This window comes from Pararhodobacter zhoushanensis (assembly GCF_003990445.1).
Classification (GTDB): domain Bacteria; phylum Pseudomonadota; class Alphaproteobacteria; order Rhodobacterales; family Rhodobacteraceae; genus Pararhodobacter; species Pararhodobacter zhoushanensis.
This window is the reverse complement of record NZ_REEZ01000002.1, coordinates 558,354-670,659: the sequence shown is the minus strand read 5'-3', so window position 1 is coordinate 670,659 and position 112,306 is coordinate 558,354. Positions and strand designations below refer to the sequence as shown.

Below are 112,306 nucleotides of genomic sequence, written 5' to 3'. Positions count from 1 at the left end.
ATCAGCGGAAACCAGTTCATCAGCTTGAAGGCTTGGGCAAAGGCGATGTCATGCCCGCCCCGGTCACCCCACAGGAACAGCGCCGCGACCACGGCGACAAAGCCGATCACGCCGAACATGCGCTGACCGGTGAGCATCAGCATCAACAGCGTGCCGAACATCAGCGCGGCGATTAATTCCGTGGGCATCAGATCTCCTTGCCGCGCAGGCGCGCGATGTCACGGATCAGGAAGGCGGTGCATTGCAGCAGCATCATCAGGATGCCCAACACCATGATGATCTTGATCGGCGCCATATAGGGCCGCCACAAGCCGCGCCGCCGTTCGCCGTATTCCAGCGCGTATTGCAGGCTTTCCCAGCCGCCCCAGAGCAGGACGCCCAGATAGAACAGCAGCGTGCCGATGGTCAGCACATCGACCAGCGCGCGGGTCTTGTCGGACCAGCGCGAATAGAGCAGGTCCATGCGCACGGCGGACCCGAGCTGCAGCGCATAGGCCCCGCCGATCATGAAATAGCCCATCAGGATGAACTGGGCCATTTCGTCGGTCCAGATCGGTGGCGAGCCTGCGGCGCGGGCCACGGCGCCCCACAGCAAGACACCCATCAGCGCCAGCAGCGAATACATCGCCACGCGGCCCAGCAGCCAGTTGAACCGCTCAACCCAGCGCACGTAAGCGACGAAAATGCCGGGCATCACACCGCCCCCGTTTCGCGCAGCGCCGTTGCCAGCACCGGGGCCAGACGCTCGGCCATGGCGTCCTGCGCGGGGGCGTCGGTGATCAGGTCGTTGCGGATTTCCAGCATGGTGTTGGACAGGCGCATCGGCACGGCATGCAGGCGGATGGTGTGGGTGACGTCTCCGGCGGCGGAATAGGGCTCGTTCAGGCGGGTATCCAGACCGCAATCCTTGGCCGCCAGCATCACCGCCATGGTCAGCGTGGTGTCGTCGTCATGGATCACGCCGAATTCGACGTCGCGGGTCTGGCCGAAATAGACCGGCGTGAAGGAATGCACCGCGATCAGCGCCGGGCGGCGGCCGCGCGCGACCAGTTGCGCGATCTCGGACGCCACCGTGGCATGGAAAGGCTGGCAGATCGCCTGCGTGCGCGCCACGCGGTCGGCGGCGGTCAGGTTCTGGTTGCCGGGCACCAGATGCAGCTCGGATTTCGGCGGCATCGCGGCCAGATGATCGGGCGCGCGGTTCAGGTCATAGGCCAGCCGCGACAGCGGCGCATGCACCAGCACCGCGCCCCCTGCCACCCGTGCCAGCCTCGCTGCCAGCCCCCGCGCCAGCCCCAGCGCGCCGATGTCATAGGCGGCATGCGAGGCGCGGGTGTCGGCATCCAGCCCCAGATCGCCGCCCAGTTCGGGGTAATCCTCGGGCAGCGTGTTCGAGGCGTGTTCGCAGATCAGCACCACTCCGGCCGGGGTTTCCCCCTTGCCCGGCGTGCCATCGGCGCGCCAATGCTCGACCACCCCGTCGAAACGCGGTAGGGACAAGGCTTGGCTGTTGGCGGCGCGCTGGGCGGGCTGAGACATCGACGAAATCTCCGGTCGCGAATGGCTCAAGCCTCGGCCATCGGCCCCGAATATGTCAAGTTCTTTTCGGGTGTGGAATTTCTGTTACAAATCGAACAAACGGCGCTAGGCTGTTTTCTGTGCATAGTAGTGGCAAGACGATGAGCGACGCACCAACCCCTGAGTCCCCGGACACCCCCGAAGCCCGCCTGCGCGCAGCGATGCCCGATCTGACGCGGGCCGAACGGCAATTGGCCGCGCATATGCTGGGCAATTATCCGGTGGCCGTGCTGGGGTCGGTGGCCTCGGTGGCGCGGGGTGCGGGTGTGTCGGGGCCGACCGTGGTGCGGCTGGTGCAGAAGCTGGGCTATACCGGCTATCCCGATTTTCAGGCGCAACTGCGCGAGGAAGTTGGCGAAAAGCTCGCCTCGCCCATCGCCAAGCGCGAGAAATGGGCGCGGGCCGAGAATGCTGATCCTGACCATGTGCTCGATGCTTTCGCGGCCAAGGTGATCGAGAACCTCAGCGCCACGCTGGGCCAGATCGACCATGCGGGCTTTGACGCAGTGACCGAGTTGCTCGCCGATCCTGCGCGGCGGATTTCCATGCTGGGCGGGCGGCTGACCCATCCGGTCGCCGAATATTTCGCCACCACGCTGCGCGTCACGCGCGGTGAGGTGACGCTGTGGTCCAACCTGCCCAACTCATGGCCGCCCGCGCTGCTGGACATGCGCGAGGGTGACGTGCTGGTCGCCTTCGACATCCGCCGCTATGAGACCAGCGTGCTGCACATCGTCGAAATGGCGCGGGCGCAGGGGGCGGTCGTGGTGCTGATCACCGACCGCTGGGTGTCGCCGGCGGCGGCGCATGCCCAGCATATCCTGCCCTGCCACATTGAAGCGCCCAGTGCCTGGGATTCGATCACCTCGCTGGTCATGCTGACCGAGGCCTTGCTGGCCGGCGTGCAGAACCGCAGTTGGGACAAGACCTCGGAACGGCTGCAGCGTATGGAATCGCTGTATGCCCGCGCTCAATTGTTCCGGCGGGCGCGGTGAGGGGCGGGCGATGCATCCGATTCTGATCATCATCAATCTGGCGGCGGCGGTGATGCTGCTGCTCTACGCCGTGCGCATGGTGCGCACCGGGATCGAGCGCGCGCATGGCGCGGCGCTGCGCGACCGGCTGCAAGGGGCGGCGGGCAGTCGCATCGGTGCGGCAGCGGCGGGGGGCGTGCTGGCGATGCTGCTGCAGAGCGCGACGGCGGTGGGTGTGTTGGCGGCGGGCTTTGCGGCCAGCGGTGTGATCGGCGTGGCGACGGGGCTGGCGGCGCTCTTGGGCGCGGATCTGGGCTCGGCGCTGGTGGTGCGGTTGCTGGCGCTGGATCTGAAAGCGCTGGTGCCGATCCTGATCCTGACCGGTTGCGTGCTGTTCCTGAAAATCGAGATCCGCCGTGCCAAGCAATATGGTCGGATCATTCTGGGCGTCGGCTTTGTGCTGTTGTCGCTGCAAATGATCAGTCAGGCGACCGAACCGCTGCGCGATTCCGCCGCTCTGCCGGTGGCGATGGAATATCTGGGCCGCGACCCGCTGACCGCCTTTGTGCTGGCGATGCTGCTGGCCTGGGCCGTGCATTCCTCGGTCGCGATGGTGCTCTTGCTCGCCGCTTTGGCGCAGAGCGGTGCGTTGCCGATGGCAGCGGCGCTGCCGATGCTGCTGGGCGCGAACACCGGCGGCGCGCTGATCGCCGTGTGGCTGACGCGCGGGATGGTGCCGGTCGCGCGGCGTATCCCCTTGGGCAACCTGCTGCTGCGCGGCGCGGCGGCGCTGGCGCTGTTGGCAGGTGTTGCCGTGACAGGCGCAGAGCTGCCGGTCTGGCTGGGTCAGGGCGAAGCGGTGCGCATCGTCAACGGCCATCTGCTGTTCAACGCCGTGGTTGTCGTCTTCGCCCTACCGCTGATCGCCCCGGCGATCAAGCTGGCCGCGCTCTTCGCGCCGGTCTTGCCTGAACCGATCCAGCCCGGCCAGCGCCGCAAATCCGCGCTGGACCGCGCGACGCTGGCGCTACCGCAGCTGGCGCTGGCCTCGGCCAAGCGGGAACTGTTGCTGATGGGGGCCGCGCTTGAGGAAATGCTGCGCCCCGCGCCCGAGATGTTAAGCACCCCGACGCCCGAGATCATCGCCACGGCGACGATGCTGGACGACGAGATGAACCGCCGCCACGCCGACATCAAACTGTTCCTTGCCGCGCTCGGTGAGGGCGGTCTTGACCCCACAGAGGCACGCGAGTCGCTGCAACTGACCGGGCTTGCGATCAATCTGGAGCACGCGGGCGATATCGTCGCCAAGACCCTCGCCCCGCTGGCGCAGAAAAAGGCGGCGAGCGGGCGGCGGTTCTCGCAGGTCGGCAAGGAAGAGCTGCTGGCGATGCACGCACGGGTGATGGTGAATCTGCAACTGGCGATGAACGTGTTAATCTCGGGCGATCCCGACGCGGCGCGACGGCTGATGCGCGAGAAGGAAGTGATGCGGGCGCTGGAACGCGACAGCCATCAGGCGCATCTGGCGCGGTTGAGCGCGGGCAACCCCGAGAGCCTTGCCACCAGCCACTGGCATCTTGAGGCGCTGCGCGCGCTCAAAGAGATCAACTCGCTGCTGGTGTCCGTGGCCGTGCCGATCCTTGAGGAACGCGGCGAAGTGCTGCGCTCGCGCTTGGCGCCCGGTCAGTAGGCGCTGGGCAGCACCGCCACCAGCGCGCCCGCCAGCGCCAAAGCCGCGCCGAACGGAAGGCGCCCCAATCGCCGCAGGCTGCGCCCTTTGCTGCGCGCGCGCAGCAGGGCCAGCGTCAGGGCGGTTCCGGCGGCGAAGAGCACGACCAGCGGCAGGCGCACCGGTCCCAGTGCGAGTCCAAGGGCGGCCATCAGCAGCACGTCGCCCAGCCCCATCCCCTCGCGCCCCGTGCGCCACGCGTAAAGCATGCGGACCAGCCAGAATGCCCCGCCCCCCAACGCGGCCCCCCACAGCGCGGTGGTCAGCCGCTCGCTGAGGTCGGGCCAGCCGGTGCCATCCCCGACCAGCGCCAGCGCCAGCCCCAGGGCGGCGGTCAGCGCCATCAACGGCTCGGGCAGGCGAAAGCGGCGCAGATCGGCCAGCGCCAACGCCAGCAGCGACCACATCCACGCGGCCAGCAGCAGCGCGCGCGCCGGGTCCGGCGCGGCCCATGCTGCCGCCGCTCCCATCACCAGCCCGGTGATCTCGGCCTGCCACAGCACCGGCGGGATGCGCGCATTGCAGTGCCCGCAGCGCCCGCGCAACAGCGGATAGGACAGCAGCGGCACCAGATCCCGCGCCCGCAGCGTCGCGTTGCACGACACGCAGCGCGAGCGGGCCAGCGCGAGCGGCTCACCCCGCAACAGCCGCTCGGCGGCCAGCGCCGCGAACGAGCCCATCGCCGCGCCCAGCAGGGCCAAAAGGACCATGATGCTCATGCCACGTTTCCAACGCCTTGGGGGCGGCGACGCGGTTGTGATGCGCGCGACGCGGGGCTAGTCTGCGGCGAAGTACGTGTAAGCAGGCAGGGGTTGGGCATGGCGACGGACGCTATCAAGGGGCGGGGCAAGGTCAAGAACCGAAAGGCGTTGCGCCGCGATGCCGGTCTGACGTTGATTGAATTGATGGTTGTCGTGGTCATTCTGGCCCTGCTGGCCGTGGTCATCGTGCCGCGTGTCATCGACCGCCCGGATCAGGCCCGCGCCGCACGCGCGCAGGCCGATATCGCGGCGATTACCTCGGCGCTGAACCTCTACCGGCTGGATTCGGGCAGCTATCCGACCTCGGATCAGGGTCTCGCCGCGCTGGTGACCCGCCCGACCTCGGCCCCGGTGCCGGCGAACTGGTCGGACGGCGGTTATCTTGAGCGGGTGCCGGATGATCCGTGGGGTCGCGAGTATCTCTACCTTTCGCCCGGTGTTCACGGGCCCTTTGACATCGTCAGCTATGGCGCCGACGGGCGCAGCGGAGGCAGTGGCGCCGATGCGGATCTCACCAGCTGGCAGGGCGAATAGACGGCGTCGGTCAGCGTCAGGCTTCACGCTGATCGAGCTGCTGGTCGTCATCACCATCATCGCCATTCTTGCCGTCGGCACCGGGCTGAGTGCCGGTGGCGTCTTCGCGCGTCCCTCGGGCGTGTCGGATGCCGCGCGCTTGGAGCAGGGGATCGAGCGGGCGCGTGATGCGGCATTGCTGGGACGGACGGTGACGGGGATCTATCCGCGCGCCGACGGCTGGGTGCTGGCCAAGCTGGACAGCGCGGGCACATGGGAGAGGATCGGCGCGCCGCTGGTGCTGCGCGGAGCCGCGCTGAGCTGGCAGGTCGGCGGGCAGCCCTACATGCCCGGCCTCAACGCGCCACGCGCGCAGGATGCGCCGCCGATCCGCTTTGCCTCGGACGGGCGGAGTACGCCCTTCGCGATGAGCGTGCTTGGCTCGGCAACCCGCCGCTCCTGCTCCGCCCCGAACGGAGAGGCGCTCCAATGCGACGCGCCGTAAAGGGGTTCACGCTGATCGAACTGGCGGTGGCCGTGGCGATCCTCGCCATCGGGACGGTCGCGGCCTATCGCAGCTTTGACAGCGCGCAGCGGGGGATCGGTGGGCAGCTGGACCGTGCCTTTGCCACCGAAGTGGCGCTGAACCGGGCGGCGATGGTGCGGCTGCCGGGCGGCACGGCGGCGCAGGACTTGCCCCTGCGTGAAACGATGGGCAGCATCGTGTGGGACGTGGACCAGCAGGTCGCCAACACCAGCGCCGGGCTGATGGAGGTGACGATCGTGGTCAGTGCCGACGGCCGCCCCGGCGCGCGCTATGTCGTCGCCGTGCCCCGGCAGGCGCGCTGATGCGGCGCGGCTTCACCCTGATCGAGCTGCTGGTGGCGATGGCGATTCTGGCCGTCGTGTCGATCATGGGCGTACAGGCGCTGAGCGGCGTGTTCTTTCAGCGCGAGATCCTGACGCGGACGGATGTGCAGGCGGTTGCGGTGATCCGCACGCTGTCACTGCTGCGGCAGGATTTCGAGGCGGTGGTGCCACTTCCCGCAACACTGGAGGAAACGGAGCTCGGGCTGGCGCTGGGGGACAACCGCATCACGCTGGCGCGTGGCGGGCTGGCCGAGGTGCCAGGGGACGGGGCGCTTGCCGTGGCGGTGGTCGAGTGGCGCGTCGAGGGCGGCGCTTTGGTCCGGGGCGAGCAGGGCGGTCCGGCGCGGCAGATGCTGGAGGGTGTGCGTGGGCTCAGTGTGGTGCAGATCGGGCGCGAGGATGGCGACGAGAGCACCGGCCTGCCCCCCGGCCTGCGCGTGACCATCGAAACCGATCGCTGGGGCGCGCTGGACGTGGTGGTGGTGCGATGAGGAAACACCCGCGCGGCATGGCGCTGATTCAGGCGTTGCTGATCGTCGCCGCCATCGCTGCCGTCGCGACCGCGCTGATGCTTCGCGCCGAGCGGGCACGCGAGCGGCTGGACTGGCGGCAGGGGGCCGAGCAGGCAACGCTCTATATCGGCAGCGCGGTTTCGCTGCTGCGCACCCGCTTGCCCGACGGTCCGGTCAACCGCCGTCAGGACTGGGCGCGACCGCGCGACGGGATCGAGATTGATCGCGGGTTCTTGGCGTGGGAGATCACCGATCTTTCAGGCCGCTTTAACCTTAATCTGCTAAAGGCCGACGAGGACGGGCGCTGGCACGCCGCATTTCGGCTTCTGGCCGAGGGGCAGGGCCTGTCCGACGATGCGGTCACTGACATTCTGGCCGAAATCGACAGCCGCGAGGATGCTGAGCCGATTTCCGCACCGCTGTTTCTGCGCGGCGTTGTGGGCGACGCGCGCGATGACTGGGACGCGTTGCTGCCCTTCCTCACCGCCTTGCCGCGCGCGACGGCGCTGAACATCAACACGATGTCCGACGCGGTGTTCGCCGCGCTGACCCCCGATCTGCCCGGCCTGACCCGTGACGCGATCCTGCGGCAGGTTCAGCGCGAACCGGCTGACGAGATCGCGACGCTGAACACATGGATCGCGCAACGGTTCGGAGACGAGGTCGCCGCCGCCTTCGAGACGTTGCCGCTGGGGACGACCTCGCGCTACTTCGAGGCGCGTATCGAGGCGCGGCTTGACACCCTTGCCCTGCGCCGGTCTGTTGTGATTGACACGGGCGGGCCTGAGGGTGACAGCGCCGTGTTGATGTCGTTGCCCGAGTTGCCCTGATGCCCCCTGTCGCCCCCTCCCGCCGCCGCCGAGCCGCCCCGCCCGCGACCTGGCGTCTGGGCGAGGATGCGCCGCCTTCCGGGCCGTTCATCGCTTTGGTGCCCGGTGCCGATGCGCCCCTGATCGCGCTGAGCCTGCCCCCTGCACTGAAGGGCGCCGCCCGCGAGGATGTCGCGCGGCGGCAGGCGCAGGACCGGCTGGGTGCTGGGCTTGAGGTCCGTCCGGCGCGGCTGGCCGGGGCCGATGACTGGACCCGCGTTGCGGTGGCCGAGCGTGCGGCGGTGCTGCGCTGGCGGGCGGCGCTGGGCTCTGCCGCGCCGCGGTGCCGGGGGCTGGTGCCCGATTACTTTGCCCTGCCCACCGCGCCGGGATTGTGGTGCGTGCAGGCGGACCGCGACGGCGTGACGGCCCGGATGGGGGTCGGCGACGGGTTCAGCGCCGAGCATCCGCTGGCGCTGCGCATGCTGACCTTGGCACTGTCCGAGGCCCGCGCGACCGGCGCGGCTCCCGGCGCGGTGTTGCTGACGGGCGAGGCGGGCTCGGCCTATGCCGCGCTGTTCGAGGGGGTGACGCTGGCGCGCGCGGCAGGGGATCTGCCGGCTGCGATGACGCCGGTTGTGCTGGAACATGGCGAAGATGCCGTCGATTTCGCCCGCGATCCCCGCGCCGATGCCGTGGGGGTCGAGGCCCGTCTGCGCCGGTTGATGTGGCCTGCGGTCCTGGTGTTGCTGGGCGCTTTGGGCTGGGCCGGGGCGCAAGCGCTGGCGATCCGCAATGACCGCGCGCTGGCCGTGGCCGTGCAGGCCGAAACGCTGGCCGCTGTGCGCCGGGATGTGCTGCCCTCGGGGCCGATCCTTGACCTGCAGGTGCAGGTCACGCGCGAGATCGAGCGCCGCCGCGCCGCTACGGCTCCCGTCGCAGCACCCACCGGCCCGCTGGACCTGCTGCGCGCCGCCGCGCCGGTTTTGGCCGGGGTCGAGGTGCAGTCGGTCTCGCTGGGCATCGACGGGTTGAGCGCCGCGCTGCGCGTCCCCGATTTCCGCGCGCTCGACGCGCTGGCGGGCGCGCTGGCCGAGGTCGGTGTGACAGCGCGCACCACCCGTTCGGGCATCGACCCCGATGGCGGCGTCGCCGCGACCCTGTCGCTGGAGGCCGCCCCATGATCGCCGCGCTTGCCCGTCTGCTGGCCGGACGCAGCCCGCGCGAGCGGCTGTTGCTGGCGCTGCTGGCGCTGGGTGCGCTGCCGGTGGCCTTTGTCGCGCTGGTCGCCCTGCCGCTGATGGACGCCCGCACCGCAGCCCGCGCGGATCTGGCCGCCGCGCAGGCGGTGCGCGACTGGTACGCCGCGCGTCAGCTGGACATTGCCGCGCTGCCGCGCCCCGGCACCGCGACCCAGACAGAGCGCCCCGCACCCGTGGGCCTTGGCGGGATCGAGCTGCGCCTGATCGACGCCGGGCTGCGCGATGCCGTGACCCTGCTCGCCAACGGTCCCAACGGGCGCGTCGCGCTGACGCTGGCCGAGGTGCCGTTTGGCGATCTCATGGGCTGGCTGGACGGGATCGAGGATGGCGCGGGCTACCGCATCAACGCGCTGCAGGTGGAACGATCCGCGCCCGGCGAGGTTGATGCAGAGCTGCAACTGGAGCCGCTGCGATGATCCGTTGGTTTGCCATCTTCCTCGGCCTCTGGCTGGGCCTGTGCGTCGCGGTGCTGTTTGGCGGCACGCTGGCGCATCTGCGGATGACCGGGCTGAGCCTGCCTGCGTGGGTTGATGGGGTCGCGGATGATGCCCATTTCACCGAAGGCCGTGGCACGCTGAACGGGGCCGCGCTGCACTGGCGGTTGAGCGGGTGGAGCGGGTTTGACGTCACGCTGACCGGCCCCGACTGGCAGGCGCAGGGGCGGGCCGAGCCGGAAGGGACAGCCGTGCGCATCTCACAGATCACCGGGATCGTGCCGCTGAGCTTTCTGGACGCAGGCGCGGGGGATCTGGCGCTTGAGGGCGGCGAGATGCTGGTCGGGCTGGACGGCACGCTGCGCGAAGGCCAGCTTGAAGGGCAGGCGCGGGGCAGTGATCCTGCCGGAGCCGTGACCGTGATCTGGGAGGATGGCTGGCGGCTGGCTAGCCGGTAACCAGCGCCTGCATGTCAAAGATCGGCAACAGGATGGCCAGCACGATGGTCAGCACCATGCCGCCGACAATCACCATCGACAGGGGTTCGATGATCACCGAGACGCGCTTGCGTTCGGTTCTGAGCCAGCTTTCCGCCAGCACCGCCGCGCGTTCGGTCATCGGCCCCAGCCGGGCCGAGGCTTCGCCCGCCTGCACCAGTTGCCGAGCCACGGGGTTGAGGAACGGCAGGCGGGCCAGTGCCTGTGACAGGCTCTCGCCGCGCTTGAGCGCCTCGCCCGCTTCCTCGGCCACCGAGCGGTAGCGGCTGATGTCCAGCACCCCGGCCGAAAAGCGCAGGGCCTCGGTCAAGGGCAGGCGTGAGTTGATCACCACCGCCAGCGTGCGGAGATACTGCGCCGCTGACGCCATGCGCAGGAAGCGTCCGATCAGCGGCGTGCGCAGCAGCAGGGTGTCGCGGCGGTCGCGCAGGCTGGGGGTGCGGTTGACGGTGATGATCGCCGCAATGACCAGCCCCAGCAGCGCCAGCAGCGCCAGCCAGTGATCGCGGATGAAATCGACGATGCCCATCACGGTGACGGTCAAGGGCGGTAGCGGGCGGCCTGAATCCTCGAACATGGCGATGATCTCGGGCGCGACGGTGGTCATCAGGATCGCGCAGACAACGATGGCAACGATCGTGACAAACGCCGGATACACCAACGCCGAGGTGATCGCGGCGCGGTCGCCGGCGCTGGTTTCCAGATGCTCGGCCAGCGTGTTGAAGACCACGGCCAGATCGCCCGACTGCTCGCCCGCGCGCACCGCCGCCGCGTACCACGCGGGCAGCGCGCCCCCGGCGCGGGTCAGCGCATCGGCCATCGAGTCGCCTTGCAGCAACCCCGCGCGGGCCTCGGCCGCCAGACGTTCGATCCGCGCCGCCCCGGCAGCGCCCTGCACGGCCTCAAGCGCGGCGTCAGCCGACAGGCCCGCGCCCAGCAGGACGGCCATCTGGCGGGTGAACACGCTGAGCAGATCGCGGTCGATGCGGCGCTCGCGTTTGCGGGCCTTGGCGGGGGCGCCCGCCTGCGCTTCCAGCGTCGAGGGCATCAAGCCCAGCTCGGCCACGCGCAGCGAGGCGTCGCTTTCATCCTCGGCCACCACCACGCCGCGCTTGCGTTTGCCGTCCGGCGTATAGGCGGTATAGGCGAAGGTTTTCACGGGGATTCACCCAGTACGCGGCGCACCTCGGCCAGCGAGGTTGCGCCCTCGGCAACCAACATCAGCGCCGAGGCCATCAGTGTGGGGCGCGGCCCGGCAGCCTCGCGCAGGGTGACTTCCGAGGCGTCGCTGTCAATCGCGGCGCGCAAGGTTTCGTCTATTTCGAGAATATCAAAAATACCGACACGGCCGGTGAAGCCGGTCTCATCGCATTTTTCACACCCCGCCGCGTGGCCGATCATCTCAGGCAATGGCACGCCATGGGCGGCGAACTGCGCCGCCTCCTCCGCCGTGGGCGCGGCCTTGCGCGCGCAATCCGGGCACAGCCGACGCACCAGCCGCTGCGCCACGACGCCGCGCAGGGTGGCGGCGATCAGATAGCCCTCAACGCCCAACTCGCGCAGGCGCACCACGGCGGCCAAAGCGGTGTTGGCGTGCAGGGACGAGAACACCAGATGCCCGGTCAGCGCCGCTTCGCTGGCGGTTTGCGCGGTCTCGGTATCGCGGATCTCGCCCACCAGGATTACATCGGGGTCTTGCCGCAGGATCGAGCGCAACCCGCGCGCGAAGGTCAGCCCGATCTCGGGGTTCACCGGGGTCTGGCTGATGCCGGGAAGATCGTATTCAACCGGATCTTCCACGGTCAGGATCGTGCGCTCGCGCCGGTCGGCCAGCCGCAGCAGGGAATAAAGCGTGGTCGTCTTGCCCGAGCCGGTCGGCCCCGTCGCCAGAATTATGCCGTTGGGCAGGGCGGCCAGCCGGTTCAGCCGCTCGGCGTTGAGCGACGACAGGCCCAGCCGGTCCAGCGCCATCAGCCCGCCCGAGCGGTCCAGCAGACGCATCACCACCCGCTCGCCATGATGGCCGGGCAGGGTGGACAGACGCACGTCGATGGCCCGCCCGCCCAGACGCAGCGCAATGCGCCCGTCCTGCGGCAGGCGCGTTTCGGCGATGTCCAGACCGGCCATGACCTTGAGCCGCGAGACCACGCGCTTGGCGGGCACGTCGCGGCGGTCGAAGACCGATTGCATGGTGCCGTCGATGCGCATGCGGGCGCGCAACCCGTCCTCATGCGGTTCCAGATGAAGGTCCGACGCCGAGCCGCGCACGGCCTGCCGCAGCATCTGGTTGACCAGCCGGATCACCGGCGCGTCTTCGGGATCTTCCAGAATGTCGCGCGAGGTGCCGCGTTGGGGCGAATCCTCGAGGTCAAAGGCAACCTCGCCGCCCTCATCGCTGCCAGTGTCATAGAGGCGCGACAGCCGCGACAGGAACCCTTCACCATCGTGCGTTTCAGGCTCGACCGCCTGACCCGCCGCGCGCCGGGCGGCGCGCAAGCCGTTCATCGTGACCTCGGGCCCGGTGAGCAGCGTGGCCTCGTCCAGCGCGACCTGATTGTCGCGGGCAAAGGCGAAGGGCAGGCGCGCGCCGCTCATCGCTTACTGGCCCTGATCCACTTGCAGGCGGGGCGGCAACGGCGGGAACAGACGGTCACGCACCGCCTGATCGACATAGGGATCGTCGAACGGCTGGTTCAGATCCACCCCGTCGAAGGGAAAGCCGGTGCGGCGCACCTGCGGATACAGGCTGTCGTTGTTGCGCGGCGAGACGAGACGGCCCAGCCGTTCGGTCTCGCGCGCGATCTGGCGGCTGAGCGCGGTGGCCTGATGGTCATCGCGCACGACGCGCGGGCGCAGCATGATCAACAGCACGCGCTGGCCCTCTTGCAGCGAGCGACCCCGGAACAGCGCGCCCAGCACGGGCAGGTTGCTCAGGCCGGGGACACGCTGGTTCTGCGCGGTCGAGTTATCCTCGATCAGCCCACCCAGAATGATCACCTCGCCGTCGCCGACCAGCGCGTTGGTGCTCAGGCGGCGGCGGGCGGTGACTTCGCCCCCGGCGGCGGATGTCGTGCCGGTCAGGTTGGACACCTCCTGCGCGATGGCCATGCGCACGGTGCCGTCATCGGTGATCTGCGGGCGCACGGTCAGGGTCAGGCCGACGTCCTGCCGTTCGATGGTCTGGAACGGCTGGTCGGGCACGGCGCTGTCGCCGACGGTGGAATACTGGCCGGTCACGAAGGGCACGTTCTGCGCCACGATGATCTCGGCTTCCTGATTGTTCAGCGTCAGCACGGCGGGGGTGCTGAGCAGCCGGGTCGAGCGTTCACGGGCAATCGCGGTGAGCAGCGCGGCGAAGTTGCCGTCCGAGGCACCCAGCACGCCGCCATTGCCGGGATTGACATTGTTGCCCGCCATGGCCGCCGAAATCAGCGTGATCAGTGAGGTTCGGCCATCCAGCGCGAACGAGGTGCCGCCGCCGATGGCATCATTGAGCAGCCCGCCGAACTGCACCGACAGGTCCGAGAAGTTCTCGGCGCTGACCTCAAAGATCACCGCTTCAATCAGCACCTGCGACGGGCGGGTATCAAGCGACTGGATCGCGCGGGTGATCGCCTCGACCCGATCCTGCGGCGCGGTGATGATGATCGCGTTGGACTGCGGTTCGGCCACAACGGTGATCGCCGCGTCGCCTTCGCCGCCCGCGCCCATCGACTGGCGGATCACCTCGGCGAGCTCGGCGGCCTGCGCGAAGTTCAGCCGCACGACGCGCGAGGTCGGGCGCATCTGGGGCGTATCAAGCTGCATCACGACCGAGCGCACGCGGTCGCGGAATTCGGACGGGCCGGACACGACGATGGCATTCGCGCCGGGATCGGCGGCGATGGTGCCGGTAGCGGCGGTCGGTGGCAGCGCGGCCTGCAACACGGTGATCATCTCGGATGCGCGGCCATGGTTCAGGCGGATGGTTTCCACCGAACGGCTGCTGGCGGTGTTCAGACGCTCGATCAGCGCTTCGATCCGGGTGATGTTTTCGGTGCGGTCCGACAGCACGAACAGCCCGGCTGAGGGGATCGGTGTCAGGATCGCATCGGGCGCGACCAGCGGTTCGAGCACATCGTACATCTCGACGATATCGCCGCCGCGCACCGGGATCACGCGCGTCTCATATCCGCCGCCGCGCTGCGCGCGTGCCGCTGCCAGACCCGAGGCCAGATGCATCGGCACGATCCGGTCGATGCCCTCGCCCTCAAGGATCGTTACGCCGTTGATTTCCAGCACGTTCAGGAAAATTTCGTACATCGACGCCGGCGTGACCGGAACGGGCGCATAGACCGAGACCGTGCCCTGCACCTCGGGATCGACCAGAAAGTTGCGTCCGGTCTGTTCCGAGACAAGCTGGATATAGCTGCGCAGATCGACGTCGCGCAGATCCAGCCGGATTTGCGCCAAGGCCGGGCGCAGGGCGCCAAAGGCAAGCAAGAGGCCGAGCAGCAGGAAAGCGGCGAAGCGGGTCATGGCGCGATTGTTTCCGTTTGGTAAGCAAGGTCAACTGGTAAGAGCAGGAAGATCGGTGTCATCGGCTGATCCCGAACCGGTCGCGCGGACTGGCCGGCACCGGTCCGTCCCGATAGCGGTCGGCGTCAATCGGGCGTCTGCGCGTGGGGCCTTCATAATCGGCGCCCATGCTGCCGTCATAGGCATCGGCGTTAACGGGGGTGGAATCTTCGGCAAATCCGATCAGGTAGGGTTCGCCATACAGATCAATGACCACGCCCTCTTCGGTAATGTCGTCGACAGCATAGCCGTCGGGCAGCAGATCGCCGACGTGCAGCATCATGACCCCCTCGGGCGTTTCGAGCAATGCGAAACTCTCGCTGGTCCCGTCGCTCATCGCCAGCCCGCGCAGCACATACGCGCTGTCATCGAAATCGTCGGCAGGGTCATAGGCGGGCTCGGGGACGCGGGGCGCAGGCGGAGCCTCGGCGACAGGGGCGGCGGTGGGCGGCGTGCCGAACAGCGCCGCCCAGCTTTGGCGCGCGGGGGCCATGTCGGTCGCGGTGCCAGCGGGTTGGGTGACAGCGGCGATGGGGGGCAGGGGGGCTGCTTGCGGTGTCGGGGCGAGCAGGGCCAAAGCGGCCAGACCCAAACCGCAACCCGCGACCACTGACGCGCAAAACAGCAACAGCGCCGACGGCCGGGCCGTCGGGGAATGCGGCAGGGCAGTCGTCACGCGGGCGGGCGTGGCAAGGGTCATGCGCGATGGGCCTCTTGGGTGTTTTTGTGGACATTATCGGCCTCTCGGCCTAGGATGAAAAGAAAAATAAGGTGAGAGCAGTGATCCAATTCCTTCGGTTCAGGGGCCGGATACCGGCGCTGTGCGCAGTGCTGCTGCTCGCGTCATGCGAAGCGGCAGGAACGCTGGCAGGGGGCGGTGCGCAATCGACCTATCTGGTTGCCCGTCAGGCGCTGGAGACCGGCAATTACGATCTGGCCATCCGCCGCTATGGCGCGCTGATGGAACAGGTCGATGCCGCCTCTGCCTCGCGGTTGCAGCTTGAATACGCCCACGCCCTGTTGCGCGGTAACCGCTATGACGAGGCGATCGTGATCTGCGACACGCTGATCGCGCGGCAAACCGGCTCGATCCATGCCTCGGCTCTGTCGGTGCGCGGCACGGCCCGCCACGAAGCCGCGCGGCGGCTGCTGGATGCAGGGCGCGACCCGTCAACCGCCCGTGCGCTGCTGGTCGCGGCAAGCAGTGACATCGACGCATTTCTGGCTGCACCGGGCGCGCTGGACGCCGCCGGGTCAATGCGCGCCCGCTCGCAACTGATCACCGCGGATCTGGGCCGGTTGAGCTGATCCGCACCGTCGCATCGTGACGCATCGCCAACGCCTGTCAGAGGCCGCCCGCCACAATGGGCGGTCTTTTGGTTGGGCGGTGCGTCGGTCGCAGGCGGCCGCTGTGCCGCTAAAACGTCAAATTTGTTGCAATTTTTCGTCGAAATTTGCCTAACTTCGGCCCGGTTCGGTCGTCAGTTTGCCCCCAACAGACAGTGACAGTAACGGTACAGGGGCGGCTTCATGGGTATTGAGAACACAACCGCGCGGCGCGTCGCCTTCGCCATCATGGCGGCTGGCGTTGCGCTGGCGACGCCAGCGGCGGCGACGACCGAGATGCTGGGCGGCGGCTTTATGGTCAGCCGGTGGGGTGGCTGCGAAGACTACGGCTGGGTCGGCACCCAGCAGGTTCTGGCGCGCATGGAGCCGCAGGGGGCACCCGGCAATCTGGCCAACGAGTCCCAGCTGTCCCTGCTTCTGAGCACCGGCACCATCGCCATCCGGTACAACAACGAGGGTGGCTATCGCCGCAATCAGGAGATCACGCAGGCCACCTATGTCTGGAATGGTCCGTGGACGCCCGACGAGCCGTCCATGACGCTGTCATGGGATCTCTACGGCGAGATCCCCGAGGCAAGGGACAGCGCTCTGGACCAGCTGGTCATCAATTTCCAGAACTTCAACGAGCACCCGGGTTGCCGCATGTCGGTTTTCCTGGTGATGCAACGCAACTGAGGGGCTCTGTGATGAAACCGTTTCTGCGCCGTCTTTCCGCCCGTCTCGCCCCGCTTGTTGCCGTTGCGCTGATGGGTGTCTCTGCGCCCGCCCATGCCGAGTTCATGGGCGGCGGCTATCTCACCGATTACGCTGGCTGCGATCAATACGGCTGGCCGGTCAATGTCGAAATGGTCCGCGCGCGCTATAGTGCCCGCGAGATCGACGGCGGCCCGTCACAGATCGTGCTCAATTTCGCCGTGGGTGGCGTGAACACCTTTGTCTACTATGGCGACCTGTCGCCCAGCCGCGCGTGGCGGCAGGCGTCGGGTCAGGTGATCTGGGGCACCACGGGGGCCATCCGGCCTGCGCCGCGCCTTCGGGTGCTCGAACGCGAAAGCATCCCGTTCGCCGGTGCCAGCTTCGATGCGCATGTCGAGAACATCCGGCTGCGCCTGCGTATCCGCCATTTCAACGGCATGCGCGGTTGCACGGTCACGGCCGTGCTGATGCTGAACGACTGGAATAACGAGATTAACTGAAGCTTACGCAGGCTCGACCGGGCGGCGGATCTGATCTGCCGCCTCGATCACCAGAGGGGACAACCCCTCGCCCCCCGCATCCAGCAGCGAGAACAGCTCGCGGCGCATCCGGGGTTCCCAGAAATCGTTGATGTGCATCGCCAGCCCTTCGACGCCCTCGGCATGGGGTTTGGACGCCATGAAGGTGGCGATCTGATTGGCCATGCGGGTGATCTTTTCAGCGGACATTCTGTTCTCTCGTCTCAATACGGTCGGTATGGGTGAAAGCCTCGAACCGGTCGGGGCGGGCCTGCGCGATCAGGGTGATGCCCAGATGCTCGGCCAGCGCGACGGCGTCGGCGGTCGGTGACGATACGGCAATGATCGCCGGGGCCCCCAGCGCGGCCACCTTTTGCACAAGGTCGATCGACACGCGGCTGGTCAGCACCACCGCGCCATTCCCGGCGCGGGTGCCCGCGCGCAGCATCGCGCCTGCCAGCTTGTCCAGCGCGTTGTGCCGCCCGACATCCTCGCGCGCCGCGACGATTTGCGCGCCGTCCCAGAACCCGGCGCAATGCACCGAGCGGGTGGCGTCATGCAGCTTTTGCTGCGCGGGCAGGGCGGCAATCGCGGCCATCACCTGCGCGGGCGTCAGGCGGAAGCTGCCATGCGGCACCGGCTCCATCTCGCGCAGCGCCTGTTCCAGACTGTCGATCCCGCACAGCCCGCAGCCCACCGGCCCGGCCATCACCCGGCGGCGGGCGGTCAGCCGCGCCTCGGCGTCCTTGGACACCCAAAGCTGCACATCCAGCCCGCGCGGGGTTTCGACAACCTCGACGCTTTCGATCTCTTCGGGCCGCGCCAGCCCTTCGGTCAGCGCGAAGCCATAGGCGAAATCGGCAAGATGGTCGGGCGTGGCCATCATCACCGCCTGCGTGGTGCCGTTGAAGCTGAGCGCGACGCCGACCTCTTCAGGCAACACCCGTTCGCCCGAAGCGATGGACGCGCCGAACGACAGGCGGGGAAGAGGCCGCGCGCCTTGCATTACTCGGCAGCGGGCAGGATGCGGCGGGCCATTTCGGCCTGCGCGTTATAATCTTCCTGCCATTGCGACGGGCCGTTCGACGGCGCGATCTGCACCGCCGTCACCTTGTATTCCGGGCAGTTCGTCGCCCAGTCGGAATAGTCGGTGGTGACCACATTGGCCTGCGTGTCGGGGTGGTGGAAGGTGGTATAGACCACCCCCGGCGACACGCGGTCGGTGATCGTGGCGCGCAGTGTGGTTTCCCCGGCGCGGCTGGTCAGGCGGACGTAATCCCCCTCATGGATGCCGCGGTTCTCGGCGTCATGCGGGTGGATTTCCAGCACGTCCTGATCGTGCCAGACCACGTTCGCCGTGCGCCGTGTCTGCGCGCCGACGTTGTACTGGCTCAGGATGCGCCCGGTGGTCAGCAACAGCGGGAAGCGCGGGCCGGTTTTCTCATCCGTCGCCACATACTCGGTGCGGATGAACTTGCCCTTGCCGCGCACGAACGCGCCGATGTGCATGGTCGGCGTACCCTCGGGCATCGCCTCGTTGCAGGGCCACTGGATCGAGCCCAGCTCATCGAGCCGCTCGAAGCTGACCCCGGCGAAGCTGGGCGTCAGCAGCGCGATCTCGTCCATGATCTGGCTGGGATGCGCATAGTTCCAGTTGGCGCCCATCGTGTTGGCGAGCATCTGGGTCACTTCCCAGTCACCATAGCCGTTCTTGGGGGCCATCACCTTGCGCACGCGGTTGATGCGGCGCTCGGCGTTGGTGAAGGTGCCGTCCTTTTCAAGAAAGGTCGAGCCGGGCAGGAAGACATGCGCGTAATTCGCCGTCTCGTTCAGGAACAGGTCATGCACGATCACGCATTCCATCGCGGCCAGACCGGCGGCAACGTGGTGGGTGTCGGGGTCCGATTGCAGGATGTCTTCGCCCTGACAATAGAGGCCCTTGAACGTGCCCTCGACCGCCGCGTCCAGCATGTTGGGAATGCGCAGACCCGGCTCGTTGTCGATCTTGACGCCCCAGGCGTTCTGGAACAGGTCGCGCACATCGTCGTTCTTGACGTGGCGATAGCCCGGCAGCTCGTGCGGGAACGAGCCCATGTCGCAGCTGCCCTGCACGTTGTTCTGACCGCGCAGCGGGTTCACGCCGACGCCCGGCTTGCCGATGTTGCCGGTCAGCATGGCGAGGTTGGCGATGCCGATCACGGTGGTCGAGCCTTGGGAATGCTCGGTCACGCCCAGGCCGTAATAGATCGCGCCATTGCCGCCGGTGGCATACAGGCGCGCGGCTTCGCGGACGGTCTGTGCCTTCACGCCGGTCAGTTCCTCGACCGCCTCGGGCGAGTTTTTCTCGTCCGCGACGAATTCGGCGTAGTCCTGGAATTCATCCCAGTCGCAGCGGGTGCGGATGAACTCTTCGTCCATCAGCCCTTCGGTCACGATCACATGCGCGATGGCGGTGACGATGGCGACGTTGGTGCCCGGGCGCAGGGGCAGGTGATGCGCGGCCTTGACGTGCGGGCCTTCCACGATGTCGGTGCGGCGCGGGTCGACGACGATCAGCTTCGCCCCCTTGCGCAGGCGCTTTTTCAGGCGGCTAGCAAAGACCGGGTGCCCGTCGGTCGGGTTCGCGCCGATGATCATCACCACATCGGACTGCTCGACAGAATCGAAATCCTGCGTTCCGGCCGAGGTGCCAAAGGTCTGGCCCAGCCCGTAGCCGGTGGGCGAATGGCAGACGCGGGCGCAGGTGTCGGTGTTGTTGTTCATGAACACCGCGCGGGTCAGCTTCTGCACGAGGTAGGTTTCCTCATTCGTGCAGCGGCTTGAGGTGATCACGCCGACCGACTGGCGGCCGTGCTTTTCGATCAGACCCTTCATGCGGTCGGCGGTGAAGCGCATAGCCTCGTCCCACGACACCTCCTGCCACGGATCGGTGATCTTGTCGCGGATCATCGGGTTCAGGATGCGGTCCTTGTGCGTGGCATAGCCCCAGGCAAAGCGGCCCTTGACGCAAGAGTGGCCCCGGTTCGCCTTGCCGTCCTTGTGCGGCACCATGCGCACCAGCTCATCGCCGCGCATCTCGGCCTTGAACGAGCAGCCGACGCCGCAATAGGCGCAGGTGGTGATGATCGCGCGCTCGGGCGTGCCGATCTCGACGACGGATTTTTCCACCAGCGTGGCGGTCGGGCAGGCCTGCACGCAGGCGCCGCAGCTTACGCAATCGGACGACAGGAACGTGTCACCCTTGCCCCCCGCCGAGACGCGGCTGTCAAAGCCCCGACCCTGAATGGTCAGCGCGAAGGTGCCCTGCACTTCTTCGCAGGCGCGCACGCAGCGCGAGCAGACGATGCATTTGGACGGGTCATAGTCGAAATACGGGTTCGACGAATCCTTGACCATGTATTGCGGGTTCGCCTCGCCGTTGTGGCGCGGGCGGAAATGGGTATCGACAGCCTCATAGCGCACATCGCGCAGACCCACGGCCCCAGCCATGTCCTGCAATTCGCAATCGCCATTGGCGGCGCAGGTCAAGCAGTCGAGCGGGTGGTCAGAGATATAAAGCTCCATCACCCCCTTGCGCAGCTTCTTGAGCGGCTCGGTTTGGGTGTGAACCTTCAGCCCCTCTGCCACCGGCGTGGTGCAGGAGGCGGGCGTGCCGTTGCGGCCCTCGATCTGGACCAGACACAGACGGCACGACCCAAAAGCCTCGACGCTGTCGGTCGCGCAGAGCTTGGGAATGCTGATCCCGGTCATCGCAGCGGCGCGCATGATCGAGGTGCCTTCGGGCACCGTGACCTCGAACCCGTCGATGGTCAGCGTGATCTGCTTTTGCGATTTGGCGGCGGGAGTGCCGTAGTCGCGGTCATCCCAGGGAATGATAAAGTCTTTCATTTCGCATTCTCCGGTTGCTGTTTGGCTTTGGGCTGGTGGCAACGGTCAAGAAGTTCACTGCGCAGGAAGGTCAGCAGATCGACGGGGCAGGTCGGCGGGGGCGTTGTCATCTCACTCTCCCTGCGCTTTGGCGTGGGCCACGATGGCATTGGCGTGCCCGTGGCCCAGACCATGCTCGGTCTTGAGCAGGGCGACGACGGCCATGTGCGGCTTGTCCTTCAACCCGTCGCGGGCAAGGGTCAGCCAGTGCTCGATCGGCTTGCCATAGGTCTTTTCGATCGACGGAAAGTACGAGGCCGGGCCTTTGACAGTATCGCTCATTCCGCCGCCTCACGGGTGCGGGCGAAATCGTCGGGGAAATGCGTCAGCGCCGACATCACCGGATAGGGCGTGAAGCCGCCCAAGGCGCAGAGCGAGCCCGATTTCATCGTGTTGCACAGATCTGCCAGCAGCGGCAGGCCCGAGGCATCGCCCGCCGCCACGCGGTCCAGCGTTTCCACCCCGCGCACCGCGCCGATGCGGCAGGGCGTGCATTTGCCGCAGCTCTCGATGGCGCAGAACTCCATCGCGAAGCGGGCCATTTTCAGCATGTCGGTGCGGTCATCGGCGATGGTCAGCCCGGCGTGGCCGATCAGCCCGTCCTTGGCGGCGAAATCCTCATAGGTGAAGGGCGTGTCGAACAGCGAGGGCGGGAACCACGCGCCCAGCGGTCCGCCGACCTGCACCGCCTTGACGGGCCGACCCGAGGCCGTGCCGCCGGCAATATCCTCGACAATCTCACCCAGGGACAGGCCGAAGGCGGTCTCGAACAGCCCGCCGTATTTCACATTCCCGGCGATTTGCAGCGCCATGGTGCCATGCGAGCGGCCCATGCCGTAATTCTTGTAGAACGCCGCCCCGCGATCCATGATCACCGGGACCGAGGCCAGCGAGATCACGTTGTTGACCACGGTGGGCTTGCCCATGAAGCCCTCAAGCGCGGGCAGCGGCGGCTTGGCGCGCACCACGCCGCGCTTGCCTTCCAGCGAGTTGAGCAGGCTGGTTTCCTCGCCGCAGACATAGGCGCCCGCGCCGACGCGGACCTCCATGTCAAAGGCGTAGTCGGACCCCAGCACGCTTGCGCCCAGCACGCCGGCGTCACGCGCGATGCGGATCGCGGCTTCGAACTGGCTGATCGCGATGGGATATTCGCTGCGGGTATAGATGTAGCCCTTGGTCGCGCCGACTGCGATCCCGGCAATCGCCATGCCTTCGATCAGGGTAAACGGATCACCCTCCATCAGCATGCGGTCAGCAAAAGTGGCGCTGTCGCCCTCATCGGCGTTGCAGACGATGTATTTCTGCGCGGCGGGCGCGTCGTGCACCGTCTTCCACTTGATGCCGGTCGGGAACCCCGCACCACCCCGGCCCCGCAGGCCTGAGTCGGTGACTTCCTTGACCACCTCGGCGGGCGTCATCGCCAGCGCGCGGCGCAGGCCTTTCAGGCCGTGGTGCAGCTCGTATTCGTGCAGCGACAGCGGGTCGATCACGCCGACGCGGGCAAAGGTCAGCCGGGTCTGGCGGATCATCCACGGCAGTTCTGCGGTCAGGCCCAGATATTTGGGATGGCTTTCGCCGTCGTCGAAAATCGCGGACACGTCGTCCGGCGTCATCGGACCAAAGGCGATACGGCCCTCATCGGTGACCATCTCGACCAGCGGCTCCAGCCAGACCATCCCGCGTGAGCCGTTGCGCACAACGGTGACGGCGATGCCGCGTTTTTCGGCTTCGGCCTTGATCGCGGCGGCGACGTCATCGGCACCCAATGCTACGGCGGCGGAGTCGAGGGGGACGTAGAGTTTCATCAGCGCGCCCCCTCAAGGATCTTGTCCAGCTTGGCGGCATCAGCCCGGCCCACCAGTTTGCCGTTGACCATCGCGGCAGGACCGCAGGCGCACAGGCCCAGACAGAACACCGGTTCCAGCGTCAGCGCGCCATCGGCTGAGGTTTCGTGCCAGTCCAGCCCGGTTTTCGCCCGCGCGTGATCGGCCAGATCGTCTGCCCCTACGGCCTGACAGGCCTCGGCCCGGCAGAGTTTCAGCACCGTGCGGCCTGCCGGATTTTCGCGGAAATCGTGGTAAAAGCTCATCACGCCATGCGCTTCGGCGCGGCTGATGTTCTGGTCCTTGGCGATGATCGGCAGGGCGTCCTGGGGGACATGGCCAAAGGCCGCTTGCACCGCATGCAGGATCGGCAACAGCGCGCCCTCCATCCCGCGATGGGTGGCAAGGATCTGGTGCAGGGTCTCAACCCCTGCTTCCCCGAACGCTGGTGTGGCTGGCATATGGCTTCTCCGGTCGATTCACGCGTGCGTAGCGGCAAAGCGATTGAATTTCAAATTGTGAATTCCGTTATCTGATAGAGAGCGTCTATCAAAACGGCTTAACTCACAGTCTTCAGAAACGCATCCAGCAGCAGCGTCCGCCGCCCCACCGGCGGCAGGATAAAGGCGACCGTGGCGATGCCGCTGACCCCGCCGGTGAGCGGAATACAGGCCAGTTCGCGCCCGGTGGCGTAGAAGGCAGCGGTGCGCGAGGGCAGGATGGTGGCGTGGTGCGGCGCGGTCACATGGCTGATCAGCGCGACGATCGAATTGGACTCGATGCGCGGTGAGACGGTGATGCCCGCGCGTGCCAGATTGGTGTCGATGATCCGCCGGTTCTGCATGTCGGTGGTCAGCAGGCCCAGCTCATACCCGCCGAGATCCTCCCAGGCCAATGTGGCGGGCAGGTCGGGGCGCGCGCAGGTGACCAGCGCATAGCTTTCCTCATACAGCAGCACCGAGCGATCCGCCGCCAGCTTGTCCTGCGGCGCATCAACAGCGGCATAGCTCAGGCCCGCGTCGATCTCGAACTCGGTCAGGCGTTCGAGGATCTCATGGCTGTTGAGTGAAACGATGCGCAGCCGCACGCCGGGATGCGCCGCCAGAAACGGGCGGGTCAGGTCATGGATCGAGGACAGCGCAGTCGGGATCACCCCCAGCCGCAGCGTCCCCGACAGACCTTCGCGCGCCACGGCCACATCGGATTTCATCGCCCGCGCCTCGGCCACGATGGTCTTGGCGCGGGCCAGCACGCGCTCGCCTTCGGTCGTCAGGCCAATATACCGCGCGCCGCGCTGCACCAGCTGCACGCCCAGGCTTTGCTCCAGCGCCTTGATGCCCGACGACAGCGTTGGCTGCGTGACATGGCAGGCCTCAGCCGCGCGTCCGAAGTGACGCTCGCGGGCAAGGGCGATGAGCATTTCCAGCTTGTCGATCATATCCGCCAGCTTGCCGCAAACCGCTGTCGGCGGAAAGGGTCCGACTGCCCGGCTAAAGCGTTTGCAATGCTGAACGGGCCGCGTGATGCTGCGTTCGAAGACATGCACGAGAGCACGGAGGGACGCGATGCACATCCAACCATTCGGCGTTGAGATCTGGATGAACGAGTGGGAAACCCGCTGCGATCTGAACCTTGCCGAGACCTGCGTCGAAAGCCTGACCATCGCGCAACTGCTGGAACTGACCGGGCGGAATGGCGACGATCTGTCGGCGCTGTTGCCGTTGCAGATGACCTATGGGGCGATTGAGGGCTCGGACCGGCTGCGCGATGCGATTGGGGCGCTTTATGCGAAACAGCAGCGCGAGAACGTGATCGTCACCCATGGGACGATTGGGGCGAATATGCTGGTGCACAAGGCGCTGGTCGGGCCGGGCGACCGGGTGGTGGCCGTGGTGCCGACCTATCAGCAGCATTACTCGATCCCCGACAGTCTGGGCGCGGATGTGCACCAGCTGGCGCTGCGGGCCGAGGATGGCTGGCTGCCAGATCTGGACGCCCTGCGGGCGCTGGTGGTGCCGGGCACCAAGCTGATCGCGCTGACCAATCCCAACAACCCCACGGGTGCGCTGATTCCGGTCGAGATGTTGCAAGAGATTGCCCGGATTGCGCGCGAGGTCGGCGCATGGGTGCTGTGCGATGAGGTGTATCGCGGCACCGATCAGACCGGCGACGGGCGAACGGCCTCGATGGCGGATCTGTATGAAAAGGGGATCAGCACGGCGGGGATGTCCAAGGCGTTCTCGTTGGCCGGGCTGCGGCTGGGCTGGGTGGTGGCACCGCAAGAGCTGCTGGCCAAAGTGTCCATCCACCGCGACTATGACACGATCAGCGTCGGCATGATCGACGACCACTTCGCCACACTGGCGCTGGAAGCTGCGGACCGGGTTTTGACGCGGGCGCAGGCGATCACGCGGGGCAATCTGCAGATCCTGTCCGACTGGATCGACACCCAGCCGCGGCTAAAGTGGGTGCGTCCGGCCTCGGGCACGACGGCCTTCGTGCGCTTTGACGCGCCGATGACTTCGCGTGAGTTCTGCATTGCGTTGCTGGAGGACACCGGGGTGATGTTCACCCCCGGCTCGGCGCTGGGCGTCGAGGGCTGGCTGCGCATCGGCTACGCCAACAACCCCGACATCCTGCGCGAAGGGTTGCGGCGGACGGGCGAATTTCTCGCCCGTCTGCCAGATCCTGCGCTGGTTTAGACCGCTAGCCGCCGCATCGGCAGCGACAGCGCGGCGGCGGCGAAGGCCATCACGCCACACAGCGCGATGGCTGCCGTCATGCCCATGGCCGAGTTGTCCAGCAACAGCCCGGTGATCACGATCATCACGCCGCCGGTCAGCATCTGGATCGTCCCGCCCAGCGACGAGGCCAGCCCGGCGATATCGGGATGCGGGTCCATCGCCATGACCATGGCGGTGGGGATCACCAGCCCGAGGCAGGCGTTGGCGATGAACAGACCCGCAACCACCACGGGCAGCGAGGCCATACCCGCAAAGGCGACGATCGCCAGCAGCACAGTCGACGCCATGAAGCCGCTGATCGCCAGCACGATCACGCGCTGCATGCCGTAGCGGGCCGAGAAACGACCCGCCAGCTGCGAGGCACCAAAGAAGCCGATGGCGTTGATCGCGAAGGCGATCGAAAAGCCGGTCGGCGACAGGCCGAATTCGCGCGTGTAGACAAAGCTGCCGGTGGCGAGGAACACAAAGAAGCTGGCCATGCCGAAGCCGCCGATCATCGTCAGGCCCATGAACGAGCGGTCTGTCAGCAGCCGGCGGAAACCGGCCAACATGGCGCGGACGCGCACCGGGCGACGCTCGGCGACCGGCAGGGTCTCGGGCAGGGCGAAGATGATCAGCAACAGGCTGATCACCGAGGCCACGGCGAGCACCATGAAGATCTCGCGCCAGCCGCCAAAGGCCAGCACGATCGAGCCGGTCAGCGGTGCCAGCATCGGCGAGATCGAGATGACGATCATGATCGCCGCCATCATCCGCGCGGCATCGGGGCCGCTGGCCATGTCGCGGATCACGGCGCGCGGGACGGCCATCAGCGTGGCAGCGCCGAGCGCCTGCAAGGCGCGGGCAGCGACCAGCGTGGACAGGTCGGGCGCCATGGCGGCGAGCACCGTGGCAACAAAGAAGATCGCAACGCCGATCATCAGCGGCTTCTTGCGGCCGATGGCATCGGCCAGCGGGCCATAGATCATCTGCGCCACGCCGAAGACGAGGAAATAGGCGGTCAGGGTCAGCCCTGCGCCGGCTTCGTCTGTGCCCAGATCAGCGGCTACCTGCGGCAGCGCGGGCAGGTACATATCAATGGCGAATGGTCCGACAGCGGACAAAAGACCCAACAAAAGGGCCATGCGGAAAAGCGGATCGCGCATCGGAAAACCTGCGAAAAATTGGTCATGGGAAGGGCCCGCCCCGGAAATCGGGGCATGGGCCGGACGCGTAACATCGTTCGCATGTGCAGAAAGTCAACGACCGCCGGTTGATTTTCCGATTTTCGTGCAGCGCCTGTGTCAGCCAAGCCCCAGCGTTTTGGCCTGCGCGGCCAGCCGGTCGCGCTGATAGGCGATGGTGTCGGCATCCGGTTGGGTGGCCTCGATCATCGGCAGCGTGGGGTCTTGCACCTCGGTCCGGTGGCCTGAAAGTTGCTCGATCACCGCCAGCCCGCAGAAGGGCACGATGGCTTCGGCATAGCCGCCCTCATGCACCACCACCAGCTTGCCGCCGCAGAGCTCATCCGCAAGCGCCATCGCCCGCCGGGTCATGTCACGGAAGGTTTCGGAATGCGCCTGCATGCGTGCCATCGGATCAAAGCCGTTGGCGTCATAGCCGCAGGCGATGACGATCAGGTCGGGTTGATAGGCGCGCAGGGCGGGTTCCACGATCAGATCGAAGCTGTCGAGATAGGTCTGGTGCCCCATCCCCGCCATCAGTTCGATGTTCAGGTTATACCCGTCGCCCGCGCCGGTGCCGCGGTTGTCGGCCTTGCCCGAGAAGGCCGGGTAGCAATGGTATTGGTGGATCGAGACGGTCAGCGTGTCGTCGCGCGCGATATAGGCCGCCTCGGTCCCGTTGCCGTGGTGGACGTCCCAGTCCACCACCGCCACCCTGAGCGCGCCGTGCTGCGCCCGCGCGGCCTCAAGCGCGAGGGGGATGTTGGCGAGCAGGCAGAAGCCCATGCCATGCTCGGGCATGCAGTGATGCCCCGGCGGGCGCGACAGCGCATAGGCGCGGTCGTGGACCCCGGCCAGCACATCAAGCACGGCCTGTTTGACCAGCCCGGCCGAGAGGGCGGCAATCTCATAGCTGCCCGCGCCAAAGGGCGCTTCCGGCCCGGCCATGCCGCCGCCCGCGTCACTGGTGGCCTTGAGCCGGTCCAGATACGCGGCGCTGTGCACGCGCTCCATATCGGTGCGCGTCGCGGGCGCGGCGCTGCGCACGTCCAGCTTTGCGGTCAGGCCGGACACATCCATCAGCGCCTTGAGCCGGCGCTTGGTGTCGGGCGATTCCGGGTGACCGGCAGCGGCAGAGGGCTGCACCCAGCCGCCGACGGGCAGAATCATCGCGTGCGCGCCTTGCTGGTGCCACAGGCACAGCTCGTCAAAATAGAATCCGGTCGTCATGGGGCCTCCGACAGCAGGGGGAAATGGTGGGGAAGGGGCAGGGCGTCAGCCCTGCAGGCTGGCCTGATCGGTCAGGATCGCACGGGTCAGCGCCGCCCGGCTGGACACGCCCGCCTTTTCATAGATGCGGGCCGTCTGATTGCGCACGGTGGCCGGGGCCAGCCCCAGTCCGCGCGCGATCTCCTTGTGCGTGAAGCCCTCGGCGATCAGCTCGGCAATCTCGCGTTCGCGCGCGGTGAAGCGATCCACCACCCGGCGTGGCATCAGCCGCAGCTCGGTCAGCTGGTGACCGTCGTTCAGGGCGGTGGGCGAGGCCAGCACATTGAACCCGCGCGTCTCAAGGAAATCGTCGAAACTCTCGGCCGGTTCGCGCTTCTTGGGCTCGGCCTGCCAACCCGACCACAGGGTCAGCGCTGCGGCATTGCCCGCGACCGGGCGACCGCGCGCGTCGACCAGAAGACGGAAGCTGCCATCGCGCGCCCCCTCCTGATCCAGCACCGATTGCATGTGGTCCAGCGCGCAGGACAGGAATTGCAGCTCGCGTTGCACCAGACTGCGCGCGCCTGCGCCGCCGCGATAGGCCGACAGGAACAGTTGCGGGCGCAGCGGGTCCAGCGCGCGGGTGACCACCGACAGCTTGCGCAGCCCATAGCGGTCGGCGAGCGCGATCATCCCGTCCGACTGGCGAGGCCCATCGCGGTCGTATTGTGCCCAGAACCGGCCGGTGGATTTCATTGATTGGACATCGGCGGCGAGCAGGTCGTCGTTGCGGATCTCGCTCCAGAAGGCGACGTAATCGGCGGGCAGGTTGTGCATGGTGGTGCCGATGATATCGACCTCGGGCGGGACGGTATCGGCCCAGCCCAGCCATGCCGCGTCAAAGCCGACGATGCCCGACAATTCCCCCGCCGCCCAATCCAGCAAAGCTGGGCCATCCATGCCGCGCCGCACCTCGTGCAATGCGCCGACAAAGCGGCTGAACGCCTGCAGTTCCGTGCCTTCGCGCAAAGGCTGGCCCCCTGGGCAATCGGGTGAACCCACAGCGTAGAGCGGCCCCGTGCTTTGAGTCAACGCCACAGCTTTTCCTCTCCGACAAAGGCCCCGCCGGGCAGCGGGCCGGGGCGCGCAAAGGCATCGACCACGTTCTTCATGAAGCGCGCGACCGGGTTCTGCCCGTGGTTGATCGGCAGCGCCATCGACCAGGCGATTGATCCGATGCCCAGACAGGCGCCGTTGTCACGGGTGCTGAAATAGGTGATGTCGGCGCGCACCTGCGGATCTTGCGTGCCGCCGCGGCCTGGGAAGGCATAGGTGATCTCTTCGCTAACCAGCGGGTAGTTGTCGGAAAACCCGTCGGCCATGCCCAGCAGCATGGTGTGCGGCGGGGTGCCCAGCGACAGGTCGTAGCGGTCGATCTCGATCCCCGCCGCGCCACCGAGGCCCAGACCGGCGGTGCCGATCTTCTCCTCAGCGCCGATCCCCTCGAACATCCAGTCAACGCGCTTGTGGAAGCTGTCGGGCATCCGCTCGAAATGGGTGGAATGGTCCATCCCCTCAGCCGTAAAGCCGATGCCGACGATCTTCTGCGGGGCCCGCCCGCGCGAGCGCCAGAGGCCCGAGCGTTCGCCGGTCGAGGCCAGATACCCCTCGCCCGCCTCGGCCTGCCACGCCCGCGATCCGGTGTCGAGCTTGCGGACTTCCATGATTTCCGGCTCACCCTCACGCAGCCCGGACACCCAGTAATACCCGTTCCCGCCCGCATAGATCACCCGCCCGCCGCTGGTCAGATACTCTTCGGTCGCGTCGAGCATCCGTTCGGAATAGTATTCCGGGTGGGTGCAGTTCAGCACGACATTATAAGGCTTCAGCGCCGCGACGCCCTCGGCATGCAGGTCGTGGTCGGTCAGGATTTCATAGTCATAGCCCGAACTCTCCAGCCACCAGATCAGCGACAGATCGGCGGGTAGCGCCCAGGGCATCCCCATCGCCGAGCTGCGATAGCGCGGGCGGATGTTCAGGATCGGGCGCAGATGGCTGGAATAGCAGCAACCCGCGCCGTCGGAATGGTGGTCATAGGTGGACAGGCCGAACTCGTTCAGCTTGACGAATTCCACATCGCGCGTGGTCAGGATCGGCGTGTGCGCGGTGATCGCCTGCGCGATGGGGGCTTCATAGGCCAGATGCTCGTTGGCATAGGCGAGGTAGGTGAAGGTGGACATCAAGACCGCGATGGGTGCCTTGGGGGTGACAGCGCGCACGAAGAAGGGGACGTGATCCTCGGCCCCGGCGGTGGTCAGGCGCAGCGCGTAGACGCCGCTTTTCAGACCCTGCGGCACGGTCCACTCAATCGTCGGCTCCCAGCGGCAATCGGTCATCGCGTCGTCGTGGAAATGCACGCCGCCGTATTGGCCGGGGTTGAGGCGATAGCAATCGTCGCGGCCCTGCCAGTTCCAGCCGGTCATGCCGCGCACCGGTCGGTTGACGCCCTCGGCGTGCAGGGCGTGGGGGCCGGTGTCCACGATCGTGTCGCCGATGCCGGTGTCGGTGTAGCCCAGCGTAGTGTCCCACAGCGCCACCGCGCCGTCCACGGGGAACGCCCCGCCATCCGCAATCGCGTGCAACGCGTCGTCGTCCAGCACCCGGTTCCACAGGCCCGTGCGGTCGATCTTGCCGTTATAGAGCGTCGAGACAAACCGCCCGCGCCGGTCGTTCCAGTCGCTGGCCCCGGCCCACAGGAACGGTGCCTCGGCCACCGCCGCCTTGGGCGTGACGCGCAGGGGGGCGTCGGTGATGCTGTTGTAATCATAGGGCACCACCGGCCCCAGATGCCCATTATAGCGCCCGACCCGGCCCAGCTGGATCAGCCGCGCGCGTTTGGTTTTGGCGTCCCAGGTGGCGGCGACGAAGTACCAGGTTTTGGGGATCACCGGCACTTCGGCGGTGACTTGGTCAACATCCTTGCCATTGCCGACCCAGAACTCGACATGCCCCTCAGGGTTCAGCCCCAGCGCCCAGCCCTGCGAGCCGGAAATGTCCCAGCGCCCCAGCAGGGTCTGGCGTTGCTTGCCCGGCGCGGTGGGGCAGATGAACGCGGCAAGGGTGAAGCTGCCATCGGCCACGTCATGCGTTTCCAGGCCCGGAACGGTCGCGTAGGCACCTTTCTGGGTGAACTGGCGGCGCACATGCAGCCGCTCGGTCACCGCACCCGGAATTTCCTCTTCGATGAATCCGGGGCCGTCGGGGTTCTCGTCGCCATGGATCAGGCGGACCAGCATGGCGTCGGCTTCCTCGACCCCCTCGCCCGAGATCATGAAGCGCATCGCCTCGCCGGGTTTGACCGACCACGGGGTGCAATATCCAAAGATGCGGTGCTTTGCCATGGTCTCAGCTTTCCAACAGATCGTTGACCCGCAGCAGGAAGACGGCGTGATACGCCTCGTCGCGGGTTTCATAGACGCGGTCATCGACCACGCGCGGCGGTTTGCCCGGCTCACCCGACAGCGCCATCACGCTGTAGCGCCACGCGCCCGCGTCGCCCTCTTGCAGGATGGCGTATTTGTCGGGCATCTCGCCGCGGCGGAAATAGTTCAGCACGCGGGCCAGCGCGTCGGAATGCGGACCCAGCGGCGCTGACCGGTGCTGTTCGATCAGTTCGGGCGTGACCATCTCCTTGAGCCGGTCGCGCAGGCGGCGGTCAAAGCGGCGATAGGCGATCAGTTGCTTGTCAGCGATCTCGGTGGCTTCTTCGGGCATGACTTCCCCTCCCTTGCGGGTGCTGGCGGCGCGGCGTTCGGACCGGATCCGGTGGCGCCAGCCCCGGAACTGGCTGCGCACATCGGCCAGACCGTGATGTGTGGTAAGCGTGACGGCGATCATCACCGCCGCAATCAGGATGATACGCAAAGGCCCCAGGTCGATCAGCGCGCGGTCGATGACGACGACGATGGCGGTGCCGATCACCGCGCCCTCGGCCCGGCCCATGCCGCCGATGACGATCATGGCGAACATCAGCAAAAGCTGATCCAGCGAGAAGACGTTCAGGCTGATCGAGCGGTAGAGCATCGCGTAATACGCGCCGACAAAGCCCAGCGCGGCGGATGAGATCAGGAACACATGCAGCCGCGCGCGGCGATAATCGATGCCGACGGCTTCCGAGAAATCCTCATCCTCGCGCGCCGCTTGCAGTTGCAGGCCCAGCCGTTCCGAGTTGATGACCCGGAACAGCAGCAGCGCCAGCAACAAGAGCACGAAGGCGGTGGCAAAGCCCAGCAGCAGACCTGGGCGTTGCAGATACCAGTCCTGCGGGATGAACGAGCCGACGTTGTTGATCGACGAGTTCTGCGGCGCCAGCGCACGGATCTGGCTGATGGAGACACGGCAAATCTCGGCCACGCCGATGGTGAGCAGGGCGTAATAGAGCCCGTCGATGCGGGTCGAGGGCAGGGCGAGCAGCCCGCCGACCACCAGCCCGACAAAGGCCCCCACCGCGAACATCAAGGGCCAGGGCACGCCGAGATACACATTCGCAGCGGCAGCGGCATAACCGGCCAGACCCACCACGGCCATGGTCGCGAGCGACAGGATGCCCGCAGCACCAATGATCAAGGTCCAGATCACATTGATCGCGGCAAAGACGCAGAAGACCACGGCGACCTGCAGCAGCGTGTCGGGCAGCATCGGCGCGGCGCAGGCCAGCCCGCCCAGACCGATCAGCCACCACAGGGGCCGCTTGTCGGCCAGCCGCCGCTCGCGTTGCAGGGTCTTGGGGTTATAACCGCCGCGCCATTTCAGCCAGTGACGGCTCAGGCCCGGCACGCGGCCCCGGTGCCAGTCGCGGTTGCCATCGGGAGCAAGGGTGAATTCATGCCGCCGGTTGCCGACGCGGTGAAAGACAGGAGCGATGGGTTGGGTCATTTGCGCGTCTCGCTCAACAGGCCGCCGATACCGCGCGGGCGGATGATCAGAACGGTGATGATGAAGCCGAACTGCACCACCAGCACCATCCGCTGGCCAAGGAAGGGGATCGCCCCGGTGACGGCCTCAAGCGTGCCGACCAACAGCGCGGCAATCGCCGCACCGGGCACGGACCCAAGACCGCCCAAGAGCGCGATGATCATGCCCTTGATCAGCGGCATCGCGCCTGCGCCGGGGCTGACATAGACGGTCTGCGAGAGCAGCACCGCCGCCGCGCCCGCCATGGCACCCGTCACCGCCACTACCGGCAGCGCCGTGCGGCGGACCGAGATCCCCGACAGCGCCGCGCCCTCGGCGTTCTGCATCATGGCGCGGATCTCCAGCCCCTTGCGGCTGAGCCGCAGCCACGCCAGCACCACGCCCAAGAGCACCACGGTGGCACCGATGGTCATCGCCTGATCATAGCGCAGCGGGATGCCGAACAGGTTCAGGCGGCCAAAGCCAAACACATTGGGCAGCGCCTGTTGCCGGGGGCCGAACCACCACAAGAGCGCCTGCACCGTGGCAAGGTTGATCGCCAGCGTGACGATCATCCCGCGCACCGGGAAGTTGGCCTTGTCGTGGATCGGCAGGAAGCCCAGCAGATAGATCAGCCCGCCAAACAGCGCGCCAACCGTGACACCGGACAGCAGCAGCACGGTCATTTTCAGCAGTGGCAGGATGGCCCAGCCGTCAAACACCGCCTCGACCAGCGGCAACAGCGCGTTGCCCAGCACCAGCGTGCCGTATCCGGCCACGGCGAAGGTCGCGCCATGGGCCATGTTCAGCATCCCGATCGAGGACCAGAGCAGCGAAATCCCGATCGCCATCAGCGCGTAGATCGCGCTCAGGTTCAGGGCGTAAACGATCAGCGCAGCATCCATCAGCCCAGCTCCACATGTCCGACATCGCCGCGCAGACGACCGGCGTGCATGCCGATCATCCGGTCGACCTGTCCGTCCAGCAGCGTCACGTTCTGCTCGGCGATAATGATGGCCCCGTCTTTCACGTCGATCTCACGCAGCGCGGCGATGACGCGCTGGCTGATGACAGGGGCCAGGCCCAACGACGGCTCGTCGATCAGATAGAGCCGTGCTTCGGTCATCAGGGCGCGGCCGACGCTGACCATGCGCCGCTCACCGCCCGACAGGGTGCCGACGGTGGTGTTTTCCAGTTTGCGCAGGGGCGGGAACAGATCGAAGATCGCCTCGCGCCGTTTCGCCCGTTCGCGCCACGCCTGCTTGGACCACGCCCCGCAATCGAGGTGTTGGCGCACGGTCAGGCCGGGAAAGATCGCGTCGCCCTGCGGGGTCATCGCCACGCCAAGGCGCACGATGCCGGGGGTCTTGCGGCCTTCGCCAAGGCTGCGCTGGCCGCCGATCTCAACCCCGTCGAACAGGATCGAGCCGCGTTGCCAGCCGACCAGATGGGTGATGGCGCGAAAGAGCGTGGTCTTGCCGTGGCCGTTCAGCCCGACAATCGCCAGCCGCTCGCCGCGTTCCACGGTCAGGTTGATCTCGTGCAGCACGCGCAGCGGGCCATAGCCTGCGGACAGGTCGGTGATCTTGAGCAGGGTCATCCCGTCCCCTCGAAATAGGCGGCGCGCACGGCGGGGTCGGCAAAGACGCCCTGCGGCGTGCCTTCGGCGATGACTTCGCCCAGATTGAGCACGGTCACGCGGTCCGCCAGTGCTTCCAGCAGTTCCAGCCGGTGCTCGATGACGATCACCGCCAGATGGTATTCATCGACCAGCGTGCGCAGCAGCAGGTCCAGCTCGTCGATTTCGGTGTTGATCAGGCCCGAGGCGGGCTCGTCCATCAGCAAGACCTTGGGCCGTCTCATCAACAGGCAGGCGAGCAGCAGCTTGCGCCGGTCGAAGGTGTCCAGACTGCCCGCCGGGCGGCTCCACGGTACGGTCAGATTGACCAGCCGGGCGGCCCATTCGGCCTCGTGCCGAGAGCGGAAGGGCAGGTAGGCCATGCGCGCGGCGCGGAAGGTTTCGCCCACGGTCAGGGCCGAGGGCACGACGGGGCTTTGAAAGGTGCGCGCCAGACCCCGGCGCGAGCGGCGCACGATGTCTTGTCTGGTGACATCCGTGCCATCCAGCACCACGCGACCCGATTGCGCGACATAACGGCCCGAGAGCACCTCAAACAGCGAGGTCTTGCCCGCGCCATTGGGACCGATCAGGCCCAGAACCTCGCCGCGGCTGACGTGCAGGCCGACATCCTTGAGGATCTGACGACCGCCCAGCGCAAGGCTCACGCCTTCGCAGGCGAAGATGGAAGAAGGGGGGGACATGGCGTCTCTTGATCAGAGGACGGGAAGGGGTCGGCGGGTGGCACCGGGCCACCCGCCGGGCAGGATCACTCAGCCCAGTGCGGGGTCTGGTACTCGGCCTCGGCCAGTTCGGCGGGCAGGATGATCGTGTGGTGGTTGTCCTGCACCTGATAGATCAGATGCGGGATGCCCTCGGCCATGACATCGGTTTCCCACGGGTAGTTCAGCGGGCGCTGCTGGTCGCGGTCGAAAGTATAGGTGCCCGCAAGGCCCTGATAGCTGAGGTGGCGGATCGCCTGACCCACGGCGTCGAAATCGGCGGGGTCGGTGGTGCGCCAGACTTCAGCCAGCATCTGGATCGTGTCATAGCCCGAGGCCGGATAGACCTCGCCCATGTTCTCGCCATGCAGCGCCATATAGGCGTCGCGGAAGGCCATGCCTTCCTCGGTACGCGGGGTGCCCAGGACCGTACCCCAGATCATCCCCTCACCCGCGCCGCGCGCAAGGTCCAGGAATTCGGGTTGGCTGGGGCCATATTGCAGATAGACCAGCGAGTCGGGCGTGGGGTCATAGGCGAATTGCTGGGCAAAGGCGGCCAGCTCGGCGGCGATCCAGTGGCTGACAAAGATCACGCCCGCGCCCTCGTCCTTGAGCGCGTTGATCACCGGGGTCCAGTCCTGCACGGGGAACTGGATGTCGGTCACCTCGGCCAGCTCCCACCGGCCATCCGATTCCGCGATGGCGCGCTGGGCGGCCTGACTGATCACCTGTGTATAGGCGATCTGCTCTTGCACGATGTGGATGCGGTGGTTGGCCGGGCTCCATTGGCCGCTGGCCTCAAGCTGGTCCAGATAACGGATAAAGCCGTAGCCGTACCACGTCTCGTCAGGGTCGATCATGAAGATGTTGCGATACCGCTCGGGGTTCTGGGCGACCAGTTCGACCGACGAAAGCGAGGTGTTGCCGTGCATATAGGGTACGCCGCTGGCAGCGGCAGCATCCATCGCGGGCTGCGGGATGATCACGAAGGCCGAGGCAATCGCGCTGACGCCGCGCGCGTTCAGGGCCTGAAACGCGCCCACGGTGCCCTCGGGCGAGAGCAGGTCGATATCGACCACCTCGGCGCGCAGCATGCGCCCGTTGACGCCGCCCTCTGCGTTGATGTCGTCAATCGCCATCTGCGCGCCGTTCAGCCAGTCGGCATGGTCGGCCACGCCGACGACGCTGGACTGCGCGGTGGGGATGCCGATCAGGATGTCTTGGGCAAAGGCGGGGGTTGCAAGGGTAAGCGCCGCTGCGGCGGCGTATCCGGCCAGTCTGGTGGTCATCGTCTGTCTCCCGGTTGTTTTTGTTATTTGACTGTTACGAGACCATGATTCGGACGGGTGGCCTATGATGCAAATGCACCCAATCGGGCGGTCTGAGCGTTTATAATAAGGGAAAAGCCGCCGTGGCAGGCTGCCTTCGGCCCCCCTATGCGACCAAAGCACGCCAGTCGCGCACGCTAAGCGCGATTGTCCGGTGATCCGGGCGCAGGTATCGTGCCGCGCAGGAGGGGCCGCCATTTCACGCCACAGTCACCATATCGACCGGGTTCTGGAATCGGTCAGTTCAGGCTCGGCCGCCGCGCGGTCGGCGCTGGCAGCGTCGTGGCATCGTTCGGTCCAGCACCACGGGCTCGATCCGGCCGAGCATCGCGAAGCCCGCAGGGTCGGCACCGATGCGCTGACCGCCCGCAGGGCGCAGCTCGACAGCTTCCTTAACGTATCGCGTCCCAAGCTGGATCAGCTGTTCGGCCTTGTCGGCAGCTCGGGCTGCGGGGTGCTCTTGACCGACGCGGACGGGATCGTGCTGGAACAGCGCTGCTCGGACTCGGATGCGGCGGTGTTCCAAAGCTGGGGGCTGGCGCTGGGCGCGGACTGGAGCGAGGCGCACGAGGGGACCAACGGTATCGGCACTTGTCTGGCCGAGAAAACGCAGGTGATCATCCACCGCGACGAGCATTTCTTCGCCCGCAACATCGGTATGAGCTGCATGGACGCGCCGATCTTTGGCCCCGACGGCCGCGTGCTGGCGGCGCTCGACGTGTCCTCGGCCCGCGCCGATCAGACGGCGGGCTACAACCGGCTGATCGCGGCGATGGTCACGCAGACCGCGCGGGCGATCGAGGCGGATTATTTCCGTGCGTCCTATCCCGGCGCGCGCATTGTCGTGGCGGGGACAGATGAGGCCGATGCGGCGATGCTGATTGCCGTGGATGCCGATGATCTGGTGATCGGTGCCACGCGCGGCGCGCGGCGGGCGTTCCGTCTGGAACTCAGCGGCGCGCTGAAACCGCGCCCGGCGTCGGACCTGTTTGGCCGTGAGGATGGCCCGACCGGCTTTGAGCGCGCCGAGCGCGCGGCGGTCATCCGTGCGTTGAGCCGTGCGCAGGGCAATGTGACCGAGGCGGCGCGCGCGCTGGGCGTGGGCCGCGCCACGCTCTATCGGCGGATGAAACGCCTGAGCATCGGCGAATAACCCGCGCGAAGTGTCTCAGTTCTGAGACGCCTTGTCGCTGCGTTCCTCTGCACCCCCCTGACGACTCGGCCCCCCTGCTGACAGCCTGTGTGCAGTCCGGGCGGGGGAGCCCGGTGTTTCAGGAGGAAATACCATGAACGAGATGACTCAGGCTGAAAGCCGCTTCGCGTCGCCCTTCAAATCGCGCTACGACAACTTCATCGGCGGGCACTTCGTGGCCCCGGTCAACGGGCGCTATTTCGACAACGTGACGCCGATCAGCGGCGCCGTGGTCTGCGAAGTCGCTCGCTCGGACGCCGCCGATATCGCGCTGGCGCTGGACGCGGCGCATGCGGCGAAAGAGGGTTGGGGCAAGACCTCGGCCACGGAACGCTCGAACATCCTGCTCAAGATTGCCGACCGGATCGAGGAAAACCTCGCGCTGATCGCCACGGCCGAGACCTGGGACAACGGCAAGCCGATCCGCGAAACGATGGCGGCTGACATTCCGCTGTCGGTCGATCACTTCCGCTACTTCGCCGGCGTCCTGCGCAGTCAGGAAGGCACCATGTCCGAGATCGACGCCGACACCGTGGCCTATCACTTTCACGAGCCGCTGGGCGTTGTCGGCCAGATCATCCCGTGGAACTTCTCGATCCTGATGGCGGCGTGGAAACTGGCCCCGGCGCTGGCGGCGGGCAACTGCATCGTCATGAAGCCTGCCGAGCAGACCCCCGCCGCGATCATGGTGCTGGTCGAACTCATCGCCGACCTGCTGCCCGCCGGTGTGCTCAACATCGTCAACGGTTTCGGGGCCGAGGCGGGCGACGCGCTGGCGCGCTCAGGCCGGATCGCCAAGATCGCCTTTACCGGTTCGACCGCGACGGGCCGCAAGATCATGGAGGCCGCGACGGTCAACCTGATCCCGGTCACGCTGGAACTGGGCGGCAAGTCGCCCAACATCTTCTTTTCCGATGTGATGGCGCAGGATGACGCGTTTCTGGACAAGGCGGTCGAGGGTTTCGTGCTGTTCGCCTTTAACCAGGGCGAGGTCTGCACCAGCCCCTCGCGCGCGCTGATCCAGGAAGATATTTACGAGGAGTTCATCGCCCGCGCCATTGCCCGGGTGAAGGCGATCAAGCAGGGCGACCCGCGCCTGCCCGACACCATGGTCGGCGCGCAGGCGAGCCGGGCGCAGCAGGACAAGATCCTGTCCTATCTGCAGATCGGTGTCGAGGAAGGGGCCGAGGTTCTGGCCGGCGGCGCGGCGGCGTCCTTTGACGGCGAGTTGTCGAACGGGTTCTATATCCAGCCGACGATCCTGAAGGGCCACAACAAGATGCGCGTGTTCCAAGAGGAAATCTTTGGCCCGGTCGTGTCGGTGACCACCTTCAAGGACGAGGCCGAGGCGCTGGCGATTGCCAATGACACGATGTACGGGCTGGGCGCTGGTGTCTGGACCCGCGACGGCACCCGCGCCTACCGCTTTGGCCGGGCCATCGAGGCCGGGCGCGTCTGGGTGAACAACTACCACGCCTATCCGGCGCATGCGGCCTTTGGCGGCTACAAACAGTCGGGCATCGGGCGTGAGACGCACAAGATGATGCTGGACCACTACCAGCAGACCAAGAACATGCTGGTCAGCTACAACCCCAACAAGCTGGGTTTCTTCTGATCCCAGACACGAACCCCCAAGGCGCTTTGCGCGCCTTGGGGAACTTAATCAGCCCGCCATGTCCATCTCGGACGGCTCCACGTCCAGCGTCGTCGCCCGGCGCAGCTCGCGCGGTTTGGTGACGTCGAACCGGCGGCCCCGGTGCAGCATGCAGCGGTTGTCCCAGATGACCAGATCGTTGGGTGCCCATTTGTGGGCATAGACGAACTCGGGCTGCGTCGCGTGTTCCAGCAAGTCGAGCAGCAACATGCGCCCCTCGGCCAGCGTCATCCCCTCGATCGCACAGGCATGCACCCCGCCGAACAAGGCCTTGCGCCCTGATCCGGCATGGGTGCGCACCAAGGGCCACGTCACCGGTGGCATCATCGCCTTTTGCTCGTCGGTGTATTCGGTATCGCCCAGCAGAAAGCGCGAGTGCAGCGCGAAATGCTCGGCTTGCAGCCCGTCGATCTCGGCCTTCATGGCGTCCGGCAGCGCATCATAGGCCGCGCGCAGGTCGGCAAATTCGGTGTTGCCGCCTTCCTCGGGCACCCGCACCGCCGCCAGCATCGAATAGCGCGCGGCGGGTTTCTGGAACGAGCTGTCTGAATGCCAAAGCTGGTTGGCGATGTTGCTGACCAGCTTGCGGTCCGTGCGTTCGACCGGCGCGCCGTCGGCGCTGACGTTTGAGATGTCAGCCAGCTCGACATGTTCCATCCGGTCGGCCTGCTTTTTCACCCGCTTGAAGCCGATGTCCAGCGGGCCAAAGGATTTGGCCAGATCCAGCTGCTGCGTCTGGGTCAGCGGCTGGTTGTGGAACACCAGCACGCCGTATTGGTTCATCGCGGCGTTGATCGCATCCACATCGGCTGCGCTCAGCGGTTTGGACAGATCGACGCCGGTGGCTTCGCCGACAAAGTGTTTGTGGATCTGGGTGACGGACAGGGTCATGGAAATACTCCTTGAAGGTCAGGCGCGCTGCGGTTCGGACGGCGCGGGGATGGGGGCCGGGCGCAGCGCCAGCAGGGCTGCGAGGATCACGAAACCGACCACGGTGCTGGACCATTCGGGGAAGCCGATCAGCAGCCCGGTGGCCAGAATGGGCAGCCGGGTCCAGGTGCGCAGTCGGCCGAAGAAGGCCAGCTGTCCCTCGGACGCCCCGGCGATGACGATGATCGCGATCACGTTCAACACCAGCCAGATCGCCGTCAGATAGAGCGGGCCCTGGAAGATCAGCGCAGGCTCGAACAGGAAGAAGATCGGCACGAAGTACAGCACGATCCCCAGCCTTGCCGCATGCATGCTGGTCTTGAGCGGGTCACTGTCGCTTATTCGCGACGCCAGGAACGCGGCCAGCGCGACCGGCGGGGTGATCGCGGCGAGCGTGGCGTAATAGGCGATGAACAGGTGGATCGCGAGGGTGTTGAGGCCCGCGATCTGCTCCAGCGCCGGGGCAAGGGTCAGGGCCAGCATCAGATAGGCCGCGACGATCATGCCCAGCATGCCGAAGATGATGCAGACCGCGACGCCGATGGCCAGCACAGGCACCACCGAATCCCCGCCCATCCGCACCAGACTGGCGGCGATGACCGGGGCGACGCCGGTGGCCATCAGACCGCCCAGAATGAAGCTGGTCGGCAGCAACAGCGCGATGGTCTGGCTGAGCAGCTTGCTGATCTGGAAGAACAGCTCGGGCACCCGGTTCAGCCGGATCCGCAGGCGCGGGTTCACAAAGGTCAGCGCCAGCAGCAGGGCCGAGGCATAGAAGGGCGTCAGACGCTCCCAGCGCATGAAGACCAGACCCCAGACAAGGAAGGCCAGCACCAGCAGGAAAGGCCAGCCTTCCTTGATCGTCGGCCAGAGCTTGGGCAGCTCGGATTTCTCCAGCCCCTTGAGGTTATGGCGCACGGCATAGCCGTCCACATGCATGTAGAGGCCGAAGTAATAGAGCAGGCTGGGGATGATCGCGGCGACAACGATGACGCTGTATTCGGTGTTGGTGAAATCGGCCATGATGAAGGCGACAGCCCCCATCACCGGCGGCATCAGCATTCCGCCGGTCGAGGCGCAGGCCTCAAGCGCACCGGCATAATGGGCCGGGAAGCCGGCGCGTTTCATGCTGGGGATGGTGACCGAGCCGGTCGAGACCACATTGCCAAAGATCGAGCCGCTGAGGCTGCCGAAAAAGCCGCTGGCCAGCACGCTGACCTTTGCCGGACCGCCGCGCGCCTGACCCATCATGGCCATCGCCAGTTTCAGGAAGAAATCGGCGGCACCCGTGGCCACCAGCAACGCGGCAAGGATCAGAAAGCCGATGATCAGTTCACCCACCACGCGGGTGACGACACCCAGCATCGCATCGCCCGAATAGACGTTGAACGCCAGGGTGCGCGACAGCGAGGTCGGCGGCGCCCACAGGATGCCGGGCATGTATTCGGCAAACACCGGATAGAGCGCCAGAAACGCCACGATGAACAGGAAGATATAGCCGCCCGAGCGCCGCGCGGCGTCAAGGATCAGCACGAAAATGCACGCCGCGACTACCAGTTGCCACGTATAGGCGACGGGAACCCAGGTCTGCATCACCAGCGAGCGGCTGACATAGGCCATGAAGATCGTCAGGCCAAAGATCGCCAGCGCGGGCAGATAGCTGGCCCATGTCACGCCGTTTTCGCGCCCGTAAGCGGGCAGCAGCAGAAAGGCCATCGGCAGGAACATGGCCATCAGGATGAAATAATAGGTCAGGTCGAGCAGCGGGTAGAGGCCGAAGATATAGACCACCGCTGTCGCCACGCCGATGGCGGACATGATCAGCGTCACGGCGCGCACGGCGACGGGCATGGTCATGAAACGCTCGGTTGTGCGGTCCATATACGCCTCGGGCACGGTGCCCGGTGCCAGCTGTGCGTCCGGTGTCTGGGGTGTCAAATCGCTGGGCATGGGGGCCTCCTGATCACGGGGCGGATCGTCTTGAGGGTATGAAAAAAAGGGCGAGGGCCGACGGCGCGGATTGCGCCGTCGGCCAAGAGGTCAGGGCAGGGCCAGAACCATTTCGCCGTAGCTTTGCGTCACGCCAGCATCGGCCAGAGCCTGTTGCCAGAACTCGACCCAGGCGGCGTTCTCGGGGTTGGTATCAATCCCTTGCGCCTGTGCGTCGGCCACAGCCTGCTCGAACAGCGCCACGCGGGTTTGCGCCATCTCGACCAGTGCATCCTGATGAGCCTGATACGCGGGCGTCCAGACGCCGATTTCCTCCAGATACCGGATCGCGCCGGGATGCAGGGGCTGCAGGGCACCGGCCTCGATGAACGCCACAAGGCTGTCGACGCTCATCATATTGGCGTGGGTAAAGGCCTCGCGGAAGGATTCATGCTCTTCGGTCAGCCATTTGAGCAGCTGGTAGACCAGTTCCTCATCCTCGTCCGCGCGGACGTGGTTGGCCTGAAAGGCATGATCCATGGGCACGCCGATGGACGAGGTAACTCCGGCCACCGTTTCGCGCGGGACATAGCCCGGCTGGAAGGCGCGGTAGCGGGCAAAGGCCTCGGGGTCAGCGGAGGGGTCGGGCAGCGCCAGCCAGCGGACACCGCTGGGCGCTGCCTCTGCCTCGTAGCTGGGACCGGACAGCGGCGAGGTGAAGGTCACATCGGCGCGGCCTTCGACGACGATACGGGTGTTGGCTCCGTAGTTGCCGACCTCGACCAACTCAACGTCGCTGGCATCAAGCCCGTTATAGGCCAGCAGCGCGTTGACCCCGGCGACCAGAAACGACGAGCTGGGCGAGAACGAGATTCGCGTGCCCGGCCCGATGTCGGTGATCGACTGGATGTCGCTGTCGCCGCGCACCATGTAGCCCCATGGCGTGACCATGTTCATGTTGGCAACGCGGGTATCCGCCGGTCCGGCCATAGGCGAAGCGAAGCCTTCGACCCCGTCCATCTGGTCGAAATAGTCCGACGCCTGCAGCATGGCGATGCGGCCCTCGTCGGTGTTGAGCCATTGCACCCGCGTAAAGCCGTTGGGTGCGGGCAGAACCCGCGCGCGTGAGCCGGTCTGTGCGGAAAATTCCGACGTCCACGCCACGGCGAGCGAATGGTTGGCCGTGCCGACAATCGGCGTGATGACGTTGATGAAGCGCGGCCACTCATAATCGTCGTCTGCCGCGGCACTGGTCGCTGTCACAAGGCCAAGCGCCATCATCGCGCCGCCGATCTGTGACCATCTGGATACTGTCATGTGTCTATTCCTCCCTAAATCGTTCTGTTGTTCAGACGGTCCTCCACCGTCGTCTTGCCGTTCGGTCTCAGCCCTTTCGTTTGGTGACTGTGATGGTGCCTGCGTCGGCGTCGATCTCGACCCAGTCTCCGGTCTCGATCACCGTCAGCGGGTCCTGGTCGCAATCGGTCATGGCGGGGACGCGTGTCACCACGGCCCCCAGCGCGATCTTGGTGGTCATGCGGGTAAAGATCATCGCCGCCGGGGCGACGCCGTTGATCCGCGTCATGTGGAAATAGGCCGACCAGCCGGACGAGCCCTTGGCCCCCGGAAACACCAGGATCTTGCCCGCAAAGGACTGATCGCGCAGCTCATGCTGCAATTCGATGACCGTGCCGGTGCTCTCATTAATGCCGCCCCAGCCCGAGATCGTCTGCGAGGTGACCATGGCCTCGCCAGCGGCCTTTCCGCCGACCACCTTGCGCCCGGTGAGTGTGAGTGTGCTCATCCCGCCACCCCCTGCCATTCGCCGGTGACGGCGGCGTTGATGCAATCCGAGACCGTGCCGAACCAGCCCTGCACCTTGGTGATCGCGGGCAGGTAATGCGCCTGCTTGGCGCTGTCGGTGGCGATGACGCGCACCCCGGGCGGCATCCGGCGCGAGATCGCCGGGCAGGTATCGCTCATCACCACGCCGCCTGCGGCCTCGATGATCTCGCAATAGCCGCTGCGTTCGGCGATCTGGCGGATCGCGCGGGGGGTATGGACCCACAGCGCGACATCGGCGTGGATGCGCTTGCCTTCCAGCATATGCGCGATCAGCGCCATTTGTTCGATCGAGGCATGCGGGCAGCCCAGCATGATGAAATCGACCTTGCGGTCGGTGGCGTTCTGTAGCCGCTCGTAGGTCGCCAGCCGTTCGCGCGCGCCGTAGCGGATGGTGCGCACAGCGCGTTTGGGGCCAAACGCCTCGGCCACCGAACGCGCCTCGGGGGTGACGCCGGGGATATGGTACATCTCAACCCCGCCGGACGAGGCCGCCGCTGCGCCGAAATGCTTGAGCTTGACCAGATTGGGCTGGTGCGAGATGCCGTTCAGCACGGGGATATTCTCTTCGACCTCGCCGCCGATGAAATAGCCCAGCACGCCCCAGTCGGCCATGTCGTCGACCTCGATATCCAGCTCGATCAGATGCGAGCCGAAGCGGTTTTCGGGCAGGTGATAGCCCCAATACGGGATGCGCCCGGTCAGCGCGGCAGCGCCGGTGCTTTCCTTGCCCTCGACATTGGTGCGGGCACCCAGAACGCTGTTGCAGTAGATGACGGCCGAGGATTCCATCCACGCGCAATGCTCGCCCAGCACCGGCACATTGCCGACCTGATAGGGCGTGCAGGTGGCCATAAGGTTCACGCCACGCTTGCCGAGGAATTTCTCGGACTCGCGCTGCATGCGGGCCAGTTCGGGATCGACGCCCTGCAGTTTCCAGTTGTCATTGTCGATGCCGGTGATCAGCTGACAGGTTGGCACCGCCATATGTGGGATGTCCACAGTGTCATCGCTGTCGAGGTTCAGCTCGGAATAGACCCGGTGAAAGCCCTTGGCGGCAATCGGCGCGATGGACGGCGTTGACGCGTTGAACGCCCCGGCGACATTGGCCGTCTCGACCAGCCGCTCGGCTCCCAAAGCCTCGCCATAGCGTTGCAACAGGTCCATGGCGCGGGCCTTTGCCGGGCCCTGATCGCCGTTCAGCAGGGATTTCTCATAGTCTGTCAAATACATGGGGTCGCCTTTCTTGGCTTCAGGCGGTGACCGGGTTTGCCAGTTGTTCAGGCGTCCAGCGATAGTCGCGGCGCTCGACGTTGTCCGACACGCGCTCGCGCAGTTTCGCGCGGTCGATCTGATGCACCGAACCCGAGCCCGCCAGATCCAGCGCCTGCGCCGCCGCCATGCCCATCGCCATACACGGCCCCATCACCCTCACGCTGGACAGCGCGGCACTGTCAGCGTCGATGCAGCGCCCGGCGGCAACGAGGTTGTGACATTCCGGCGAGATCAGGCTGCCCAGCGGGATGTAATGCACATGGTCCTCATCAAAGGTGATCCAGTGGTGCCCGTCGCCGTGGTCGTGCAGCTCAATAGGCCAGGCGGTGCGGCCAATGGCATCGTCGAACTTGGTGCCCGCCTTGATCTCTTCGACCGTCAACTGGTGCTGGCCGACGATCCAGCGCGTCTGGCGGATACCGGGCAGACCGAACGAGCGCACACGGGCGGCACCGAAACACTCGGGGAATTCGGCGCGCAGGAAATCGACGGCGATCGAGGCCTGCTGCTTGCCCTCAAGCGCCTTGATCGACGCCTCGACCGGGTCCAGCGGGGTTTCGACATGGGTCATGTTCATCGCGACGATGCCGCGACCGGGGATGGTAAAGCCCAGCCCCTCGCGCCGGGTCAGCCCGTAGGCATCGCCGCGCTCTTTCATCCGCGCGCTGATCGCCTGCTTCGAGGGCTGCGCGGCCTCATTGATGTTTTCCAGCACAACCATCTGCGTGCCGAACACCTTGTGATTTTCCGGCTCGCGGCACGCCAGCCCGGCCTGCCACGCCAGCGCGGCATCGCCGCTGGCATCGACAAAGCCCTCAGCCTCGACCGTCACAGCGCCGTAACGGGTCATGAACTGCGCGCTCAGGATACGGCCATTCTGCACATCGGTGGCCATCAGCGTGGCCCCCAGCACGGGCTGGATACCGGCGGTCAGGATGCTGCTTTCGACCCAGCGACCCAGCGCCACCTCGTCGTAATAGACCACCGTGGTGGTCGGCCCGTTGCGATAATGCAGCGCCTGATCCTGCGCGCCCAGCGCGTTCAGGATGTCATTGGCGATGCCATAGGTGAACTGATACCCATGCGTGCCGTTTGAAAACAGCCCGCAGAACGTGGCGATGATCGAGTTGACCGCCTGCCCGCCCAGCGCGGGCTGGCTGTCCACCAGCACCACACGACGGCCCAGCTTTGCGGCCTCCAGAGCCGCCGCCACGCCGGAAATCCCCGCGCCGACCACGCACACATCCGCCACCAGCTTGCGCGGCGCAGGCGCGTTCCGCCGGACCTCGATTGTCCCCGTGTTGGGAGAACCCCCCATAAACCTAACCTCCCAAATTCCTCAGTGGTTGCGCCCTGCCTCCCTGCACGGGGTCCGATCCTGAGATCGGGCAACCAGAAATTCATTGTTAACGAATCGATTTTGATGAAAAAGATCTATATCGACGCGTCAGCTTTCGCGGATCGCGAAAGGGACGGGGCGCGGCTGGGGGGCTTTCATGGATACGCTCGACAATATCCGCACGTTTCTGGCCGTGGCGCGGCACGGCAGCTTCTCGGCCACCGCGCGGGCGCTGGATACCGTGCCCTCGGTCGTCTCAAAGCGCGTCTCGCAACTGGAGCACCAGTTGAAAACACCGCTCTTCGTGCGCTCGACGCGTGAGCTGGCTCTGACCGAAGCGGGCCGCGTCTATAGCCTGCGCTTTCAGGCCGCTTTGCCCGAACTGGACGCGGTTCTGCACGATGGCTGGGGGCCGCGCAGCGCGCTGCAGGCGCATCTGCGGATCAAATGCCCCACGACCCTGTCGATGTACTATATCGGTGACGCGCTGGTGAGTTTCCGCAGCGCGCATCCGGGGGTGCGGATCGAGCTGGTGTTGATGGATCGCTCGGTCAATCCGATCGAAGAGCGCTTTGACATTGCCATCGGTGCGCTGCCGACGACCTACACCAACGTCGTCGATATTCCCCTGTGCGGGATGAAACGGCTGCTGGTCGCCTCGCCCGACTATCTGCGGACCCATGGCATGCCCGATCACCCGCGCGATCTGGCGGGGCGGGAGTGCAACGTCTTCGCCGCAACCGGCGCAACATGGGTGTTCGAGGGGCCGTCCGGCACGGTCAGCGTCGAGGTGCAAAACAGCTTCACCGCCAATGACAGCACCATGCTGCTCAAAGCGGTCGAGCATGGCCTCGGCTTTGCGACGCTGGCCTCCTACATCGCGCAACCGGCGGTCGACGCGGGGCGGATCGTGGCGGTGCTGCCCGACTTCCGGCTGCCCGATTTCACCATCAAGGCGATGGTGCCGGATAACCGACGGCTGAATCCGGCGGTGCAGGTCTTGCTGCAACACCTGATCGACGCTTCGCAGGACGCGGTCCAGCGGGCAAACACGCTGTCATCCGTGCCGCACGCCTGGGTTGGCTGAGGGCGCAGAGCGCCGTCAGGTCAGATAGATCGTGAACCACGTGAGGGTGCGCTGCCATGCCAGTGCGGCGGCGGCTTCGTCGTAGCGCGGCGTGCTGTCGTTGTGGAACCCGTGGTTCACATGGGGGTAGATATGGGCCTCATAGACCTTGTCGCTTTCGATCAGCGCGGCTTCCATCGGCGGCCATCCTTGCAGGATACGCTCGTCCAGCGCGGCGTAGTGCAACATCAACGGTGCCTGGATGCGGGGAACGTCGGCGGCATCGGCCTGACGGCCATAGAACGACACGCCAGCGGCCAGTTCAGGATAGGCCACCGCCAGCGCATTCACCACGCCGCCGCCATAGCAAAAGCCGACAGCGCCGACCTTGCCGGTGCAATCCTCACGCGCCAGCAGGTGCTCGAACCCGGCGAAGAAGTCGTTCATCAACTGCGTGCCGTCGACCTGACTTTGCAACGCGCGCCCCTCGGCGTCGTTGCCGGGATACCCGCCAACCGAGGTCAACCCGTCCGGCGCCAGCGCCATGAACCCGGCCTTGGCCAGACGGCGGGCGACGTCTTCGATATAGGGGTTCAGGCCGCGGTTTTCGTGGATGACCAGCACCGCCGGGAGTGGTCCCTCGGCCGAGGCCGGGCGCACCAGATAGCCGCGCACGTCGCCGGTGCCGTTCGGGCTGGGGTAGGTGATGGTGTCGGCGGTGATCTCGGGGTCATCGGCGCTGACCTGCTCGGCCAGCGCGTAATCGGGCGACAGCATCCCCAGCAGGGCACCCGCCGTCACGCCGCCAATCGCGTATTTCCCGGCGCGGTCCAGAAATTCGCGCTTGGTCAATTTGCCATGGGCGTAGAAATCGTAGAGATCGAGCAGACCTTGATCGAAATCCTTGGCCGTCATGCGCGTCATCTGCGGTCCCTCCCCGGGTGATCCTATGGATCAGAGATAGGACAGATTGGCCCAAGTCACGCGGCTGGCCATGCGCTGACGCAAGCGTGATCAGTCCGTTGTGGCTGGCGGCACAACGGTACGCCACCAGTCCAGCGCCGCTTGCAACAGCGGTTGCATGGGCAGGTTCTCCGCTTGGGTCACCAGAAACAGCCGTGGCACCGTGCCTGCATTATACAGGCTGACCATCAGATCGCCGACCGGCAGGCTGGCGAAACCTTCGGGGGGGATTTCGGTGGCGATCAGCGCAAGATGCGGGCCGTTCGCGCTGCAGGCGGTCAGGTCCATCAGCGGCCCGAAGGCCGGATCGGCGGCCCGCAAGGCGGCGCGGAAGGTCAGGATGTCACCCGCCCGCCCCAGGGTCGGGGGCAGGGTTGAGCGCCGCGCATGGGCCAGATCCGACAGGCGGTCCAGCGCCACGGCGGCGTGCAGGGCATGGCGGGCAGACAGCGGGGCGTTGCGGCTGTCCGTGACCGCCTGAACCGCTGCCTGCCATCCGGCGGCCAGCGCCGCGTCCGTGCGCGCCATGCTCAGGCGAGGTGCCGGGCGAAGAACTCGGCGGTGCGGGCGAAGGCGACAGTCGCCGCCGGGGCATCGAAGGTCGGCTTGCGCTCGTCGTTGTAAAAGCCGTGATCGGCGTCATAGACGTAGATCGGCAGCTGCGGATAACGGGCACGCAATTGCTCGACCTGCTCCAGCGGGATACCCGCATCGCGGTCGCCGTAATGCATCTCGATCGGAATCTGCGGGGCGGCGTCGATATAGTTCATCACCCCGCCGCCGTAATAGCCCGAGGCCGCCGACAGCCCCATCCCGGCATGCGCCGCGCGCCAGGTCAGCATGCCGCCGAAACAATAGCCGGTGACGCCGACCTTGCCCGCTTTGGCGGCCTCGGTCACCGCCGCTTTCACATCCAGCAGCGCCTGATCCAGCGCGAAGCTGCCGATGAAACTGCGCGCCTTGGTGAACTGCTCGGGCGAATAGTCATCGGTGAAAAAACCCGGCATCGCCCGGTCCTGAACGGCGGGTGCGATGGCCAGATAGCCAAGCTGGGCGAAACGGTCGGCGGTGCTCTGGATCTGGTGATTGACGCCAAAGATCTCTTGCAACACCACGACACCGCCGCGCGGCGTGCCCTCGGGCTCGGCCCGGTAGGCGCGCAGCGGGACGTTATCCTCGGTTGGCAGCGTGATGAACTCGCCCATGGTGTCTCTCCCGTTAACTTAGAATTTGGCGCGAGCAGAGCAAAGTTTGCCGCAGGGCGCAACCGGCCTTTCAGGCCGCGTCGTTCACGAACCCGCCGTCCACCGCGCGCAGGATCGGCGTTGCGAAGACACCCTTGACCCGCTCAGGCCCCGGCACCGTCTGCCGCCACTTGGTGCCTTGTTCCATTGCGACGGCAACGCCGACCGGCGCGATCCCGGCCTTGTCCAGCAGCCTCAACACGGCTGCCAGAGAACTACCGGAGCTGACCACATCGTCCACCAGCAGCACCCGGCGGCCTTGCAACAGGGGCAACATGCGCGGGTCCAGATAGATGTCCTTGCCGCCGCCGGGGGTGGTGATCGACTTCAGGGGCTCGCTGAGGGCCTCGTCGTACCAGAATTTGCGCGAGGTGCCCAAAGCCACCATCCGCGCATGGCCAAACCGCCGCGCCAGCGATGTGGCGAGCGTCAGGCCCAAAGTCGGAACACCGATCACCACGTCGGCCTTTGCGTCGGCCCACAGTGCCGCCATCCCCTCGACCAGCGCGTCATGCACAACAAACGAGGCCTGATTGACGATCAGCGAGGCGACCGCCTGCGTGCCATCCCCCGGCAGCACCCGGATCGGCAGCAGGATCTGGCGGCCATCGGGCAGCGTAGCGGGGTAGTGGTGAGTGTGGACGGTGCCGGAGCCGGTGGCATAGCTACCCGGCGCAAAGATCTGCTGCCAGAAGTCGTGCGGGGCGAGCGTCATGGCGGGTCTACCTCTGGCATTCGGCGGGGGGATGGGTCACTTTGCGGTATGGCAAACTCCCTGACCGATTGGCAAGACATGTCCGCGACCCTTCCCGATGATGAACAAGCGATGCTGGTCGCCCTGCGCCACGATCTGCACGCGCATCCCGAATTGGGGTTCGAGGAAACCCGCACTTCCGCAATCGTCGCCGAGAAACTGGCCGAGGCGGGTATCGAGGTGCATCGCGGGCTGGGTGAAACGGGCGTGGTCGGCACGCTGCGGCGGGGTAACGGGCACGGGCGCATCGCGCTCAGGGCCGACATGGACGCGCTGGCGATGCCCGAGCACACGGGCCTGCCCTTCGCCAGCCAGAACCCCGGCCGGATGCACGCCTGCGGCCATGACGGGCACACGGTGATGCTGCTGGGCGCGGCGCGGCAGCTGGCGCGGGACGGGGGCTTCAACGGCACCGTCCATTTCATCTTCCAGCCTGCCGAAGAAGGACGCGGCGGGGCGCAGCGCATGGTTGCGGACGGGTTCTTCGAGCAGTTCCCGGTTGACCGCGTCTATGGGCTGCACAACATGCCCGGCCTCGATCCTGACGAGATGGCGGTGGTTGAGGGGCCGCAACTGGCGTCCTCGGACCGCTGGGAGGTGGTGTTTACCGGCACCGGCACGCATGGCGCCAAGCCGCATCTGGGGCGCGACGCGATCACGGCGGCGGGGGCGTTTCTGACGGCGATCCATACCATCGTCGCGCGGGTGGTCGATCCGCTGGCCCCCGCCGTGGTCAGCGCCTGCGCGCTGTCGTCGGGGGATTTCTCGGCGCTGAACGTGATCCCCGAGACCGCGCGGGTCGGCGGCACGGCGCGGGCTTATTCCCCCGATGTGCGCGACCAGCTCGAGGCCGAGCTGACCCGCATCGCCGAAGGTATTGCGGCGACCTATGGCGTCACGGCCAACTTTGACTACCGGCGCGGCGTGCCGCCGGTGGTCAATGACCCCGACGCCACCGCCCGCGCCCTGAAAGCCGCGCAGCGCGCGCTGCCCAAGGTGCGCCGGGCCTTCCCGCCCTCGACCGCAGGTGACGATTTTGCCGTTTTCTCGCAGCAGGTGCCGGGGTGCTATGTCTGGCTGGGCAACGGCCCGGCCGTGGACGGTGCGCTGCATCACAACACGCGCTATGATTTCAATGACGCGGCGATTGCCTCGGGCGTGGCGTTCTGGACCGAGCTGGTCCGCGCTGAGCTTAACGACTGACCGAACGGCACAGCCCTGCCCACAGGGTTTCGCGCGCGGCTTCGGCGTCAATCCGCATCGCCACATTGATGGCGGGGCGGGCGTTGTCGGGGACCAGACGGCCCGGATGCCCGGCAGTATCGACGCGCAGGCGCATCGGGTCGATGCCGAAGATCTGCGGCGCCAGCGCCAGCAGCATCACGCATGGGTCATGCAGCGGGCGGGATTCACGGGTCGAGCCGGTGAAATACGCCTCGATCAGCGCGGCGGCGGTGGTGGCCGCAGGCGTTCCGGCGGCGCGCAGCTCGGCCAGATGGGCAGGGGTCGCGCGGAACTGACGGGTCACGTCGAGCGGGATCAGCGTGAACGGCACGCCCGCGCCCAGCACGATATCGGCGGCCAGCGCGTCGGCGGCGAGGTTGAACTCGGCGTAAGGGCCAGCGTTGCCCTGCTCATGGATCGTGCCGCCCATGGCGATGATACCGCCCAGCCGGGCAAAGGCCGCCGGGTGGTCGCGGGCCAGCAGCGCAAGGTTGGTGAGCGGGGCAAGGGCGAGGATCGTCACGCTGCCCGCCGGTTCGGCCATCAGATGCGCGGCCATGAAACGCACGGCATCCGGCAAAGCCTGCGCCATTGGGTCGGGCAAGGTCACGCCGCCCAGCCCGTCCGCGCCGTGGATCGCCTCTTCGCTCAGGCCCTCACCGGCCAGCGGCCCCTCGGCCCCCTGCACCACTGGCACATCCGCGCCGCATACCGCCAGCAGCCGCAGCGCGTTGTCGGTGGTGCGGGTGATGCCGATGTTGCCCGCGACGCTGGTGATCGCCTGCACATCAAAGCCCGGCGCGCCCAGCGCGAAAAGGATCGCCACCGCGTCATCCAGACCGGGGTCGGTGTCGATGATGACCTTCATGAAACCCTCGCGTCGATGGCGGCCATTTCGGCCTGAAACTGCCCGGCGATCTGCAGCGCGTCGGCCATGACTTTGGCGGGCTCCAGCGTGGTGACCTGCCGGTCGCGCATCAGCCAGTTCCCCGCCACCATCACGTCGCGCACATCGCTGGCCATCGCGGCATAGACCAGCATCGAGAAGACATCGTAAACCGGGTGCAGGCGCGGCGCGTCCAGCGAGATGCGGATCAGATCCGCCTGCTTGCCGGGTTCGAGCGAGCCAATCCGGTCGTCCAGCCGCAGCGCCCGCGCGCCCTCGATGGTGGCCATGCGGATCACCTCAGTGGCAGGCAGCGGGCCGCGCGAGTGGCCGAGGATCTTGGCGAAGATCGACACCGGGGCGAACTGCGCGAACAGGTCCAGCGTGTTGCCGCTCATCGGCCCGTCGGTGCCGATGCCCACGGCGATGCCCGCCGCGCGCATATCCTCAACCCGCGCCATGCCGCGCCCGCCCTTGCCGTTGGCACGCGCGTTATGCGCGACACCGGCACCCGAGGCGGCAATCAGCGCGATGTCGGCGTCATCGACCAAGAGGCAATGCGCTGCCAGCGTGCCGGGGCGCAAGAGGCCGGTGGCGGCGGTCAGCGCGGTCGTGGTCATGCCGTGCTCGCGCTGGGCCCAGGCGACCTCGGGCTCGGTTTCGGCCAGATGGATCTGAATGCGGGTGTCGGGGTGGTCGTCGTGCCAGCGCGCGGCACGTTCCATCAGCGCGGGGCCGGTGGAATAGGGCGCATGCGGCGCGATCGAGGCGGTCAGGCGCGGGTGCCCGGCCAGCCGGTCGGCCAGCTGATCGCAGAGCGCGAAGCCCTCATCGAAACTGGCGTGGTCGGGCGCGGCGAAATCGGCGAGCGTCTGGCCCAGCACGCCGCGCAGGCCCGCGCGGTCCATGACCTCGGCCACCACGGTCTCGAAGTAGTACATATCGGCGACGGTGGTGACGCCGCCCTGAATCGACTCCAGCGCCGATAGGGCCGTGCCCGCGCGCACCATCTCGGGCGAGACGAATTTGCGTTCCAGCGGCAGGATGTAGCGGAACAGGCGGTCGTCCACATCCTCGCCCAGACCGCGAAACAGCGACATGGCCAGATGGCAATGCGGATTGACCATGCCGGGCATGACCACATCGCCGCCCATGTCGATCACGGTATCAGCGGGGGGCGGGGTGCCGCTGCCCATGGCTTCTATCCGGTCGCCGTTGACCAGCAGCCAGCCGTTGCGGTGCTGGGTCAGGCCCGCGTCCATCGTCAGCAGCCAAGCGTTGGTGAGCAGGGTGCTCATTCCGGTTGCAGGATGGCGCATTGCTCAGGGTTCGGCGTCAGCCGGACGGCTGCACCCGCGTCCAGCGGTTGCGACAGGGCGCTGTTGGCAACGACGGACAACCCGCCCGCCTTGGCCTGATACTGATACGCCCGGCCCAGATAGGTGCGCAGGCCCAGCGTTGCGGGCAGGCCAGATGCAGCAGGGTCGGTCGTCACCACCAGCCCGTCGGGGCGCGTGGCCAGCGTGAAGCGGTCAGGGATCGGGCCGAGCTGGTCTTGCGACAGTTCCAGCACCGCGCCCTCTGCCGTCTGCGCCGTGACGAGCGCGCCGTTGCGGGCGCTGACGGTCAGCGGGATCAGGTTCTCGAACCCGACGAAATTGGCCACGAAGGCATTAGCCGGGCGCTGATAGAGCACCTCGGGCGTGTCCAGCTGCATGATCCGGCCCTGATGCATGATCGCCACGCGGTCCGAGATCGAGAACGCCTCTTCCTGATCATGCGTCACATAGAGCGCGGTGGTGCCATTGGCGCGTTGCAGTTGCCGGATCTCGACCCGCATATCGACGCGCAGTTTGGCGTCGAGGTTGGAGAGCGGCTCATCGAACATCAACAGCGGCGGCTCGATCACCAGCGCGCGGGCCAGCGCCACGCGCTGCTTTTGCCCGCCCGACAATGCCGCAGGCAGCCGGTCGGCCAGATGCGCCAGCCCCACGCGGTCGAGCATCGCATCGGCGCGTTTGAGGCGCTCGGCGGTGGCCACTTTGCGCTGTTTCAGCCCGAAGGCCACGTTCTCACGCACCGTCAGATGCGGGAACAGCGCATAGTTCTGAAACACCAGTCCGATGTCGCGCTGATGGGCGGGCAGGCGGGTCAGATCCTTGCTGCCCAGCGTGATCCGCCCCGAGGTCGGTTGCAAAAACCCCGCCACCAGCCGCAGCGTCGTGGTCTTGCCGCATCCCGACGCGCCCAGCAGCGAGACAAGCTCGCCCTCGGCCAGCGACAGCGAGAGGTCTTCAAGCACCTTGGTGGTGCCGTAATGGGCGGTGATGGCGTCGATGGTCAGGGGCAGGGTCATGGGCTTTGGTCTTACTTGGCGACGATGGCCAGGCCGAGCGTGCGCTCGACGATGATCATCACAATGATGGTGAGCAGCATCAGCACGACCGAGACCGAAGCAATGGTCGGGTCGAAGAATTGTTCCATATGCGCCAGCAGCTGGATCGGCAGGGTCGAGATGCCGGGGCCGGTGAGGAACAGCGATACCGAGACGTCGTTGATCGAGGTGATGAACGACAGGATGAAGGCGGCGATGACACCCGATCGGATGTTGGGCAGCACGATGGTGAAGAACGTCTTCGCCGGGTGCGAGCCGAGGCTGACGGCTGCCTCTTCAATCGAGAAATCGAAGGACGCGAGCGAGGCTGACACGACGCGGATCACGTAAGGGATGACCAGCAGCGTGTGGCCGATGAGCAGCGCGTACCACACCGGAATGCCCGCCTGCACCGTGACCGAGCGCAAGAGCGAGAAGCCGATGACGATCTCGGGCACGAGGATCGGCAGCACGAACAGCGTCGACAGCCAGCCCGGCAGCGCAATCCGGTAGCGGTTGAGCGCATAGGCCGCGGGAATGCCGATCAGCAGCGCGATCGAGGTGCCAAGAATGGCCATTTGCAGCGAGGTGACGATGGTGCGGCGAAAGGCCGAGATTTCCCAGATATTCTCGAACCAGCGCAGGCTCAGGCCCTGCGGCGGGAAGGTCAGATAAGTCGTGTCCGACAGCGAGGCGCCGAAGATGATGATCAGCGGTCCCAGCAGGAACAGATAGATCAGGATCGTGAAGGCGATCAGAACGGGGTGGATGCGGTTTGTCATGTCAGGTCGCCATCGGGTTCAGGCGGCGCGCGAGCCGGGTCATCACCAGCACCGTGGCCACGATGACCGCCAGCATGATCGCGGCGACCACAGCCGCGCCGGGCCAGTCAAAGGCGACCATCGCGCGTTGTTGCAGGAAGGTGCCCATCATCATCTGCCGCGATCCGCCCAGCAGATGCGGCGTCGCGTAAGAGGTGAAGCTGGCCGTGAACACAAGCACCGCGCCGACGATCAGACCGGGCACGGCCAGCGGCAGGGTGACTTGCACAAAGCTGGCCACCGGTCCCGCGCCCAGCGAGGACGAGGCTTGCAGCAGATCCTCAGGGATATTTTCCAGCACGCCGACCAGCACCAGCACCATCAGCGGCACAAAGATATAGACCATGGCGACGATCACCGCGCCGGGGGTGTAGAGCATGCTAAGGGGCGCCTCGATCATCCCCGTCCAGAGCAGGAATTCGTTGATCATTCCCTGACGGCCCAGCAGCACCAGCCACGCGAACGAGCGCACGACAACACCGGTCAGCAGCGGGAATACCGCCAGCACCACCAGCGTGGATTTCATCCACGGCGGGCAGCGTGCGACGACATAGGCGGTCACCAGACCGGCGGCGAGCGAGATTACCGTGACCCAGCCTGCCACCTCGAACGTGCGCCACAGGACGCGGCGCTGAAAGGCCGAGTCAAAGAAATTGGCGTAGGGTTGGACGATGCCCCAGGGCCCGCCATCACTGGGACCAAAGGTCATGCCGATGGTCGCGGCGACCGGGAGCACCAGCAACAGGGTGATCGCCAAGGTCGCGGGGCTGGCCAGCATCCATCCGGCTATTCGTTTCATAAGCGTATCCAGCGATGCGGCCCTGACCGGGCCGCCTTGGTCAGAAAAGGCCGGTCCCGGGGGTTGCGGGACCGGCCAAGGGGCTCAATGCCCGGATTGGTGTCGTTCGGTTACATGCCGAAGGTTTCGTTCCAGCGGTCCAGCCACTGGGTGCGGGCCGGGTTCAGCTGGCTGTAGTCGATGCGGTGCAGACTGGCAATCTGATCGGCGCCATAGGTCCAGGCGGACGCCTGCTCCGGGGTCAGATCAACCATCGTGTTGACCGGGGCATCGACGCCCTGCTCGGCCAGCTGCTGCTGGATTTCAGCCGACAGCACGAAGTTGATGAACTGATGCGCCAGCTCGACGTTCTCGGAACCCACCGGGATGTTCAGCGTGTTCAGCACGGCGATTTCGCCATCTTCCAGCTGTGCCCATTCGATCGTCGGCACGGCGGCGCGCAGCGGGTTCAGGGTGAAGTCCTGCGTCATCGACACGGCGATCTCGCCGGTCGAGAACAGGTTGATCATTTCCGAGCCGGTGTTGTAGTTCGTCACCACATTCGGCACCAGTTCAGCCAGCGCACCAAAGGCCGCATCGGCATCCTCGAACGCGTTGACGCCCGCATGGGCACCGGCGCGCAGCACAACCATCGGGCCCGAGGTCGTGGTGATGTTCGGCAACGAGATCATCCCGGCCAGATCTTCACGCCACAGGTCGTTCCACGATGTGATCGGCGGGCTGACGCGGGCCGAGTCATACACCAGACCGATACGCCCGACGGTATAAGCCGGGCCGAATTCGCCCTGCGGTGCCTGTGCCAGATCATAAAGCTGGTCGATGTTGGGGATCTGCGCGCGGTCGATGGGCTGGAACAGGCCCTGCTCGATGGCAGCCTGGCTGTAGCTGTCGGTCAGATAGATCACGTCCACTCCGGCACCGCTGCGCATCTGCAGGCGGTTCACGCGGTCACCGTTGTTGCCGGTCTCGAACACGACTTCACAGTCGCACATTTCCTGAAACGGGTTGACGATGATGTCTTGCAGCTTGTCGCCGTTGAAGCCCCACCAGGAAATGGTGAACGTGGTGGCGCCGGCAGGCGCGGCGGCCAGCAGGGCGAGGGTCGAGAGCGACGACAGGGTGAGGCTTTTCAAACGGGGCATCATGGGTATCCACGGGCTGGGGGGTGATTGGGCTCGGGCCAAGATGCCGGAGCGGTTTGCCCAGAGACGCTAAGGGCGCGAAAACGGCAATGCAAGGGATCGCGTCACCAAGCCGTGATCACCAGACGACTGGATGCGTCTGGCCGGTGGCGACATTGACGAACCCCTCGGGCGCCAGCGGCGACGGTGCCACAAGCACCCAGCGCCACGGTGCGCACGTTAGGGTTGCAAAGGCCAGACGCTCGGGGAAGCCGGGATACCACCGGGGGCTGAATGTCGGCTCGTACATCCAGTCAATTTTCGCGCCTTCCGTGTAAAGGCGCTGCATTTCGGCATCCAGTTCCTCGGGCGAGCGGCAGGTCATCAGCCCGGCGATCTCATAGCGCACGGTCGCCACCAGTTGCCCCTCGCGGACCAGTGCCCAGCCCCCCTGAATGTCATTCAGCGCGTTGACGGCAAGGGCCATTGCCTCATCCGACGACCCGACTGCCCAAATATTGTGCTTGTCGTGGCCCATCGAACAGGCCAATGCCGAATCAGGCGTCTTTGGGCCGGTGCCCAGCCAGAACATGGCCGAGGTTTGCCCCTCGCCCGAAAACCGATCCACGATGGCGAATTTGGTCACATTGCGCGACGCATCGCGTTGGACGTGGCCGTTTTCGACCGGCAGTTCCATCGTCAGGAAGTCATCGGCCCAATGGAACGGCCTGAGCAAAGCCGCCTGCATCGTCTCACGCCCCGGTTCGGCGGGGATGGCGAAGTCGGCGGCAGTCATCTGGCGGTCGATCTTGACCGTCTTGGTCGCCCATTCCGGCCAGTCCATCTGCGGCACGGGTTTGAGGTAGAGCGCGCCGTCCGACACCTGCGCGCCATCCGCCCAGACCTGCGCAATCGACAGCCTGTCCAGATCGTCCAGCAGCACCACATCGGCAAACCGCCCCGGCGCAATCGAGCCGACCCACGGCGTCAGACGCATGTGCCGGGCGGGGTTGATGGTGACCATCTGGATGGCGATTTCGGGCGTCAGACCGGCCTCGATCGCCAGCCGCACGTTGTAATCCGTGGCCCCCAGTTTCATCGTGTCCGAGCATGAGCGGTCATCGGTGGTCAGCGCAAACTGGCTCCACTCGGTCAGGCCCGCCTCCAGCAGCCCGGCGATCATCTCTTTCACCGAATGCGGGCGCAACTCCATGAACAACCCGCGCCGCAGTTTGTCCAACACCTCTTCCGCCGTCCATGCCTCGTGGTCCGAGGCCAGCCCGGCCGCCGCAAAAGCGTTGATGTTCGGCAGGTCGCGCATGCCCGCCGCGTGCCCCTCGACCACGCCGCGCGCGGCGAAGGTCGCCTCGATCATCCCCCAGAGCCGGTCATAGGACGGGTTCTCGGGCGACCAGACGGCGGGCCAGTCCATCACCTCGTCCAGACCCGCGACCATCAGGCTTTCGGCCATGAACGCCGCCTGCTCGTCACGGCCAAACCAGCCACCGCCCCATTCATAGGCGGTCGGCGGGACAGCGGAACCCGGCAGCGGGAAGATCTTTTGCGGGCTGCCCGCCAGCCGCGCGGCCAGCCAGAATTCCAGCGTGCGCGCGCCGTTGACGTTGGAAAACTCGTGGCTTGCCTCACAGGTCCAGGTGTTGCCATGCGGCAGGACCAGCGCTGCCTCCCATTCGGGCGAGACATGGCTCGACTCGATATGCTTGTGAACCTCGCCGAACCCCGGCACGGCCATCAGGCTGGAACGGTCCACCGTCTGTGCCGCCTCGCCGGGCCAGCTGCCATAGGGACCGACATAGGCGATGCGTTTACCCGCGATGATGATTTCCTGATCGCTCAGCCACATACGCGAATGCACATCCAGCAGCCGCCCGACCCTGAGCCGCGTGTCGGCGGGCAGATCGCCGCGCGCAACGCGGGTCAGGCGCTGGCGGATTTTCACTTCATCAGGGGCGTTGATCAGCAGATCGGCAGGAAAAGTCATGCAGAAACCGAGGCCGCGTAGAGAGCAATCACGCGCGCGATATCGGCCTTGCGCAGCAGCGTGACGGGCGGCGTTCCCAGCCGCCCGGAAGGGTCCACCACGACCATGCCGCGCGTCAGCCCGGGGGCGAGCGCAACATCGAGCGAGGCGGTGAGGGTTTCGGTGGCAATCGAGGGGTCGATCAGGACAGCTGCGGCGAGGGGATCGACGAAGCGGAAGAAATCCTTGCCGGTGAAGCCCTTGATGACTTTCATCGCATGGGCCGACAGCGCCGCCGAGAAGCGGCTGTGCGCGGTTTCGGGCGTGTCTTCAAACAGCGCCGCCACCTGATCGCCCGGCATGCGGTGATCGGCGCAGGTCTCCCACGGGACCAGCAGCGTCTCCAGCCCGGCCGTCAGCACGATCTGCGCGGCTTCGGGGTCGGCGTAGATGTTGAATTCGGCGGCGGGCGTCACGTTGCCGCGCCCGTCGATGGTGCCGCCCATGATCACCAGTTTGCCGACTCCAGCGGCGCAATCGGGCGCGCAGCGCAGCGCCAACGCAAGGTTGGTCAGCGGGCCGATCATCAGCAGATCGACCTTCCAGCCCCCGGCGATGGCCGCGCGCAGCTCGGCCACCAGAAAACTGACAGCGTCCGCGCCTGCGGCCTCAGGCTGGCTGTCGGGTCGCGGCGCACCCCCCAGCCCATCCGCGCCATGGATCTCGCGCGCGGCAATCGCCGGATTGACCAGCGCTGCGGGCGCGCCCTTGTGCACCGGCACGTCACCGGCCCCGGCGACGGCAAGCACCGACAGGATGTTACGGGTCGCGGCGTCGAGATCGACATTGCCAAAGACCGTGGTCACAGCATCGGGCGTGCGCCCGGCTGCAATGAGCATCAACAGCGCCTGTGCGTCATCAACGCCGCCGTCTGTATCGAGAATGAGTTTGGTGTGCATGCCGCCGATCAAAACAGTCAAGACGCGCGCCGGCGCCACAGCCCCAGTGTTCGCCCAAGGCCGGGAGGTTGTCCAGACCGAACCCGGCGTCGCCCGACCCTCGTGCGCGCCGCTGCTCTGCTGTTCGATCAACGGGACGGGCTGGCAGGCTCGGTTGGGCTCAAACCCGTCACCATGTCATTCAAAGCGAGGGTTTGCGATGCAGGCTGGCATGAGGGGAAGCGCACGTTATGGCACAGATCTTTCTTCTGGCGCGCGGCTTATACTCTCCAAATTTGGCCACGTCTCAGCGAGAAAAGCGGGCGCTAAAGGGAAACCCTCACGGCGTGGGGAACGGCAACGCCTCGCGCAGCAGAGCTTTGGGATGACTTAGCTTTTGCGCTCCCCCTCGCTCTCACGCCTGGTCCCAAGATTCCGCAGTTCCTGCGGGATCCGTGAAGGTCGGGCAGATCATGCGAGACCCCAGCCGCAATGCGGACGCGGCAAACTTCGTGATACATGGGTGCGTGTTGCGCGCAGGTCGAAGAGCCCGCAGGCTTTACTCTCAACAAGGGGCGAGCAGAACTTCGGGCCCTTGTATCCGACTTAATGCAACCGGATGAACCGCTCGGTGCTCTCAACGATTGCAGGCCAATAGCGCGGAAAGCATTGACATTACCGCCGTGGGACAACGACGATCACGCCTTGTCACAACGAGCAGGGAACACAGTGATGTCCGGGCCTCACGAAAACCCCGCTTGGCCGATGCTGATGTCGCGGCTGTCCCTTCGGCATATGCAGTTTCTGGATAAAGTGGCGGAAACCCAGAATATTCTGGGGGCCGCGCGGGCGCTGAACATGACCCAGCCCGCCGTTTCGCGTGCGGTCCACGAGGTCGAGCGGTTGCTTGGTGTGCAGTTGTTCCAACGCAAGTCCCGCGGGGTCGTCATGACCCCCGAGGGTGAGGTCTTCGTCAGTCACGCGCGCGCCGTTCTCAATGAGATGCGCGCTGCTTGGCAGGGCATCGCTGATCTCGATCGGGCCAATGCCGGGCAACTTGCCATCGGCAGCTTGCCCAACGGAGCCTCGGGTCCGTTGCCGCGCGCGCTGATGCAGGTGCGGCGGCAACGACCGGGAATCCGGATCTCGGTCTATGAGGGTCTGTATGATCAGATGATCCCCAGTCTTCGCGAGGGGCAGCTGGATTTCGTCATTGGCCGCCTGAACCAGCATCGGCCCGATCCCACGCTGGCGACCAAGCGACTGTTCCGGCAGAGCTGGGCGGTTTTCGCGCGCTCGGGTCATCCGCTGAGCGAGCGTCACGGGTTGCGCCTCAAGGATTTGCTCGAGTTGAGCTGGATCTTGCCCGTCAATGCCTCGCCGATCCGCTCGATGATTGAATCGCTGTTCCTGCGTGAGGGGCTGGCCTTGCCGACAGAGCGCATAGAAATGAGCGCCCTTGGCATCACGCGGGCATTGCTGCTCGACAGCGACGCGGTGATCTTTCTGCCGCGCGGCACCTATCAGAGTGACGAGGAAACCGGGCATCTGGTGCTGCTGGACGTGGCGTTCGAGCAGCCCGAGGACGACGTCGGGCTGTTCTGGCGACGCGGGCATCAGCGGACCCCGGCAGAGGCCTATTTTCTGGGCGAATTGCAGAAGGCGGTGACGGAAATGGGGTTGGGCTGACATCGGCTTGGCGTGCCGGTGATATGCATAAGAGGCATAGTTAATGTCCGTTTTTGCGTAAATGTTTTCATGAAACCGGCACTAAGCTGACCGCATGGACCCCAACGAATGAGGGTCGCGCCAATCCGACAGGAGTTCCTTCATGCCTTTAGCTTTGTTGCCAACGGCCTTGCGCCAGACCGGTTTCGCGGTTGCCCTTGCTGCCCTCGCCTCGGTCTCTGTCCCCGCCACCGTGCAGGCGCAGACCCTGTCTATCGGCTCGCTTCCGCAGGGGACTCTGGCCTTCGCAGTTGCCGCCGCCCTTGCCCGCGTCGCGACCGAGAACAGCCCTCTGCAGGTTCGCGTGGTGCCGCAGGGCGGGCCCGAGGTCACGATGCCGCTGGTTGAAACGGGTGAGCTGGAGTTCTCGATCGCGTCGTCCGATATCGCTGCAGCGGCGGCGATGGGGGTGGGCAATTTCGACGGCCGGACCATGGGAAATCTGCGGCTGGTGGCGAACCTCATGCTGTTTCATTCGGGCATCTTTGTCGCAGCGGATTCCGACATCCATAGTCTTGCCGACCTGCGCGGCCACCGCCTGCCCGGTGAGTTCCCGCAACAACGCGTGCTGGCGGGCTATATGGCAACGACGCTGGCCACCGTCGGGTTGACCCCGGACGACGTCACCATTGTTCCTGCGCCCAACGGAACGCGCGGGATCGACGATCTGATGGCGGGTTCGGTGGATGCCGCGATCCTGACGCCGGGATCCGGCGCGGTGGCACAGGCCGATGTGGCGCTGGGTGGTATCCGCTTTCTGGCCGTTCCTGACACGCCCGAGGCTGATGCCACGATCCGCACGATGACGCCGGGTGCCTTTCTTGGCCATGTCCAGCCCATGCCGAACCGCCCCGGCATCGACGGCGTGACGCCGATGATGACCGGCACCTTTGTGCTACTGGCCGGGGCCGAGGTGTCAGACGCGCAGGTCGAAACCGTCCTCGCCGCGCTGAACGAGAACCGCGACGCGCTGATCGCCACCTTCCCGGGGCTGGCGGGCATGACCGATGATCTGATCGCCTCGCCGATCGAGGGTCTGCCGATGCACCCCGGTGCACAGGCCTATTTCACCGCACACGGCCTCTGACCCCGACGCGCCACCGCATGAGGCCCGCTATGACCCAGCCAGACACTCCGACCTCTCTCCCGCATGGCCCGCAGGGCGCTCTGGCCTGGGCCATTTCGGCCCTCGCCACGGCGACGACGCTGATGGCGCTGGCCTGGGCGGTTGATCTGTTCCGCGCCGCCGGCCTGAACATCTATAACGAGCAGTATGTCGCGGCGATGCTGGGTCTGGCGCTGGCCACCGTGTTTCTGGCCCGACCGGCGCGGGGTGCCGTTCGCACCCGGCTGCCGTGGTATGACCTTCTGGCCGCGCTGATCGGGGCAGGGGCCTGCGGCTATGTGGCGGTGCGGTATCCGTCGCTTCTGGACCGCCTGTGGATGCGACCGACCGATGCGCTGATCGTCGGCGGGGTGATCCTGACGCTGGTGCTGGAGGGTCTGCGCCGGGCAACCGGTTGGGCGATGGTGATCCTTGTTCTGGTGGCGCTGGGGTTCGGGCTGTTGGGCCATTTCATCCCCGGTTCGCTGCAAGGACGCAATGTGGCGACCGACCGGCTGGTGATCTTCCTCGCGCTGGATACCGGCGCCGTGCTCGGCATGCCGTTGATGATCGCCTCGACCGTGGTGGTGGTCTATGTTTTCTTCGGCAACCTGCTGAACCGCAGCGGCGGCGGCACCTTCTTTACCGATCTCGCCATGGCGATGATGGGGCGCTACCGGGGCGGGGCGGCCAAGGTCGCGGTCACGGCGTCGGCGCTGTTCGGTTCGGTTTCGGGCTCGGCCGTGGCGAATGTCGTCTCGACCGGCGTGATCACCATCCCGCTGATGAAGCGCGGGGGCTACAAACCGCACCACGCCGGCGCGATCGAGGCCGTGGCCTCGACCGGCGGGCAACTGATGCCGCCGGTCATGGGCGCTGCCGCCTTTCTGATGGCCGAGATCATTCAGGTACCTTACGCGTCCATCGCCGCTGCCGCCCTCCTGCCCGCGCTGCTCTATTACGGCGCGCTGCTGATTCAGGTCGATCTGATGGCCGCCCGTGACGGTCTCAGCGGCGCCCCGCGTGAATTGCTGCCACGCCTTGGGCGGGTTCTTGCGAATGGCTGGCCCTTTGCGCTGCCCTTTGTCGTGCTGATCTACGCGCTGTTTGTGCTGAACGAACGGCCCGAATACGCGGCCTTCCTTGCCTCGCTGTCGGTCATCGCTGTCGGCCTGTGGTTCGAGTGGCGCAAACGCCGCGCAACGGACCCGGATGCCTCGGGTTTCAGGCTGCGCATGGTGCTGGATACGCTGCGCGAGACAGGGCTTTCCGTCACCGACATTCTGATGATCGGTGCCGCCGCCGGGATCATCATCGGGGTGATGAACATCTCATCGCTTGGTTTTGCGCTGACGCTGGTTCTGGTGCAACTGGGGCAAGGCAATCTGGCGCTGCTTTTGCTGATCGCTGCTCTCACCTGTATCGTGCTGGGCATGGGGATGCCGACGCTGGGCGTCTACCTGCTGTTGGCCACCCTCATCGCCCCCTCGCTGGTCGAGGTCGGGGTCGAGCCCATCGCCGCCCATCTTTTCGTTCTCTACTTCGGCATGATGTCGATGATCACGCCCCCTGTCGCCATCGCCGCCTTTGCTGCCGCCTCGATCTCGGGCGCCAGAACGATGCGCACCGGCTATGCGGCCATGGTGATGGGATGGTCGGCCTATCTGATCCCGTTCCTGTTTGTCGGGGCGCCCGCCTTGCTGCTGATCGGTACGCCTCTTTCCATCGCCTGGACCTTTGCCACGGCGCTGCTGGGCGTCTGGTTCGTTTCGGCCTCGGTCGTCGGGTATCTCTTCACCGCCGCCAACCCCATGCAGCGGGTGTTGCTCGGGCTGGGCGGTCTGCTGCTTTTCCTGCCCGCCCAGGTCGGCGGGTTGTGGAGCGATTTCGTGGGTCTGGGGCTGGGGCTTGCCGCCATGCTCTGGATGCAACGAGCGCCGCAGACTGCCAAAATCTGACGAGGCATACCACCATGCACCCTGAGACCAACACCGGCCCCGACAAGGCCGCCGATACCCGCCGCCCGAATTTTCTGGTGATCATGACCGATCAGCAGCGTTGGGACCATCTTGGCTGCTATGGCAATCAAGTGGTCAAGACGCCGCATATCGACAGCATCGCTGCCGACGGGATGCGTTTCGATGCCTTCCACGTTTCAACCCCGATCTGTCAGCCCAATCGGGCCTGCCTGATGACCGGCCAGATCTCGACCGTGAACGGTTGCCGCCAGAACGGCATACCGCTGGGGCTGAACAGCGTCACCTATGCCGAGGTGTTGCGCAATGCGGGCTGGCGGACAGGCCTGATCGGCAAGGCGCATTTCCAGAACGTCACCGCGATTCCCGCCCCGGCCCGCGTACCCCGCGGCGCAGGCAAAATGCCGGTTCCGATGCGCGCCGAAGCGATGCAGCGCGACGGAGCGGCCTATGGCCACGAGGTGCGCACCAGCTGGGCACGAGACCCGGCGCAAGAGGTGCCGCTGCCGTATTATGGCTTCGAGCATTTGCGCCTTTGCATCGGCCATGGCGACGAGATCGAAGGCCATTACACTAACTGGCTGCGCGAACGGCACCCCGATCCGTCCAGCCTGCGCGGTCCGGGCAATGCTCTGGACGCCCCTTCGGGCGACCTGCCGCAAAGCTGGCGCTCGGCATTGCCCGAGGATCTGCACCCCACGCGCTATATCGCCGACGAGGCCTGCGCTTTCCTCGACGATCCGGCGGCGGACCCTTTCTTGCTGGTGCTGTCCTTCCCCGATCCGCACCACCCTTTTACCGCGCCGCCGCCCTGGGCGGATCTGTACGACCCGGCGTCGGTCGACCTGCCCGACAGCTTTCACCGCCCGCTGTCGCGCCGCGATGACCTGCCACCCGCCGCCCTGCGCCCCTACGCGATGGGCGACGCCGATCCGCATTCGCACTGGCCCTTCCATCTGGATGAGGCGCAGATGCGTCGGATCATCGCCCTGAACTATGGCGCGATCAGCTTTATCGATCACGAGGTCGGCCGGGTGCTCGCGCATCTGCGCGCCCGGGGGCTTGAGGACGACACCGTCGTCATCTTCATGTCAGACCACGGCGATTACATGGGCGACCACGGGACCGTGCTCAAGATGGGCCTGCATTACCAGAGCGTGGTCCGAGTGCCCTTTCTGTGGCGTGACACCGCGGAGCGCCGCCAGCAAGGGTGCAGCGCGCGACAGGCCAGTGCCATCGATTTCGCGCCCACGCTGCTGCAACGCGCAGGCCTGCGGATTCCGCTGGGGATGCAGGGCGAAGACGTGTTCGCCGATGACGGGCCGGGTGCGCCGATCCTCATCGAAGATCCCGGCATCGCTGTTTTCGCCGATGCGGACGCGCGAACTGCGGTGACGTCATTGGTGCACCAGGGGTGGCGGTTGTCCCTTCTGGAGGATGCGCCGACATGGGGGGAACTCTATGATCTTCATGCCGATCCCACGGAATCGCGTAACCTGTGGGACGACCCGTCTGCGGCGGGTAAGAAACTTTTCCTTCTGGAAGCGATGGCGCGACGTCAGATTGCGCTCCGGAACATGGACTTGTGCCCGACTGGCCGCGCCTGAACCCGCGTCATGCTATGGGAGCTGTCCGGCGCATGCGCGTAGGTGACGGATCACCGGCGCTTGTCCTTTGCACGGAGGGGAGGGGCTGGATTACCAGTGACGTTGCCTACTTGTAGACGCGCAACGGCAACGCGGTCTGCCCTGACCGCCGCGCCCGATTCCTCCATCCCTTGCCCCAACTCTGGCGCGAGAAGCGCTTCGGTCAGCATACACGAAACAGTTCTCTTTGCGATCAACGGGTTGGGTTGGTAGGCCCGGAGGGACTCGAACCCCCAACCAAGGCGTTATGAGCGCCCTGCTCTAACCATTGAGCTACAGGCCCAGCCGCCAACTGCGTACCCATGTTGAGGGCGGCGGTCAAGATTGGCGCAGCGGGTCGGATCAACGCTCTGTGACCGGCACGCGGGTCTCATCGGGCGCAAGCGCCTTGACCCGATGATTGCATCGTTCGTATCGTCACATTTATTTTGCAAAAGTCTTAACATCGGTCACTTTAATGCGCAGGGTTTCACTGGCAGCAATTTTTGGCGTGCTCATGGCCTTGCGCGCCGGGGCCGATGTAGCTGTGGAAGATCCTGTTCTGTATCGTCACACAGGCCCCGATTCCGGCCGCCCTGCGGGTGTTCTGGCCGACGGGCGTACCGGCGCGATCGCGGATTTTCAGCACGCGGTCAATCTGATCCTGCTGGCCTGCGGCGAGGATCTGCGCCTTGACCCCGACGGGCGCTTCGGGGTGCAAACCCGGACGGCCATTGCTCTTGCCGCCACCTGCCCGCCGATTGCTGCGCGCCTGCCAGAAGGGTCTGCTGCGCATGAGGGCGCGATCACGCAGGCGTTCTGGGAATTGCTGCTGCCAGACCGCCCGGTGCCCGATGCGCGCACGCGCGCAAGGGCATTGTTGCTGGCGTTTGAGGGCACCGAGATTACCAGCCCCGCTGAATGGAATTTCTGCCAGAACAACAGCGAGATTTACGACCCTCTGGCCGAGGATCCGACCTGCTACACCACAGACCGCGCGTCCTACCTGACCTGGGGTCCGAACGGGGCGACGGCGGGACATGGGCACGAGATCCTTGCCATTCTGGCACGGGTCGAGCGGCTGGACCGGGCACTGGTCGACAGCGCCTTTGGCGCTGAGGCCGGGGCGCTGCGCCGGATGTTCGATTTGCAGATCACGGCAGAAAGTGATGACGAACTGCGGCGCTATCTTTGCGGGATCTACGTCGATTTTCCGCGCCGGCAGGCATGGTCGCAGGGTTTCGCGGCGCTGGGGTCGCGGGCCGAAGTGCGGGCGATTTACGCAGCACTCTATGAGTCGGCCAGTTTCGATGGCGGCAAGATCCGCACCTTCATGAACGCGTGGCGCGATGCCGGGCTGGAACCGACCGAGATAGACTTTGCCTTCTTCGCCGACCGCGCCGCGCATACCCGCGTACGCAACATCGAGGTGCGGCGCATCTTGCGCCGGGTCCTCTCGGCAGGCGATGCGCTTACCCCCGCCGAGATCCGCCGCCGGTTTTCGCGGCTCGCGCGGGTGTCGAACCTGTCGCAGCGCGGGCCCCGGCTGGGCCGCGATGTCGCGTTTTTTGTGGATGCGTTCGAGCCCGTCCTCAGCCGTGCCGAAAGCCACAACTGGCGCAGCCGTGGCGCAAGGCGCGCGGCAGCGGCGGGGTTGAGCGACGAGCGCCCGGCACCCCTTTTTGTTGCGGGGCCGCGCGATGACTGGCAGGCGACGGGATTGCGCCCGTTGACGCCCGACGAAGCCGCCCTGTGCCCGGCCCCCGTTCTGAACCCGCGCAGACCGTCTTGAGCAGATTTTTTTGACCTGAACGACCCTTTTAATCCTGCCTTTTTACCAACGTTGAAAGATTCCCATGTCCAGACTTACCCCTGAAAAGATGATCGAAATTCTGACCCCCGCCCTGCCGCAAGGCGAAACGCTTGAGCATTGCGCCTATGGCATTCGGCAACCCAATTTTCTGATCGTCCTGCCCGCGTTTTTGCTGGCGATCCTGCCGGGCGTGATCCTGATGCAGAAACTGACCAAGCATCTGGTGGTCGGGACTACGCAGAACAGCCTCGTAATCGCCGAGATCCGGCCGAAATGGATGGCGCTGACGTTTTCGGTCGCCTCGGTCGCCTCGACCCGCGTGATCCCGCTGGCGCAGGTGCAGGACGCGCAGGTCAAGTCCGGGTCGCTGTTCACCACGATCCGGTTCGATCACGACAGCTTCAAGGCCAAGTTCCACCGCGCCTTTTCCAAGGTCAACCGGCCTGAAGCCATCGCGATCGGCGCGGCCCTGACCGGCGCTGTGCCTTAGAAACCCCGCGCGCACGGGGGAAGCGCATTGAACCCCATCCCGGGATGGGGTAACGCGGCGCAAACCACCTCGGGGGGCGCGATGACCGGGACCAAGGGACTGACCTATGCTCAAGCGGGCGTCGATATCGACGCGGGCAACGCATTGGTGGAACGCATCAAGCCAGCGGCCAAGCGCACGGCGCGGCCCGGCACCATGTCGGGCCTCGGCGGCTTTGGCGCGCTCTTCGATCTGAAGGGTGCGGGCTATTCCGATCCGGTCCTCGTGGCCGCGACCGATGGCGTCGGCACCAAGCTGCGCATCGCCATTGATACCGGCAACGTGGACACCATCGGCATTGATCTGGTCGCGATGTGCGTCAACGATCTGGTCTGCCAGGGCGCGGAGCCGCTGTTCTTTCTGGATTACTTTGCCACCGGCAAGCTGGACGTCAATCAGGCCGCCCGCATCATCGAGGGCATCGCCGAGGGCTGCGCGCTGTCGGGCTGTGCGCTGATCGGTGGCGAGACGGCGGAAATGCCGGGCATGTATCACGCGGGCGATTTCGATCTGGCGGGCTTTGCTGTCGGCGCGATGGAGCGCGGCATGGATCTGCCCGCTGGCGTCGCGGCGGGGGATGTGCTGCTGGGCCTCGGCTCGAACGGGGTGCATTCCAACGGCTATTCGCTGGTGCGCAAGATCGTCGAGGCGTCGAGCCTGACCTGGGACTCGCCCGCGCCGTTTGGCGAAGAGGGCACGCTGGGCGAGGCGCTGCTCGCGCCGACGCGGCTGTATGTGAAACAGGCGCTGGCGGCGATCAAGGCGGGCGGCGTTCATGCGCTGGCGCATATCACCGGCGGCGGTCTGACCGAAAACCTGCCGCGCGTTCTGCCCGAGGGGCTGGGCGCCGAGATCGACCTGACCTCGTGGGAACTGCCGCCGGTCTTCACATGGATGGCAGGCGTGGCCGAGCTGTCCGAGCCGGAACTGCTCAAGACCTTCAACAGCGGCATCGGCATGATCGTTGTGGTCAGCCCTGAACAGGCCGACTCGATCGAAGCGCTGCTGCTGGCAACCGGCGAGACCGTCTCGCGCATCGGTTCGGTGGTCGAGGGCGAGGGCGTCGCCTATAGCGGCCATATCCTTTGAGCCAGCCGCCGAAACGGGTGGCGCTGCTGATCTCGGGCGGGGGCTCGAACATGGTGGCGCTGGCGCAGTCGATGACCGGGGATCACCCGGCGCGGCCGGTGCTGGTGCTGTCCAACGATCCCGCCGCCAAGGGTCTGGCGCGCGCCGCCGAGATGGGCATTCCCACCGCCGCCGTCGAGCATCGCCCGTTCAAGGGCGACCGCGCAGCGTTCGAGGCGGCGCTGCTGGAGCCGCTTCTGGCGGCTGAGCCCGACGTGATCTGTCTGGCCGGGTTCATGCGCATCCTGACTGGCGCTTTCACCGGGCGTTTTGCCGGGCGGATGCTGAACATCCACCCGTCCTTGCTGCCCAAATACCCCGGCCTGCACACCCACCAACGCGCGCTGGATGCCGGCGATACCGAGGCCGGCTGTTCGGTCCATGAGGTGATCGCGGATCTGGATGCCGGGCCATTGTTGGGTCAGGCGCGGGTGCCGGTACTGGCCGGCGATGACGCCGACAGCCTTGCCGCGCGGGTGCTGGTGCAGGAGCACCGGCTCTACCCCGCCGTGCTGCGCCGGTTTGTCGCCGGGGACCGCACGCCGGTTATCCTTTAACCCGCCACGGCACCCCGGCCAGAACGGCCAGCGACACGGCGGCCAGCAAGGCCGCCAGCCCCAGCGTGATCGACGCGCCCCAATACGCCAGCGATCCGGCCATCGCGAACGGCGCGACTGCCGCCACCAGCCCGCGCAGGCTGGCCAGTTTGCCCAGCCGCGCCGCATAGCCCGCCAGTCCGAACAGCACCAAGGGCACCGTGCCGCGCACCATCGTGGCCAGCCCTTGCCCGATGCCGAACAGCACTGCAAAGACCGAGGCCGAGGCGATCCCCACGGGGGCCACCAGCAGCACCAGCGCGGCAGCGCACAGGCAGCCCATGGCGAAGATCGCAGTGATCATCGGGTGACGGTGCCCGGCAAAACGCATCTCGGCCAGTCGCGCCAACACCTGCGCCGGTCCCATCAGCGCCCCCGCCGTCACCGCCGTCGCCTGCGACAGCCCGACCGCCGCCATCACCGGCACCCATTGCGCGCTGAAGGCGGACATCATCGCCCAGCTCAGCGACAGGCCCAGCGCCAGCAGGACCATCGCGCGCCCGTGCAGATGCGGGGGCAGGGGCGGAAAGGCCGGGGCGGATGAGGGGGCGGCGGTGCCCTGTGCCGCCAGCTTGGGAAGCGACAAGTGCAGTGGCAGGCAGACCAGCAGATGCAATGCGGCGAAGGCCATGAACGCGCCGCGCCAGCCGACGGCATCCTGCAAGAACAGCGTCAGGGGCCAGAACACGGTCGACGCAAAGCCGCCCAGCAGCGTCATCAGCGTGATCGCCCGGCGCGCCCGCGCCTCGCCCACCGCCTGCGCCAAGGCGGCGAAGGCAGCGTCGTAAAGCACCAGCGGTGCGATCAGTTCGACCAGCACCAGTGCGGCGGCCAGAGTCCAGGCCCCTGCACTCTGTGACAGCAGCGCAAAGCCCGCCGCCGCTGCCACCGAACCCGCCGCCATCATGCCGCGCGCGCCGCGCAGGTCGATCAACCGGCCCGCGACCGGGGCGGTCAGGCTGCCCGCGAGCAGGGCGGCGGAAAGCAGGCCATAGGCAAAGGTCGGGGTCACCCCCAGATCCGCGCTCATGTGCGTGACCAGCACCCCAAAGGCGTAGTAGATCGAGCCAAACCCAACGATCTGCGTCAGCCCGAGCGTCAGGACGGGCCGCAACAGCCCGGCGGGCTGCGACTCGGCGCCGGGTTCTGTCGCGTTTTGGGTGCCTGCCATGCCGTTGTCGCCCGTACGAGTCGTTGCGCCGTGAGTTCGTCTGCCCGAGGTGACCACGTCCGCAGCAGTTGTGATCACACATTTTCTGGCTGTGATCACAAAGCCGAGAAAAACCCCACATAGCGCAGATTTGCACGAATATTCCATTTGTGCCACGCTGCACATGTGCCATTACACAGCCAAATTCGCAGCAGACGGGGGCAGTTCCGTGAATATCCATGAATACCAAGCGAAAGCTTTGCTTCGCACCTACGGGGTTCCGGTGTCGGACGGGCGTGTCGTCCTTCGCGCCGAAGACGCCAAGACCGCAGCCGGTGAGCTGGATGGTCCGCTCTGGGTGGTGAAAGCCCAGATCCACGCGGGCGGTCGCGGCAAGGGCAAGTTCAAGGAAGCCGAAGCGGGCGAAAAGGGCGGTGTCCGTCTCGCCAAATCGGTGGAAGAAGCCGAAGCGATGGCCAAGCAGATGCTGGGCCGTACGCTTGTCACCCACCAGACCGGCCCGGCCGGCAAGCAGGTGAACCGCATCTACATCGAGGATGGCTCGGACATCTCGCGCGAACTCTACCTTGCGCTGCTGGTCGACCGTGGCACCTCGCGCGTGTCCTTCGTCGTCTCGACCGAAGGCGGCATGGACATCGAAGAAGTCGCCGCTTCGACCCCTGAGAAGATCATTTCCTTCTCGGTCGATCCGGCCTCGGGTCTGTCCGATTTCCACGGCCGCCGCGTCGCCTTCGCGCTGGGTCTGGAAGGCGCGCAGGTCAAGCAATGCGTCGCTCTGGTGAAGAACCTGTACCGTGCTTTCATCGAGAAAGACATGGAGATGCTTGAGATCAACCCGCTGATCGTGATGACCGACGGCAATCTCAAAGTGCTCGACTCGAAAGTCTCGTTCGACGGCAACGCAATGTACCGTCATGGTGACATCGCCTCGCTGCGCGATGAGACCGAAGAAGACCCCAAGGAACTGGCCGCGTCGAAGTTCGATCTGAACTACATCGCGCTGGACGGCGAGATTGGCTGCATGGTCAACGGCGCGGGTCTGGCGATGGCCACGATGGACATCATCAAGCTTTACGGTGCCGAGCCTGCCAACTTCCTCGACGTCGGCGGTGGCGCCACGAAAGAGAAAGTGACCGAGGCGTTCAAGATCATCACCTCGGATCCCAACGTCAAAGGCATTCTGGTCAACATCTTCGGTGGCATCATGCGCTGCGACATCATCGCCGAGGGCACGATTGCCGCGGTGAAGGAAGTCGGGTTGCAGGTTCCGCTGGTCGTGCGCCTTGAGGGCACGAACGTCGAGCTGGGCAAAAAGATCATCAACGAAAGCGGCCTGAACGTCATCGCCGCCGACGATCTGTCGGACGCCGCACAGAAGATCGTGAAAGCGGTGAAGGGGTAATTTGAATGGCCATTCTCATTAACGAAAACACCAAGGTCATCTGCCAGGGCATCACCGGCTCGCAGGGGACATTCCACTCCGAGCAGGCCATCGCTTACGGCACCAAGATGGTCGGCGGCGTCACGCCCGGTAAAGGCGGCGGCACCCATCTGGATCTGCCGATCTTCAACTCGGTCCACGAAGCCAAGGCTGTGACCGAAGCGAATGCCAGCGTGATCTACGTCCCGCCGCCCTTCGCTGCGGACTCGATCCTGGAAGCCATCGACGCCGAGATGGAGCTGATCATCTGCATCACCGAGGGTATCCCGGTGCTGGACATGATGCGGGTCAAGCGCGCGCTGATGAACTCGAAATCGCGTCTGATCGGGCCGAACTGCCCGGGCGTGATGACGCCGGATGCCTGCAAGATCGGCATCATGCCGGGGTCGATCTTCAAGCGTGGCTCGGTCGGCGTTGTCTCGCGTTCGGGCACCCTGACCTATGAGGCGGTCAAGCAGACCACCGATGTGGGTCTGGGCCAGTCGACGGCTGTCGGCATCGGCGGCGATCCGATCAAAGGGACCGAGCACATCGACGTGCTGGAAATGTTCCTGGCTGATCCCGAAACCCAGTCGATCATCATGATCGGTGAAATCGGCGGCTCGGCGGAAGAAGAAGCCGCGCAGTTCCTGGCCGATGAGAAGAAAAAAGGCCGCTGGAAGCCGACCGCTGGCTTTATCGCGGGCCGCACGGCACCTCCGGGCCGTCGCATGGGTCACGCCGGGGCGATTGTCTCGGGTGGCAAAGGCGACGCCGAGTCCAAGATCGAGGCCATGAAATCGGCCGGGATCGTCGTGGCCGACAGCCCGGCGACGCTGGGCGAAGCCGTGATGAAAGCGATCAAGGCTTAAACGTCATGATGGTGTCGGCCACTCTTGTGTCCCGGTTTTTCGCCCCTGCCATACTGGCGGGGGCGTTGGCCGGTTCGTGTCTGGCCGACACGACCCCTGCCGCCGACGCGGTTGTCGCGCAATGCGCGCGGCTGTTCTTTCCAGCGTCGTCGCTGGCTGAAAGCCTCGATGCGATCCCCGGTCTGACCCGGTTGCCGCTGGACAGCTTCGCCCCTGAGGCTGAGCACGGTCGCGCGCTGCGGATGGCGCTGGCTTACAACCGGGCGCTTCAGGGCATCATGGCCACGGCGCTGATCGCGCCCGAGGACCAGTTGATGCGGGAATTCGAGGTGGTCGCGGCGGACACGCCCTGGCTCTATTCGACCCCGGGTCAGGGCGGCGGCGTTGCGGCCTATGCCGATGCGGCGGGAACGCTGTTCATCATCGACCGGTCGATCACCACGGGACGTCAGGGCCGTCGTGAGACGCGCTGCCTGTTCATCGCCCCGCCTGATACGGCCCCTTTGGTGCCTGTGCTGCCTGAAAATGTGACGATCACCGACACGCCGTCTGCCTCGTCACGAGGTTTTAACGTCAGTGCAAGACAAGGGCGTATACCGTTCGATGACGACCCCTCGGTGTCGACGGCCAGCGCCGGGTTCTCGATGGTGACGATGCCCGTCCCGCCTGGTACGCGCGTTGCCGATCTCGCCGGGATCGGTGGCGTGACGATCTTCCGGCAGAGCACCTCGAACCGATCTTCTCAGTAACATCCCTTCCCTCACCCCGAGGACCAGACCCATGAACGACCAAAGCCCCAACGACGCCCTGCATGCCACGTCCTTTCTGGATGGGGCGAATGCCGATTACATCGACCAGATGCAGGCGCGGTTTGCAAAGGATCCGTCCAGCGTAGACGCTGCATGGGCGCAGTTCTTTGAGGCGAATGGCGACGATGTCGCCACTGCCACCCGTCAGGCCGAAGGCCCCAGCTGGGCACGCGCCGACTGGCCGCCGCAGCCGCAGGACGAGCTGACCTCGGCCCTGACCGGCATGTGGCCCGCCGCCGCGCAGGAAAGCAAAGCCGCCGGCGACAAGATCCGCGCCAAGGCCGCCGAAAAGGGCGTCGAGATCACCGACACGCAGGTGCAGCGCGCTGTTCTGGACAGCCTGCGCGCCCTGATGATCATCCGCGCTTACCGCATCCGGGGCCACCTGATCGCCGATCTGGACCCGCTGAAAATGCGCGACGACTCGCTGCACAGCGAACTGGACCCGGTGGCTTACGGCTTTGCCGAAAGCGACATGGACCGCCCGATCTTCATCGACAACGTGCTGGGGCTGCAGGTTGCCTCGATGCGGCAGATCATGGAGATCCTCAAGCGCACCTATTGCGGCACCTTCGCGCTGCAGTTCATGCATATCTCGAACCCGACCGAAGCCGGTTGGCTGAAAGAGCGCATCGAAGGATACGGCAAGGAAATCACCTTCACCAAGATGGGCCGCAAGGCGATCCTGAACAAACTGGTTGAGGCAGAGGGCTTTGAAAAGTTCTGCCACGTCAAGTTCATGGGCACCAAGCGCTTTGGTCTGGACGGGGCTGAGGCCCTGATCCCCGCTATGGAACAGATCATCAAGCGCGGCGGCAATCTGGGCGTGAAGGAAATCGTCATCGGCATGCCCCACCGCGGCCGTTTGTCGGTGCTGGCCAACGTGATGGCCAAGCCCTACCGCGCGATTTTCAACGAATTTCAGGGCGGCAGCTTCAAGCCTGATGAAGTCGACGGCTCGGGCGACGTGAAGTATCACCTCGGCGCCTCGTCGGACCGTGAGTTCGACGGCAATGTCGTGCACCTGTCGCTGACCGCCAACCCCTCGCACCTTGAGGCGGTGAACCCGGTTGTTCTGGGCAAGGTCCGCGCCAAGCAGGACCAGCACAACGACCCCGAGCGTCGCTCGGTCCTGCCGATCCTGCTGCACGGCGACGCCGCGTTCGCCGGGCAGGGCGTTGTGGCCGAATGTCTGCAGCTGTCGGGGATCAAGGGGCACCGGACGGGTGGCTGTATCCACGTCATCGTGAACAACCAGATCGGCTTCACCACCGCGCCGCATTTCTCGCGCACCTCGCCCTATCCGACGGATATCGCGCTGATGGTTGAAGCGCCGATCTTCCACGTCAACGGCGACGATCCCGAGGCTGTGGTTCACGCCGCCAAGGTCGCGACCGAGTTCCGCCAGCAGTTCGGCAAGGATGTCGTCATCGACATCTTCTGCTACCGCCGCTTTGGTCACAACGAGGGCGACGAGCCCATGTTCACCAACCCGGCGATGTACAAGTCGATCAAGCGCCACAAGACGACGCTGCAGCTGTACACCGAGCGTCTGGTCGAAGACGGCCTGATCCCCGAGGGCGAGATCGAGGATATGAAAGCGGCGTTCCAGTCGCATCTGAACACCGAGTTCGAGACCGCCAAGGAATACCGCCCGAACAAGGCCGACTGGCTGGACGGACGCTGGAAAACGGTCAAGACCAAGGATCGCGATCAGTATCAGGCCGGTCACACCGGGCTGAAGCCGGAAACCTTTGCCGAGATCGGCGTCGGCCTGACCACGCCCCCGACCGACTTCGACATCCACAAGACCGTCACGCGCCAGCTGGACGGCAAGAAGAAGATGTTCGAAACCGGCGAGGGCTTTGACTGGGCCACGGCCGAGGCCATCGCCTTTGGCTCGCTGCTGGTCGAAGGGTTCCCGGTGCGCCTGTCGGGTCAGGATTGCTCGCGCGGGACGTTCTCGCAGCGCCACTCGGCGCTGGTCGATCAGACCACGGAAGAGCGGTACTATCCGCTGAACCATATCCGCTCCGGTCAGGCCCGCTACGAGGTCATCGACTCGATGCTCTCGGAATACGCGGTGCTGGGCTTTGAGTACGGCTATTCGCTGTCCGAACCCAACGCGCTGACCCTGTGGGAAGCCCAGTTCGGCGATTTCGCCAACGGCGCGCAGATCATGTTCGACCAGTTCATCAGCTCGGGCGAAAGCAAATGGCTGCGCATGTCGGGGCTGGTCCTGCTGCTGCCGCACGGGTTCGAAGGGCAGGGCCCCGAGCACTCGTCGGCCCGGCTTGAGCGCTTCCTGCAGAACTCGGCCGAGGAAAACTGGATCGTCGCCAACTGCTCGACCCCGGCGAACTATTTCCACATCCTGCGCCGCCAGCTGCACCGCGATTTCCGCAAGCCGCTGATCCTGATGACGCCGAAATCCCTGCTGCGCCACCCGATGTGCGTCAGCAAGGCGGCCGATTTCACCGATGGCTCGACCTTCCACCGCGTGCTGTGGGATGATGCGCAATACGGCACCTCGACCGTGACGCTGAAACCCGATGCCGAAATCAAGCGCGTCGTGCTGTGCTCGGGCAAGGTCTATTTCGACCTGCTGGCCGAGCGCGACGCACGCGGGTTGGACGACGTGTATCTGCTGCGTGTCGAACAACTGTATCCGATGCCGAACAAGTCCCTGCGTCAGGAGCTGCAACGCTTCCCGACCGCCGAGATGGTCTGGTGTCAGGAAGAGCCCAAGAACCAGGGCGCCTGGTCGTACATCGAGCCCAACCTCGAAGCCGTGCTGACCGAGATCGGCGCCACCCACAAACGTGCCCGCTATGCCGGGCGCACCGCTTCGGCCTCGCCCGCCACGGGTCTGGCCAGCAAGCACAAGTCGCAACAAGAGGCGCTGGTGATCGAAGCGCTGACGTCGGAAGGGAACTGAACAATGAGCATCGAAGTCCGCGTCCCCACGCTGGGTGAGAGTGTCTCGGAAGCGACCATCGCCACCTGGTTCAAGAAACCCGGTGACACCGTCGCAGCCGACGAAATGCTGTGCGAGCTGGAAACCGACAAGGTCACGGTCGAGGTTCCGGCCCCCTCTGCTGGCGTGCTGTCGGAAATCATCGCGCCCGAGGGTGAGACGGTCGGTGTGAACGCCCTGCTGGCGATCATCACCGAAGGCGACGGCGCTGCCGCTGCCCCGGCCAAGGCCGAAAAGCCCGCCGCCGAAGCGCCCAAGGCCGAAGCCGCCAAGACCGAGAAATCGGTCGAGGATGCCCCTTCGGCGAAAAAGGCGATGGCCGAGGCTGGCCTGACGTCGGATGACGTCAAGGGCACTGGCCGCGACGGTCGCGTGATGAAAGAGGACGTGCAGCGCACGGTCGCCTCGGGTGGTGCCGCTGCCCCGGCCCCCGCGCCGGTTGCCGTCACCCGCGCCCCGGTGGCTGCCGATGACGCGGTGCGCGAAGAGCGCGTGAAGATGACGCGCCTGCGCGCCACGATCGCCCGCCGCCTGAAAGACGCGCAGAACACCGCCGCGATGCTGACCACCTACAACGAGGTGGACATGTCCGGCATCATGGAGCTGCGCAACGAGTACAAGACGCAGTTCGAGAAAAAGCACGGCGTCAAGCTGGGCTTCATGTCGTTCTTCGTGAAGGCCTGCTGTCACGCGCTGAAAGAAGTGCCCGAGGTCAACGCCGAGATCGACGGTCAAGAGGTCGTCTACAAGAACTACGTCCACATGGGCGTGGCCGTGGGCACGCCCTCGGGTCTGGTGGTGCCGGTTGTGCGCGACGCCGACCAGATGGGCTTTGCCGCGATCGAGAAGAAGATCGCCGAAATGGGCCTGCGCGCCCGCGACGGCAAGCTGTCGATGGCAGAGATGCAGGGCGGTTCGTTCACCATCTCGAACGGCGGCGTCTATGGCTCGCTGATGTCCTCGCCGATCCTGAACCCCCCGCAATCGGGGATTCTGGGCATGCACAAGATCCAGGACCGTCCGGTCGTGGTGAACGGCCAGATCGTCATCCGTCCGATGATGTATCTTGCGCTGTCGTATGACCACCGGATCGTTGACGGCAAAGGCGCTGTGACCTTCCTCGTCCGCGTCAAGGAAGCGCTGGAAGACCCGCGCCGCCTGTTGATGGACCTCTGAAGGTGGGTTGAAAACCCACCCTACGCCGGCGCGCCCGGTGTAGGGTGGGGCTTCGCCCCACCCCTGTTTCGCTTGCGTTTCCAGCATCGGACCTGCCGCCATGCATCGCCGTTTCGTCCTTCAGACCCTCGCCGCCGTCGCCGTGATCGGCGGTGCGGACAGCGCTTCGGCCCAGTCGCGCAACCGACCGCCGCCGCCGATGGCCCCGGCGCATGAACAAGCGGATTTCGTGCTGGTGCTGAAGGCTGCACGCCGCCTGATCCTGTACCGTCAGGGTCAGCCGCTGCGCGAATACCGCATCTCGATGGGCGACGGGGCCAACGATGGCCCCAAACGGTTCGAGGGTGACGGGCGCACGCCCGAGGGGCGCTATATCATCGACTGGCGCAACCCCAACTCGCTGGCCTATCTGAGCCTGCACATCTCGTACCCCAATGAGCAGGACGTGGCTTATGCGGAATCGCAGGGCCGCCGTGCCGGGGGCGACATCATGATCCACGGGATCAACAACGGCTGGGGCTTTCTGGGTGTGCTGCAACGCTCGCGCGACTGGACGGCCGGCTGCATCGCCGTGACCAACCGCGAGATGCGGCAGATCTGGTCGCTGGTGCCCGACGGAACCCCGATCGAGATCCGCCCATGACGCCGGAACTCGCCGCCCTTTCCGCCACCGCGCTGATCCATTTCGCCACGATTTTCACAGCCCAGCGGTTCCTGACCCGTGACGTCGGCAAGTCCGGCAACTGGGGCACGCGCGAGGGGGTCGAGGACGACCTGTCCCCGCTCACTCTGCGCCTGCGCCGGGCGACCGCGAATTTCACCGAGAATGTCGGCCCCTTCATCATCGCCGTGCTGGTGGTGGTGCTGGCAGGCAAGACCTCGGGCCTGACCGCCGCCCTGGCCTGGATCTTTGTCGCCGCCCGCGCGCTTTATGTCCCGGCCTATGCGCTGTGTTGGGTGCCCTGGCGTACGCTGATCTGGGCAATTAGCGGGCTGGCGACATTGGCGTTGCTGGTCCTCGGCCTTATCTGAGAGAGATGATGACCCCTGAACTCCTCACCCTCGCGCTCGCCATCCTGCTTCAGGTTGCCCAGTTCGTCACCTATTCCGTGCTTGCCCAGCAACAGGTCGGCCCCCGATACGCCGCCTCGCCGCGCGATACGCCGCGCGAGTTGTCCGGCCTCGCGGGCCGCGCCCAACGTGCGCTCAACAACCATTTCGAAGCGCTGATCCTGTTCACCGCCGCCGTCGTCGTTGTCACGCTCTCGGGCCAGTCCACCGGCGTCACGCAGGCCGCCGCCTGGGTCTACCTCGCCACGCGCGCCCTGTATGTGCCCGCCTACCTCTTTGGCTGGGCGCCGTGGCGCTCGCTGATCTGGTTCGTCGGGTTGCTCGCCACCGTTACAATGATCATCGCATCGCTGATCTGATGCGGCATCATCTGTCCCTAAATATCCTCGGGGGGTGAATTCGGCGGATGCCGAAGAGGGGGGTCCGAGGACCCCCCTGACCCCCGCTACCATGGAGACCATAGCAATGGCTGACTTCGATCTCATCGTCATCGGCGCCGGACCCGGCGGATACGTCTGCGCCATCCGCGCGGCGCAACTGGGGCTCAAGGTCGCTTGCGTCGAAGGCCGCGAGACGCTGGGCGGCACCTGCCTGAACGTCGGCTGCATCCCGTCGAAAGCGCTGCTCAACGCCACGCACCAGCTGCACGAGGTTCACGAGAACTTCGAGAAGATGGGCCTGATGGGGGCTGCGCCGACGGTCGACTGGGACAAGATGCAGGCCTACAAACAGGACGTGGTGAACGGCAACACCAAGGGCATCGAGTTCCTGTTCAAGAAGAACAAGGTGACCTGGCTCAAAGGCTGGGCCTCGATCCCGGCGGCCGGTCAGGTCAAGGTCGGCGATGAGGTGCACAACGCCAAGAACATCGTCATCGCCACGGGCTCTGAAGCGGCCAGCCTGCCGGGCGTCGAGGTCGATGAAGAGGTCATCGTCACCTCGACCGGCGCGCTCAGCCTGCCCAAGATCCCCAAATCGGTCGTGGTGATCGGCGCAGGTGTGATCGGGCTGGAGATGGGCTCGGTCTATGCCCGTCTGGGCGCCACCGTCACGGTGATCGAATACCTCGACGCCATCACGCCCGGCATGGACGCCGAGATCGCCAAGAGCTTCCAGAAAATCCTCACCAAACAGGGCTTCAAGTTCACGCTTGGGGCCGCGGTCCAGAAGGCCGAGCGCACCAAGTCAGGCGCAACGGTCACCTACAAGCTGCGCAAAGATGACAGTGAGCACACGGTTGACGCCGATGTGGTTCTGGTTGCCACGGGCCGCAAGGCCTATACCGACGGGCTGGGTCTGGATGCGATCGGGGTCGAGCTGCTGCCGCGCGGACAGGTCAAGACCGACGCGCATTGGGCGACCAGCGTCAAAGGCATCTACGCCATCGGCGACGCCGTGACCGGCCCGATGCTGGCCCACAAGGCCGAGGATGAGGGCATGGCCGTCGCCGAGGTGATCGCGGGCAAGCATGGCCACGTGAATTACGATGTCATCCCCGGCGTGATCTACACCACGCCCGAGGTATCCTCGGTCGGCAAGACCGAAGAGCAGCTCAAAGAGGCAGGCGTCGACTACAAAGTCGGCAAATTCCCCTTCATGGGCAACGCCCGCGCCAAGGCGGTGTTTCAGGCCGAGGGTTTCGTGAAGATCCTCGCCGACAAGAACACCGACCGGGTTCTGGGCTGCCACATCATTGGGCCGGGCGCCGGCGATCTGATCCACGAGATCTGCGTGGCGATGGAGTTCGGTGCCTCGGCGCAGGATGTCGCGCTGACCTGCCACGCGCACCCGACCTATTCGGAAGCCGTGCGCGAGGCGGCGCTGGCCTGCGGCGACGGCGCGATCCACGCCTGACGACGGGGCGCGGCGCTCGGGGGGCATCGAGCCCCCCTCGCGCCGGCCGCGCCTGCGCGCGGCGTCAGCGCTCTGGGCCGGATGGGCCGTTTGGTGGCGAGCCGGGTGTGCGTATTTATGACAAGGTGATGAGAGGCGGTACTCGAGTGAGTGCCGCCTTTTTGCGTCTGGAAAGGGTTTCGCTTTCGTCGGCTGCCGCGCTAAGCTTAACAGGCGAAACAACGGGGGTGTGGCATGCAGGTTTTTGACGGGCACAATGATGTTCTGAGCCGTTTGTGGAGTGCAGGCGGTGATCCTGTGGCCCGGTTTTCGCGGCTTGAGGGCCATATCAACGCGCCCGCCGCAGAGGCGGGTGGCTTTGCCGGTGGATTGTTCGCCTTGTATTCACCGCAGGTCCGGCGGAGCTTTGACTTCAGCAATTTCAAGGGGGGCGAGTTGCCGTTGTCGGCGGCGATGGAGCAGGCGCCGGCCTTGCAATCGGTGATGGCCGAAGTGGGCATCGCCCAACGCTTGCAGGCGGCGGGGTTGCTGCGCCTGTGTACCGATGTCGCCGGGATCGAAGAGGCGATGGCGGCCGGAAGGATTGCCGCGGTTCTGCATCTTGAGGGCGCCGAGTGCATCGATCCCGAGCTGTTGGTTCTGGATGCGCTTCACGCGCTGGGTCTGCGCTCGCTGGGGCCGGTGTGGTCGCGCCCGACGATCTGGGGCGACGGGGTGCCGTTCGGCTTTGGCGGTGACGGAGATACCGGGCCGGGCCTGACCCCGGACGGCAAGCGTTTGGTAGCGCGCTGCGCCGAGTTGGGCATCGTCGTCGACACCAGCCATCTGACGATGAAGGGTTTTTGGGACATCGCCGGGATGGGGCACCCCCTGCTCGCCACGCATTCAAACGCCTGGAATGTCTGCCGGACGACGCGCAACCTGACCACCACCCAGTTGAGCGCGATCGGTGAGACGGGGGGGATGGTCGGGTTGAACTATGCGACGGTCTTTCTGTCCGAAAGTGGGTGGAGCACCGGGCGCGCGACACTGGATGACTGCCTGCGTCAGCTTGATGCGCTGATAGAGGGCGCAGGTGAGGATCACGTGGGGCTAGGGTCGGATTTCGACGGAGCGCCTTTGCCGCAGGGGATGGCCAGCTGCGCCGATCTGCCCGCGCTGGTGGCGGCGATGGAAGCGCACGGGTACGGCGACACGCTGATTGCCAAGCTGTGCCACGGCAACTGGCTGGCGTTTTTGCGCCGGGCATGGGGCAGGTGACCGCGCCCTCTTGCACCCGTGCGACGGAGCGGCTAAAGCAGTCGCAGTCTCGGACAACGGTGGGTTGGCGGAGAGGTTACGCACCGGATTGCAAATCCGTGAAGACCGGTTCGATTCCGGTACCCACCTCCAAGACTTTCCCGCCAGATACGTTTGCCCCGGCTCACACGCTGCCGTCGTCGCCGTGCGCGCGACTCAAGGTGGGGTAAGGGCGGACAGGGCTCAGGTTTTGGTGGGCGCGCATTGGGCCGGTGGGGCTCAGGCAAGCGTCTCACGCCGTGCCGCTCTCAGAGATTGTCAGCGACAGGACCGACGGATTCAGGCGGTTCGCCCGGGCTACTAGAACAAATGCACCACGGTGCCGTTGCCCGAAGACCGGACGTCCAGCTGTATCCCGGTGTCCGCCGCCCGCTGCCGCATGCCTCGCAGGCCAAGGCCGCTTTCGGATGGCTGGGCCTCAGAGGCCTTGCTGGTGTCAAAGCCGCAGCCATTGTCGGTGATGCGGATCGCCCGGTCTTCTGACTGGACAGTGATTACCGTGGCAGACGAATGTTTCACCGCATTGCTGATGGCTTCCTGCACGATGCGCATCAGCGCCAGCACGTCAGAGGGGGTCTGGTTGTCCAGCCGGGTCGTCGCGTCGACCTGCCACGCGAACCGTGCCTTGTGGCGATGCAGCAGAGGCTCCAGCCGGTTTCGGATCATGCCGAGCATGACCGGAATGTCGTCCTCAAGGTGGAGGCTGTCGATCATCAGGCCCATATCACGCAACGCATCTTCGATCGCGTTCTGCAGCACCGGGTCTCGATGGCCCGAATTCTCCATGTAGGCGAGCGTGTTGACCAGTTGACCGCCGATGCCGTCGTGCAGATCCAGCATGATGCGTAGCCGCTCCTGCGTGATCAGCCGACGCTGGGATTGTTGTGCCAAGGCCGCATACGTGGGTTCCAGCTCGGCCGGTTTCTGTTCGACCTGTTCGGCGAGCGAGGCGTGCAGCCTGTCACGCTGGCGCCGCAACTCATCAAACCGCAGCAGAAGTGACCAGCTCAAGCCGATGATGAGGATCGTCATCGCCTGCGGACCAAGCGGCGCAAGGACCGTATCCGGCGGCCAGAAGGCGTTGATCCAGACCGTGGCGGCCAGCGCCGACGCAAGGCTGAACATGAAGAACAGGGTCATATGAGGTTGCTTGCCGCCCCGCCGCGGCAAGGACAGCAGCCAGCCGAGTGTCAAGAGCGCCAGAACGGCAACGCCTGCAAAGAAGATCGCGTCGGATTCAAAACCCAGCACCGGTCGGTTCACGATCAGGACCAGTGTGTTGGGCACGATCACCCCGTGCATCAGCCTGAGATACAATCTCGACGGGTCGCCGAAGAACCCGAGCAGGAAGCGAAAGATGAAATAGACCATCGCCTGGATCGAGAAACACCACGCGGCGACCCAGAGGGGATGCTGCGGAGCAAGGTTCGGAAAGGCCCATTCCGACCCGAAGACAAGCGCCGCCCCCATCGTCAGGGCCAGCCAGCCGAAACCCAGCGAACGCGGGGACATGCGCCACAGCGCCAGCGACGCCAAGACCTGGATAATGGTCGTCGCCCAGTTCATTCGGATGGTCCCCGGTCCGGTGGCAAATTGCTCAAACCACTCTGCCTGAAGCACTGCGGCATTGCCGACGTAAAAGGGATACAGCGCCAACCTTCCCTCGTTTGCCCGTCGCAGCATGATCTCGATCGTGGTGTCGCCGTCCCTCAGGACCGGTGCGGGCAGACCGAGATAAAGCGGCTTGTTCCAGTCATGCCAAAGAGGCTCGCTTGCGTCGCGCGTGGGGGTGAGGACAGTCCCGTCGACCGTAACCTGCACGCTGTCAGATGCCCGCGGGATGAAAAGGGCCTGAAGGTGCGTCCGGTCCTCGACCGTCAGGGTCTATGCGATAGGTCGCGACTGTATCTGAATCGGCGGGAATTGGATCGGGAAGCGTGGACCTGCGGGTGACTGTGCAGGCACCCTCCTGCGCCCCCGACTGCCGCAGGCAGAGCTCGGCCGCGTCAATACGCTGCGTGCCCGCGACCTCGGGGTGCCCACGCTGTCGAGCGCACCGTTCACAGCGACGTCTACCTTCAGCGAGACGGCCGACGACTTTGCCCTTGGGGACATTGCGCTTGAAAACGCGACGGGTGTGCTCAGCGGCACTGGCACCCGCGACACGCTGGTCGTCCCGCCGCTGCCATCGGGCACCGTCTCGGCACAGGTCACGGCGGGAAGCTTCACCGATGCGGCGGGCAATGCCAGCCTTGCGTCGGATGCGGTGCGGATCACCAACCGGACGGTCGCCGAAACTCAGGGTCAGATCACGCGGTTCATGCTGCACCGGGCAGAGCAGCTGGTGTCCAATCAGCCCGGCCTCATCTGCCTGATGCAGGGAACCTGTGCCGGGGGGTGCTGAACGTCAACGCCAACGAGGACGGGCTGCGGTTCAGTGTGAGCACGATGTCCGGCGCGCTGACGGCGGACTGGCCGCTGTGGGTGCAGGTCGAGGGTTCGCGCAGCGCTGATCCGATCGGCGATACGGAGTACCTGATCGGCACCATCGGCGGGCATCACCGGCTCAGTGACACGCTGTATCTGGGCGCGATGCTGCAGGTCGACCATGTCGCGCGCAATGACGGTATCGGCCGGATCGAGGGCAGCGGATGGCTGGCCGGACCTTATGTGGTGGGGCGGCTGCCGGACCATCCGCTCTATTTCGAAGGCCGGTTGTTGTGGGGTGCAAGCCGCAACACGATCAGCCCGTTCGGCAGCTATAGCGACCGCTTCAACACCGAGCGGATGCTGGCGTTGGCGCGGATCACCGGCGAGGTGGCGCTTGGCGACGTGAGGCTGATGCCGATCTTCGCGGCTTCGCATACAACCGACCGGCAGCGGGCTTATACCGACAGCCTTGGCAACGTGGTCGGCACGCAGGATATCGCGCTGACGCGGGTCGAGCTGGGGCTGGACGTTCGATGGCCGGTGGTGCTGGGGGTGTCGGAATGGATCTGGGTCTCAGGCACATGACCGGGTCAGGCGGCGAGTTCTCGATGAGCGGCTATTACGACGGGATCGGCCAGCGGGACTATGAAGGCTACGGCCTGGCAATCGGCTACCGGCGGAGTTTTTGACACCGGTCTCAGGGTGACAAGGAAACGGGGCGCCCCGTTCGCGTTCAGTCCCTTTGCCCGATTGACGCCTGGGGGTGCCGCGTTGACCGGATGCTGGGAACCTGAGCCAGCGGCAAAGCGGGCCGACGCTTTGTCGTTTGTGAGGATGAGGGCATGTCCCACGATGGGACAGAGAGGTGAGGTGAGGAATTTCAGGGGTTTAGAGAGAGGCATTAAGGATTTGGCAAGGTGTCCCCGGTCAACCCATGCGACCCTACGCACCTGCCGCCGCTGAGCCTTGCGGAAGGGGCCGACGCCAGCCCCCTCCTGTTTTCATCACCCTGCGGGCGGTCAGCCTGTGCAGGGCATCAGGCGAATGACCGGCGGCGCGCGATCAGATGGGCGGCCACTTCGATCGCCGCCAGTAGCAACATCGACAGCCCGACCAGGGGAAAGAAGATCCCCGCCGCGATCGCCATCACCAACAAGGTCCGCGGGATGCGCCAGTCGGTCGGGACGCTCGGGATGCCCAGCGCGCCCGAGGGGCGGCGCTTCCACCACATCGTTGCCGCCGATACGCACAGCATCACCATGGCGAGGCAGGCCAGCAGAAGGACGATCTGGTTTACCAGCCCCCATTCCTGACCCATGTGGACCGAGATCCCCCATTCCGCAAAACGCCCCAGCGCGCCAAGATCCTCGAACCCGGCGTCGTACAGTACCGCGCCGGTATAGCGATCAAGGTGGATCGTCCGTTCAAAGCTGATGTCATCGGGATAGACCGAGGCGGTGAAGACCCCGGTCGGACCGCTGGGCAGGCTCAACGCGTAGCCGGGCACGATGCCAAGGCCTTCGACCGTGGCCACCACCGCGTCCAGTACCTGCGGCGCAACCAGATCCGGCTGATCCGATGCCATCGCGGCGGCGGTGTGGCCCGCGTGCTCTCCGGCATCGGGGAGGGGCGAGGCGGGGATCGGCTGGCGCTCCATGATCCAGGGGGCGCGGTCAACCACCGCTTCGGTGGGGACGCTCGACAGCGGCAGACCCGTCCAGTAGCCATCCGGCATCCCCAGCCCCAGATCATAGGCGATGTCGTAGAACTTCGTCCCCCAGACGCCGGACCACGGCAGGCCGGTCAGCGCAAGGAACACGATGAAGACACCGGTATAGATCCCGGTGACCGCGTGCAGATCGCGCCACCATGGACGGCCCCGCGTGGCTTTGATGCGCAGCGTGCCGACAGTCTTGCGTCCGCGCGGCAGCCACAGGTAGATGCCGCTCGCAACGAGCAGGATCATCCAGCCCGCCGCTGCCTCGATCAGCCGGTTGCCGAACCAGCCGACGTATTCCAGCGAATGCAGTTTGCGCACCACATACATCGCCGGGCTGCCCGCCGCGCCGCCATCCCACAACGTGCCCAAAACGCGGGCGTCATACGGGTCGACGTAGACCGTGTTGCGCAACCCGTCTTCGCCGGTGATGTCGACCTCGGCGCTGCGGTCGGGGGCCGGTGCGGGCGAATAGGCCCGCAGCGTGCCGGGATGGGCAGCAAGGGCGGCGGCGGTGATCTGCGAGGCCGACAAGGCGTCGGCCCGGGGTTCGACGAAGCGCAACTGGTGATGCGCGGCGTTGTTGATTTCATCCTTGAACAAGTAGATCCCGCCGGTCACGGACAGGATCAGGACGAAGGGCAGGACGATGAGTCCCGCGATGAAATGCCAGCGCCAGACAGCGCGGTAGAGCGCGGCCGTGGCCGTGCGGTTTGTCTCTTGGGTCATGGGTACATTCCAACAGCCCGTCTGCGGGACGGGCGGGTCAAAGGGCGGCCCTGCGCGCGGTCCGCGCTGTGGCCATCGGATCTTTTGCCGGTCAGGCGATCCGCGGGGGTGCACGTGTGGAATGGTTGATGTTTCGTCCCTGCGCGGCACGGCGCAATGCCTCACCCTGCCGCCACAGATCGTGCGGGCGGAAGGCAAGGCTTACAGCGGGCGAGGTGACATGGGGGGGCTGCGAGATGGTATGACAGAAGGGGCAATGGTATTCATGCCCGCCGTGCCCCGAATGATCGCCGCAGATATCGCTCTGCGAGGCCCCGAGGATCATCGCATAGACCGCCCGGGCATGGCTGGTCTTGTCGGGTGCCATGAGAGCCGCCGAGACAACGCTCGTCACCGCAAGGCAAACGCCTAGCGCGAGAGCGAAAATCAGGGGGAACCGGACCGTCATGCTGCCGATATGCCAGCATCGCACGGCAAGGTGAAGACGGTGATTTGCCACGGCAGTCTTTTGCGCGTTGCGATGCGGCGTTGACGTTCGTGGCATCCGCCAGCCCCGCTGGGGTTAACGCCTGCCCATGGCGGCGAATGCGCCGGGCGACTGGCCCTCGTGCCGGGCAAAGGCCAGTCCGAAGGCGCTGGCGGACCCGTAGCCGATCTTCAGCGCGATTTCGGCATTGGTCAGCCCGCCCTGCCGCAGCAGCGTCTTGGCCACAGCCATACGCCAGTCGATGACGTATTCCATCGGCGCGCGGCCGACCTCTTTGCGGAACCGCGCGTAGAAGCCCGAGCGTGACATTCCGGCCTCTTTCGCCATGCCGGTCACGGAAAGGCTGCTGTCGGTGTCATCGTGGATACGCCGCAGGGCGCTGGCCAGATGCGGATCCGAAAGGCCGCGCAGCAGTCCCGGCGGCAGGCGCGCCGCAGGGCCAGAACGCAGGGATTCGATCAGCAGCACCTCAAGCAGGCGCTCAAGGATCATCTCACGCCCCGGCCGGTGGGCACGGGTTTCTTCGTGGATCATCGGCACAAGGGCGGTCAGGCGGCTTGGGCTGGAAATATGGATCATCGCGGGCAGCAGCGACACGAGCAGGTCACTGGCGGGCGTGTCAAAGCGGCAGTGGCCGACAAGGGCGCGCACATCGACCGGGGCGTCGGACGGGCCAAGGCGAAAGCGACCGGGGCCGGTTTCCAGCGGAAGGCGCGGGACATGCGGTGGTGGCGGCACCGCGCTGGACATGGTGAAGCCCTGCAGGTGCGGGATCAGGACGAAATCCCCGGCAACCAGTGTGACAGGGGCACGCCCGGCGACGTGCAGCTGACAGCGCCCCTCGACCATCGCGCAGTAGAAGGGGCTGGCCAGATCGCGCCGCTCGACCAGCCACTGGCCCCCGGCCTCGACCATCTTCGAGATCGAAACCGCGGGTTTGAGCAGCGAGACGACGCTGGAAAGGGGGTCTGCGGGACTATCGGGCATGTTTCTGGACGATCAATGGATGATTGCGGACATTCGTATATCGAACAAACGGATCTTGGCGCGTATTTCTCGATCTCACAAGACAAGGATCGTTCCTATGCCCCGAATTCTTATCACTGGCTGTTCCTCGGGTTTCGGCCAGGCCATCGCCGCGCAGTTCCTCGATCAGGGGTGGGAGGTTGTCGCGACGATGCGCAGCCCCTCGGCTGACGGCTTGCCCGCGTCCGACCGCCTTCACCTGCTGGCGCTGGATGTGACCGACCCCGACAGCATTGCCGCCGCGCTGGCTGCGGCGGGGCCGATCGACGCGCTGGTGAACAACGCCGGTGTCGGCATGCTCAACGCGCTGGAAGGCGCGGATATGGCACGCGCCCGCGAGCTGTTCGAGACCAACGTGCTGGGTGCCATGGCGATGACCCGCGCGGTGATGCCGACGATGCGCGCCCGGCGCAGCGGCGTCATCGTCAACGTCAGTTCCAGCGTGACGCTGCGCCCGTTGCCCGCGCTGTCGATCTACAGCGCCAGCAAGGCCGCGTTGAATGCCTTTACCGAAAGCTTTGCACTGGAGGCGGCTGAATTTGGCATCCGGGCGCGTCTGGTGCTGCCCGGCAGTGCGCCGGGAACGTCCTTTGGGCGCAACGCCGTGGCGCGGATGGGCATGGCGGTGCCCGAGCCGTACGCGGATTTCGTGCAGGGCTATTTCCAGAGCCTTCAGTCCGCCACGCAGAAGACCGAGGCGCGGGATGTCGCGCGGGTCGTCTGGCGGGCTGTCACGGATGAGACCGCGCCGATGAAGCTGCCCGCCGGTGCGGATGCGGAGTGCTGGTTCCGCGAAGAGGGCCTGGCGACGGCCTGAGACCGGCGACCCAGCCAACTTTCAACAAGGAAAACACACCATGAACCGACTGATCACCCTGTCCCGCGCCCTGCCAACGCCCGAGCCGGAAATCACCGTAGCCTATACCCCGATCCGGCTGCCGATGCCGGGACGCCAGCCGCTTGAGCTGCGCCTGACCGCCCCGGCGGTGGGCAATGACCTGCCCGTCGTGATCCTGCTGCACGGTTTCGGCCCCTCGAACTATATCCCGTCAAAGGACGGCTATGCGCCCTTGGCGCAGTTCTGGGCCGAACGCGGCGTGGCGGTCATCCAGCCGACTCAAGCCAGTTCGCGGGTCGGGGGACTGGACCCCGATCAGCCCGGCGGGCCTTTTTTCTGGCGCGAAAGGGTGGCAGAAGTGCACGCCATCCTCGACCAGCTGGCCGCGATCGAGCAACAAGCACCTGCCATAGCCGGGCGGCTGGACCACGGGCGCGTCGCCGTGGCCGGGCATTCCTTTGGCGGCTTTACCGGCGGCCTTCTGCTGGGCGCGCGTTTGCAGGGCGAGAGCTTCGCGCATCCGCGGATTCGTGCCGGTATCCTGCTGGCCGCGCCGGGGCGGGGTGGTGCGGATCTGACCCCCGAAAGCGCTGCCCGCTTTCCCTTTTTCGATGTGGATTTCAGCGCGATCACCATCCCGACGCTGGTGGTCATCGGCGCACAGGACGCCCCGCGTTTCACGCCCCGTGGTGCCGAGTGGCACGCCGACGCCTTTCATGACGCACCGGGTGCCGAGGCGCTGCTGACGATCGAGGGGGTCGGCCATGGTCTGGGGGGAGTTGCCGGGTGGGACGCTCGCGAGACCGAGGTCGAAGACCCCGACGCTTTGGAAGCGACGCGTCGGTTGACGCTGGCCTGGCTGCGAAGCGCGTTGGCCGTGGCACCGGACGCCTGGACAGAAAGCCAGTCTGCGCTTGCAGAGCACGCGGCATCGATCGCACAAATTACGGTGGGATCGACAGCCAACGCCGGGTGATCGGCATCGCGTCACGGCAGCCTGTCGCGTTTTCGCCACGTCCCTAGGCTTGCAGCCTGCGCCCAGAGCCGGGCAAAAAGAGGGGCGCTGTCGCTCAATGCGCAGCGCCCCTCTTATCGTAGACTCTCCGACGGCCCGTGTCCCGCCGCCGCTCACCAAGCGGCGGCTGTCAGCATCAGGGGCGCACAAGCCTGTTGCGCAGAATGCCGATGCCTTCGACCTCAAGCTCGATCACGTCGCCGGGGTTGAGAAAGCGCATCTGCTCCAGCCCGCAGCCATTGCCGACGGTGCCCGAGCCGATGAACTCACCGCTGTGCAGGGTCTCCGAGGCCGAGACATGTGCGATCACATCCTCGAACTTCCAGTGCATCGTGCTGGAATTCCCCCGGCCCCATTCCTCGCCGTTGACGCGGCAGATCATGGTCAGGTTGTAGGGATCCGTCATCTCGTCGGCCGTCACCAGACAGGGGCCCATCGGGTTGGCGGTGTCGAAATCCTTGCCCTTGGCCGGTCCCAGCTGGCCGCCCATTTCGGCGGTCTGGGCGTCGCGGGCGGTCATGTCGTTGAAGATCGTGTAGCCGAAGATGTGGCTGCGCGCGTCTTCCTTGCGGATGTCCTTGCCCGGTTTGCCGATGTAGCAACCGAATTCCAGCTCGAAATCCATGAAGTTGGAATAGTGCGGCCAGAGCACGTCCTGCTCGGTGCCGATTACCGAGAAACGGTTGGCTTTGTAGTAGATCGGCTGATCGTAGAAGGTTTGCGGAATCGACAGGATGCCTTTGGCCTCCATGTCCTTGAGCGCGGCCTCAGGGTCATCAAACGCTTGCGCGCGCAGTTTGCGGGCGTTGGCGAAGGCCTGCTTGAGATGGGTCTCAAAGCACAGCGCATCACGCATCTGCGGCGGCGGCTGGATCGGTGCCAGCAGCGTGACCGCCGTGCGCGCATGCCCGTGGTTCGCCGCGCCGCGCTGTTCGGCGTCCTGCGCGGCGGCCAGCGCGTCGGGCCCGCCTTCGGCGATGGCCAGCACCGAGGCCACGCGCGCGTCTCCGCCCGATGCGGCCAGCAGGTCGATCACGCGCGTGCCGCCCTCGACCAGCGCGCCTGCGCGTTTCACGCCGTCGCCGGCGTCATATGTCACCAGTTTCATCCTGTTCCTCCTGTCCAGAAATCTGTAGGTCAGCGGGCGCGGTGGCGCAGCCCGGCGACCAGTATTGCGACCAGATGCTGCGAGGCTTCCTCGTTGCGGTCAGGGTCGGCGGCACCGTCGCTCAGGCGCGCGATGCGGCCCGTGTCGGCCATGAAAAACATCATCGCGCCGAGCATGGTGTTATAGGCATAATGGATTTCGGCCTTGCTCCAGTCGGGCAGGCATTCGTGCAGCGCCGTCAGGATCATTCGCGCTACCGGGTCGAACATCTCGGTGAAGATGCCACGCTCGACATTGGCGGGTTCGGTGATCTCGCGCGCCAGAATCGCGCCGAAATGGCCTGAATTGCGCAGGCCCAGCATCGGCACGATCAGCGCGCGGACCACCAGTTCAAGCCGGCGATCCAGATCGCTTTCCATGCGCGCGATTTCCAGCCCGATCTGCCGCTGGCCGACGATGGTCGGCACCCGCAGGCGGAAGATCGAGCGGTAAAGCTCGAGCTTGGAACCGAAGTGATACGAGATCAGCGCCACCGGCACATCGGCCCGTGCGGCGATGGTGCGCAGGCTTGTTCCGGCGAATCCCTGCTCGGCAATGACCTCTTCGGCCACCGCAAGAATGCGGTCGCGGGCCTTTTCCGACTTCGGTTCGGTGCCGGACGCGTCGGCGTCCTGAGAAAGCGGCGAGGGGGTCTTGGGCATTGGTCTTGGAGGCTCCGGGGCTTCGATGTGATCATTGTATAAATATTATTGACAGGCAGGTCAATAATATTGAACACCTGTTCAAGACGCGGAAGGAAGAGGGTCGGAGCGATTCGACGCCGCGCCTGATTCAGGGGAGAGAGACATGATGACCAAGACTTTCGGGGCGCTTGCCCTGACCGCTTCGACGCTGGCGCTGACCGCGCCTGCCTCGGCGACCGACACGCTGCGCCTGACCGTGGCCATGGGGCACCCCGAGGTGTTCTTGTGGGTCAAGCACATCCACGAGACGTTTATCCCGGCGCTGGAACGCGAACTGGCGCGCACGGGTGAGGTGCAGGTCGAATGGACCGAAGCCTATGGCGGCACGCTGGTGCGGCTGGGGTCCGAGATCGAATCCTTCCAGACCGGCATCATGGACGTCGGTCAGATCTCGGGCGTGTTCAATCCGGCCGAGGCGGGCATCCTGAACGTGACCTATGCCATGCCCTTTGGCCCGACCGACCCGGCGCAAGTCACAGCGGCCGCGGAAGAAGCGTTGCAGGTTTCCGGCGCGCTGGACCTGCTGCAAGAGGCGACAGGCGTCGTCTATATCGGCGGGGGCGTGGCGATTGACGGCTATAACATCGGCGCCAACCGCGAAATCCGCAGCCTGTCGGACATGAACGGCCTGCGCATCGGCGGCGCGCCGTCGAACCATGCGTGGTTGGATGGCAGCGGGGCCGTGGCGGTCGGGGGGTCGTACACCAGCTTTTACAACGACATTCAGACCGGCGTTTACAGCGGCCATATCGGTTGGATCACCGCCTCGACCCCGGCCCGGCTGTACGAGGTCGCGCCCTATTGGAACCAGGTTGATTTCGGCTCGATGTATATCGGTGGCCTGGGCGTGTCGCAGGCGCGCTGGGACAGTTTCTCGGACGACACGCGTCAGGCGTTCCTGACCGCCGCCGCCGAGTATACCGAGGCCTATCACGCCGAACAGGCCGCCCGCTATGACGCCGCGCGCGAGGCGTATGTGGCCGGGGGCGGGGAGTTCGTCGAGATGGAACCGGGCGAACGCCAGCACTGGATCGACGCGATGACCAACCCGACCACCGCCTTCATCGCCGCCGCCGAGGCGCGCGGAGAGCCGGGGCGCGGGGTGCTGGAAGCCTACCGCGATCTGCTGGGCGAGCAGGGCTTCACCTTCCCGCGCGACTATCTGGCGCCGTGATCAACCAGAGCGGCGCGGGGCTTCCCGCGCCTCCCATCCACCAATGAACGGTGATTTTTCCCATGGTTGGCACTGACCCTGCACTTCCTGAGGCCGCGACAGATCGCGGCCCCGTTTCAGCGATCACGGCGGTGCTCAACGCTGTCGGTACGGTCTGGATCGTGGCGCTGATGCTGCTGATCGTTTCCGACATCGCGATGCGCAACATCGCCAACGCCCCGATTGCGGGCGTGCCCGAGATGGTCTCGTTTTCCATCGTCGGCATCGTCTTTCTGCAATTGTCGCACGCGCTGCGCGCCGGGGGGCTGACCCGCTCGGACATCCTGCTTGATGCGCTGGCCGAGCGCGCGCCGATGGCGCGGCGGCTGTTGCTGGCGCTGTTCAACCTGACCGGCGCGGGCATTCTGGCCATCGCTCTGTGGTGGTTCGTGCCCTCGCTGACGTCAGCCTGGACCAACCCCGCGCGGCATTTCATGGGCTCGCCCGGCGTGTTCACCCTGCCGCGTTGGCCGCTCTATGCGCTGATGTGCATCGGCATGGCGGCAACGATCCTGCAATTCCTGACCTTCGCCTGGTCAGCCCTGAGAGGAGGCAAGGCATGAGTGGCGTCGCCGTTGCCCTGATCACCATCGCCCTGATGCTGGTGCTGATCTATGCCGGACTGCACGTGGCCATCGCGCTCTTGGTGCTGTCCTTTGCCGGTGTCTGGATGCTGCGCGACAGCTTCGACATTGCCGCCAACATGATGGTGCTGGCGTTCAAGGATTCGATCTCGGACTACCTGTTCGGGGTGGTGCCGCTGTTCGTGCTGATGGGGCTGGTCGTGGCCGCCGCCGGGATCGGCCGCGATGCCTTTGACGTGGCGCATCAGGCTTTTCGCCGGGTGCGCGGCGGGCTGGGGATCGGCACCGTGGTTGCCAATGCGATCTTTGCCGCGATCACCGGAATCTCGATTGCCTCGGCGGCGGTGTTCAGCAAGCTGGCCGTGCCCGAGATGCGCCGCCGGGGCTATACCAAGTCCTTTTCGGTCGGCGTTGTGGCGGGTTCCTCGGTGCTGGGCATGCTGTTGCCCCCGTCGCTGCTGTTCATTCTCTACGGTGTCCTGACCGAGCAATCGGTGGGCGCGCTGTTCGTCGCCGGAATCCTGCCGGGGCTGCTGCTGACAGTGATCTATAGTCTGGGCATTCTGCTCGCCGCGCGCGTCAGGCCAAACTGGGTCGGCGGCACGTTGCCCGATGACGATGACACGCCTCTGATGAGCGGGGCCGAGATCGCCCGCAAGATGGCACCGATCATCCTGCTGGTCGCGCTGGTGATGGGCGGCATCTATGGCGGGATCTTCACCCCGACCGAAGCCGGGGCCGCCGGTGCCTTCGCCGCCACGCTGATCGCCATTGCCAAGCGGCGCATCACCTGGCGCGTGTTCCGGGATGTGCTGATCCAGACCGGCCATACCACGGCGGCGGTGTGTTTCCTGATCCTGTCGGCCTCGCTCTATTCGCGGATGCTGGCGATGTCGGGGCTGCCCAGCTGGCTGGGTGCGCAGGTGATGGGCGCCGGGCTGGATGCCTCGACCGTGGTGCTGCTGGTGGCCTTGGTGATGATCGCGCTGGGCACGATTCTGGACAGCTCGTCGATCATGCTGCTGGTCATTCCCATCGCCTACCCGGTGCTGACCGCGCTGAATGTCGATCTGATCTGGTTCGGCGTGCTGGTCATTCTGGCGGTCGAAATCGGGCTCCTGACCCCGCCCTTCGGCATTGCCGTCTTTGTCGTCAAGGCCGCGCTCGGGCCGACCAGCGACATCACCCTGTGGCAGATCTTCAAAGGCGCAGCCCCCTTCGCGCTGGCGATGGTCGGTCTGCTGCTGCTGGTTTTCTTTTTCCCCTCTCTCGCGACTGCGCTTCTGTAAGGAGAATCCCATGTCCAAATGGACCTTCACCAAAGGCCTGCACGAGGTCGGCAACGGCGTCTGGGCTTACCTGCAACCCGATGGATCGTGGGGCTGGTCGAATGCCGGCGTGATCGTGGACGGCGATCAGTCGCTGCTGGTCGATACGCTGTTTGACCTCAAGCTGACCGGCGAGATGCTGGACGACATGCGCCGCTCGATCCCTGCCACGCGGCAGATCGATGTGCTGGTCAACACCCATGCGGATGGCGACCACACCTTTGGCAACCAGCTGGTCGAGGGCGCGCGGATCATCACTTCGCAGGGCACGGCTGACGAATTCTCGATCATCCAGCCCGCTGTCTGGCAGAACATCGCGGATAATGCCGCGCAGTTCGGCGCGGCCGGGGAGTTCATCAGCGAGTGCTTTCGCCCGTTCGACTTTTCGGACGTGGTGCTGACCCCGCCGACCGAGACCTTCTCGGGGCACAAGGAGATCAGGGTCGGTGACAAGATCGTCGAGCTGATCGAGGTCGGCCCGGCGCATTCGCTGGGTGATACGCTGATCCACGTGCCCGCCGACGGGGTCGTCTATACCGGCGATATCCTGTTCAACGGCGGCACACCGATTGCGTGGTATGGCCCGGTGCATCGCTGGGTGCGCGCCTGTGACGTGCTGCTGGATCTGGACGCCGAGGTGATCGTGGCCGGGCATGGCCCGATTGCCACCAAGGACGATGTGCGCCGCATGAAGCAGTACCTCACCGACATCACCGGCGAGGCGCGGCGGTTCTATGACGCGGGCGTCAGTTGGGAAGAGGCGGTGCGCGAGATCAATCTGGGCGCATACGCCGACTGGGACGATGCCGAGCGCGTCGCCGTGACGTTGCAGACCCTCTACGATGACTTCTCGGTCGGGGATCAGCGCCCGGTGCGGGACAAGATGCCGTACTTTGCCGTCATGAAGGCGATGCGCGAAAAGCTGGGCAAACCGCCGGTCCATGCGCATATCTACGGCTCGTGCGATTGCGGCAAAGATCACTGAGGGGGCATCCATGCCAATCCAGACCTATATCACCGGCACCGGCCACAGCCGGTTCGGCAAACTGTCGGCCACGCTTGAAGAGCTGATCACCGACGTCACCCGCGAGGCGCTGGCGGATGCCGGGTTGCAGGGTTCGGATATCGACGCGGTGTATCTGGGCCATTTCAACAGCGGTCTGGTGCCGGACGGCTTTGCCTCGTCGCTGGCGATGCAGGCGGATGCCGGGCTGCGCTTTGCCCCGGCGACGCGGTGCGAAAACGCCTGCGCCTCGGGTGCGGCGGCGTTTCACGGCGCGCTCAACCTGATCCGGGCGGGCGGGGCGCGCAACGTGCTGGTGATCGGCGCGGAAAAGATGACCCACCGCACGACCGCCGATGTCACCCGCGCGCTGGCGGGGGCGGGTTACCAGAATGACCCGACCGAGGCAGGCTTGAGCTTTCCGCAAGCCTTCGCCTTGCTCGCACAGGGCTATGCCGGGCGCTACGGCGATCCGACCGAGACGCTGGCCCGCATCGCCGTCAAGAACCACGCCAATGCGCTCAACAACCCCTTGGCGCAGATGCACAAACCGCTGGATCTGGCCGTCGCGCTCACCGTCTCGGATCGCAACCCGCTGATCGCACCGCCGCTCAAGCTCAGCGATTGCTCGCTGATTACCGACGGGGCGGCGGCGGTGGTGCTCAGTTCTGCCGATGCGGCTGCCAGTGCCTCGCGCCGGGTGCACGTCGCAGCGGCCAGCCATGTGTCCGACCTGCTGCCGATGGCCGCGCGCGACGTTCTGGCCTTTGAAGGCCCGCGCCGGGCGATCGAGGCTGCGTATGCGCAAGCCGGGATCAGCGTGCAGGATCTGGACTTCGCCGAGGTCCACGATTGCTTCACCATCGCCGAACTGCTGATCTACGAGGCGATGGGGCTGGCCGCGCCGGGTCAGGGCGGCAGCGTGATCGCCGAGGGGACAGTGCTGGCTGATGGCGCGCTGCCGGTGAACCTGTCGGGCGGGCTCAAGGCCAAGGGGCACCCGGTGGGGGCCACGGGCGTATCGATGCTGGCGCTGGCCGCGCGGCAGTTGACGGGCGGGGCCGGGGCGATGCAGCTGGAAGCGCCGGAATGGGCGCTGGCCTTCAACATGGGCGGGGCGGCGGTGGCGAATTACGCGACCCTCCTGCACGCCGACCGGGCCTGAACGCAGGGAGAGCGACGATGAATCTGGCGCACTGGTTGTGGCAACAGGCGCAGGCCCATCCGGGCCGTCCGGCGCTCTATTCGGGCGACGCGCTGGTGTGCGATTACGCCGGGCTGGCGCAGCGGGTGCGCCTGCGCGCCGCAACTCTGGCGGCGCGGGGCGTCGCGCCCGGCGACCGGGTGGTGCTGTGGGCGGCGAATGATCCCGCGTATCTGGTGTCGCTCTATGCGCTGTGGTGGCTGGGCGCGGTCGCCGTGCCGGTCAACGCCAAGCTGCACCCGGTCGAGGCCCGCTGGATCGCCGACCATGCCGAGGCCGGGCTGGTGCTGACCGACCGGCGCGAAGACTGGCCGGCGGATTGGGCGGGCGGCATCCTTGGGCTGAACGCGGTGGATGATCCCTCAAACCCCGCGCCGCAACGCCCCGTGCGGGTCGCGCCGGACGCTTTGGCGTGGCTGTTCTACACCTCGGGGACCACCGGCAAGCCCAAGGGCGTGATGCTCAGCCATGCAACGCTGGTGCAGATGACCCTGTGTTTCGCCACCGATGTCGAACCGTTGAGCGCCGCTGACCGCATGCTCTATGCCGCGCCGATGTCGCACGGCGCGGGGCTGTATGCGCTGGCCGCCGTGCGGGCGGGTGCGGGACATGTCGTGCCCCAGTCCCGCGGGTTTGATGCGGGCGAAATCATGGATCTGGCCGCCAGCCACGGAAACTTGGTGCTGTTCGCGGCACCGACCATGGTCAAACGGCTGGTGCAGGCGGCCGAGCCGCGCGGCTATCGCGGCGCGGGGATCAAGAGCATCATCTACGGTGGCGGGCCGATGTACGCGGCGGATATCGACGCCGCGTTGCAGGCTTTTGGCCCGCGTTTCGCGCAGATCTACGGGCAGGGGGAATGCCCGATGACGATCACGGCGCTGCCCCGTGATCTGGTCGCTGACAGTGCCCACCCGGATGCGGCCCGGCGCCGGGCCTCGGTCGGCTACGCGCAAGCGGCGGTCGAGATCGCGATCATGGCCCCCGACGGGAAAGAACTTGGCCCCGGCGAAACCGGCGAGATCTGCGTGCGCGGACCGCTGGTCATGTCGGGCTACTGGCGCAACCCGCAGGCCACGGCGCAGGCGATTCGCGACGGCTGGCTGTGGACCGGCGATCTGGGGCATCTGGACGCGGGCGGGTTCCTGTTCCTGACGGATCGTTCCAAGGACGTGATCATCTCGGGCGGGACGAACATCTATCCGCGAGAGGTCGAGGATGTTCTGCTCGAACACCCCGACCTGCGCGAGGTTTCAGTGATCGGCGCCTTTGACGACGATTGGGGCGAGGTGGTGGTGGCCTGCGTGGTCGCTAAGGGCCCGCTGCAGGCGGCCGATCTGGACGCGTTCTGCACGGCCCGGATGGCGCGGTTCAAGCGGCCGAAGCGGTATCTGTTCCTGCCGGATCTGCCCAAGAACGCCTATGGCAAAGTCCTGAAGACAGAATTGCGCCAGATCGCGGGCGAGGCGGTTCCCGGCTAACCCTTGGGGTAGGCCGGTCGCGGCCTGCGGCACTATTTTGCGCAGAGCACGCAACCGAAAGCTGCGGCGGGCGTTGGTACAGGCGACATTTGCTCGCGCACCCCCCGGACTGGAGTTCAGATCATGATTGACGACACCCCGCAAAACGACACCGACGCCGAAGTCGAAGAGATCAGCCAGCAATTGGCATCCTTGCGTGAAGATCTGTCGGCGCTGACCAAGTCCATCACCGGGATCATCGGGCGTGGCGGCGACAGCATAGCCGAGGAGCTTGCAGCCGGGCTGAACGACGCAAGGCGGCAGGCCGAACACTCTGGCCGCTCGGTCGAGGCACGGCTGGAACGCTCGGTGCTTGCGCATCCGCTGCTGGCGGTGGGGCTGGCGGCTGCCGCTGGTGTGCTGCTTGGCGGATCGATGGCGCGGCGGTAAGGGGTTCGCCCGCTGCTTTCGCTGACCTGACGCTGATACAGACCCTTGATGACAGTGACCTACGGTGGTTTCATCGTGGGTCAATGTCACGACTTTCGTGCCTTCCTTGCGGTCCCTCTGCGCGATCAGGTCCTTTGATTGCAGGGCCAAGTCCTTTGATTGCAGGGCCGTGCCACCATTGCAGGGCCGTGCCACCCCGGCTGTCGTCACCTTGACCTGGATCAGTGACGGCAGACCTTGGGTCATGGCATCCAGACTCAGGCAACCCCGGGCTGCCGGGCGGACGAAAAGGAGCGGCGATGCTCAACGACCCTTACAAAGCGCTTGGCCTGAGCAAAACGGCCACGGCGGACGAAATCAAGAAAGCCTACCGCAAGCTGGTGCGCACCAGCCACCCAGACCTGCACCCGGATGACGCCGGGGCAGAGGCGCGCTTCAAGGCGATTTCGGCGGCCTATGATGTGCTCAAAGACCCTGAGACCCGCGCGCGCTATGATGCCGGTGAGATCGACGGGCTGGGTGCCGAGCAACCCAGACGGCAGTATTACCGCGACTTCGCCGGGGATGCCGAGAACCGCTATCAGCAGCGGCGCGGGGCCGGGCCCGAAGCCGACCCCGCCGACATCTTCGCCGAGATCCTGCGCAACCGCGCGCGGGGCGGGCAGGGGTTCGGCGGCGGCTTTGGCGATCAGGGGTTCTCAGCCGCTGGTCAGGACGCGCGCTATGCGTTGGAGGTGCCGTTTCTGGACGCCGTGCGCGGGGCGGAAACGCCGATTACCTTGCCTGATGGCAACGCCTTGTCCGTCAAGATCCCGGCGGGGACCGAGGACGGCCAGACCCTTCGCCTGCGCGGCAAGGGCATGCCCGGTTTCGGTGGCGGCCCTGCGGGCGACGCGCTGATCACCATCCGCGTGCAGCCCCATGCCGTGTTCCGCCGTGAGAGCGATGACATCCTGTTGACCCTGCCGATCACGCTGGACGAGGCGGTTCTGGGTGGCAAGGTCACCGCGCCCACCATCGCCGGGCCGGTCGGGCTGACCATCCCGCCCGGTGCCAGTTCGGGCCGTATCCTGCGCTTGCGGGGTCGGGGCGTGGCGCGGGCCGGGGGCAAGGCGGGCGACCAGAAGGTCGAGCTGAAGATCGTCGTCCCGTCCGAGCCTGACGCCAGCCTGCGCGACTTCCTGACCGAATGGCGCAAGACGCACAGCAGCGATCCCCGCGCAGATCTGATGAAAGGGGCCGGATTATGAGCGAGCGTTTTTTCGAAGACGACGTGGTGATGAGCGTCACGCGCCTGACCCGCACGCAGCTGGTGCAGTTCATCGACACCGAGCTGGTCAAACCCCAGCGCGATGGCGGGCGGTACGTGTTCCACCGCATCGACATCGCGCGGCTGGAGTTGCTGTGCGATCTGTCACAGGATCTCGATCTGGACGAGGCGGCGCTGGGCGTGGTGATCTCGCTGATCGATCAGCTGCACGCGGCGCGCGATGATCTGGCCAAGATCGCCGGCGCGCTGGATGCCCTGCCGCCCGATGTGCGCGCCAGCATCGACGGCGCGCTCAAGCAGCGGTAATCGCGCTCAGCAGTTCGGTTGCTTCCCAGCGCCGGGGCGTGACCGCCGCATCGCGCACCAGCGCGGTCAGGCAGGCGTTGACCGGGGCCTCGCGGCACAGCTGCGTGGCCAGCCGCCCCACCTCGCCGTTGATCGCGTCCAGTTCGGGCGCGCGACCCAGCGCCAGATCATCGGCCATGGACGAGCGCGCCAGCGGGTCGATCCTGAGCATGCTGCCCGCGATCGCGCGGAACATCGGATCGGGCAGGCGCAGCACAGAGGGTATCCACGCGGCGGGCAGCGGTGAGAGTTTCGCCAGTGGCTGCCCGGCCTGCGCGCACAGCATCAACAGTTCCGATTGCGCCAGCGCCAGACAGCGGCGGAAATCGCGCTGGGCCAGTTGGTCGCGCAGCGGGACACCCGACAGTGCGTTGATCGCGTTGTTGAGGTTCAGCATCAGCTTGGCCCATAACACCGGCCCCATATCGGCATGGGTTTTCAGTGGCAGACCGGCGCGGGCGAACAGGTCCAGCGGCAGACCGGGCGCGGCTGCGACATGCAGATCGCCCTGCGTGCCCTGATGGAACCGCCCCTCACCCTGCGCCGCGACGTTGAAGCCGACCATCCCCGCCAGCACCGGACGCTCCATCCCCCCGGCCAGCACCTCGGCATTGCGGATGCCGTTCTGAAAGCTGATCACCTGCGCGCCCGTCGCCAGATGGGGGCGCAGCGCCTCGGCGGCGGCCTCGCTCCCCGGCGATTTTACGCAGACCAGCACCAGATCCGCCCTTGCCGCACCCTCGGCCCCGTCGACAAACGGCACCGGATCACAGCGCACCGACCCGCCGTGATAGTCGCTCAACACCAGCCCCTGCGCCAGTTCGGCCGCGATCCGCGCGCGGCCGATCAGCACCACATCGCCCCCCGCCGCCGCCAGCCTGCCGCCGATATAGCAGCCGACCGCCCCCGCTCCGAATACCGCAATCCGCATGCAACAATCCCCTTTGCACGCACAGTATCAGGCCCCACTGGCAACGTCGCCCGTTTCCGCCTATATGCCCGCGCATGGATACGGCGACTCCCCCCAGCCTGACGTTTCGTAAAATGCACGGAGCGGGCAATGATTTCGTGGTGATCGACTCGCGCGGGCGCGAGCCGGTGACGACGTCTGCGCTGGCGCGTGCACTGGGCGACCGGCATCGCGGTGTGGGGTTCGATCAGCTGGCCGAGCTGCGCACCGGCGACGACGCCGATTTCATCCTCGATTTCTGGAACGCTGACGGCACGATGGCCGGGGCCTGCGGCAACGCGACCCGCTGCGTGGCGTGGCTGGTGATGGAAGAAACCGGGCGCGACGCGCTGACCATCCGCACCGCGCGCGGGCTGTTGCAGGCACAGCGCGTTGACGGTCAGGTCTGGGTCAACATGGGCTTGCCGATCTTCGACTGGCAGGCGATCCCGCTGAATGCCCCGCAAGATGCCCTGCATCTGCCGATGGCGGGCGATCCGGTTGGTGTCGGCATGGGCAACCCGCATTGCGTGTTTGTCGTGCCCGATGCCGAGGCCGTGGCGCTGGACACCGTTGGCCCGCAGGTCGAGCATGACGCGCTGTTCCCCGAACGCACCAATGTCGAATACATCAGCCTGCTCGGCCCCGACCGCCTGCGGATGCGGGTCTGGGAGCGCGGCACCGGCGTCACGCTGGCCTGCGGCTCGGGCGCTTGTGCGGCGGCGGTGGCGGCGGTCGAGCGGGGGCTGACGGCCCGCCGTGTGGTGCTGGAACTGGACGGCGGCATTCTGGAAGCCGACTGGCGCGAGGATGGCGTCTGGCTGACCGGCCCCGTCGCCGATGTCTTCACCGCGACCCTGACCCCCGCCTTTCTGGCCGCCGTATGAACGCGCCCGTCTTCACCACGCTCGGCTGCCGTCTCAATGCCTATGAGACCGAGGCGATGAAAGACCTCGCCCAACAGGCGGGCGTGGCGAATGCGCATGTGGTGAACACCTGCGCGGTGACGGCTGAGGCCGTGCGCAAGGCCCGGCAGGAAATCCGCAAGATCGCGCGTGAAAACCCCGGCGCCTCGATCATCGTCACCGGCTGCGCCGCGCAGACCGAGCCCGAGACCTTCGCCGCCATGCCCGAAGTGACGCGGGTGATCGGCAACCATGAGAAAATGCAGCCCGAAACCTGGGCGGGCCTTGCCCCCGATCTGATTGGCACGACCGAGCGCGTGCAGGTCGATGACATCCTGTCCGTGCAGGAAACGGCGGGCCATCTGATCGACGGTTTCGGCACCCGCGCGCGCGCTTATGTGCAGGTTCAGAACGGCTGCGATCACCGCTGCACGTTTTGCATCATCCCCTATGGGCGCGGCAATTCCCGCTCGGTTCCCGCGGGCGTTGTGGTCGAGCAGATCAAGCGGCTGGTGGGGGCGGGCTATAACGAGGTGGTGCTCACCGGGGTTGATCTGACCTCATGGGGGGCCGATCTGCCCGCGACGCCGAAACTGGGCGATTTGGTGCGCCGGATCCTGAAACTGGTCCCCGACCTGCCACGCCTGCGCATCTCGTCCATCGATTCAATCGAAGCCGACCCGGCCCTGATCGAGGCCATCGCCGCCGAGCCGCGCCTGATGCCGCATCTGCATCTTAGCCTGCAGGCGGGCGATGACATGATCCTCAAACGCATGAAGCGCCGTCATTTGCGCGATGACGCGATCCGGTTCTGCGAGGATATGCGCAAGGCCCGCCCCGATCTGATTTATGGTGCCGATATCATCGCCGGCTTCCCGACCGAGACCGATGAGATGTTCGCCAACACGCTGGACATGGTGCGTGCCTGCGGCCTGACATGGCTGCACGTCTTCCCCTACAGCCCGCGCAAGGGCACGCCTGCGGCGCGCATGCCGCAGGTGCTGAAAGCGGTGATCAAGGACCGGGCGGCGCAGCTGCGCGCCCTTGGCGATCAGCTGGCGCAAGCTCATCTCGCGCAGCAAGTGGGCCGCGATCACCGCGTGCTGATGGAAAGCCCGCGCATGGGTCGGACCGAGCAATTCACCGAAACCGTCTTCGACACCGACCAGCCCGTCGGGTCCATCGTGCCCGCGCGGATCGTCGGGCACGACGGGGCGCAGCTGCGCGCCGGTTAAGCGGTTACGCGCGGTCCCACGGGATCGTGTATTCGCCCATCAGATGCGCCAGCTTGGCGGCGTCCACCGACTCCGCCGCTTTGATCTTCGCCACCAGCCCGCGTTTCTTGTCCTCGACGACCTCAACGACCTCGGCCTCAAGCCCGGCGGTCTTGAAGGCGCCGTTGAACACCCGGGTGATCGCCATGCGCCGCAGATCGGGCTTGAACACCTTGCCCACGGCGGTCTTCGGCAACTCGTCCATCACCTCGACATGCTTGGGCACCGCAGCACGCTCAGGGATCCGCTCAGCTGCGTGCTGCGCCAACTCCTTGGGCGTCACGGTCTTGCCGCCGACCAGCTCGACATAGACGCAGGGCAGCTCTCCGGCCACCGCGTCCGGCTGACCGATCGCGCCGGCAAAGGCCACGGCGGGGTGGCTGAGCATGGCTTCCTCGATCATTGCCGGGTCGATGTTGTGCCCGCCCCGGATGATCAGATCCTTGGCCCGCCCGGTGATCCACAGATACCCATCGGCGTCCAGCCGCCCCAGATCGCCGGTGCGCAGCCAGTTGCCATCGGCGTAAAGGCCCTTGTTCTTGTCGGTCTCGGTATAGGTCGAGCCGGGGATCACGCCGGGGTTCGAAATGCAGATCTCGCCGACCTCATCCACCGCGCATTCCTTGGACACGCCGCCATCGGCCCCGTGATGCAGGATGCGCACATTGGTATAGGGGAAGGGGATGCCGACCGAGCCGACCTTCTTGTCGCCCTTGGGCGGGTTGGCCGACACAAGACAGGTCGCTTCGGTCAGGCCATAGCCCTCAAGGATCGACACGCCGGTCGCCTGCTCGAAGCGCTTGTACAGCTCCACCGGCAACGCCGCCGAGCCCGAAAACCCGCCCTGCAGTGACGAAATATCGGCATTCACCGGGCGCTGCATCAGCGCCGACACGGCCGTTGGGACGGTGAAGATGAAGGTGACTTTCCAGCGCTCGACCAGCTTCCAGAAATTGTCGAACACCCCGTCGCCGCGATAGCCCGCAGGGGTGGGGAACACCACATGCGCGCCCGAGGTGATGGCGCTCATCATCACCGGATAGGCTGCAAAGACGTGGAACATCGGCAACGGGCACAGGATGATGTCCTGCTCGGTGAACAGCAGCTCGCCCCCGACCCAGCCGTTATAGATCAGCCCCGAGAACTTGTGTTGCGCCACCTTGGGCGTGCCGGTGGTGCCGCCGGTGTGGAAGTAGCAACACACCCGGTCGCCGCCCTTTTGCTCAAAGCTCAGCGCGGCGGGCTGGCGATCCAGCGACGGGCCGAAACGGTGAATGCGGGCCGAGTGGCGCACCGGGTTCTTGGGCCGGATCAGCGGCACCAGCAGCTTCTTGACGCCGGTCAGATAGCGGTTGAGGTCGATCTCGACCACATGCTTGACGTCGGGCGCATGCGCCACGGCCTCGGCCACCTTCTGCGCGATGTCCACCTTGGGAAAGGCGCGCAGGGTGACGACGACCTTGGCCTTGGTCTCGCGCAGGATACCGGCGATCTTTTCGGGTTCCAGCAGCGGGTTGATCGGGTTGACGATCCCCGCTGTCATCGCGCCAAACAGCGTGATGACGGATTCGTTGATCGACGGCAGGATATAGGCAACCGTGTCCCCTTCGCCCACACCAAGGCTGCGAAAGAAGTTCGCGGCCTGCGTTACGCGGGTGTGGAACTCGTTCCAGCTGAGCGTCTCGGCCTTCGCCCCGTCGTCGGAAAACATCTGAAACGACAGCGCATCGCGGCTGCCGAAAGACTGGCGGGTCTGGCTGAGCAGATCGTAGACGGTGACCGGCAAATCCCGCTCGACCCACGGCATTTCGGCTTCAATAGCCTTGGTGTCGGCAACACTGGCAAAGGGGCGCGTCATGGTTTCCTCCCTGGCGCGAGTTCTTGGGTACTCCCTGAGAAGATGGGCATTTTTGCACGCCGATGCAATCGCGACGCAGCCCTGCCGTCGCGTCCCGCCTCTTTGCTCTGAAAATATCCCCGGGGGTGAAGACGGCCCCGACGCAGGAGGGGCCGGCGAGGGGGCAGGAAGCCCCCTGCCTGGCGGCGCGGGGCCGCAAGGCCGCGCGCCGCCGTGGGTCGCGTGAGGGCTAAAGCCCGCAGGGCTTTCGGCCGAGGGCGAAACCCCTCACCCGTCGCGGCCCTTACCCGTCGATCGTGGCGAAATCTGCCGCGCCATCGGTGAACTGCAAGCGTGCCAGCCGGGCATAAAGCCCACCCTGCGCGACCAGCTCGGCATGGGTGCCCTCGGCCTCGATCTTGCCGTTCTGGAACACCACGATCCGGTCTGCCTTGCGCACCGTGGCCAGCCGGTGCGCGACCACGATGGTCGTGCGCCCCTGCGACAGCCGCTCGACCGCGCTCTGCACCAGCCGCTCGCTTTCGGCGTCCAGCGCCGAGGTTGCCTCGTCCAGCAACAGCACCGGCGCGTCGCGCAGGATGGCGCGGGCGATGGCGATGCGTTGCTTCTGCCCGCCCGACAGCATCACCCCGCGTTCGCCCAGCTGGGTGTCATACCCCTCGGGCAGGGCGGCGATGAAGTCATGCGCGGCGGCGGCTTTCGCGGCCTCGTCAATCTCGGCATCCGTGGCGCTCAGGCGGCCAAAGCGGATGTTCTCGCGCGCCGAGGTGGCAAAGATCACCGGATCCTGGGGCACCAGCGCCATCGCGCCGCGCAGATCGGCGCGGGTCAGGTCGCGCAGGTCGATGCCGTCCAGCGTGATCGCGCCCTCTTGCGGATCATAAAAGCGCATCATCATCTGGATGATCGTCGATTTCCCGGCACCCGAGGGTCCGACCAGCGCCACCGTTTCACCCGGCTTGACCGACAGCGAGATCCCGTCCAGCGCCGATTGCTTGGGGCGCGAGGGGTAGTTGAAGCGCACGTTCTCGAACGCCACAGCCCCGCGCACCGGCGACGGCAGCGCGACCGGCGCCTCGGGGTCCAGCACCGTATCGACGACGCCCAGCAATTCGACCAGCCGCTCGGTCGCCCCCGCCGCGCGTTGCATCTCGCCCCAGATCTCCGAAAGTGCGCCCACCGCGCCAGCGACCAGCACCGAATAGATCACGAACTGCACCAGCTCGCCGATCGACATCGTGCCCGCCCGCACGTCCAGCGCGCCGATCCACAGCACGCCGACGATGCCCGAAAACACCAGCATGATGATCAGGAAGGTCATGATCGCGCGGGTCATCGTCCGCGTCATCGCGACGTCAAAGCTCTTCTCGGTGACCGTGTCGAACCCTTGGATCGAGCGCGGCTCATGCGTGAAGGCCTGCACCGTCTGCGCTGCCCCCAGCGCCTCGGACGCGGTGCCCGACGACGCGGCGATCCAGTCCTGGTTTTGCCGCGACAGTGTGCGCATGCGGCGGCCCAGCACGATGATCGGCACCACCACCGCAGGCACCAGCAGCAGCACCAGCCCGGTCAGCTTGGCCGATGTCAGCCCCAGCAGGGCCAGACCGCCGACCAGCATCAGCAGGTTGCGCAGGGCGATGGACATGGACGAGCCGACAATCGACTGGATCAGCGTCGTGTCGGTGGTGATGCGCGACAGCACCTCGCCCGACATGATCTTTTCAAAAAACGCCGGTGACATGCCGATCACACGGGCAAAAAGCGCCTTGCGCAGATCGGCCACCACGCGCTCGCCCAGCCGCGTGACCATATAGTAACGCGCCGCACTGCCGGTCGCGAGCAGCGCCGCCAGCCCCAAGGCCGCGACGAAATACTCATTCAGCAGCACCAGATCGCCGCCGCTGAACCCGTCGACCACCCGGCGCACCGCCAGCGGCAACGCCAGCGAAATCCCGGCGGTGATCACCAGCGCCAGAAACGCGCTGATCAACAAGACACGGTAGGGTCTGAGATAGGGCCACAGCCCGGACAGCGCCCCGATCCGGCGCGACACCGCACGGGTCTCGGTCTGCGAAACGTCGGTCATGGGGTGCCTTTCCTGAAGCTGTGCGCCTTCGCATGTAGGCAACGCAGGCCCATTGAGCAAGCGACAGCCTGACGCGGGGTGCCAATGTGTGTCCCAACGGTTGGGGCCAGGCAGCCGGTCACGCGCCCGAGAGTGCCGGCAAGAGCCGGAGGCCCGGACGGTCTGCGCGCCTTTCCGCGCGATCACGCGGTGCTGCCACATTGGTGATCGCCGCACACTTGTCGGTTGATCGGCGCAAAGGCATTCTGCGGCTTTCCCCACCCGGAGTTCTAGTCATGACATTTCCCCTGATCCGTCTGCGCCGCGCGATGATTTTGTCGCTCAGCGGGCTGGCGCTGGCACTGCCGCTGGCCGCCGAGACCGCCATCCATGCCGTCACCCTGTCCACCGCTGGCCTCGCCATGATCGAAGCGGAAGGCCAGCTGGGCACCGAGCCGATCCGCCTGTCGGTCGCCCGCGACGACATCGACGATTTCCTCAAAAGCCTGTGGGTGCTGGACCCCGAAGGCGCGGTGCCCTTTGTCACCATGACCGGCCCCGGCTCGTTCGAGGATGCCTTTGCACATTTCCCCTTTGGCCCGCAGGACGTGACCGACCCGGCCCGCCTGATGTCCACCATGGTCGGCGCGGCGCTGGTGGTCGAGCGCCGTGGCGAGACGTGGAACGGGCTGAACATGGGCGTCACGCAGCGCCCGTGTGAGAATGGGCCGTGCAACGTGCTGAACCTGCAGGCAGACGACGGCGTGATGCACAGCTTCGTCATGGATGACGCGCTGGGTGTCCGCTTTGCCGATGCCGCCGATCAGGCCACGCTGACCGACGCCCTGCGCGCCTGGCGCGGTGCCGCCAACCCGCGCCGCGTCGAGATGGTGCTGGACAGCGACAACGCGACGCCGCGCGATGTCGATCTGGTTTATCTGCAGAACGCGCCGCTCTGGCGCACCGCCTGGCGCGCGGTCGACACGCCCGACGGCATCCGCCTGATCGGCTGGGCCGTGGTCGAGAACACCACGGGCATCGACTGGGATGACATTGAGCTGACGCTGGCCACCGGCTCGGTCCGCGCGATCTCGGCCCGCCTGTACGAGCGCCGCTATGCCGAGCGCGAAGAGGCGGCGATGGGTGGCCGCAGCGCGCCGGTGCCGCAGGCGGGGCTGTTTCGTGGCGCGATGGGCGCGATGGCTGAAAGCGTCCCGGCCCCCGCGCCGATGGTGATGGCCGACAGTGTGGCCTCGATCGGGATTACCGCCGATGATGGTGACAGCTTCAGCCGTTTCACGCTGGATACGCCGGTAACGCTGGCCGCTGGCCAGATGATGAGCGTGCCGTTCCTGTCCGAATTGCTCACCGATGCCCGCCTGACGCTCTATCGCGGCGGCTCGGGCACGCTGCACCCGGTGATCGCGCTGTCGCTGGAAAACCCGCTGCCCCTGCGCCTGCCTGCCGGTGTGCTGACCCTCTATGAGGACGGTCGCGGCCATGCCGGCGATGCGATGATCCCCGAAATGGCCCCCGGCGCGACCGAAGTTGTCGATTTCGCCCGCGACACGGCGGTCGAAATCCGCGAGGACCGCTCGAACACCGAAACCGTGCGCGAGATGCGTCTGGCCAACGGGCTGCTCTACGTGACCGAGGATCTGGAGCGCCGCGTCACCTACCGGATCGAGGGCGCGCCGCAGGCTGACCGCGAGATCACCATCGACCACCCGCGCAGCCCTGACTGGACCGTTTCCAGCACCACCGGGGCCGAGGAACGCCCCGACGCGTGGCGCTGGGTTGTGCCGGTCGCCGCCGGGGAAAGCGCCAGCCTTGTGGTCACCGAGCGCCAGCCGCGCATCCGCCGTGTCGGGTTGATGGACATTGATCTGGGCACGCTGGCCTATTGGCAGGGCCGCACGCTGGACCCGGCCGTGCGCGAAACGCTGGAACAGCTGGCCGACCTTCGCCGCCAGATCAGCGACACCGAGGTCGAGCAGCGCCGGCTGGCCAACGACACCCAGACGCTGGAGCGCGAGCAGTCGCGGCTGGTCAACCTGATCGTGCAACTGGGCGATGACAGTCAGGCCAACCGCGAGCGCCGTGCCCGCGTCGATGCCATCGACGGCCAGATCGCCGATGCGCAGGCAGCGTCCGAGGCGGCAGCGCAACGGATCACCGACTTGCGGGCCGAAATCGCCACGCTGATCGGCGGCTGAGACACCAAAGCGGCCACCCGGGGTTCGGGTGGCCGCTCTCTGTATCGATCAGGCGTCAGCC

Annotated in this window: 105 protein-coding genes and 2 tRNA genes (2 of these 107 only partly in view); 53 read left to right on the top strand and 54 right to left on the bottom strand. The window is 66.0% G+C overall.

Translation table 11 applies throughout. The annotated features are described in order from the left end of the window. The 3 genes in view from EAE28_RS07980 to EAE28_RS07970 are tightly spaced (each overlapping or abutting the next) and all read right to left on the bottom strand, a layout consistent with a single transcriptional unit that may run on beyond the window. Positions 1-188, bottom strand: partial view of a TRAP transporter large permease gene (locus EAE28_RS07980; protein ID WP_127105292.1) — the 5' portion only. Its footprint begins 1,141 nt before the window's first position; only the first 188 of its 1,329 coding nucleotides appear in the window; its start codon is at positions 186-188; the stop codon falls past the left edge of the window. Next, positions 188-694 (bottom strand): TRAP transporter small permease subunit, encoded by a 507-nt coding sequence (locus tag EAE28_RS07975; RefSeq protein ID WP_127105291.1) that lies wholly within the window; start codon positions 692-694, stop codon positions 188-190. Before EAE28_RS07975 ends, EAE28_RS07980 begins: the two co-directional genes overlap by 1 nt. Continuing rightward, complete coding sequence (locus EAE28_RS07970; RefSeq protein ID WP_127105290.1) at positions 694-1,539, bottom strand: N-formylglutamate amidohydrolase; 846 nt, start codon at positions 1,537-1,539, stop codon at positions 694-696. Before EAE28_RS07970 ends, EAE28_RS07975 begins: the two co-directional genes overlap by 1 nt. Before the next feature lie 140 nt (positions 1,540-1,679). Here EAE28_RS07970 and EAE28_RS07965 point away from each other — a divergent pair, with 140 nt between their 5' ends. Together EAE28_RS07965 and EAE28_RS07960 are read left to right on the top strand one after the other, a co-directional pair. Next, a complete protein-coding gene (locus EAE28_RS07965) occupies positions 1,680-2,573 on the top strand; it encodes a MurR/RpiR family transcriptional regulator (RefSeq protein ID WP_127105289.1) in 894 nt (297 codons plus the stop codon). Next, a complete protein-coding gene (locus EAE28_RS07960; RefSeq protein ID WP_220443903.1) occupies positions 2,539-4,245 on the top strand; it encodes a Na/Pi cotransporter family protein in 1,707 nt (568 codons plus the stop codon). The genes EAE28_RS07965 and EAE28_RS07960 overlap by 35 nt, the downstream gene beginning before the upstream one ends. On the opposite strand, the gene EAE28_RS07955 is transcribed toward EAE28_RS07960, so the two are convergent. Further along, positions 4,239-5,003 carry a prepilin peptidase gene (locus EAE28_RS07955; protein WP_127105287.1) on the bottom strand — a complete coding sequence of 255 codons (765 nt, stop codon included), beginning with the start codon at positions 5,001-5,003 and terminating at the stop codon, positions 4,239-4,241. The two genes, EAE28_RS07960 and EAE28_RS07955, sit on opposite strands and share 7 nt — an antisense overlap. 99 nt (positions 5,004-5,102) lie before the next feature. Between EAE28_RS07955 and gspG the strand changes: the two genes are divergently transcribed. From gspG to EAE28_RS07915, 8 genes are read left to right on the top strand one after another with little or no spacing between them, the layout of a single operon-like run. Then, positions 5,103-5,579, top strand: a complete 477-nt coding sequence (gspG, locus tag EAE28_RS07950; RefSeq protein WP_127105286.1) for a type II secretion system major pseudopilin GspG — start codon at positions 5,103-5,105, stop codon at positions 5,577-5,579. After that, the gene (locus tag EAE28_RS07945; RefSeq protein ID WP_220443902.1) at positions 5,548-6,063 is read left to right on the top strand and encodes a type II secretion system protein; all 516 of its coding nucleotides are present in this window, start codon (positions 5,548-5,550) and stop codon (positions 6,061-6,063) included. The genes gspG and EAE28_RS07945 overlap by 32 nt, the downstream gene beginning before the upstream one ends. Then, a complete protein-coding gene (locus EAE28_RS23700; RefSeq protein ID WP_164736582.1) occupies positions 6,048-6,407 on the top strand; it encodes a prepilin-type N-terminal cleavage/methylation domain-containing protein in 360 nt (119 codons plus the stop codon). The genes EAE28_RS07945 and EAE28_RS23700 overlap by 16 nt, the downstream gene beginning before the upstream one ends. Continuing rightward, positions 6,407-6,919, top strand: a complete 513-nt coding sequence (locus EAE28_RS07935; protein WP_127105284.1) for a PulJ/GspJ family protein — start codon at positions 6,407-6,409, stop codon at positions 6,917-6,919. Before EAE28_RS23700 ends, EAE28_RS07935 begins: the two co-directional genes overlap by 1 nt. Further along, on the top strand, positions 6,916-7,770 hold the full coding sequence (locus tag EAE28_RS07930; RefSeq protein WP_127105283.1) for a type II secretion system minor pseudopilin: 855 nt from the start codon (positions 6,916-6,918) through the stop codon (positions 7,768-7,770). The genes EAE28_RS07935 and EAE28_RS07930 overlap by 4 nt, the downstream gene beginning before the upstream one ends. Continuing rightward, a complete protein-coding gene (locus tag EAE28_RS07925) occupies positions 7,770-8,933 on the top strand; it encodes a type II secretion system protein L (protein ID WP_127105282.1) in 1,164 nt (387 codons plus the stop codon). The genes EAE28_RS07930 and EAE28_RS07925 overlap by 1 nt, the downstream gene beginning before the upstream one ends. Further along, positions 8,930-9,427, top strand: coding sequence for a type II secretion system protein GspM (gene gspM, locus EAE28_RS07920; protein ID WP_127105281.1), 498 nt, complete (start codon positions 8,930-8,932; stop codon positions 9,425-9,427). The genes EAE28_RS07925 and gspM overlap by 4 nt, the downstream gene beginning before the upstream one ends. Then, complete coding sequence (locus EAE28_RS07915; protein ID WP_127105280.1) at positions 9,424-9,903, top strand: hypothetical protein; 480 nt, start codon at positions 9,424-9,426, stop codon at positions 9,901-9,903. The genes gspM and EAE28_RS07915 overlap by 4 nt, the downstream gene beginning before the upstream one ends. Here EAE28_RS07915 and EAE28_RS07910 read toward each other — a convergent pair. The 4 genes from EAE28_RS07910 to EAE28_RS07895 are packed head-to-tail and all read right to left on the bottom strand — an operon-like array spanning position 9,893 to position 15,199. Continuing rightward, complete coding sequence (locus tag EAE28_RS07910) at positions 9,893-11,101, bottom strand: type II secretion system F family protein (RefSeq protein ID WP_127105279.1); 1,209 nt, start codon at positions 11,099-11,101, stop codon at positions 9,893-9,895. The genes EAE28_RS07915 and EAE28_RS07910 overlap by 11 nt on opposite strands. Next, on the bottom strand, positions 11,098-12,537 hold the full coding sequence (locus tag EAE28_RS07905) for a GspE/PulE family protein (RefSeq protein ID WP_127105278.1): 1,440 nt from the start codon (positions 12,535-12,537) through the stop codon (positions 11,098-11,100). Before EAE28_RS07905 ends, EAE28_RS07910 begins: the two co-directional genes overlap by 4 nt. A 3-nt stretch (positions 12,538-12,540) precedes the next feature. After that, positions 12,541-14,460 (bottom strand): secretin N-terminal domain-containing protein, encoded by a 1,920-nt coding sequence (locus tag EAE28_RS07900; RefSeq protein ID WP_127105277.1) that lies wholly within the window; start codon positions 14,458-14,460, stop codon positions 12,541-12,543. Between the two features lie 58 nt (positions 14,461-14,518). Beyond that, entirely contained in the window at positions 14,519-15,199 is a 681-nt protein-coding gene (locus EAE28_RS07895) for a hypothetical protein (protein WP_127105276.1), read from the bottom strand. 80 nt (positions 15,200-15,279) lie between these two features. On the opposite strand from EAE28_RS07895, the gene EAE28_RS07890 reads away from it, so the two are divergent. From EAE28_RS07890 to EAE28_RS07880, 3 genes are all read left to right on the top strand, one after another. Continuing rightward, a complete protein-coding gene (locus EAE28_RS07890) occupies positions 15,280-15,807 on the top strand; it encodes a tetratricopeptide repeat protein (RefSeq protein ID WP_164736577.1) in 528 nt (175 codons plus the stop codon). Positions 15,808-16,029: 222 nt separating this feature from the next. Beyond that, positions 16,030-16,521: a hypothetical protein gene (locus EAE28_RS07885; protein ID WP_127105274.1), complete on the top strand. Its 492-nt coding sequence runs from the start codon at positions 16,030-16,032 to the stop codon at positions 16,519-16,521. 11 nt (positions 16,522-16,532) lie between these two features. After that, a complete protein-coding gene (locus tag EAE28_RS07880) occupies positions 16,533-17,042 on the top strand; it encodes a hypothetical protein (protein WP_127105273.1) in 510 nt (169 codons plus the stop codon). A 3-nt stretch (positions 17,043-17,045) separates the two neighbouring features. On the opposite strand, the gene EAE28_RS07875 is transcribed toward EAE28_RS07880, so the two are convergent. From EAE28_RS07875 to EAE28_RS07845, 7 genes are all read right to left on the bottom strand, one after another. Beyond that, positions 17,046-17,270, bottom strand: a complete 225-nt coding sequence (locus EAE28_RS07875; RefSeq protein ID WP_127105272.1) for a formate dehydrogenase subunit delta — start codon at positions 17,268-17,270, stop codon at positions 17,046-17,048. After that, positions 17,260-18,066: a formate dehydrogenase accessory sulfurtransferase FdhD gene (fdhD, locus tag EAE28_RS07870; protein WP_127105271.1), complete on the bottom strand. Its 807-nt coding sequence runs from the start codon at positions 18,064-18,066 to the stop codon at positions 17,260-17,262. The genes EAE28_RS07875 and fdhD overlap by 11 nt, the downstream gene beginning before the upstream one ends. Next, positions 18,066-20,948, bottom strand: coding sequence for a formate dehydrogenase subunit alpha (fdhF, locus tag EAE28_RS07865; RefSeq protein WP_127105270.1), 2,883 nt, complete (start codon positions 20,946-20,948; stop codon positions 18,066-18,068). The genes fdhD and fdhF overlap by 1 nt, the downstream gene beginning before the upstream one ends. 111 nt (positions 20,949-21,059) lie before the next feature. Continuing rightward, positions 21,060-21,269 carry a DUF4287 domain-containing protein gene (locus tag EAE28_RS07860; RefSeq protein ID WP_127105269.1) on the bottom strand — a complete coding sequence of 70 codons (210 nt, stop codon included), beginning with the start codon at positions 21,267-21,269 and terminating at the stop codon, positions 21,060-21,062. Next, positions 21,266-22,792 (bottom strand): formate dehydrogenase beta subunit, encoded by a 1,527-nt coding sequence (locus tag EAE28_RS07855; protein ID WP_127105268.1) that lies wholly within the window; start codon positions 22,790-22,792, stop codon positions 21,266-21,268. The genes EAE28_RS07860 and EAE28_RS07855 overlap by 4 nt, the downstream gene beginning before the upstream one ends. Next, positions 22,792-23,271 carry a formate dehydrogenase subunit gamma gene (locus EAE28_RS07850; protein WP_127105267.1) on the bottom strand — a complete coding sequence of 160 codons (480 nt, stop codon included), beginning with the start codon at positions 23,269-23,271 and terminating at the stop codon, positions 22,792-22,794. The genes EAE28_RS07855 and EAE28_RS07850 overlap by 1 nt, the downstream gene beginning before the upstream one ends. A gap of 98 nt (positions 23,272-23,369) precedes the next feature. Beyond that, the gene (locus tag EAE28_RS07845) at positions 23,370-24,248 is read right to left on the bottom strand and encodes a LysR family transcriptional regulator (RefSeq protein WP_164736576.1); all 879 of its coding nucleotides are present in this window, start codon (positions 24,246-24,248) and stop codon (positions 23,370-23,372) included. Between the two features lie 127 nt (positions 24,249-24,375). On the opposite strand from EAE28_RS07845, the gene EAE28_RS07840 reads away from it, so the two are divergent. Further along, a complete protein-coding gene (locus tag EAE28_RS07840; RefSeq protein ID WP_127105265.1) occupies positions 24,376-25,512 on the top strand; it encodes an aminotransferase in 1,137 nt (378 codons plus the stop codon). Here the strand turns inward: EAE28_RS07840 and EAE28_RS07835 are convergent. The 9 genes from EAE28_RS07835 to EAE28_RS07795 form a co-directional block, all read right to left on the bottom strand. Continuing rightward, positions 25,509-26,699, bottom strand: coding sequence for a multidrug effflux MFS transporter (locus tag EAE28_RS07835; protein WP_127105264.1), 1,191 nt, complete (start codon positions 26,697-26,699; stop codon positions 25,509-25,511). The two genes, EAE28_RS07840 and EAE28_RS07835, sit on opposite strands and share 4 nt — an antisense overlap. Before the next feature lie 138 nt (positions 26,700-26,837). After that, complete coding sequence (locus EAE28_RS07830; protein WP_127105263.1) at positions 26,838-27,947, bottom strand: class II histone deacetylase; 1,110 nt, start codon at positions 27,945-27,947, stop codon at positions 26,838-26,840. A gap of 45 nt (positions 27,948-27,992) precedes the next feature. Further along, positions 27,993-28,955, bottom strand: coding sequence for a helix-turn-helix transcriptional regulator (locus EAE28_RS07825; RefSeq protein WP_127105262.1), 963 nt, complete (start codon positions 28,953-28,955; stop codon positions 27,993-27,995). A gap of 59 nt (positions 28,956-29,014) precedes the next feature. Continuing rightward, positions 29,015-31,327, bottom strand: a complete 2,313-nt coding sequence (locus tag EAE28_RS07820) for a LamG domain-containing protein (RefSeq protein ID WP_127105261.1) — start codon at positions 31,325-31,327, stop codon at positions 29,015-29,017. Between the two features lie 4 nt (positions 31,328-31,331). Then, on the bottom strand, positions 31,332-32,861 hold the full coding sequence (locus tag EAE28_RS07815) for a branched-chain amino acid ABC transporter permease (RefSeq protein ID WP_127105260.1): 1,530 nt from the start codon (positions 32,859-32,861) through the stop codon (positions 31,332-31,334). Further along, positions 32,858-33,784 (bottom strand): branched-chain amino acid ABC transporter permease, encoded by a 927-nt coding sequence (locus EAE28_RS07810; protein WP_127105259.1) that lies wholly within the window; start codon positions 33,782-33,784, stop codon positions 32,858-32,860. The genes EAE28_RS07815 and EAE28_RS07810 overlap by 4 nt, the downstream gene beginning before the upstream one ends. Next, positions 33,784-34,479 (bottom strand): ABC transporter ATP-binding protein, encoded by a 696-nt coding sequence (locus tag EAE28_RS07805; RefSeq protein WP_127105258.1) that lies wholly within the window; start codon positions 34,477-34,479, stop codon positions 33,784-33,786. The genes EAE28_RS07810 and EAE28_RS07805 overlap by 1 nt, the downstream gene beginning before the upstream one ends. Then, a complete protein-coding gene (locus tag EAE28_RS07800) occupies positions 34,476-35,201 on the bottom strand; it encodes an ABC transporter ATP-binding protein (RefSeq protein WP_127105257.1) in 726 nt (241 codons plus the stop codon). Before EAE28_RS07800 ends, EAE28_RS07805 begins: the two co-directional genes overlap by 4 nt. Before the next feature lie 65 nt (positions 35,202-35,266). Beyond that, positions 35,267-36,508 (bottom strand): ABC transporter substrate-binding protein, encoded by a 1,242-nt coding sequence (locus tag EAE28_RS07795; RefSeq protein WP_164736575.1) that lies wholly within the window; start codon positions 36,506-36,508, stop codon positions 35,267-35,269. A gap of 193 nt (positions 36,509-36,701) precedes the next feature. On the opposite strand from EAE28_RS07795, the gene EAE28_RS07790 reads away from it, so the two are divergent. Continuing rightward, positions 36,702-37,700, top strand: coding sequence for a helix-turn-helix domain-containing protein (locus EAE28_RS07790; protein WP_425466763.1), 999 nt, complete (start codon positions 36,702-36,704; stop codon positions 37,698-37,700). 133 nt (positions 37,701-37,833) lie between these two features. Next, positions 37,834-39,354 (top strand): aldehyde dehydrogenase, encoded by a 1,521-nt coding sequence (gene adh, locus EAE28_RS07785; protein WP_127105255.1) that lies wholly within the window; start codon positions 37,834-37,836, stop codon positions 39,352-39,354. A 48-nt stretch (positions 39,355-39,402) separates the two neighbouring features. Here the strand turns inward: adh and EAE28_RS07780 are convergent, their stop codons facing one another. The 6 genes from EAE28_RS07780 to EAE28_RS07755 all read right to left on the bottom strand — a co-directional run bounded on the left by EAE28_RS07780 (position 39,403) and on the right by EAE28_RS07755 (position 46,687). Further along, entirely contained in the window at positions 39,403-40,284 is an 882-nt protein-coding gene (locus EAE28_RS07780; RefSeq protein WP_127105254.1) for a TauD/TfdA dioxygenase family protein, read from the bottom strand. An 18-nt stretch (positions 40,285-40,302) separates the two neighbouring features. Continuing rightward, positions 40,303-42,273: a TRAP transporter permease gene (locus tag EAE28_RS07775; protein ID WP_127105253.1), complete on the bottom strand. Its 1,971-nt coding sequence runs from the start codon at positions 42,271-42,273 to the stop codon at positions 40,303-40,305. A 90-nt stretch (positions 42,274-42,363) separates the two neighbouring features. Then, a complete protein-coding gene (locus EAE28_RS07770; RefSeq protein WP_127105252.1) occupies positions 42,364-43,569 on the bottom strand; it encodes a TAXI family TRAP transporter solute-binding subunit in 1,206 nt (401 codons plus the stop codon). Positions 43,570-43,636: 67 nt separating this feature from the next. Next, a complete protein-coding gene (locus EAE28_RS07765; protein ID WP_127105251.1) occupies positions 43,637-44,056 on the bottom strand; it encodes an aconitase X swivel domain-containing protein in 420 nt (139 codons plus the stop codon). Then, positions 44,053-45,327 carry an aconitase X gene (locus tag EAE28_RS07760; protein WP_127105250.1) on the bottom strand — a complete coding sequence of 425 codons (1,275 nt, stop codon included), beginning with the start codon at positions 45,325-45,327 and terminating at the stop codon, positions 44,053-44,055. The genes EAE28_RS07765 and EAE28_RS07760 overlap by 4 nt, the downstream gene beginning before the upstream one ends. 19 nt (positions 45,328-45,346) lie before the next feature. After that, complete coding sequence (locus EAE28_RS07755) at positions 45,347-46,687, bottom strand: FAD-dependent oxidoreductase (RefSeq protein ID WP_127105249.1); 1,341 nt, start codon at positions 46,685-46,687, stop codon at positions 45,347-45,349. A 178-nt stretch (positions 46,688-46,865) separates the two neighbouring features. Here EAE28_RS07755 and EAE28_RS07750 point away from each other — a divergent pair, with 178 nt between their 5' ends. Next, positions 46,866-47,795, top strand: coding sequence for a LysR family transcriptional regulator (locus EAE28_RS07750; protein WP_127105248.1), 930 nt, complete (start codon positions 46,866-46,868; stop codon positions 47,793-47,795). Positions 47,796-47,810: 15 nt separating this feature from the next. On the opposite strand, the gene yghX is transcribed toward EAE28_RS07750, so the two are convergent. From yghX to EAE28_RS07730, 4 genes are all read right to left on the bottom strand, one after another. After that, entirely contained in the window at positions 47,811-48,698 is an 888-nt protein-coding gene (gene yghX / locus EAE28_RS07745) for a YghX family hydrolase (protein WP_127105247.1), read from the bottom strand. Between the two features lie 90 nt (positions 48,699-48,788). Next, on the bottom strand, positions 48,789-49,265 hold the full coding sequence (locus EAE28_RS07740) for a hypothetical protein (protein WP_127105246.1): 477 nt from the start codon (positions 49,263-49,265) through the stop codon (positions 48,789-48,791). A gap of 2 nt (positions 49,266-49,267) precedes the next feature. Further along, positions 49,268-49,942: a dienelactone hydrolase family protein gene (locus EAE28_RS07735; RefSeq protein ID WP_127105245.1), complete on the bottom strand. Its 675-nt coding sequence runs from the start codon at positions 49,940-49,942 to the stop codon at positions 49,268-49,270. Positions 49,943-50,012: 70 nt separating this feature from the next. Then, the gene (locus EAE28_RS07730) at positions 50,013-50,696 is read right to left on the bottom strand and encodes a phosphoribosyltransferase (RefSeq protein ID WP_127105244.1); all 684 of its coding nucleotides are present in this window, start codon (positions 50,694-50,696) and stop codon (positions 50,013-50,015) included. A gap of 78 nt (positions 50,697-50,774) precedes the next feature. Between EAE28_RS07730 and EAE28_RS07725 the strand changes: the two genes are divergently transcribed. After that, entirely contained in the window at positions 50,775-51,938 is a 1,164-nt protein-coding gene (locus EAE28_RS07725) for a M20 aminoacylase family protein (protein WP_127105243.1), read from the top strand. Here EAE28_RS07725 and EAE28_RS07720 read toward each other — a convergent pair. The 8 genes from EAE28_RS07720 to EAE28_RS07685 all read right to left on the bottom strand — a co-directional run bounded on the left by EAE28_RS07720 (position 51,928) and on the right by EAE28_RS07685 (position 60,900). Continuing rightward, positions 51,928-52,827, bottom strand: a complete 900-nt coding sequence (locus EAE28_RS07720) for a nucleoside hydrolase (RefSeq protein ID WP_127105242.1) — start codon at positions 52,825-52,827, stop codon at positions 51,928-51,930. The genes EAE28_RS07725 and EAE28_RS07720 overlap by 11 nt on opposite strands. Continuing rightward, positions 52,824-54,143: an amidohydrolase family protein gene (locus EAE28_RS07715; RefSeq protein WP_127105241.1), complete on the bottom strand. Its 1,320-nt coding sequence runs from the start codon at positions 54,141-54,143 to the stop codon at positions 52,824-52,826. The genes EAE28_RS07720 and EAE28_RS07715 overlap by 4 nt, the downstream gene beginning before the upstream one ends. After that, positions 54,140-55,201 carry an ABC transporter ATP-binding protein gene (locus EAE28_RS07710; protein ID WP_127105240.1) on the bottom strand — a complete coding sequence of 354 codons (1,062 nt, stop codon included), beginning with the start codon at positions 55,199-55,201 and terminating at the stop codon, positions 54,140-54,142. The genes EAE28_RS07715 and EAE28_RS07710 overlap by 4 nt, the downstream gene beginning before the upstream one ends. Positions 55,202-55,212: 11 nt before the next feature. Beyond that, positions 55,213-56,001 (bottom strand): ABC transporter permease, encoded by a 789-nt coding sequence (locus EAE28_RS07705; RefSeq protein ID WP_127105239.1) that lies wholly within the window; start codon positions 55,999-56,001, stop codon positions 55,213-55,215. A gap of 1 nt (position 56,002) precedes the next feature. Continuing rightward, entirely contained in the window at positions 56,003-56,839 is an 837-nt protein-coding gene (locus tag EAE28_RS07700) for an ABC transporter permease (protein ID WP_127105238.1), read from the bottom strand. 110 nt (positions 56,840-56,949) lie between these two features. Then, positions 56,950-57,981 carry an ABC transporter substrate-binding protein gene (locus tag EAE28_RS07695; RefSeq protein WP_181954481.1) on the bottom strand — a complete coding sequence of 344 codons (1,032 nt, stop codon included), beginning with the start codon at positions 57,979-57,981 and terminating at the stop codon, positions 56,950-56,952. A 118-nt stretch (positions 57,982-58,099) separates the two neighbouring features. Beyond that, positions 58,100-59,962, bottom strand: a complete 1,863-nt coding sequence (locus tag EAE28_RS07690) for an adenine deaminase (RefSeq protein WP_127105237.1) — start codon at positions 59,960-59,962, stop codon at positions 58,100-58,102. Beyond that, a complete protein-coding gene (locus EAE28_RS07685; protein ID WP_127105236.1) occupies positions 59,959-60,900 on the bottom strand; it encodes a nucleoside hydrolase in 942 nt (313 codons plus the stop codon). Before EAE28_RS07685 ends, EAE28_RS07690 begins: the two co-directional genes overlap by 4 nt. A gap of 711 nt (positions 60,901-61,611) precedes the next feature. On the opposite strand from EAE28_RS07685, the gene EAE28_RS07680 reads away from it, so the two are divergent. From EAE28_RS07680 to EAE28_RS07665, 4 genes are all read left to right on the top strand, one after another. After that, entirely contained in the window at positions 61,612-62,568 is a 957-nt protein-coding gene (locus EAE28_RS07680; protein ID WP_164736574.1) for a LysR substrate-binding domain-containing protein, read from the top strand. Between the two features lie 142 nt (positions 62,569-62,710). Further along, positions 62,711-63,694, top strand: a complete 984-nt coding sequence (locus tag EAE28_RS07675; RefSeq protein WP_127105234.1) for a TAXI family TRAP transporter solute-binding subunit — start codon at positions 62,711-62,713, stop codon at positions 63,692-63,694. 29 nt (positions 63,695-63,723) lie between these two features. Continuing rightward, positions 63,724-65,670 carry a TRAP transporter permease gene (locus tag EAE28_RS07670; protein WP_127105233.1) on the top strand — a complete coding sequence of 649 codons (1,947 nt, stop codon included), beginning with the start codon at positions 63,724-63,726 and terminating at the stop codon, positions 65,668-65,670. A gap of 14 nt (positions 65,671-65,684) precedes the next feature. Then, entirely contained in the window at positions 65,685-67,295 is a 1,611-nt protein-coding gene (locus EAE28_RS07665) for a sulfatase family protein (protein ID WP_127105232.1), read from the top strand. Between the two features lie 246 nt (positions 67,296-67,541). Here the strand turns inward: EAE28_RS07665 and EAE28_RS07660 are convergent. Beyond that, a tRNA-Ile gene (locus EAE28_RS07660) sits at positions 67,542-67,617 on the bottom strand. A gap of 174 nt (positions 67,618-67,791) precedes the next feature. Here EAE28_RS07660 and EAE28_RS07655 point away from each other — a divergent pair. The 4 genes from EAE28_RS07655 (at position 67,792) to purN (ending at position 71,340) form a co-directional block, all read left to right on the top strand. Further along, on the top strand, positions 67,792-69,105 hold the full coding sequence (locus EAE28_RS07655; protein WP_127105231.1) for a hypothetical protein: 1,314 nt from the start codon (positions 67,792-67,794) through the stop codon (positions 69,103-69,105). A 64-nt stretch (positions 69,106-69,169) separates the two neighbouring features. Continuing rightward, on the top strand, positions 69,170-69,616 hold the full coding sequence (locus tag EAE28_RS07650) for a hypothetical protein (protein ID WP_127105230.1): 447 nt from the start codon (positions 69,170-69,172) through the stop codon (positions 69,614-69,616). Between the two features lie 81 nt (positions 69,617-69,697). After that, positions 69,698-70,744 (top strand): phosphoribosylformylglycinamidine cyclo-ligase, encoded by a 1,047-nt coding sequence (gene purM / locus EAE28_RS07645; protein WP_127105229.1) that lies wholly within the window; start codon positions 69,698-69,700, stop codon positions 70,742-70,744. Further along, positions 70,741-71,340, top strand: coding sequence for a phosphoribosylglycinamide formyltransferase (purN, locus tag EAE28_RS07640; protein ID WP_281279593.1), 600 nt, complete (start codon positions 70,741-70,743; stop codon positions 71,338-71,340). The genes purM and purN overlap by 4 nt, the downstream gene beginning before the upstream one ends. Here purN and EAE28_RS07635 read toward each other — a convergent pair. After that, on the bottom strand, positions 71,330-72,550 hold the full coding sequence (locus EAE28_RS07635; RefSeq protein WP_164736573.1) for an MFS transporter: 1,221 nt from the start codon (positions 72,548-72,550) through the stop codon (positions 71,330-71,332). The two genes, purN and EAE28_RS07635, sit on opposite strands and share 11 nt — an antisense overlap. 208 nt (positions 72,551-72,758) lie before the next feature. On the opposite strand from EAE28_RS07635, the gene sucC reads away from it, so the two are divergent. From sucC to EAE28_RS07580, 11 genes are all read left to right on the top strand, one after another. Beyond that, entirely contained in the window at positions 72,759-73,952 is a 1,194-nt protein-coding gene (sucC, locus tag EAE28_RS07630) for an ADP-forming succinate--CoA ligase subunit beta (protein ID WP_127105227.1), read from the top strand. Between the two features lie 5 nt (positions 73,953-73,957). Then, positions 73,958-74,842 carry a succinate--CoA ligase subunit alpha gene (gene sucD, locus EAE28_RS07625; RefSeq protein ID WP_127105226.1) on the top strand — a complete coding sequence of 295 codons (885 nt, stop codon included), beginning with the start codon at positions 73,958-73,960 and terminating at the stop codon, positions 74,840-74,842. Positions 74,843-74,847: 5 nt separating this feature from the next. Continuing rightward, complete coding sequence (locus tag EAE28_RS07620; protein ID WP_164736572.1) at positions 74,848-75,591, top strand: hypothetical protein; 744 nt, start codon at positions 74,848-74,850, stop codon at positions 75,589-75,591. Positions 75,592-75,622: 31 nt separating this feature from the next. Then, positions 75,623-78,589: a 2-oxoglutarate dehydrogenase E1 component gene (locus EAE28_RS07615; protein ID WP_127105224.1), complete on the top strand. Its 2,967-nt coding sequence runs from the start codon at positions 75,623-75,625 to the stop codon at positions 78,587-78,589. 3 nt (positions 78,590-78,592) lie between these two features. Next, positions 78,593-79,804, top strand: coding sequence for a 2-oxoglutarate dehydrogenase complex dihydrolipoyllysine-residue succinyltransferase (odhB, locus tag EAE28_RS07610; RefSeq protein ID WP_246022304.1), 1,212 nt, complete (start codon positions 78,593-78,595; stop codon positions 79,802-79,804). 100 nt (positions 79,805-79,904) lie between these two features. Continuing rightward, positions 79,905-80,447: a L,D-transpeptidase family protein gene (locus EAE28_RS07605; protein ID WP_127105223.1), complete on the top strand. Its 543-nt coding sequence runs from the start codon at positions 79,905-79,907 to the stop codon at positions 80,445-80,447. Beyond that, entirely contained in the window at positions 80,444-80,836 is a 393-nt protein-coding gene (locus EAE28_RS07600; RefSeq protein WP_127105222.1) for an MAPEG family protein, read from the top strand. The genes EAE28_RS07605 and EAE28_RS07600 overlap by 4 nt, the downstream gene beginning before the upstream one ends. An 8-nt stretch (positions 80,837-80,844) precedes the next feature. Next, positions 80,845-81,234, top strand: a complete 390-nt coding sequence (locus EAE28_RS07595) for an MAPEG family protein (RefSeq protein WP_127105221.1) — start codon at positions 80,845-80,847, stop codon at positions 81,232-81,234. Between the two features lie 106 nt (positions 81,235-81,340). Then, on the top strand, positions 81,341-82,729 hold the full coding sequence (lpdA, locus tag EAE28_RS07590; protein ID WP_127105220.1) for a dihydrolipoyl dehydrogenase: 1,389 nt from the start codon (positions 81,341-81,343) through the stop codon (positions 82,727-82,729). Between the two features lie 234 nt (positions 82,730-82,963). After that, positions 82,964-83,989 carry a dipeptidase gene (locus EAE28_RS07585; RefSeq protein ID WP_127105219.1) on the top strand — a complete coding sequence of 342 codons (1,026 nt, stop codon included), beginning with the start codon at positions 82,964-82,966 and terminating at the stop codon, positions 83,987-83,989. A gap of 58 nt (positions 83,990-84,047) precedes the next feature. After that, positions 84,048-84,121: transfer RNA gene (locus EAE28_RS07580), tRNA-Cys, on the top strand. A 207-nt stretch (positions 84,122-84,328) separates the two neighbouring features. On the opposite strand, the gene EAE28_RS07575 is transcribed toward EAE28_RS07580, so the two are convergent. After that, positions 84,329-85,684, bottom strand: coding sequence for a sensor histidine kinase (locus EAE28_RS07575; protein ID WP_164736571.1), 1,356 nt, complete (start codon positions 85,682-85,684; stop codon positions 84,329-84,331). A 379-nt stretch (positions 85,685-86,063) separates the two neighbouring features. Between EAE28_RS07575 and EAE28_RS07570 the strand changes: the two genes are divergently transcribed. Together EAE28_RS07570 and EAE28_RS07565 are read left to right on the top strand one after the other, a co-directional pair. Continuing rightward, positions 86,064-86,432 carry a hypothetical protein gene (locus EAE28_RS07570; protein ID WP_127105217.1) on the top strand — a complete coding sequence of 123 codons (369 nt, stop codon included), beginning with the start codon at positions 86,064-86,066 and terminating at the stop codon, positions 86,430-86,432. Next, on the top strand, positions 86,426-87,043 hold the full coding sequence (locus tag EAE28_RS07565; protein WP_127105216.1) for an autotransporter domain-containing protein: 618 nt from the start codon (positions 86,426-86,428) through the stop codon (positions 87,041-87,043). The genes EAE28_RS07570 and EAE28_RS07565 overlap by 7 nt, the downstream gene beginning before the upstream one ends. A 451-nt stretch (positions 87,044-87,494) precedes the next feature. On the opposite strand, the gene EAE28_RS07560 is transcribed toward EAE28_RS07565, so the two are convergent. The 3 genes from EAE28_RS07560 to EAE28_RS07550 form a co-directional block, all read right to left on the bottom strand. Further along, positions 87,495-88,904: a PepSY-associated TM helix domain-containing protein gene (locus EAE28_RS07560; protein ID WP_127105215.1), complete on the bottom strand. Its 1,410-nt coding sequence runs from the start codon at positions 88,902-88,904 to the stop codon at positions 87,495-87,497. A gap of 91 nt (positions 88,905-88,995) precedes the next feature. After that, complete coding sequence (locus EAE28_RS07555; RefSeq protein WP_127105214.1) at positions 88,996-89,271, bottom strand: DUF2946 family protein; 276 nt, start codon at positions 89,269-89,271, stop codon at positions 88,996-88,998. 195 nt (positions 89,272-89,466) lie between these two features. Further along, on the bottom strand, positions 89,467-90,378 hold the full coding sequence (locus EAE28_RS07550) for an AraC family transcriptional regulator (protein ID WP_127105213.1): 912 nt from the start codon (positions 90,376-90,378) through the stop codon (positions 89,467-89,469). Positions 90,379-90,475: 97 nt separating this feature from the next. Between EAE28_RS07550 and EAE28_RS07545 the strand changes: the two genes are divergently transcribed. Further along, on the top strand, positions 90,476-91,234 hold the full coding sequence (locus EAE28_RS07545) for an SDR family oxidoreductase (RefSeq protein ID WP_127105212.1): 759 nt from the start codon (positions 90,476-90,478) through the stop codon (positions 91,232-91,234). Positions 91,235-91,274: 40 nt separating this feature from the next. Beyond that, positions 91,275-92,231, top strand: coding sequence for an alpha/beta hydrolase family protein (locus tag EAE28_RS07540; RefSeq protein ID WP_127105211.1), 957 nt, complete (start codon positions 91,275-91,277; stop codon positions 92,229-92,231). 175 nt (positions 92,232-92,406) lie between these two features. On the opposite strand, the gene EAE28_RS07535 is transcribed toward EAE28_RS07540, so the two are convergent. Both EAE28_RS07535 and EAE28_RS07530 read right to left on the bottom strand, forming a co-directional pair. Beyond that, on the bottom strand, positions 92,407-93,378 hold the full coding sequence (locus EAE28_RS07535) for a fumarylacetoacetate hydrolase family protein (protein WP_127105210.1): 972 nt from the start codon (positions 93,376-93,378) through the stop codon (positions 92,407-92,409). Between the two features lie 29 nt (positions 93,379-93,407). Continuing rightward, a complete protein-coding gene (locus EAE28_RS07530) occupies positions 93,408-94,079 on the bottom strand; it encodes a TetR/AcrR family transcriptional regulator (protein WP_127105209.1) in 672 nt (223 codons plus the stop codon). A 145-nt stretch (positions 94,080-94,224) separates the two neighbouring features. Between EAE28_RS07530 and EAE28_RS07525 the strand changes: the two genes are divergently transcribed. The 9 genes from EAE28_RS07525 to EAE28_RS07485 all read left to right on the top strand — a co-directional run bounded on the left by EAE28_RS07525 (position 94,225) and on the right by EAE28_RS07485 (position 102,939). After that, positions 94,225-95,295, top strand: coding sequence for a C4-dicarboxylate TRAP transporter substrate-binding protein (locus tag EAE28_RS07525; RefSeq protein WP_246022303.1), 1,071 nt, complete (start codon positions 94,225-94,227; stop codon positions 95,293-95,295). Between the two features lie 62 nt (positions 95,296-95,357). Then, positions 95,358-95,897 carry a TRAP transporter small permease subunit gene (locus tag EAE28_RS07520; RefSeq protein ID WP_127105208.1) on the top strand — a complete coding sequence of 180 codons (540 nt, stop codon included), beginning with the start codon at positions 95,358-95,360 and terminating at the stop codon, positions 95,895-95,897. After that, positions 95,894-97,207 (top strand): TRAP transporter large permease, encoded by a 1,314-nt coding sequence (locus EAE28_RS07515; RefSeq protein WP_127105207.1) that lies wholly within the window; start codon positions 95,894-95,896, stop codon positions 97,205-97,207. Before EAE28_RS07520 ends, EAE28_RS07515 begins: the two co-directional genes overlap by 4 nt. Before the next feature lie 10 nt (positions 97,208-97,217). Beyond that, a complete protein-coding gene (locus EAE28_RS07510) occupies positions 97,218-98,231 on the top strand; it encodes an MBL fold metallo-hydrolase (RefSeq protein WP_127105206.1) in 1,014 nt (337 codons plus the stop codon). Positions 98,232-98,241: 10 nt separating this feature from the next. After that, complete coding sequence (locus EAE28_RS07505; protein WP_127105205.1) at positions 98,242-99,414, top strand: thiolase domain-containing protein; 1,173 nt, start codon at positions 98,242-98,244, stop codon at positions 99,412-99,414. 17 nt (positions 99,415-99,431) lie between these two features. Further along, positions 99,432-100,934, top strand: a complete 1,503-nt coding sequence (locus EAE28_RS07500; protein ID WP_127105204.1) for a class I adenylate-forming enzyme family protein — start codon at positions 99,432-99,434, stop codon at positions 100,932-100,934. A gap of 123 nt (positions 100,935-101,057) precedes the next feature. Then, complete coding sequence (locus tag EAE28_RS07495) at positions 101,058-101,363, top strand: hypothetical protein (RefSeq protein ID WP_127105203.1); 306 nt, start codon at positions 101,058-101,060, stop codon at positions 101,361-101,363. A 299-nt stretch (positions 101,364-101,662) separates the two neighbouring features. Then, positions 101,663-102,613, top strand: coding sequence for a DnaJ C-terminal domain-containing protein (locus EAE28_RS07490; RefSeq protein WP_127105202.1), 951 nt, complete (start codon positions 101,663-101,665; stop codon positions 102,611-102,613). Beyond that, entirely contained in the window at positions 102,610-102,939 is a 330-nt protein-coding gene (locus EAE28_RS07485) for a chaperone modulator CbpM (RefSeq protein ID WP_127105201.1), read from the top strand. The genes EAE28_RS07490 and EAE28_RS07485 overlap by 4 nt, the downstream gene beginning before the upstream one ends. On the opposite strand, the gene EAE28_RS07480 is transcribed toward EAE28_RS07485, so the two are convergent. Further along, positions 102,926-103,909: a 2-dehydropantoate 2-reductase gene (locus EAE28_RS07480; protein WP_127105200.1), complete on the bottom strand. Its 984-nt coding sequence runs from the start codon at positions 103,907-103,909 to the stop codon at positions 102,926-102,928. The two genes, EAE28_RS07485 and EAE28_RS07480, sit on opposite strands and share 14 nt — an antisense overlap. Positions 103,910-103,983: 74 nt before the next feature. On the opposite strand from EAE28_RS07480, the gene dapF reads away from it, so the two are divergent. Together dapF and mtaB are read left to right on the top strand one after the other, a co-directional pair. Next, the gene (dapF, locus tag EAE28_RS07475) at positions 103,984-104,814 is read left to right on the top strand and encodes a diaminopimelate epimerase (protein WP_127105199.1); all 831 of its coding nucleotides are present in this window, start codon (positions 103,984-103,986) and stop codon (positions 104,812-104,814) included. Then, positions 104,811-106,067, top strand: a complete 1,257-nt coding sequence (gene mtaB / locus EAE28_RS07470; RefSeq protein ID WP_127105198.1) for a tRNA (N(6)-L-threonylcarbamoyladenosine(37)-C(2))-methylthiotransferase MtaB — start codon at positions 104,811-104,813, stop codon at positions 106,065-106,067. Before dapF ends, mtaB begins: the two co-directional genes overlap by 4 nt. A gap of 4 nt (positions 106,068-106,071) precedes the next feature. Here mtaB and EAE28_RS07465 read toward each other — a convergent pair whose 3' ends face one another. Together EAE28_RS07465 and EAE28_RS07460 are read right to left on the bottom strand one after the other, a co-directional pair. Further along, entirely contained in the window at positions 106,072-107,964 is a 1,893-nt protein-coding gene (locus tag EAE28_RS07465; RefSeq protein WP_127105197.1) for an acyl-CoA synthetase, read from the bottom strand. A 283-nt stretch (positions 107,965-108,247) separates the two neighbouring features. Then, entirely contained in the window at positions 108,248-110,050 is a 1,803-nt protein-coding gene (locus tag EAE28_RS07460; RefSeq protein ID WP_127105196.1) for an ABC transporter transmembrane domain-containing protein, read from the bottom strand. 275 nt (positions 110,051-110,325) lie between these two features. Here EAE28_RS07460 and EAE28_RS07455 point away from each other — a divergent pair, with 275 nt between their 5' ends. Next, entirely contained in the window at positions 110,326-112,245 is a 1,920-nt protein-coding gene (locus tag EAE28_RS07455) for a hypothetical protein (RefSeq protein WP_127105195.1), read from the top strand. Positions 112,246-112,300: 55 nt separating this feature from the next. On the opposite strand, the gene EAE28_RS07450 is transcribed toward EAE28_RS07455, so the two are convergent. Continuing rightward, a protein-coding gene (locus tag EAE28_RS07450; protein ID WP_127105194.1) for a DODA-type extradiol aromatic ring-opening family dioxygenase crosses the window boundary here: on the bottom strand, positions 112,301-112,306 show its 3' portion. The gene runs 789 nt beyond the window's last position; the window shows 6 of its 795 coding nt (coding positions 790-795); its start codon lies off the right edge, out of view — the gene reads right to left on this strand; its stop codon occupies positions 112,301-112,303.

What these genes read in the sequence shown, in the direction of transcription:
- EAE28_RS07975 (WP_127105291.1), bottom strand. Translation starts at nt 694, where the DNA reads ATGCCCGGCATTTTCGTCGCTTACGTGCGCTGGGTTGAGCGGTTCAAC.
- EAE28_RS07970 (WP_127105290.1), bottom strand. Translation starts at nt 1,539, where the DNA reads ATGTCTCAGCCCGCCCAGCGCGCCGCCAACAGCCAAGCCTTGTCCCTA.
- EAE28_RS07965 (WP_127105289.1), top strand. Translation starts at nt 1,680, where the DNA reads ATGAGCGACGCACCAACCCCTGAGTCCCCGGACACCCCCGAAGCCCGC.
- EAE28_RS07960 (WP_220443903.1), top strand. Translation starts at nt 2,539, where the DNA reads ATGCCCGCGCTCAATTGTTCCGGCGGGCGCGGTGAGGGGCGGGCGATG.
- EAE28_RS07955 (WP_127105287.1), bottom strand. Translation starts at nt 5,003, where the DNA reads ATGAGCATCATGGTCCTTTTGGCCCTGCTGGGCGCGGCGATGGGCTCG.
- gspG (WP_127105286.1), top strand. Translation starts at nt 5,103, where the DNA reads ATGGCGACGGACGCTATCAAGGGGCGGGGCAAGGTCAAGAACCGAAAG.
- EAE28_RS07945 (WP_220443902.1), top strand. Translation starts at nt 5,548, where the DNA reads ATGCGGATCTCACCAGCTGGCAGGGCGAATAGACGGCGTCGGTCAGCG.
- EAE28_RS23700 (WP_164736582.1), top strand. Translation starts at nt 6,048, where the DNA reads ATGCGACGCGCCGTAAAGGGGTTCACGCTGATCGAACTGGCGGTGGCC.
- EAE28_RS07935 (WP_127105284.1), top strand. Translation starts at nt 6,407, where the DNA reads ATGCGGCGCGGCTTCACCCTGATCGAGCTGCTGGTGGCGATGGCGATT.
- EAE28_RS07930 (WP_127105283.1), top strand. Translation starts at nt 6,916, where the DNA reads ATGAGGAAACACCCGCGCGGCATGGCGCTGATTCAGGCGTTGCTGATC.
- EAE28_RS07925 (WP_127105282.1), top strand. Translation starts at nt 7,770, where the DNA reads ATGCCCCCTGTCGCCCCCTCCCGCCGCCGCCGAGCCGCCCCGCCCGCG.
- gspM (WP_127105281.1), top strand. Translation starts at nt 8,930, where the DNA reads ATGATCGCCGCGCTTGCCCGTCTGCTGGCCGGACGCAGCCCGCGCGAG.
- EAE28_RS07915 (WP_127105280.1), top strand. Translation starts at nt 9,424, where the DNA reads ATGATCCGTTGGTTTGCCATCTTCCTCGGCCTCTGGCTGGGCCTGTGC.
- EAE28_RS07905 (WP_127105278.1), bottom strand. Translation starts at nt 12,537, where the DNA reads ATGAGCGGCGCGCGCCTGCCCTTCGCCTTTGCCCGCGACAATCAGGTC.
- EAE28_RS07900 (WP_127105277.1), bottom strand. Translation starts at nt 14,460, where the DNA reads ATGACCCGCTTCGCCGCTTTCCTGCTGCTCGGCCTCTTGCTTGCCTTT.
- EAE28_RS07895 (WP_127105276.1), bottom strand. Translation starts at nt 15,199, where the DNA reads ATGACCCTTGCCACGCCCGCCCGCGTGACGACTGCCCTGCCGCATTCC.
- EAE28_RS07885 (WP_127105274.1), top strand. Translation starts at nt 16,030, where the DNA reads ATGGGTATTGAGAACACAACCGCGCGGCGCGTCGCCTTCGCCATCATG.
- EAE28_RS07880 (WP_127105273.1), top strand. Translation starts at nt 16,533, where the DNA reads ATGAAACCGTTTCTGCGCCGTCTTTCCGCCCGTCTCGCCCCGCTTGTT.
- EAE28_RS07875 (WP_127105272.1), bottom strand. Translation starts at nt 17,270, where the DNA reads ATGTCCGCTGAAAAGATCACCCGCATGGCCAATCAGATCGCCACCTTC.
- fdhD (WP_127105271.1), bottom strand. Translation starts at nt 18,066, where the DNA reads ATGCAAGGCGCGCGGCCTCTTCCCCGCCTGTCGTTCGGCGCGTCCATC.
- fdhF (WP_127105270.1), bottom strand. Translation starts at nt 20,948, where the DNA reads ATGAAAGACTTTATCATTCCCTGGGATGACCGCGACTACGGCACTCCC.
- EAE28_RS07860 (WP_127105269.1), bottom strand. Translation starts at nt 21,269, where the DNA reads ATGAGCGATACTGTCAAAGGCCCGGCCTCGTACTTTCCGTCGATCGAA.
- EAE28_RS07855 (WP_127105268.1), bottom strand. Translation starts at nt 22,792, where the DNA reads ATGAAACTCTACGTCCCCCTCGACTCCGCCGCCGTAGCATTGGGTGCC.
- EAE28_RS07850 (WP_127105267.1), bottom strand. Translation starts at nt 23,271, where the DNA reads ATGCCAGCCACACCAGCGTTCGGGGAAGCAGGGGTTGAGACCCTGCAC.
- EAE28_RS07845 (WP_164736576.1), bottom strand. Translation starts at nt 24,248, where the DNA reads ATGATCGACAAGCTGGAAATGCTCATCGCCCTTGCCCGCGAGCGTCAC.
- EAE28_RS07840 (WP_127105265.1), top strand. Translation starts at nt 24,376, where the DNA reads ATGCACATCCAACCATTCGGCGTTGAGATCTGGATGAACGAGTGGGAA.
- EAE28_RS07835 (WP_127105264.1), bottom strand. Translation starts at nt 26,699, where the DNA reads ATGCGCGATCCGCTTTTCCGCATGGCCCTTTTGTTGGGTCTTTTGTCC.
- EAE28_RS07830 (WP_127105263.1), bottom strand. Translation starts at nt 27,947, where the DNA reads ATGACGACCGGATTCTATTTTGACGAGCTGTGCCTGTGGCACCAGCAA.
- EAE28_RS07820 (WP_127105261.1), bottom strand. Translation starts at nt 31,327, where the DNA reads ATGGCAAAGCACCGCATCTTTGGATATTGCACCCCGTGGTCGGTCAAA.
- EAE28_RS07815 (WP_127105260.1), bottom strand. Translation starts at nt 32,861, where the DNA reads ATGACCCAACCCATCGCTCCTGTCTTTCACCGCGTCGGCAACCGGCGG.
- EAE28_RS07810 (WP_127105259.1), bottom strand. Translation starts at nt 33,784, where the DNA reads ATGGATGCTGCGCTGATCGTTTACGCCCTGAACCTGAGCGCGATCTAC.
- EAE28_RS07805 (WP_127105258.1), bottom strand. Translation starts at nt 34,479, where the DNA reads ATGACCCTGCTCAAGATCACCGACCTGTCCGCAGGCTATGGCCCGCTG.
- EAE28_RS07800 (WP_127105257.1), bottom strand. Translation starts at nt 35,201, where the DNA reads ATGTCCCCCCCTTCTTCCATCTTCGCCTGCGAAGGCGTGAGCCTTGCG.
- EAE28_RS07795 (WP_164736575.1), bottom strand. Translation starts at nt 36,508, where the DNA reads ATGACCACCAGACTGGCCGGATACGCCGCCGCAGCGGCGCTTACCCTT.
- adh (WP_127105255.1), top strand. Translation starts at nt 37,834, where the DNA reads ATGAACGAGATGACTCAGGCTGAAAGCCGCTTCGCGTCGCCCTTCAAA.
- EAE28_RS07780 (WP_127105254.1), bottom strand. Translation starts at nt 40,284, where the DNA reads ATGACCCTGTCCGTCACCCAGATCCACAAACACTTTGTCGGCGAAGCC.
- EAE28_RS07775 (WP_127105253.1), bottom strand. Translation starts at nt 42,273, where the DNA reads ATGCCCAGCGATTTGACACCCCAGACACCGGACGCACAGCTGGCACCG.
- EAE28_RS07770 (WP_127105252.1), bottom strand. Translation starts at nt 43,569, where the DNA reads ATGACAGTATCCAGATGGTCACAGATCGGCGGCGCGATGATGGCGCTT.
- EAE28_RS07765 (WP_127105251.1), bottom strand. Translation starts at nt 44,056, where the DNA reads ATGAGCACACTCACACTCACCGGGCGCAAGGTGGTCGGCGGAAAGGCC.
- EAE28_RS07760 (WP_127105250.1), bottom strand. Translation starts at nt 45,327, where the DNA reads ATGTATTTGACAGACTATGAGAAATCCCTGCTGAACGGCGATCAGGGC.
- EAE28_RS07755 (WP_127105249.1), bottom strand. Translation starts at nt 46,687, where the DNA reads ATGGGGGGTTCTCCCAACACGGGGACAATCGAGGTCCGGCGGAACGCG.
- EAE28_RS07750 (WP_127105248.1), top strand. Translation starts at nt 46,866, where the DNA reads ATGGATACGCTCGACAATATCCGCACGTTTCTGGCCGTGGCGCGGCAC.
- yghX (WP_127105247.1), bottom strand. Translation starts at nt 48,698, where the DNA reads ATGACGCGCATGACGGCCAAGGATTTCGATCAAGGTCTGCTCGATCTC.
- EAE28_RS07740 (WP_127105246.1), bottom strand. Translation starts at nt 49,265, where the DNA reads ATGGCGCGCACGGACGCGGCGCTGGCCGCCGGATGGCAGGCAGCGGTT.
- EAE28_RS07735 (WP_127105245.1), bottom strand. Translation starts at nt 49,942, where the DNA reads ATGGGCGAGTTCATCACGCTGCCAACCGAGGATAACGTCCCGCTGCGC.
- EAE28_RS07730 (WP_127105244.1), bottom strand. Translation starts at nt 50,696, where the DNA reads ATGACGCTCGCCCCGCACGACTTCTGGCAGCAGATCTTTGCGCCGGGT.
- EAE28_RS07725 (WP_127105243.1), top strand. Translation starts at nt 50,775, where the DNA reads ATGTCCGCGACCCTTCCCGATGATGAACAAGCGATGCTGGTCGCCCTG.
- EAE28_RS07720 (WP_127105242.1), bottom strand. Translation starts at nt 52,827, where the DNA reads ATGAAGGTCATCATCGACACCGACCCCGGTCTGGATGACGCGGTGGCG.
- EAE28_RS07715 (WP_127105241.1), bottom strand. Translation starts at nt 54,143, where the DNA reads ATGAGCACCCTGCTCACCAACGCTTGGCTGCTGACGATGGACGCGGGC.
- EAE28_RS07710 (WP_127105240.1), bottom strand. Translation starts at nt 55,201, where the DNA reads ATGACCCTGCCCCTGACCATCGACGCCATCACCGCCCATTACGGCACC.
- EAE28_RS07705 (WP_127105239.1), bottom strand. Translation starts at nt 56,001, where the DNA reads ATGACAAACCGCATCCACCCCGTTCTGATCGCCTTCACGATCCTGATC.
- EAE28_RS07700 (WP_127105238.1), bottom strand. Translation starts at nt 56,839, where the DNA reads ATGAAACGAATAGCCGGATGGATGCTGGCCAGCCCCGCGACCTTGGCG.
- EAE28_RS07695 (WP_181954481.1), bottom strand. Translation starts at nt 57,981, where the DNA reads ATGCCCCGTTTGAAAAGCCTCACCCTGTCGTCGCTCTCGACCCTCGCC.
- EAE28_RS07690 (WP_127105237.1), bottom strand. Translation starts at nt 59,962, where the DNA reads ATGACTTTTCCTGCCGATCTGCTGATCAACGCCCCTGATGAAGTGAAA.
- EAE28_RS07685 (WP_127105236.1), bottom strand. Translation starts at nt 60,900, where the DNA reads ATGCACACCAAACTCATTCTCGATACAGACGGCGGCGTTGATGACGCA.
- EAE28_RS07680 (WP_164736574.1), top strand. Translation starts at nt 61,612, where the DNA reads ATGTCCGGGCCTCACGAAAACCCCGCTTGGCCGATGCTGATGTCGCGG.
- EAE28_RS07675 (WP_127105234.1), top strand. Translation starts at nt 62,711, where the DNA reads ATGCCTTTAGCTTTGTTGCCAACGGCCTTGCGCCAGACCGGTTTCGCG.
- EAE28_RS07670 (WP_127105233.1), top strand. Translation starts at nt 63,724, where the DNA reads ATGACCCAGCCAGACACTCCGACCTCTCTCCCGCATGGCCCGCAGGGC.
- EAE28_RS07665 (WP_127105232.1), top strand. Translation starts at nt 65,685, where the DNA reads ATGCACCCTGAGACCAACACCGGCCCCGACAAGGCCGCCGATACCCGC.
- EAE28_RS07655 (WP_127105231.1), top strand. Translation starts at nt 67,792, where the DNA reads ATGCGCAGGGTTTCACTGGCAGCAATTTTTGGCGTGCTCATGGCCTTG.
- EAE28_RS07650 (WP_127105230.1), top strand. Translation starts at nt 69,170, where the DNA reads ATGTCCAGACTTACCCCTGAAAAGATGATCGAAATTCTGACCCCCGCC.
- purM (WP_127105229.1), top strand. Translation starts at nt 69,698, where the DNA reads ATGACCGGGACCAAGGGACTGACCTATGCTCAAGCGGGCGTCGATATC.
- EAE28_RS07635 (WP_164736573.1), bottom strand. Translation starts at nt 72,550, where the DNA reads ATGGCAGGCACCCAAAACGCGACAGAACCCGGCGCCGAGTCGCAGCCC.
- sucD (WP_127105226.1), top strand. Translation starts at nt 73,958, where the DNA reads ATGGCCATTCTCATTAACGAAAACACCAAGGTCATCTGCCAGGGCATC.
- EAE28_RS07620 (WP_164736572.1), top strand. Translation starts at nt 74,848, where the DNA reads ATGATGGTGTCGGCCACTCTTGTGTCCCGGTTTTTCGCCCCTGCCATA.
- EAE28_RS07615 (WP_127105224.1), top strand. Translation starts at nt 75,623, where the DNA reads ATGAACGACCAAAGCCCCAACGACGCCCTGCATGCCACGTCCTTTCTG.
- odhB (WP_246022304.1), top strand. Translation starts at nt 78,593, where the DNA reads ATGAGCATCGAAGTCCGCGTCCCCACGCTGGGTGAGAGTGTCTCGGAA.
- EAE28_RS07605 (WP_127105223.1), top strand. Translation starts at nt 79,905, where the DNA reads ATGCATCGCCGTTTCGTCCTTCAGACCCTCGCCGCCGTCGCCGTGATC.
- EAE28_RS07600 (WP_127105222.1), top strand. Translation starts at nt 80,444, where the DNA reads ATGACGCCGGAACTCGCCGCCCTTTCCGCCACCGCGCTGATCCATTTC.
- EAE28_RS07595 (WP_127105221.1), top strand. Translation starts at nt 80,845, where the DNA reads ATGACCCCTGAACTCCTCACCCTCGCGCTCGCCATCCTGCTTCAGGTT.
- lpdA (WP_127105220.1), top strand. Translation starts at nt 81,341, where the DNA reads ATGGCTGACTTCGATCTCATCGTCATCGGCGCCGGACCCGGCGGATAC.
- EAE28_RS07585 (WP_127105219.1), top strand. Translation starts at nt 82,964, where the DNA reads ATGCAGGTTTTTGACGGGCACAATGATGTTCTGAGCCGTTTGTGGAGT.
- EAE28_RS07560 (WP_127105215.1), bottom strand. Translation starts at nt 88,904, where the DNA reads ATGACCCAAGAGACAAACCGCACGGCCACGGCCGCGCTCTACCGCGCT.
- EAE28_RS07555 (WP_127105214.1), bottom strand. Translation starts at nt 89,271, where the DNA reads ATGGCACCCGACAAGACCAGCCATGCCCGGGCGGTCTATGCGATGATC.
- EAE28_RS07550 (WP_127105213.1), bottom strand. Translation starts at nt 90,378, where the DNA reads ATGCCCGATAGTCCCGCAGACCCCCTTTCCAGCGTCGTCTCGCTGCTC.
- EAE28_RS07545 (WP_127105212.1), top strand. Translation starts at nt 90,476, where the DNA reads ATGCCCCGAATTCTTATCACTGGCTGTTCCTCGGGTTTCGGCCAGGCC.
- EAE28_RS07540 (WP_127105211.1), top strand. Translation starts at nt 91,275, where the DNA reads ATGAACCGACTGATCACCCTGTCCCGCGCCCTGCCAACGCCCGAGCCG.
- EAE28_RS07535 (WP_127105210.1), bottom strand. Translation starts at nt 93,378, where the DNA reads ATGAAACTGGTGACATATGACGCCGGCGACGGCGTGAAACGCGCAGGC.
- EAE28_RS07530 (WP_127105209.1), bottom strand. Translation starts at nt 94,079, where the DNA reads ATGCCCAAGACCCCCTCGCCGCTTTCTCAGGACGCCGACGCGTCCGGC.
- EAE28_RS07525 (WP_246022303.1), top strand. Translation starts at nt 94,225, where the DNA reads ATGATGACCAAGACTTTCGGGGCGCTTGCCCTGACCGCTTCGACGCTG.
- EAE28_RS07520 (WP_127105208.1), top strand. Translation starts at nt 95,358, where the DNA reads ATGGTTGGCACTGACCCTGCACTTCCTGAGGCCGCGACAGATCGCGGC.
- EAE28_RS07515 (WP_127105207.1), top strand. Translation starts at nt 95,894, where the DNA reads ATGAGTGGCGTCGCCGTTGCCCTGATCACCATCGCCCTGATGCTGGTG.
- EAE28_RS07510 (WP_127105206.1), top strand. Translation starts at nt 97,218, where the DNA reads ATGTCCAAATGGACCTTCACCAAAGGCCTGCACGAGGTCGGCAACGGC.
- EAE28_RS07505 (WP_127105205.1), top strand. Translation starts at nt 98,242, where the DNA reads ATGCCAATCCAGACCTATATCACCGGCACCGGCCACAGCCGGTTCGGC.
- EAE28_RS07500 (WP_127105204.1), top strand. Translation starts at nt 99,432, where the DNA reads ATGAATCTGGCGCACTGGTTGTGGCAACAGGCGCAGGCCCATCCGGGC.
- EAE28_RS07495 (WP_127105203.1), top strand. Translation starts at nt 101,058, where the DNA reads ATGATTGACGACACCCCGCAAAACGACACCGACGCCGAAGTCGAAGAG.
- EAE28_RS07490 (WP_127105202.1), top strand. Translation starts at nt 101,663, where the DNA reads ATGCTCAACGACCCTTACAAAGCGCTTGGCCTGAGCAAAACGGCCACG.
- EAE28_RS07485 (WP_127105201.1), top strand. Translation starts at nt 102,610, where the DNA reads ATGAGCGAGCGTTTTTTCGAAGACGACGTGGTGATGAGCGTCACGCGC.
- EAE28_RS07480 (WP_127105200.1), bottom strand. Translation starts at nt 103,909, where the DNA reads ATGCGGATTGCGGTATTCGGAGCGGGGGCGGTCGGCTGCTATATCGGC.
- dapF (WP_127105199.1), top strand. Translation starts at nt 103,984, where the DNA reads ATGGATACGGCGACTCCCCCCAGCCTGACGTTTCGTAAAATGCACGGA.
- mtaB (WP_127105198.1), top strand. Translation starts at nt 104,811, where the DNA reads ATGAACGCGCCCGTCTTCACCACGCTCGGCTGCCGTCTCAATGCCTAT.
- EAE28_RS07465 (WP_127105197.1), bottom strand. Translation starts at nt 107,964, where the DNA reads ATGACGCGCCCCTTTGCCAGTGTTGCCGACACCAAGGCTATTGAAGCC.
- EAE28_RS07460 (WP_127105196.1), bottom strand. Translation starts at nt 110,050, where the DNA reads ATGACCGACGTTTCGCAGACCGAGACCCGTGCGGTGTCGCGCCGGATC.
- EAE28_RS07455 (WP_127105195.1), top strand. Translation starts at nt 110,326, where the DNA reads ATGACATTTCCCCTGATCCGTCTGCGCCGCGCGATGATTTTGTCGCTC.